Source organism: Dyella solisilvae, assembly GCF_003351225.1.
GTDB classification, from domain to species: Bacteria; Pseudomonadota; Gammaproteobacteria; order Xanthomonadales; family Rhodanobacteraceae; genus Dyella; species Dyella solisilvae.
In genome coordinates this window covers 956,172-1,071,514 of sequence record NZ_QQSY01000001.1, presented here as the reverse complement: position 1 = coordinate 1,071,514, position 115,343 = coordinate 956,172, and the positions used below count along the sequence as shown (strand labels likewise).

At 65.7% G+C, this 115,343-nt stretch carries 93 protein-coding genes (2 of these 93 cut by a window edge); 59 read left to right on the top strand and 34 right to left on the bottom strand.

The window, feature by feature from the left end; translation table 11 throughout:
• Together DVT68_RS04715 and pip are read left to right on the top strand one after the other, a co-directional pair.
• Window positions 1-437: the end of a YncE family protein gene (locus DVT68_RS04715; protein WP_114823855.1), read on the top strand. 592 nt of this gene lie to the left of the window's left edge; 437 of the gene's 1,029 nt are visible here — the last part of the coding sequence; the start codon falls outside the window, past its left edge; the stop codon is at window positions 435-437.
• Between the two features lie 68 nt (window positions 438-505).
• Window positions 506-1,462 carry a prolyl aminopeptidase gene (pip, locus tag DVT68_RS04710; protein WP_114823854.1) on the top strand — a complete coding sequence of 319 codons (957 nt, stop codon included), beginning with the start codon at window positions 506-508 and terminating at the stop codon, window positions 1,460-1,462.
• 47 nt (window positions 1,463-1,509) lie between these two features.
• Here the strand turns inward: pip and DVT68_RS04705 are convergent, their stop codons facing one another.
• The 6 genes from DVT68_RS04705 to DVT68_RS04680 all read right to left on the bottom strand — a co-directional run bounded on the left by DVT68_RS04705 (window position 1,510) and on the right by DVT68_RS04680 (window position 9,818).
• On the bottom strand, window positions 1,510-3,303 hold the full coding sequence (locus tag DVT68_RS04705; protein ID WP_114823853.1) for an EAL domain-containing protein: 1,794 nt from the start codon (window positions 3,301-3,303) through the stop codon (window positions 1,510-1,512).
• 14 nt (window positions 3,304-3,317) lie between these two features.
• A complete protein-coding gene (locus tag DVT68_RS04700; RefSeq protein WP_114823852.1) occupies window positions 3,318-4,964 on the bottom strand; it encodes a methyl-accepting chemotaxis protein in 1,647 nt (548 codons plus the stop codon).
• Between the two features lie 383 nt (window positions 4,965-5,347).
• Window positions 5,348-5,989, bottom strand: coding sequence for a uracil phosphoribosyltransferase (gene upp, locus DVT68_RS04695; protein ID WP_114823851.1), 642 nt, complete (start codon window positions 5,987-5,989; stop codon window positions 5,348-5,350).
• Window positions 5,990-6,407: 418 nt separating this feature from the next.
• On the bottom strand, window positions 6,408-7,982 hold the full coding sequence (locus DVT68_RS04690; protein ID WP_158543453.1) for an ATP-binding cassette domain-containing protein: 1,575 nt from the start codon (window positions 7,980-7,982) through the stop codon (window positions 6,408-6,410).
• A 257-nt stretch (window positions 7,983-8,239) separates the two neighbouring features.
• On the bottom strand, window positions 8,240-8,590 hold the full coding sequence (locus tag DVT68_RS04685) for a PsiF family protein (RefSeq protein ID WP_114823849.1): 351 nt from the start codon (window positions 8,588-8,590) through the stop codon (window positions 8,240-8,242).
• A 115-nt stretch (window positions 8,591-8,705) separates the two neighbouring features.
• Window positions 8,706-9,818 (bottom strand): helix-turn-helix transcriptional regulator, encoded by a 1,113-nt coding sequence (locus DVT68_RS04680; RefSeq protein ID WP_114823848.1) that lies wholly within the window; start codon window positions 9,816-9,818, stop codon window positions 8,706-8,708.
• Between the two features lie 170 nt (window positions 9,819-9,988).
• On the opposite strand from DVT68_RS04680, the gene DVT68_RS04675 reads away from it, so the two are divergent.
• A complete protein-coding gene (locus DVT68_RS04675; RefSeq protein ID WP_114823847.1) occupies window positions 9,989-10,381 on the top strand; it encodes a hypothetical protein in 393 nt (130 codons plus the stop codon).
• A 101-nt stretch (window positions 10,382-10,482) separates the two neighbouring features.
• On the opposite strand, the gene DVT68_RS04670 is transcribed toward DVT68_RS04675, so the two are convergent.
• On the bottom strand, window positions 10,483-11,979 hold the full coding sequence (locus DVT68_RS04670) for an aminotransferase class III-fold pyridoxal phosphate-dependent enzyme (RefSeq protein ID WP_114823846.1): 1,497 nt from the start codon (window positions 11,977-11,979) through the stop codon (window positions 10,483-10,485).
• Between the two features lie 286 nt (window positions 11,980-12,265).
• Between DVT68_RS04670 and DVT68_RS04665 the strand changes: the two genes are divergently transcribed.
• The 13 genes from DVT68_RS04665 to DVT68_RS04605 all read left to right on the top strand — a co-directional run bounded on the left by DVT68_RS04665 (window position 12,266) and on the right by DVT68_RS04605 (window position 32,038).
• The gene (locus tag DVT68_RS04665) at window positions 12,266-13,180 is read left to right on the top strand and encodes an ABC transporter ATP-binding protein (protein WP_114823845.1); all 915 of its coding nucleotides are present in this window, start codon (window positions 12,266-12,268) and stop codon (window positions 13,178-13,180) included.
• Window positions 13,180-13,974: an ABC transporter permease gene (locus DVT68_RS04660; RefSeq protein WP_233523346.1), complete on the top strand. Its 795-nt coding sequence runs from the start codon at window positions 13,180-13,182 to the stop codon at window positions 13,972-13,974. The genes DVT68_RS04665 and DVT68_RS04660 overlap by 1 nt, the downstream gene beginning before the upstream one ends.
• Before the next feature lie 6 nt (window positions 13,975-13,980).
• A complete protein-coding gene (locus tag DVT68_RS04655; RefSeq protein WP_114823844.1) occupies window positions 13,981-15,234 on the top strand; it encodes a sensor histidine kinase in 1,254 nt (417 codons plus the stop codon).
• A gap of 8 nt (window positions 15,235-15,242) precedes the next feature.
• Window positions 15,243-16,400: a sensor histidine kinase gene (locus DVT68_RS04650; protein ID WP_233523344.1), complete on the top strand. Its 1,158-nt coding sequence runs from the start codon at window positions 15,243-15,245 to the stop codon at window positions 16,398-16,400.
• Entirely contained in the window at window positions 16,397-16,999 is a 603-nt protein-coding gene (locus DVT68_RS04645) for a response regulator transcription factor (protein ID WP_114823842.1), read from the top strand. The genes DVT68_RS04650 and DVT68_RS04645 overlap by 4 nt, the downstream gene beginning before the upstream one ends.
• Window positions 17,000-17,084: 85 nt before the next feature.
• Window positions 17,085-18,314 carry a DUF3142 domain-containing protein gene (locus DVT68_RS04640; protein ID WP_233523343.1) on the top strand — a complete coding sequence of 410 codons (1,230 nt, stop codon included), beginning with the start codon at window positions 17,085-17,087 and terminating at the stop codon, window positions 18,312-18,314.
• A gap of 254 nt (window positions 18,315-18,568) precedes the next feature.
• Complete coding sequence (queA, locus tag DVT68_RS04635) at window positions 18,569-19,600, top strand: tRNA preQ1(34) S-adenosylmethionine ribosyltransferase-isomerase QueA (protein WP_114823841.1); 1,032 nt, start codon at window positions 18,569-18,571, stop codon at window positions 19,598-19,600.
• A gap of 463 nt (window positions 19,601-20,063) precedes the next feature.
• Window positions 20,064-21,191, top strand: coding sequence for a tRNA guanosine(34) transglycosylase Tgt (gene tgt, locus DVT68_RS04630; protein ID WP_114823840.1), 1,128 nt, complete (start codon window positions 20,064-20,066; stop codon window positions 21,189-21,191).
• 351 nt (window positions 21,192-21,542) lie between these two features.
• Window positions 21,543-21,878, top strand: coding sequence for a preprotein translocase subunit YajC (gene yajC, locus DVT68_RS04625; RefSeq protein WP_114823839.1), 336 nt, complete (start codon window positions 21,543-21,545; stop codon window positions 21,876-21,878).
• Between the two features lie 90 nt (window positions 21,879-21,968).
• Complete coding sequence (secD, locus tag DVT68_RS04620) at window positions 21,969-23,843, top strand: protein translocase subunit SecD (RefSeq protein WP_114823838.1); 1,875 nt, start codon at window positions 21,969-21,971, stop codon at window positions 23,841-23,843.
• Between the two features lie 71 nt (window positions 23,844-23,914).
• Window positions 23,915-24,880, top strand: coding sequence for a protein translocase subunit SecF (secF, locus tag DVT68_RS04615; protein WP_114823837.1), 966 nt, complete (start codon window positions 23,915-23,917; stop codon window positions 24,878-24,880).
• Window positions 24,881-25,373: 493 nt separating this feature from the next.
• Entirely contained in the window at window positions 25,374-28,409 is a 3,036-nt protein-coding gene (locus tag DVT68_RS04610) for a TonB-dependent receptor (RefSeq protein ID WP_425477448.1), read from the top strand.
• Window positions 28,410-28,999: 590 nt separating this feature from the next.
• Entirely contained in the window at window positions 29,000-32,038 is a 3,039-nt protein-coding gene (locus tag DVT68_RS04605; RefSeq protein WP_233523341.1) for a TonB-dependent receptor domain-containing protein, read from the top strand.
• Between the two features lie 160 nt (window positions 32,039-32,198).
• Here DVT68_RS04605 and DVT68_RS04600 read toward each other — a convergent pair whose 3' ends face one another.
• The 5 genes from DVT68_RS04600 to DVT68_RS04580 all read right to left on the bottom strand — a co-directional run bounded on the left by DVT68_RS04600 (window position 32,199) and on the right by DVT68_RS04580 (window position 37,170).
• A complete protein-coding gene (locus DVT68_RS04600) occupies window positions 32,199-33,323 on the bottom strand; it encodes a sterol desaturase family protein (protein ID WP_114823836.1) in 1,125 nt (374 codons plus the stop codon).
• 144 nt (window positions 33,324-33,467) lie between these two features.
• Window positions 33,468-34,139, bottom strand: coding sequence for an N-acetylmuramate alpha-1-phosphate uridylyltransferase MurU (gene murU, locus DVT68_RS04595; protein ID WP_114823835.1), 672 nt, complete (start codon window positions 34,137-34,139; stop codon window positions 33,468-33,470).
• A 139-nt stretch (window positions 34,140-34,278) separates the two neighbouring features.
• Window positions 34,279-35,292, bottom strand: coding sequence for an aminoglycoside phosphotransferase family protein (locus DVT68_RS04590; RefSeq protein WP_114823834.1), 1,014 nt, complete (start codon window positions 35,290-35,292; stop codon window positions 34,279-34,281).
• Between the two features lie 212 nt (window positions 35,293-35,504).
• Window positions 35,505-36,842 carry an ammonium transporter gene (locus DVT68_RS04585; protein ID WP_114823833.1) on the bottom strand — a complete coding sequence of 446 codons (1,338 nt, stop codon included), beginning with the start codon at window positions 36,840-36,842 and terminating at the stop codon, window positions 35,505-35,507.
• Window positions 36,832-37,170, bottom strand: coding sequence for a P-II family nitrogen regulator (locus DVT68_RS04580; RefSeq protein ID WP_114824386.1), 339 nt, complete (start codon window positions 37,168-37,170; stop codon window positions 36,832-36,834). The genes DVT68_RS04585 and DVT68_RS04580 overlap by 11 nt, the downstream gene beginning before the upstream one ends.
• 298 nt (window positions 37,171-37,468) lie before the next feature.
• Here DVT68_RS04580 and DVT68_RS04575 point away from each other — a divergent pair, with 298 nt between their 5' ends.
• From DVT68_RS04575 to DVT68_RS04550, 6 genes are read left to right on the top strand one after another with little or no spacing between them, the layout of a single operon-like run.
• Window positions 37,469-37,903 (top strand): SUF system Fe-S cluster assembly regulator, encoded by a 435-nt coding sequence (locus DVT68_RS04575; RefSeq protein WP_114823832.1) that lies wholly within the window; start codon window positions 37,469-37,471, stop codon window positions 37,901-37,903.
• Window positions 37,904-37,947: 44 nt separating this feature from the next.
• Window positions 37,948-39,426 (top strand): Fe-S cluster assembly protein SufB, encoded by a 1,479-nt coding sequence (sufB, locus tag DVT68_RS04570; RefSeq protein WP_114823831.1) that lies wholly within the window; start codon window positions 37,948-37,950, stop codon window positions 39,424-39,426.
• Complete coding sequence (locus tag DVT68_RS04565) at window positions 39,423-40,061, top strand: class I SAM-dependent methyltransferase (RefSeq protein ID WP_114823830.1); 639 nt, start codon at window positions 39,423-39,425, stop codon at window positions 40,059-40,061. The genes sufB and DVT68_RS04565 overlap by 4 nt, the downstream gene beginning before the upstream one ends.
• A gap of 18 nt (window positions 40,062-40,079) precedes the next feature.
• A complete protein-coding gene (sufC, locus tag DVT68_RS04560) occupies window positions 40,080-40,850 on the top strand; it encodes a Fe-S cluster assembly ATPase SufC (RefSeq protein ID WP_114823829.1) in 771 nt (256 codons plus the stop codon).
• Window positions 40,847-42,166, top strand: coding sequence for a Fe-S cluster assembly protein SufD (sufD, locus tag DVT68_RS04555; RefSeq protein WP_114823828.1), 1,320 nt, complete (start codon window positions 40,847-40,849; stop codon window positions 42,164-42,166). The genes sufC and sufD overlap by 4 nt, the downstream gene beginning before the upstream one ends.
• 33 nt (window positions 42,167-42,199) lie before the next feature.
• Window positions 42,200-43,447 carry an aminotransferase class V-fold PLP-dependent enzyme gene (locus DVT68_RS04550; RefSeq protein ID WP_114823827.1) on the top strand — a complete coding sequence of 416 codons (1,248 nt, stop codon included), beginning with the start codon at window positions 42,200-42,202 and terminating at the stop codon, window positions 43,445-43,447.
• Between the two features lie 30 nt (window positions 43,448-43,477).
• Here DVT68_RS04550 and DVT68_RS04545 read toward each other — a convergent pair whose 3' ends face one another.
• The gene (locus DVT68_RS04545) at window positions 43,478-44,227 is read right to left on the bottom strand and encodes a tetratricopeptide repeat protein (protein ID WP_114823826.1); all 750 of its coding nucleotides are present in this window, start codon (window positions 44,225-44,227) and stop codon (window positions 43,478-43,480) included.
• 257 nt (window positions 44,228-44,484) lie between these two features.
• A complete protein-coding gene (locus tag DVT68_RS04540; RefSeq protein WP_114823825.1) occupies window positions 44,485-46,521 on the bottom strand; it encodes a M13 family metallopeptidase in 2,037 nt (678 codons plus the stop codon).
• 166 nt (window positions 46,522-46,687) lie between these two features.
• On the opposite strand from DVT68_RS04540, the gene DVT68_RS04535 reads away from it, so the two are divergent.
• A complete protein-coding gene (locus tag DVT68_RS04535; protein ID WP_114823824.1) occupies window positions 46,688-47,236 on the top strand; it encodes a GNAT family N-acetyltransferase in 549 nt (182 codons plus the stop codon).
• Window positions 47,233-47,553: a non-heme iron oxygenase ferredoxin subunit gene (locus DVT68_RS04530; RefSeq protein ID WP_114823823.1), complete on the top strand. Its 321-nt coding sequence runs from the start codon at window positions 47,233-47,235 to the stop codon at window positions 47,551-47,553. Before DVT68_RS04535 ends, DVT68_RS04530 begins: the two co-directional genes overlap by 4 nt.
• Before the next feature lie 75 nt (window positions 47,554-47,628).
• Here DVT68_RS04530 and DVT68_RS04525 read toward each other — a convergent pair whose 3' ends face one another.
• From DVT68_RS04525 to DVT68_RS04505, 5 genes are read right to left on the bottom strand one after another with little or no spacing between them, the layout of a single operon-like run.
• Entirely contained in the window at window positions 47,629-48,435 is an 807-nt protein-coding gene (locus tag DVT68_RS04525; protein WP_114823822.1) for a MipA/OmpV family protein, read from the bottom strand.
• An 11-nt stretch (window positions 48,436-48,446) separates the two neighbouring features.
• The gene (locus tag DVT68_RS04520; RefSeq protein WP_114823821.1) at window positions 48,447-49,382 is read right to left on the bottom strand and encodes an HlyD family efflux transporter periplasmic adaptor subunit; all 936 of its coding nucleotides are present in this window, start codon (window positions 49,380-49,382) and stop codon (window positions 48,447-48,449) included.
• Window positions 49,379-50,137 (bottom strand): ABC transporter ATP-binding protein, encoded by a 759-nt coding sequence (locus tag DVT68_RS04515; RefSeq protein ID WP_114823820.1) that lies wholly within the window; start codon window positions 50,135-50,137, stop codon window positions 49,379-49,381. Before DVT68_RS04515 ends, DVT68_RS04520 begins: the two co-directional genes overlap by 4 nt.
• 4 nt (window positions 50,138-50,141) lie before the next feature.
• A complete protein-coding gene (locus tag DVT68_RS04510) occupies window positions 50,142-51,275 on the bottom strand; it encodes an ABC transporter permease (protein ID WP_114823819.1) in 1,134 nt (377 codons plus the stop codon).
• Window positions 51,275-52,690: a TolC family protein gene (locus DVT68_RS04505; RefSeq protein WP_233523340.1), complete on the bottom strand. Its 1,416-nt coding sequence runs from the start codon at window positions 52,688-52,690 to the stop codon at window positions 51,275-51,277. The genes DVT68_RS04510 and DVT68_RS04505 overlap by 1 nt, the downstream gene beginning before the upstream one ends.
• Before the next feature lie 249 nt (window positions 52,691-52,939).
• Here DVT68_RS04505 and DVT68_RS04500 point away from each other — a divergent pair, with 249 nt between their 5' ends.
• Window positions 52,940-53,644: an MtnX-like HAD-IB family phosphatase gene (locus DVT68_RS04500; RefSeq protein ID WP_114823817.1), complete on the top strand. Its 705-nt coding sequence runs from the start codon at window positions 52,940-52,942 to the stop codon at window positions 53,642-53,644.
• Window positions 53,645-53,701: 57 nt separating this feature from the next.
• Window positions 53,702-55,108, top strand: a complete 1,407-nt coding sequence (locus DVT68_RS04495; protein WP_114823816.1) for an aspartate aminotransferase family protein — start codon at window positions 53,702-53,704, stop codon at window positions 55,106-55,108.
• A 1,599-nt stretch (window positions 55,109-56,707) separates the two neighbouring features.
• Here the strand turns inward: DVT68_RS04495 and DVT68_RS04490 are convergent.
• Both DVT68_RS04490 and DVT68_RS04485 read right to left on the bottom strand, forming a co-directional pair.
• Window positions 56,708-58,174 (bottom strand): sensor histidine kinase, encoded by a 1,467-nt coding sequence (locus tag DVT68_RS04490; protein WP_114823815.1) that lies wholly within the window; start codon window positions 58,172-58,174, stop codon window positions 56,708-56,710.
• Window positions 58,171-58,860, bottom strand: coding sequence for a response regulator (locus DVT68_RS04485; RefSeq protein WP_114823814.1), 690 nt, complete (start codon window positions 58,858-58,860; stop codon window positions 58,171-58,173). The genes DVT68_RS04490 and DVT68_RS04485 overlap by 4 nt, the downstream gene beginning before the upstream one ends.
• Before the next feature lie 229 nt (window positions 58,861-59,089).
• On the opposite strand from DVT68_RS04485, the gene DVT68_RS04480 reads away from it, so the two are divergent.
• The 7 genes from DVT68_RS04480 to DVT68_RS04450 all read left to right on the top strand — a co-directional run bounded on the left by DVT68_RS04480 (window position 59,090) and on the right by DVT68_RS04450 (window position 66,974).
• Window positions 59,090-59,749: a PepSY-associated TM helix domain-containing protein gene (locus DVT68_RS04480; RefSeq protein WP_114823813.1), complete on the top strand. Its 660-nt coding sequence runs from the start codon at window positions 59,090-59,092 to the stop codon at window positions 59,747-59,749.
• Between the two features lie 20 nt (window positions 59,750-59,769).
• Complete coding sequence (locus DVT68_RS04475; protein ID WP_114823812.1) at window positions 59,770-60,285, top strand: DUF2271 domain-containing protein; 516 nt, start codon at window positions 59,770-59,772, stop codon at window positions 60,283-60,285.
• Window positions 60,286-60,302: 17 nt separating this feature from the next.
• Window positions 60,303-61,115: a DUF4198 domain-containing protein gene (locus DVT68_RS04470; protein ID WP_199535954.1), complete on the top strand. Its 813-nt coding sequence runs from the start codon at window positions 60,303-60,305 to the stop codon at window positions 61,113-61,115.
• 18 nt (window positions 61,116-61,133) lie between these two features.
• A complete protein-coding gene (locus DVT68_RS04465; protein WP_199535953.1) occupies window positions 61,134-62,123 on the top strand; it encodes an FAD:protein FMN transferase in 990 nt (329 codons plus the stop codon).
• The gene (locus DVT68_RS04460) at window positions 62,120-63,754 is read left to right on the top strand and encodes a flavodoxin domain-containing protein (protein WP_114823811.1); all 1,635 of its coding nucleotides are present in this window, start codon (window positions 62,120-62,122) and stop codon (window positions 63,752-63,754) included. Before DVT68_RS04465 ends, DVT68_RS04460 begins: the two co-directional genes overlap by 4 nt.
• 95 nt (window positions 63,755-63,849) lie before the next feature.
• The gene (locus DVT68_RS04455; protein ID WP_233523339.1) at window positions 63,850-66,069 is read left to right on the top strand and encodes a M1 family metallopeptidase; all 2,220 of its coding nucleotides are present in this window, start codon (window positions 63,850-63,852) and stop codon (window positions 66,067-66,069) included.
• Window positions 66,069-66,974, top strand: a complete 906-nt coding sequence (locus DVT68_RS04450) for a hypothetical protein (protein ID WP_325050413.1) — start codon at window positions 66,069-66,071, stop codon at window positions 66,972-66,974. The genes DVT68_RS04455 and DVT68_RS04450 overlap by 1 nt, the downstream gene beginning before the upstream one ends.
• Before the next feature lie 106 nt (window positions 66,975-67,080).
• Here the strand turns inward: DVT68_RS04450 and DVT68_RS04445 are convergent, their stop codons facing one another.
• The 4 genes from DVT68_RS04445 to DVT68_RS04430 all read right to left on the bottom strand — a co-directional run bounded on the left by DVT68_RS04445 (window position 67,081) and on the right by DVT68_RS04430 (window position 69,111).
• Window positions 67,081-67,653, bottom strand: a complete 573-nt coding sequence (locus DVT68_RS04445; protein ID WP_114823808.1) for a HutD family protein — start codon at window positions 67,651-67,653, stop codon at window positions 67,081-67,083.
• The gene (locus tag DVT68_RS04440) at window positions 67,650-68,189 is read right to left on the bottom strand and encodes a GNAT family N-acetyltransferase (RefSeq protein ID WP_114823807.1); all 540 of its coding nucleotides are present in this window, start codon (window positions 68,187-68,189) and stop codon (window positions 67,650-67,652) included. Before DVT68_RS04440 ends, DVT68_RS04445 begins: the two co-directional genes overlap by 4 nt.
• 5 nt (window positions 68,190-68,194) lie before the next feature.
• The gene (locus DVT68_RS04435) at window positions 68,195-68,674 is read right to left on the bottom strand and encodes an SET domain-containing protein-lysine N-methyltransferase (RefSeq protein ID WP_114823806.1); all 480 of its coding nucleotides are present in this window, start codon (window positions 68,672-68,674) and stop codon (window positions 68,195-68,197) included.
• Window positions 68,675-68,781: 107 nt separating this feature from the next.
• The gene (locus DVT68_RS04430) at window positions 68,782-69,111 is read right to left on the bottom strand and encodes a ComEA family DNA-binding protein (protein ID WP_114823805.1); all 330 of its coding nucleotides are present in this window, start codon (window positions 69,109-69,111) and stop codon (window positions 68,782-68,784) included.
• Window positions 69,112-69,326: 215 nt separating this feature from the next.
• Between DVT68_RS04430 and DVT68_RS04425 the strand changes: the two genes are divergently transcribed.
• The 3 genes from DVT68_RS04425 (at window position 69,327) to DVT68_RS04415 (ending at window position 72,573) form a co-directional block, all read left to right on the top strand.
• On the top strand, window positions 69,327-70,751 hold the full coding sequence (locus tag DVT68_RS04425) for a M20 family metallopeptidase (RefSeq protein WP_114823804.1): 1,425 nt from the start codon (window positions 69,327-69,329) through the stop codon (window positions 70,749-70,751).
• Between the two features lie 119 nt (window positions 70,752-70,870).
• The gene (locus DVT68_RS04420; protein ID WP_114823803.1) at window positions 70,871-71,575 is read left to right on the top strand and encodes a YggS family pyridoxal phosphate-dependent enzyme; all 705 of its coding nucleotides are present in this window, start codon (window positions 70,871-70,873) and stop codon (window positions 71,573-71,575) included.
• A 260-nt stretch (window positions 71,576-71,835) separates the two neighbouring features.
• Window positions 71,836-72,573, top strand: coding sequence for a C40 family peptidase (locus DVT68_RS04415; RefSeq protein ID WP_114823802.1), 738 nt, complete (start codon window positions 71,836-71,838; stop codon window positions 72,571-72,573).
• Between the two features lie 64 nt (window positions 72,574-72,637).
• Here DVT68_RS04415 and DVT68_RS04410 read toward each other — a convergent pair whose 3' ends face one another.
• Window positions 72,638-73,279, bottom strand: coding sequence for a Rossmann-fold NAD(P)-binding domain-containing protein (locus DVT68_RS04410; RefSeq protein WP_114823801.1), 642 nt, complete (start codon window positions 73,277-73,279; stop codon window positions 72,638-72,640).
• A gap of 106 nt (window positions 73,280-73,385) precedes the next feature.
• On the opposite strand from DVT68_RS04410, the gene gloA reads away from it, so the two are divergent.
• Window positions 73,386-73,913 carry a lactoylglutathione lyase gene (gloA, locus tag DVT68_RS04405; RefSeq protein WP_114823800.1) on the top strand — a complete coding sequence of 176 codons (528 nt, stop codon included), beginning with the start codon at window positions 73,386-73,388 and terminating at the stop codon, window positions 73,911-73,913.
• A 27-nt stretch (window positions 73,914-73,940) separates the two neighbouring features.
• Here gloA and DVT68_RS04400 read toward each other — a convergent pair whose 3' ends face one another.
• Entirely contained in the window at window positions 73,941-75,587 is a 1,647-nt protein-coding gene (locus DVT68_RS04400) for a M28 family peptidase (RefSeq protein WP_114823799.1), read from the bottom strand.
• A 377-nt stretch (window positions 75,588-75,964) separates the two neighbouring features.
• On the opposite strand from DVT68_RS04400, the gene DVT68_RS04395 reads away from it, so the two are divergent.
• The 3 genes from DVT68_RS04395 (at window position 75,965) to DVT68_RS04385 (ending at window position 78,343) form a co-directional block, all read left to right on the top strand.
• A complete protein-coding gene (locus DVT68_RS04395; RefSeq protein WP_114823798.1) occupies window positions 75,965-76,615 on the top strand; it encodes a rhomboid family intramembrane serine protease in 651 nt (216 codons plus the stop codon).
• A gap of 28 nt (window positions 76,616-76,643) precedes the next feature.
• Entirely contained in the window at window positions 76,644-78,011 is a 1,368-nt protein-coding gene (locus DVT68_RS04390) for an amino acid permease (RefSeq protein ID WP_114823797.1), read from the top strand.
• An 80-nt stretch (window positions 78,012-78,091) separates the two neighbouring features.
• Entirely contained in the window at window positions 78,092-78,343 is a 252-nt protein-coding gene (locus tag DVT68_RS04385) for a DUF2249 domain-containing protein (protein WP_114823796.1), read from the top strand.
• A gap of 116 nt (window positions 78,344-78,459) precedes the next feature.
• Here DVT68_RS04385 and rapA read toward each other — a convergent pair whose 3' ends face one another.
• Window positions 78,460-81,300 carry an RNA polymerase-associated protein RapA gene (gene rapA / locus DVT68_RS04380; protein WP_114823795.1) on the bottom strand — a complete coding sequence of 947 codons (2,841 nt, stop codon included), beginning with the start codon at window positions 81,298-81,300 and terminating at the stop codon, window positions 78,460-78,462.
• A gap of 278 nt (window positions 81,301-81,578) precedes the next feature.
• Here rapA and DVT68_RS04375 point away from each other — a divergent pair, with 278 nt between their 5' ends.
• From DVT68_RS04375 to DVT68_RS04350, 6 genes are all read left to right on the top strand, one after another.
• Complete coding sequence (locus DVT68_RS04375) at window positions 81,579-82,190, top strand: GspH/FimT family pseudopilin (protein ID WP_267897413.1); 612 nt, start codon at window positions 81,579-81,581, stop codon at window positions 82,188-82,190.
• A 50-nt stretch (window positions 82,191-82,240) separates the two neighbouring features.
• Window positions 82,241-82,705 (top strand): type IV pilus modification protein PilV, encoded by a 465-nt coding sequence (gene pilV / locus DVT68_RS04370; protein WP_114823794.1) that lies wholly within the window; start codon window positions 82,241-82,243, stop codon window positions 82,703-82,705.
• Window positions 82,702-83,736, top strand: a complete 1,035-nt coding sequence (locus tag DVT68_RS04365) for a prepilin-type N-terminal cleavage/methylation domain-containing protein (protein ID WP_158543452.1) — start codon at window positions 82,702-82,704, stop codon at window positions 83,734-83,736. The genes pilV and DVT68_RS04365 overlap by 4 nt, the downstream gene beginning before the upstream one ends.
• A 1-nt stretch (window position 83,737) precedes the next feature.
• Window positions 83,738-84,343 carry a pilus assembly PilX family protein gene (locus DVT68_RS04360; protein WP_233523337.1) on the top strand — a complete coding sequence of 202 codons (606 nt, stop codon included), beginning with the start codon at window positions 83,738-83,740 and terminating at the stop codon, window positions 84,341-84,343.
• Window positions 84,344-84,409: 66 nt separating this feature from the next.
• Window positions 84,410-88,411, top strand: a complete 4,002-nt coding sequence (locus tag DVT68_RS04355) for a pilus assembly protein (protein ID WP_114823792.1) — start codon at window positions 84,410-84,412, stop codon at window positions 88,409-88,411.
• Complete coding sequence (locus tag DVT68_RS04350; RefSeq protein WP_325050412.1) at window positions 88,408-88,917, top strand: type IV pilin protein; 510 nt, start codon at window positions 88,408-88,410, stop codon at window positions 88,915-88,917. The genes DVT68_RS04355 and DVT68_RS04350 overlap by 4 nt, the downstream gene beginning before the upstream one ends.
• Window positions 88,918-88,932: 15 nt before the next feature.
• On the opposite strand, the gene DVT68_RS20855 is transcribed toward DVT68_RS04350, so the two are convergent.
• The gene (locus DVT68_RS20855; RefSeq protein WP_158543451.1) at window positions 88,933-89,058 is read right to left on the bottom strand and encodes a hypothetical protein; all 126 of its coding nucleotides are present in this window, start codon (window positions 89,056-89,058) and stop codon (window positions 88,933-88,935) included.
• A gap of 330 nt (window positions 89,059-89,388) precedes the next feature.
• On the opposite strand from DVT68_RS20855, the gene panE reads away from it, so the two are divergent.
• Entirely contained in the window at window positions 89,389-90,318 is a 930-nt protein-coding gene (panE, locus tag DVT68_RS04345; RefSeq protein ID WP_114823791.1) for a 2-dehydropantoate 2-reductase, read from the top strand.
• Window positions 90,319-90,326: 8 nt separating this feature from the next.
• On the opposite strand, the gene DVT68_RS04340 is transcribed toward panE, so the two are convergent.
• Complete coding sequence (locus tag DVT68_RS04340) at window positions 90,327-91,571, bottom strand: patatin-like phospholipase family protein (RefSeq protein ID WP_233523336.1); 1,245 nt, start codon at window positions 91,569-91,571, stop codon at window positions 90,327-90,329.
• Between the two features lie 448 nt (window positions 91,572-92,019).
• The gene (locus DVT68_RS04335; protein ID WP_114823790.1) at window positions 92,020-94,152 is read right to left on the bottom strand and encodes a M13 family metallopeptidase; all 2,133 of its coding nucleotides are present in this window, start codon (window positions 94,150-94,152) and stop codon (window positions 92,020-92,022) included.
• A 430-nt stretch (window positions 94,153-94,582) separates the two neighbouring features.
• On the opposite strand from DVT68_RS04335, the gene DVT68_RS04330 reads away from it, so the two are divergent.
• Both DVT68_RS04330 and DVT68_RS04325 read left to right on the top strand, forming a co-directional pair.
• A complete protein-coding gene (locus tag DVT68_RS04330; protein ID WP_114823789.1) occupies window positions 94,583-96,271 on the top strand; it encodes a phospholipase C in 1,689 nt (562 codons plus the stop codon).
• A 141-nt stretch (window positions 96,272-96,412) separates the two neighbouring features.
• Window positions 96,413-97,963, top strand: a complete 1,551-nt coding sequence (locus DVT68_RS04325; protein WP_233523335.1) for a multicopper oxidase family protein — start codon at window positions 96,413-96,415, stop codon at window positions 97,961-97,963.
• Window positions 97,964-98,002: 39 nt separating this feature from the next.
• Here the strand turns inward: DVT68_RS04325 and DVT68_RS04320 are convergent, their stop codons facing one another.
• The gene (locus tag DVT68_RS04320) at window positions 98,003-98,677 is read right to left on the bottom strand and encodes a DUF502 domain-containing protein (RefSeq protein ID WP_114823787.1); all 675 of its coding nucleotides are present in this window, start codon (window positions 98,675-98,677) and stop codon (window positions 98,003-98,005) included.
• Window positions 98,678-98,791: 114 nt separating this feature from the next.
• The gene (locus DVT68_RS04315) at window positions 98,792-99,280 is read right to left on the bottom strand and encodes a DUF4442 domain-containing protein (protein ID WP_114823786.1); all 489 of its coding nucleotides are present in this window, start codon (window positions 99,278-99,280) and stop codon (window positions 98,792-98,794) included.
• 657 nt (window positions 99,281-99,937) lie between these two features.
• On the opposite strand from DVT68_RS04315, the gene acnD reads away from it, so the two are divergent.
• The 5 genes from acnD (at window position 99,938) to DVT68_RS04290 (ending at window position 108,876) form a co-directional block, all read left to right on the top strand.
• On the top strand, window positions 99,938-102,532 hold the full coding sequence (gene acnD / locus DVT68_RS04310) for a Fe/S-dependent 2-methylisocitrate dehydratase AcnD (protein WP_114823785.1): 2,595 nt from the start codon (window positions 99,938-99,940) through the stop codon (window positions 102,530-102,532).
• A 79-nt stretch (window positions 102,533-102,611) separates the two neighbouring features.
• Window positions 102,612-103,025, top strand: a complete 414-nt coding sequence (locus tag DVT68_RS04305) for an endonuclease domain-containing protein (protein ID WP_114823784.1) — start codon at window positions 102,612-102,614, stop codon at window positions 103,023-103,025.
• The gene (prpF, locus tag DVT68_RS04300; protein ID WP_114823783.1) at window positions 103,015-104,205 is read left to right on the top strand and encodes a 2-methylaconitate cis-trans isomerase PrpF; all 1,191 of its coding nucleotides are present in this window, start codon (window positions 103,015-103,017) and stop codon (window positions 104,203-104,205) included. Before DVT68_RS04305 ends, prpF begins: the two co-directional genes overlap by 11 nt.
• Window positions 104,206-104,589: 384 nt before the next feature.
• Window positions 104,590-106,584: an alpha/beta hydrolase family protein gene (locus DVT68_RS04295; protein ID WP_114823782.1), complete on the top strand. Its 1,995-nt coding sequence runs from the start codon at window positions 104,590-104,592 to the stop codon at window positions 106,582-106,584.
• A 288-nt stretch (window positions 106,585-106,872) separates the two neighbouring features.
• Window positions 106,873-108,876: a S9 family peptidase gene (locus DVT68_RS04290; protein ID WP_233523334.1), complete on the top strand. Its 2,004-nt coding sequence runs from the start codon at window positions 106,873-106,875 to the stop codon at window positions 108,874-108,876.
• A gap of 56 nt (window positions 108,877-108,932) precedes the next feature.
• Here DVT68_RS04290 and trxA read toward each other — a convergent pair whose 3' ends face one another.
• On the bottom strand, window positions 108,933-109,796 hold the full coding sequence (trxA, locus tag DVT68_RS04285) for a thioredoxin (RefSeq protein WP_114823780.1): 864 nt from the start codon (window positions 109,794-109,796) through the stop codon (window positions 108,933-108,935).
• A gap of 147 nt (window positions 109,797-109,943) precedes the next feature.
• Between trxA and DVT68_RS04275 the strand changes: the two genes are divergently transcribed.
• From DVT68_RS04275 to leuS, 5 genes are all read left to right on the top strand, one after another.
• Window positions 109,944-110,585: a paraquat-inducible protein A gene (locus tag DVT68_RS04275; protein WP_114823779.1), complete on the top strand. Its 642-nt coding sequence runs from the start codon at window positions 109,944-109,946 to the stop codon at window positions 110,583-110,585.
• Window positions 110,582-111,205, top strand: coding sequence for a paraquat-inducible protein A (locus DVT68_RS04270; protein WP_114823778.1), 624 nt, complete (start codon window positions 110,582-110,584; stop codon window positions 111,203-111,205). Before DVT68_RS04275 ends, DVT68_RS04270 begins: the two co-directional genes overlap by 4 nt.
• The gene (locus DVT68_RS04265; protein ID WP_114823777.1) at window positions 111,198-112,880 is read left to right on the top strand and encodes a PqiB family protein; all 1,683 of its coding nucleotides are present in this window, start codon (window positions 111,198-111,200) and stop codon (window positions 112,878-112,880) included. The genes DVT68_RS04270 and DVT68_RS04265 overlap by 8 nt, the downstream gene beginning before the upstream one ends.
• Entirely contained in the window at window positions 112,877-113,491 is a 615-nt protein-coding gene (locus tag DVT68_RS04260) for a PqiC family protein (protein WP_114823776.1), read from the top strand. The genes DVT68_RS04265 and DVT68_RS04260 overlap by 4 nt, the downstream gene beginning before the upstream one ends.
• A gap of 195 nt (window positions 113,492-113,686) precedes the next feature.
• Window positions 113,687-115,343 carry the 5' portion of a leucine--tRNA ligase gene (leuS, locus tag DVT68_RS04255; RefSeq protein ID WP_114823775.1) on the top strand. It continues 1,100 nt past the right edge of the window, so only the first 1,657 of its 2,757 coding nucleotides appear in the window; it begins with the start codon at window positions 113,687-113,689; the stop codon falls past the right edge of the window.

The following is a 115,343-nucleotide window of genomic DNA, read 5'->3' as shown; positions in this document are numbered from 1 at the left end:
ACAAGGTGCTCGCAAGCTGGTCGTTGGGTACATGCCAGTCGCCCAGCGGACTGGCCATCGACAACCAGCACCACCGTCTGTTCTCGGTCTGCGACAACCAGCAGATGGCGGTGGTCGACGCGGGCAGCGGCAAGGTGGTGGCCAGCGTGGCCATCGGCGAAGGTCCGGATGCCGTGGTCTACGACCCGGGCACGGCCATGGTGTTCAGCTCCAACGGCGAGAGCGGCAACATCACCGCCGTGCATCAGGATGACGCCGACCACTACCGCGTGGCGCAGACCATTCCCACCCAGCCCAGCGCGCGCACGCTGGCGCTCGATCCGAAGCTGCACCGGCTGTACCTGTCGGCGGCGAAGATCGCGACGCCCGCCACCGAAGGTCACCATCCGACCATGGCGCCAGACAGCTTCACTGTGCTGACGGTGGGCCGCCCGTAATCCCGCAGGTTCCAGCGGCGGGGGCGTGCTAGCCTTATTGGCCGTCCCCGCTGTCAGGAGCCACGAGCATGTCTACGCCGCTACGCACGCTGTATCCGGAGATCGAGCCTTACGACAGCGGCATGCTGAAGGTCTCGGACCTGCACACCCTGTACTACGAGCAGAGCGGCAACCCGAACGGCAAGCCGGTGGTGTTCCTGCATGGCGGCCCGGGCGGCGGCACCAACCCGAAGTGCCGGCGCTTCTTCGATCCGGCGGTGTACCGAATCGTGCTGTTCGACCAGCGCGGCTGCGGTCAGTCCACGCCGCATGCGGAGCTGAAGGACAACACCACCTGGCACCTGGTCAACGACATCGAGCGCATCCGCACCCACCTGGGCATCGATCGCTGGCAGGTGTTTGGCGGCTCGTGGGGCTCGACGCTCGCGCTTGCCTATGCGCAGACCCATCCCGAGCAGGTGACCGAGCTGGTGTTGCGCGGCATCTTCATGCTGCGCCGCTGGGAACTGGAATGGTTCTACCAGAAGGGCTGCGACGCGCTTTACCCGGACGCGTGGGAGCCGTACCTGCACGCGATCCCGGAAGCCGAGCGTGGCGACCTGATGAGCGCCTACTACCGCCGCCTCACCAGCAGCGATCCGCACGTGCGCGTGAATGCCGCCCGCGCTTGGTCGGTGTGGGAGGGCGCGACCAGTTACCTGTGGCAGGATCCCGGCCACATCGAGTCCAGCGGCCAGGACGAGTTCGCACTGGCCTTCGCGCGCATCGAATGCCACTACTTCGTGCACGGCGGCTTCTTCGAACATGACGACCAGCTGCTGCGCAACGTGGAGCGCATCCGTAAGATCCCGGCCGTGATAGTGCAGGGACGCTACGACGTGGTGTGCCCGATGCGCAGTGCATGGGACCTGCATCGCGCCTGGCCGGAGGCCGATCTTCGCATCGTTCAGGACGCGGGCCATTCGGCCTTCGAGCCGGGCAACATCTCCGAGCTGGTGCAGGCGACCGACCGCTTCCGCGGTTGAACTGAAACAGCGTCCGCGTGGCCTGCCTTGGCAGGCCGCGCAAGGGCTCAGGCGATCGACGTCGCCGCGCGTGCAAACACATGCAGGCCCATGCCGGCGCGCTTGGCGTGGCGCTTGGCGCGCGCGGCGAGGGTGGCGATCGGTGGCGCGCGTTGCGGCAACGGCGGCGTCAGTTCGACAGCGCCCATCACCACCGTGGTGCAGGGGAAGAACTGCGGCTCGCCACGGCGATCCTTGCCGCTCAGGCCGCCATGCGCGAGGTCGACGGCATCGAACAGCTGCGGCGAGCGCGCGTTGAAGGCGTCGATGGTGCGCTGGCAGCGCGCCTCCCAGTCCGTGCTCTGGAACAGCACCACGAAGTCGTCGCCGCCGATGTGGCCGATGAAATCCAGCGCGGGGTCGACGTGCTCGCTCAGCAGGCCCGACAGGAGACGGATCATCTCGTCGCCGTGCGAGTAGCCGTAGTGGTCGTTGAAGGGCTTGAAGTCGGTGAGATCCACGTGCACCACCGCGAAGCGCTCACCGCCGTCGAGCAGGCGCTCCAGATGTTCGGTGGTCGGGATGTTGCCGGGCAGGAAGGTCAGCGGATTGGCGTGGCGGGCGGCCTCGATGCGCAGCTCGCTCACGCGTCGCACCAATGCTTCGCCGGTGCCAAGGCCGAGGTAGAGACCGCCGCGGGTGACGATGAAGCCGTCCGCCAGGTAGCGCTGGTCCTCGCCACGCAGCACATCGGAAAGGCTCTCCAGGCTGCGATGTTCGTCGCACACCAGCGGCGCCCCATTCATCAGCGCCGTGCATGACTTGCGCGCCAGCAGTTCGCGCGCGAACGGCTGGGCCATGCGCTCGTTCATCAGGCGTCGGTTGACCAGGCCGATCGGCTGGCCGTCCCGCACCACGGCCACCGCGTGCAGGTCCGGATGGCCGATGAACAGCGCCATCACTTCCTCGTTGGTCTGGCGCGGATCGACCGCAGGGGCTTCGATCAGCAAGTGGCTGACCTGGGTCGGTCGCTGGGTGACCGGACCGCGCGGGCGCGGCAGCACCGACACCGCCGGGGCACGCAGCAGCTGTCGCGCCTCGGCGCTGGCCTCGTTGACCGGATCGGGCGCGGGGCGGCCGATCAGGAAACCCTGTGCATACGGAATGCCGAGATCGCGCAGCACGCGCAGATCGGCCGGATCCTCGACACCTTCGCCCACGAGGTCGGTGCCTAGCGTTTCGGCCACCTGGCACAGCGATCGCACGATGGCCAGGCGTCCGGCGCTGCGCGACAGGCCATGCACGAGGTAGCGGTCGATCTTCACCACGTCGGGGTGGATCTCGTTCCACATCTCGAAGTTGGAGTGGCCGTTGCCGAAATCGTCGAGCGCGATGCGCACCCCGTGCGCGCGCAGGTAGCCGAGCGCATGCGCCAGGCGCGCCGGGTTTTCCACCACGTCGCGCTCGGTCACTTCGATGGTGACGCGGGCAGGATCCAGGCCGCTGGCATCGAGCGCGGCCAGCACTTCGTCGGGCCGCAGTACATCGTTGAGGATGGCGTGCGCGCTCAGGTTCACCAGCAGCCGGCCTGGCCCGCCCACGCGTCCGAATGTCCCGCAGACCGTGCGCGCTGCATGCAGCTCCACCTCGGCCAGCCGCCCCTCCATGCGGGCCAGGTCGAGCAGGTCGAGGATCGAGAAGTTGCCAGGCATGAAGGCGCAACGGCTCAGTCCCTCGTGCGCGACGACCTCGAGTGTGTCGAGCCGCACCACGGGCTGGAAGACTGCGTTCAGACTTCCGGCGGCGAGTGCGCGCTCAAGCATGGCTTTGGGGGCGTAGTGGTAGGCGAGGTTGGCGGACATGCCCTGGATTCGATTCAGGCCGCTTGGGCGACCCTTCGTTCTTGCGTCACTGCTGGTGAAGGCGGCGCGTCATGCGCTTGCCCGCGTGAATCTTCCGGTTCACCGGGAAGACGGAAGAAAGCCACCTGGCGCATCAGCGCCTCGGCGTCGCTGGTGAGCGCTTCGCCGGTGGCGTTGATGTCGTCCACCAGGCCGGCGTTGGCCTGCGTGATGCGGTCGATCTCACTCACGGTGCGGTTGATCTGGCGGATGCCGTTGACCTGCGCCTGGCCGGCATCGGAGATCTGCGCCACCAGTCGGGAAACGCGCGCCACGCTCTGCACGATGCCATCCAGCGATTCGCCCGACAGCGCCACCTTGCCGCGCGCCTGCTCCACCGCCTCGCCACTGGCGGAGATCAGGCGACGAATGTCGCGCCCAGCCTCCACGCAGCGGCGGGCCAGCTGCCGCACTTCGTTGGCGACCACGGCGAAGCCGCGCCCGTGCTCGCCGGCCTGCGCCGCCTCGATGGCGGCATTGAGCGAAAGCAGATTGGTCTGGAAGGCGATGCTGTCGACCAGGTCGACAATCTCGTTGATGTCGCGGCTGGCCTGCTGGATGGCATGCATGGCGCCGAGTGCTTCACCGGCGACATGGCGGCCCTGTTCGGCATGGCCGAGTGCGTCGCGGGCGGCCTGGGCGGCGCCATCCGCATGGCCGGCGCCTTGCACAGCGGTGGCGGCCATCTGCTCCATCGACGCTGCCGTTTCCTCGAGGCCGGCGGCCTGCGTCTGCGTACGCTCGCTGAGCGCGTGGTTGTCGCGTGACAGATGGTGTGCGCGTCCATCCACCGAACGTGCGCTCACGCGCACCTGGGCGAGCACGCGGGCGAGCTGCTCATCCATCGAGGCGAGTGCGCGCAACAGTCGTCCCAGCTCGTCGTTGACGCCTGCATCGACCGGCTCGCCGAGCCGGCCGGCGGCGATGCGTTCGGCCACCTGGGTGGCGAGTCGCAGCCGCTGCATCAGGCTGCGTATCAGCGCGCTGTCCAGCGCGATGGAGCCCAGCAAGGCGGCGACCAGTAGCGCAAGCAGCAGCACCATGCCCTGTCGGTCGGCCTGTTGCTGGGTCTGCACCTGCGCGTTGCCCTTGGCCAGCGCCGCCTGGAACAGGTTGGCGAAGTCGCTCTGCAGAGGCTCGTACGCGGGCTGCACTTCGGTGCTGAGCTTCAGGCTGCCGAGATCGAACTGGCCGGCGTCGAGCAGGGCCAGCGTCTCGTCGATGGTGCGGTCGGCTTCGGCGCGATGAGTGGCGGTGAGCTTCAGCGTCTGGGCCTGCTCCTGCGCCAGCTCGGCGCCGAGCAGCGTCTTCCAGTGGCGTTCGGCATCGACGCGGTCGGCATGGATGCGCGTATGCGCGTCATCCACCGCGGATGGCAGCTGGGACAGCACGGCGTGCACCAGTGCCTGCAGGCTGCTGTTGTAGTCGTTCTGCACACGTCCCACGTCGGCGACCGGGCTGAGCGAGCCTTCGACCAGACCCTTAATGCGAGTGTCGGAACGCTGCAGCTGCAGCAGGCCGGCGGCGCCCATCACCACCAACAGCACCAGGATCGACAGCAAGCGCAGCAGCAGGCGCCGGCGCAGGGTCAAGGTGAGGATCCAGTTCGGTCGTATCAGCATGGGAAAATCTAGGTGAGGAGACTGCAGCAGTTGTCGGCTCACCGGGTTGCAACTTTAGCTGCAAATTCAAAAAAAGTATTTTTAAAACAGATTGTTATGGTGCTTTTGGGTGGGCGAAGAAGCGCGTGAAAGATGCCACGGCAAGATGTCGGATCGATGACTTGTGTGCTGCGGTTCGCAAACACAAAAACGAAGCCCCGCGCATGGCGGGGCCTGGATTGTTACTCGTCGCACCGGCCATGGCCGGGCTTTGCCATCTGCGCCGTTGGGGCATCGGCGGCGCTGGATGATTCGCTGCGCCCACCCTTTCGGGCGCTTCGGAGCGTTCCCTGTGCGTCGCGCAGGTCCCGTGAACGCGGCCATGATGGTGATGCGGAATCTCGTCAGTCTGCGGCCAATGGTTTGGTGCCGAAGATCTTGTCGCCGGCATCGCCCAGGCCGGGCAGGATGTAGCCGTGTTCGTTGAGCCGCTCGTCGATGGCTGCGGTGTAGATCTCTACGTCGGGGTGGGCCGCCTCGATGCGCTTGAGGCCTTCCGGCGCCGCGACCAGGAACAATCCCTTGATGCGCTTGCAGCCCGCTGCCTTGAGCATGTCCACCGTCGCCACCAGCGTGCCGGCGGTGGCCAGCATGGGGTCGACGATCAGCGCGATGCGCTCGTCCATGCGGCCGGTGAGCTTTTCGTAATACGCGACCGGTTGCAGCGTCTGCTCATCGCGCTGCAGGCCAACCACGCCGACCTTGGCGGCGGGAATCAGGTCGAGCACGCCAGGCAGCATGCCCAGCCCCGCGCGCAGGATGGGCACGATGGTGATCTTCTTGCCCTTGATCTGGTGAACGGTGAGCGGTCCGGCCCAGCCGTCGATGGCTTGCTCCACCGTCTCCAGGTCCTTGGTGGCCTCGTAGGTGAGCAGGGCGGCGACCTCGGAGGCCAGTTCGCGGAACTCCTTGGTACTGATGCCAGCGCGGCGCATCAGGCCCAGCTTGTGCTGGATCAGCGGGTGGCGGACTTCGACGATCTTCATGGGAGTGCCCGGGAGCCAAGTCGCTTGATTGTCACCCACAGCGCGTGGCGGCGGGGAGCAAGGGCGACACTGATTAAGTCTCGCCGTCGTCATGATGCCTTGAAGGCTGACCGGCGGTGTCGCGTGGCGCCGGCAAGACTGGCCGTCTTGCCAAGCCGCGCGGCGCCGCCGGGCGGCCTTCCAGGCATCACCTCATCACTTTGAATTCCAGATGCCGGGGCCCGTCCTGTCCGTCCGCAGGTCTTCGGTCCGCTGGTTCGACAGACGGCCAGTCTGCCTTCCTCGCTCCTCAAAGCTGCGGCCATCCATGGCCGCTCCCCGCGTGCACCAACGGCCCTGTGCCCTGCGAACAGACAGGACGGGTGACGACGCGAAGCTAGTCCCCGTGGGACGACGGCGAGACTTAATCAGTGTCGCCCTAGGGTTTCTTCAGATGCAGCTGCTGGTCGATGCCCGCGTGTGCAACGAGCTGCGGATCATGGCTGACCAGCACCAGCGAACCGCGATAGTCGGCCAGTGCCTGTTCGAGCACGCGTCGGCTATCCAGGTCGAGATGGCTGTCGGGTTCGTCCAGTAGCAGAAGGTCGTAGGGCTCCAGCGCACTGTCCAGCACCAGCAGGGCCAGCTTCACGCGTTCGCCGCCGCTCAGGCACGACACGGGCAGTTGCGCGCGCTCACGCTGCAGGCCGATGCCCGCCAGATACTCGCGATAGCGCGTAACGGAGTGGCCAGGCGAGAGTGCGCGGAGGTTATCCAGCGCGCTCTGTTGGTCGCGCAGCAGGCTGTAGTGCTGATCGATGAGCAACACCTTTTTGCCTCGCCGTATGCGTCCGGCGCGGGGCGCAACACGCCCCATCACGGCGGCCAGCAGGCTCGACTTGCCGCTGCCGTTGTCTCCGCCCACGAACAGGCGTTGACCGGAAGCGAGATGGAGATTGATCGGCTCACGATGCCCATGCGGCGGCACGACACCGTCCAGATGCAGTACGGAGGGCGTGGCGGCGAGCGCGCCAAAGTCGAAGCGCTGCGTGCGATGTGCTTCGACACGCGCGCGGGCATCGCCGACTTGCTCGCGCAACCTGGCGTGCTGTAGCCGCTGGGCGGTGTGCAGGCGTGCCTGGGTATCCTCGGAACGCTGCTTGCGCCGATCCAGGAGGATGGTCGGCATATTGGCGTTGGCCCGTTCGCGATCGGCCTTGTGCTGTCGCTTCGCGAGGCGTTCCTGCTCCTTGCGTTGACGTTGGTCCAGCGCGCGCAGTTCGCGACGTGCCTGATCCAGTTGTCGCTCGGCCGCCTGCGTTTCGGCATCGCGACGCGTGGCATAGGTGTCGTAACCGCCACCGTAGCGCCGCAGCCCCAGCGTCGACAATTCGTGGATGTTCCCTGCATCGGCGAGCAGGTCGCGATCATGGCTGATCAGCAGGTAGCCGCCAGCGTGTGCATGCAGGCGTTCGCGCAGCCAGCGGCGGTTGCGCTGGTCCAGATGGTTGCCCGGCTCGTCCAGGATCAGGAAACGATCGGCGGACTCGAACAGGCGAGTCAGCTGCAGGCGAATGCGTTCGCCGCCGCTGAGGCTTTCCCACGGACGCGCGAGCGCATCGGACACACCCGCATCGGCTAGCCAGCGGCTGCAACGCTCGCCGATGGCCCAATCGTCCGCGAGTGTTTCGAAGTCCGCCGGGTCCACGCTGCCGGCTTCGATGCGGCGCAATGCATTGAGCTTTTGGTGGACGCCGAGCGCCTCGGCGATGCTGCCGCTGAACGCGGGCAGTCGTTGCGGCAGGTAGCCGAGCTCGACGTGACGAATCAACTGGCCGTGGGTAGGCGCCAGGCGACCGGCCAGGAGCTGGCCGAGCAGCGATTTGCCGCTGCCGTTGCGTCCGACCAAGGCGTGGCTGTCGCAGGCGATGGAGGCCTCGAGGTCGGCGAACACAGGATCACGGCCAGCCGGGGCAAAGCCGAGTTGGTGGATATGTATGGCTATGGCTGTCATCGACCCTCCGGAAGGGAGTGGCATACGACAGGGGGCCGGCGCGTAGCGCGCGCAGTGGGATGTCGACCGCCCTGTCACTCGTGGCCAGACATGACGCGTCCCGCAGAGGGAGCGATCAGTTGGCAGGCGAGTGGCTTAGAGGCGCATGTCGGCGGTGAATCCCTGGAGGAGTGAGCGGCACAGTCTACGGGCGCACGCTTAACCGCGCATAAGAAAGGGCGCCAGCCGGGCTGGCGCCCTCACGGTCCACCTTGCGATCAGTGCGCGGCGGCCGGGGCGGCATCGCCCTTCAGACAGCTGCTCATGAACTGCTTGCGGGCGTCGCCCTTCAGGCTCTTGGCCTGCGGATCGGCGTTGCAGGCCTTCATCTTTTCCTGCTGGGTCATCTTGGCCGGGGCAGCTTCTTCACCCTTCAGGCAGCTGCTCATGAACGCCTTGCGCTCGTCGCCGGTCTTGCCGGTCGCCTGCTTGTTGCAGTCGGTCATGCGTTGCTGCTGCGAGTTCTTGGCGGGCGCCGTGGTGGAGGCAGCCTGCGGTGTGGCAAACGCGGTGGAGGCGGCGAAGGCCAGCGCGAGGCTGGCGACCATCAGGCTCAGACGCGAAGACATGCGGGTACCCTCCTGGATGACCGGCGAGTGCCGGCCAACCCAGTCTATGCCTCGCTCCGGGCAGGCGGGAGTGTCGTCGTGGTCACCCCGGAGTGCGTGTTTAGCCGGCGCTCGGTCAGTTCGGTGTCAGCTGCAGCAGTACGCGGACGAGGTCGGCCTGGCGGCCCGTACCGGTCTTGGCGAACAGGGCGCGCAGCTGCGTGCGCACGGTGTTCTTCGACACCCGGCCGGCGAGGGCGAGCTCCTTCAGCGAGTAACCGCTCATCAGCCCCCAGGCGAGTTCCGCCTCGCTCGGCGTGAAGCCCCAGGTGGCGACCAGATTGGCGGGGCCGGGGCGGGGCTGGACCGCATCGCGCACGAACAGCATGGCGCGGATGCCCGTCTCCGACCATGACGAGGCCACCGCCGGTGGAACCGGGCAAGCCTTGACGACACTGGCGATCCTGCCGCGGGCGTCATGCAGGCGCAGCGTGCAGGGCTCGACGGCGTCGGCGCTGCATGCCTGTGCGATGAGCTGGCTTAGCGGGCGCTCGTCCGGCTTCCACGTGGCATGCGGGATGCCCTGGTCGATGCGCAAGGCGCCACCGGCGCCGGCTACGCGCGTTGCCGCCTCATTGGCGTAGACCGTTCGGCCATGGCCATCGAGCAGCACCACCGCTTCGGACATGCGATCCAGCGCCTGCCGCAACCCTTGCGCGAGCGAGTCGGCCCAGCTCAGCCGCTGGTGCAGAGCGTAGACGTTGCGCAAGTGAGGCAGCAGGGTCTTGGCGAGCTTGCTTTCCTCATGGCTGTAGCTGCCGGCGCGACGGCCGCGATTGAGCGACAGCACCGTGACGTGCCCAGTGCGGTTGTGGTGCAGGCAAAACGCCATGCCGTGGCGAATGCCCGCAGGCGCCAACAGCTCGGCGTAGAAACGTGACGACTGCAATTCGTGTTCGGTGGCCAGCTCGCGGTCGTCGACGACCCCTTCGGCCAGCAGGCGCGAGGCGCCGCGTTGCAGCCACAGGTGTTCGGGCGCCAGCTCCTCGTAGCGTTCGGGTAGTTCAGGCGGCGCGCCGAAGGCGAGGTTGAGCTTCCCACGGCCATGAGCCGGGTCGTGAATGTGCAGGGCGATGACGGGAGAGCGGAAGGCCCGTTCCAGTTCCAGCAGGAACTGCGTCAGGTCCAGTGAATGCAGGTCAGCCGTGTACAGCGCATGGAGCAGGCGCTCGATCGGGGCTCGACGCATCCGTCCTCCCGCAGTAACGGCTTGGGCGGGGCCCATTAGCACGCGATCCGGAGGAGGCCGCCATCATCCAAATGGATGATTCGGCCAGCGCCGCGAAGGCATTAGCCTCTGGCTCCAGCAGAACCAGGCAGTCAGCGTGATTTCAACGAGCAGAGCCTTCGGGGAAGGTGATGAGCATTGAAAGCTGTGGTGATGCGATCGGCATCGCGGCGCGCGAAACCCTTGCGAAGGGCCGCCGGGATGCCCAGCCACCCGGGAATGGCGCCGGCAAGCGGCACTTTCTGGATGTGGCGCCGGGGGGCTTCCTCGAGCTGGATGATCCGGCGGACGTGCTGTCCGCGCTGCTGGAAGAGGCGATCAAGCCGGGGACGGCATCGCATTGCGTCACCTGCGCCAGACGCCTGAGCGAGGTCGAGATCCTCTATTTCGGCGTGTCGTGCGCGTTCTGCGAGGACGAACTGCAGCGCCGCTTCCATCAGGCCATCGCGGGCTGGCCGGCCATTACCTGGCGCGCGCGCCTGGTGCGCTGGCTGCGCCGGCTGGCCCGGGCGCTGGAACAATGAAGCCGCCCAGGGGCGGCTTGTTGGTGCAGGGTCCTAGGGGGAATCGCCTCGAGCCGGGCCGGTAGTGCGGGCCCGGTCTCGAGGGGTTTCTTCCGGCTGGCTCAGGCGGCTTCGGCCTTGAGCTTGCGCGGGCCCTGCAGCAGGGCCTGGCGCACGTGCGACACCACCAGGTCCACCTCCGCGCTGGTCACCAGGAAGTGCGGGGTGAAGCGCAGCGAGTTTGTGCCGCCGTGGATCACGCCCACGCCGCGTTCGCGCATGTACTCCTCGATGGAGCCGGCGCCGTAGCACTTGAATTCGCTCGACAGCTCGCACGAGAACAGCAGGCCGGTGCCCTGCACCTTGGTGATCAGTCCGCCGAGCTCGTTCTTCAGCGCATTGAGCTTGTCCACGAACTCCTTGCCGCGCTCGCGGATGTTGCTGCGCACCTCGTCGGTGAGCTGCTCAAGCGTGGCCAGCGCCACGTCGAGCGAGCGCGGATTGGCGGTCATGGTGTTGCCGTAGATGCCCTTGCGGTACAGGTCGGCGGTGCGCTGATTGACCGCCAGCACGGACAGCGGGTACTGGCCGGCGTTGAGCGCCTTGGAGAAGGTCTCCATGTCCGGCGGCGCCAGCTTTTCAAAGCCGGGGTAGTCGGTGACCGAGAGCACGCCGTGCGCACGCAGGCCCGCCTGGATGGAATCGACCAGCAGCAGGGTGCCGTGCGCTTCGGTGAGCGCGCGGGCCTTCTGGTAGAACTCCGGCGTCACCGCACGGCCCGGATCGCCTTCGCCCATCACCGGTTCGAGGAACATCGCCTCGATAAACCAGCCGTGCTTGTCCGCATCGGCGAACACCGCTTCAAGCTGCGCGATGTCGTAGGGCTGCACAGTGATCAGCGTGTCCTCGTGGCGGTAGCTGGCGAGGTGCTGCAGGTAGGTCTTGCGGGTGGAATCGGAATACAGCGCCGGCCGGTCGGTGCGGCCGTGGAAGGCGCCCTTCACCGCCAGGCGCTTGATGGTGCGGCCGGCATGGCGCGCGCCGGTATCCGTCATCAGCTTGGCGTTGACGTCGGCAACGCGGCAAGCCAGGCCCACCGCCTCGGAACCGGAGTTCAGGCACAGGTAGCGCACGTACGGGTTGGCGCCGCGATGGCGGCCGAGCTCGCGGTCCATGGCGCGGGTGAAGCGCATCTGCGAGATGCTTGGCGTCATCACGTTGGCCATCACCTGCGGACGCGCCAGCGCGGCGTCGATCGCGGCATGGTTGTGGCCGAAGCCGAGCATGCCGTAGCCGCCGTTGTCGTGGATCACGGCGCCCTTGAGGCTGACCACCCACGGGCCGCGCGCCGCGGCCGGCAAGTACGGGTTGATCGCATCGTCCGGATAGAAGTTGACGAACTCCTCCTGCGCCCGGGTCAGCTGTTCTGTCTCATCCAGCTTGAGGAAATCACCCAGCTCCGCGCGCAGCTCGCGATGACGCGCGACCGCCTCGGCGATCGCCTGCACCAGCTCAGGATAGCCGGCGGCGAAACGCTCGATGGTGGCGTCGTCCAGTCCGGTGGTCAGCGGTGCACCGCCGAATTCGCGCAGTTCGCGCAGCTGTTCAATCACGCCCATGATTTCCTCCTTCAAGGTCGACGTGCCTGCCGTCCCGATGGCATGTACGTCGACGTGTCAACAAGTGGGTGGCGGAAACACGTGAAGAAGCCGTGTTTTCCTGGCCTGTGGGGGCCGTGTCGCACTGCGATCCATTGCGGATGTGGCAATGCAACGACCACCCGAGCATAGCGCGGCGATTTGGCCGCCGGTACCCCGGGTGACGCTTGTCACCTCGGGAGGCTGACGCTGGCGACTGCGGGCAAAGCCTTGGGGCGCCTAGCATGGCAGGCAACAAGGAGGGCCCATGAACAAGCACGCTACGGTTGTCGCAGGCCTTGCGGGAGCGGTCAAACGGTACGGCGCCGTGACCGCGCTGGATGGCCTGGATCTCATGTTGCACCGCGGCGAACTGGTCGCCCTGCTGGGGCCCAACGGCGCCGGCAAAAGCACCACCATCGCACTGCTGCTGGGGCTGGTGCGCGCCGATGCCGGCCGGGTCGAACTCTTCGGTGTCGATCCGCAGGACCTTGCCGCGCGGCGGCGCATTGGCGTGATGCTGCAAGCGGCGTTCCTTCCTTCCACGCTCACGGTCGCCGAGTTGCTGCGGCTCACCATGAGTTATTACCCGGCGCCGCGGGCGCTGGAGGAAACGGTGTCGATGGCGGGCGTTGGCGATCTGCTTGGGCGTCGCTACACGAAGTTGTCCAGTGGCCAGCAGCGTCGCGTGCAGTTCGCCATGGCGGTGTGTGGGCGCCCGGAACTGTTGTTCCTGGACGAGCCGACCGTGGGCATGGACGTCGACGCGCGGCAGAAGTTATGGACGTCCATTCGCCAGTTGGTCGCCGAAGGCTGCGCCGTCGTGCTCACCACGCACTACCTGGAGGAGGCCGAGGCGCTGGCGCAGCGCGTGGTGGTGCTCGCCAAGGGTCGCATGCTCAGCGATGGCAGCGTGGATGCCTTGCGTTCGCGCGTGTCGCAAGCGCGCATTCGTTGCGTCACCGATCTGGATGCCGATGCCGTCGCGGGCTGGCCACAGGTAGCCATGGCTGAGCGTGATCGCGGCTATCTGCTGGTGCGCACCGACGCCGCCGAACAGGTGGTGCGGCGCCTGTTGGACGCCGATCCCGCGCTGGCGGAACTGGAGGTGCTGCGCGCCGGGCTTGCTGAAGCGTTCAGTGAGATCACCCGGGATTCCACGACCGAGCAGGAGGCCGCCTGATGAACGCCATTCCCGTCGCCGCCTCTTTGACGCCCTCGGCAGGCCGCATGCCCTGGCGACGGACCCTGGGCGCCTACGCCGCCGAGGCGCGCAGCGAATGCCTGCGCTATCTGCGCTCGCCCGGCTTCATGTTGCCGGTGATGCTGTTCCCGAGCATGTTCTACCTGCTGTTCGGCATCGTGATGAACCACGGCTCCGGCGCCGACACGGCGCGCTATCTACTCGCCAGCTACGGCGTATTCGGCGTGATGAGCCCGGGGCTGTTCGGCTTTGGCGTGTCGCTGGCGGCCGAGCGCGAGAACGGCCTGCTGATCCTCAAGCGCGCGCTGCCGATGCCGCCCGGCGCCTATCTGCTGGGAAAGATGCTGATGGCCATGCTGGCGGCTGGCGTGGTGATCGTGCTGCTGCTCGCCCTGGCGGTCGGGTTGGCGCATGTCGCGGTGAGCGCCGGCCAAGCCGGCCGCCTGCTGCTGACCGGCATGCTGGGCGTGCTGCCATTCTGCGCGCTGGGCATGTTCGTCGGCACGCTGGTGAAAGGGCAGGGCGCCCCCGGCGTGCTCAACCTCATTTACCTCCCCATGTCGTTCCTGTCTGGCCTGTGGGTGCCGCTGCCATTGCTGCCGGCCGCGCTGCAGCGGATCGCCCCGCTCTGGCCCAGCGCGCACCTGCAGCAACTGGCGCTCGGCGCACTGGGGCTGGGCCACGCGGGAGTGACGTCGCACCTGCTCGTGCTGGCGGCCTATACGGTGGCGTTCTTTCTGCTGGCGTCGCGACGTCTGCGTCGCATGGGTTGAAGTAGCATGCAGGATGGACGACAGATCCGCGGGGAGGTAGGTGCTTTGCGCCAGTGGCTACGAACGTGGTTTACCCCTGCGCCGGACTCCCTGGTGGCGGGCAGCGTGCGCAAGGGCAAGTCCCCGTGGGTGGACGCCGTGCACCTGCTGTGGTCGGTGTGGGTCTTCATCACGCCGATGTTCGATCACTACACGCTGCGCTGGGCTCTGCTCACGCTGGTGTCCTATCCGGTCTTCCTGTTGCTGTATGCCCGCTGTTGTCTGGATTCGCGACGCCACAGCTACCGCTACGCGCTGGCCCTGGTGGCGATGGCCTTTGTGTTGTTGCCGTGGTACCCAAGTGCGCTGACCTACTTCATGTACGGCACGATCATGCTGCGCGGTTGCCGCATGAGCCTGCGGAGCTACATGGGCGTGCTGCTGCTGCTCAACGCGATCTGCATGGTCGTGGTGTGGCAGCTCCATTACGTGTGGCAGGCAGTGATATGGATACCCGTCACCTCAGCCATCGTCGGCCTCGCCGTGCATGCCGAGCGCCTGAGCGACGAAAAGGACGCCGAACTGCGACTGTCGCACGACGAGGTGCGTCGCCTGGCGGCGTTGGCCGAGCGCGAGCGCATCGGCCGCGACCTGCATGACTTGCTGGGTCACACGTTGTCGCTGATCACGCTGAAGCTGGAGCTGTCGCGCAAGTTGTTCGATCGCGACAGCGAGGCGGCGCGGCGCGAGGTGGAGGAGGCCGAGAAGGTGGCGCGGCACGCGTTGTCCGAAGTGCGCTCGGCGGTCAGTGGCATCCGCGCCACCGACCTTGCCGCCGAACTGGCGGCGGCGCGACTGATGCTCGAATCTTCCGCCGTGTCGTTCGACTGCAACGAGCTGCCGTCGTCGCTGCCGCTGGAAGTGGAGCGCGGCCTCGCCCTGGTGTTGCGCGAGGCGGTGACGAACATCGCGCGCCATTCACGGGCCACCCAGGCGCGGGTATCCACCAGCGTGGTCAACCAGGTGCTGCGACTGACGATTGAGGACAACGGTCGTGGCGGCGTCAGCAGCCAGGGCAACGGTTTGTGCGGCATGCACGAACGGGTGCGCGCGCTGGGCGGCAGCCTCGAGCTGGTGTCGCCGCCCGGGCAGGGCACACGCCTGGTGATCAGCGTGCCGCTGCGCGCACGCACTTTGTCGTGGGAGAACCATGAAGCGGAGGGCGCGGCCACCCAGGCTGAAGCCGCGCACTGGACGCCGCAGGAGCGGCACGCGACATGAGGCGCTGGATGAAACTTCATCCCGATTCGCTGCTGAGCCGGCTGGGCTCGCCCAACTACCTGCGCTGGGAGGCGGTGGCGAACCTGGTGTGGGTGGTAGCCCTGCTGGTCGGGCCGCTGGTCGACAGGAATGCCGTGTGGACCACGTGGCTGCTCCCGACGTTGCTCTCGGCCCCGGTCTACATGTATCTGCACATGAAGGTCTATACCGGTCCGTACAGGCGCCTGACCTGGTATGCCGCAGGCATGGCGCTGCTTGGACTCCTGGTGTGGCCCTTCAATGGCGTCGCGCTGGGCTATGTGGTGTCGGCCTGCATGTGCCTGGCCTACCAGTCGTCGGCGCGCCGCTGGCTGCTGTCGATCGTGCTGGTGACCATTCCGACGGCGCTGTTGTCGCAACACCTGCATGTCTCGCCCTGGCTGATGTTGATGGTGGCGTTCGTCGCGATCTTTTCGGGTTTCGGGCATTTCCTTCGCCTCAACAACCACCGCCGCGATGCGCAATTGCGCCTCTCGCAGGAGGAGGTCCGTCGCCTGGCCACGCTGGCTGAGCGCGAGCGCATCGGCCGCGACCTGCACGATCTGCTTGGCCATACGCTGTCGCTGGTGACGCTGAAGTCGGAATTGGCGCGCAAGCTGGCGCTGGTCGATCCGCCGCGCGCGCAACGGGAGATGGAAGAAGTCGAGCGCGTGGCGCGCCATGCCCTGGGCGAGGTGCGCGCCGCGGTCACCGGCATGCGTCGCAGCGACCTGGCGGCCGAGCTGGTGTCGGCGCGGCTCATGCTGGAGGCGTCGGGCCTCGGCTTCAGCGGTGAGCTGTCGCCTGACCTGCACTTGCCTCCGCAGTTCGAGGCGTCGCTGGCGCTGGTGTTGCGCGAGGCGATCACCAATATCCACCGCCACGCACGCGCCAGCACCGCCAGCGTGGCCATTTCCCTGGACAAGGACAGCATCCAGATGCAGATCAGCGACAACGGATGCGGCGGACTGACCGCGCACGGCAACGGCGTCAGTGGCATGCGTGAACGCATCCGCGCACTCGGCGGCAGCCTGCAGATCGACTCGCCGCCTCGCAAAGGCACCGTGCTGCGCATGCAGGCGCCGTTGCCGGTGACGGACGTGTGCAGCGAGACGTGCCTCGACACCGGCAGCAGGAGCGCCGCATGATCCGGGTACTTCTGGCCGAAGATCAGGCGATGGTGCGCGGCGCGCTTTCCGCGCTGCTCAACCTCGAATCGGACATCGAGGTGCTGGGCTCGGCTGCGGATGGCGAGGCCGCGTGGCGCGAGCTGCAACGCCTGAAGCCGGACGTGCTGGTGACGGATATCGAAATGCCCGGGCTCACGGGACTGGAGCTGGCCCAGCGCATCCAGCGGCACGAGTTGCCGATGAAGGTGATCATCGTGACCACCTTCGCGCGCCCGGGTTTCCTCAGGCGCGCGCTCGATGCCGGCGTGTCCGGCTACCTGCTCAAGGATGCGCCGGCCGAAAATCTCGCCGAGGCCTTGCGCATGGTTCATCGCGGCGGTCGCGCCATCGATCCGCAACTGGCGCTGGAAGCCTGGTCCGAGGCTGATCCGCTCAACGACCGCGAACGCCAGGTGCTGCGGCTGGCAGGCGAAGGCCAGTCCGCCAACGACATCGCCAGCCAGCTCAACCTCTCGCATGGCACGGTGCGCAACTACCTTTCCGAGGCCATCGGCAAGCTGGGCGCGGCCAACCGGATCGAAGCCTATCGGCTGGCCCGGCAGAAAGGCTGGCTGTAGCTGGGCTGACACGGGCAATGTCTTATAGCCAGTGCGCCTGCAATGGAGTGCAATAGGCACACCGCTCCCGTTTGCGAGCACCGCCTTGCCATCGTCGATGCTGCATCCGCGCCGTCTGCTGCCCGCGCTCCTGGCCATGCTCGCCTTGCTGCTGGCCTGGGGCTGTTCGTCGAGACACGAGGCGCTCGCCAACGATGCCTACGTGTGGCAGGTCCAGTGGACCCCGGCGCTGGACGACGCCATTCGCGCGAGCAACGACGTCGTGCGCGACTGGCGGGTGCTGGCGGCCGAAGTGGACGAGCGGGGCCAGTGGCGGCTGATGCGCCCCGACTGGGGCGTGCTGGCCGCCAGTGGCAAGCCGCTGGTGGCGGTGGTTCGCATCGAGGACCAGCCGGCCCAGTGGGACGAGCATGGCCTGCTCGCCGGCGTGCAGTCCCTGTTGGCCGATTGGCGGCAGCACGAACTGTCGCTGGTTGGCGTCGAAATCGACTACGACTGCGCAGCCTCGCGACTGCCGGCCTACGCGCACTTCCTGGCCGCGCTGCGTCCGCTGCTCGGAACGGGTATGGAACTTTCCATCACCGCCTTGCCCACCTGGATGGACAGCGCCGAGCTGGATCACGTGTTGGCGCTCGTGGATGAGCCCGTGCTGCAGGTCCATGCCGTGCAATCGCCGGGTGTCGGACTGTTCGAGCCCCGCCAGGTCCACACGTGGATCAGCGAGTTCGCACGTCGCGTGCACAAGCCCTGGCGGGTCGCGTTGCCGGCCTACGGGGCGCGGGTGGCTTGGAGCACCGAGGGGCAGACGGATGCGGTCGGGAGCGAGCAGCCTGCGCCGATCGGTGGCGCGGCGGCGCATGAACTGTTCGCCGATCCGCTGGCCATGCAGGGTTTCGTCGCCGGCCTGCAGGCAGACGCTCCGTCGGGGCTGGCGGGCATCGTGTGGTCCCGCCTGCCGACCGATGACGACGCACGGGCCTGGAGCATGGCCACTTGGCGCGCCGTGCTGGCGCACGAACCGCTGCGCATGTCACTGCTGGCCCAGGTGCGCAACGCCCGTCGTTCGTCCTTGCGCGACCTGGTGTTGATCAACACCGGCAACGCCGACGTGCCGCTCCCCGCGCTGATACGACTGGAGGCTCACTGCAGCGTGGCCGACGGCGCCAACGGTTACGAGCTGGAGCGCACCGAGCAGGGACTCTTCCTTCAGCGCGCGCAGGGCGGCCTGTTGCGGGCGGGGCGGCAACTGGGCATCGGCTGGCTGCGCTGTGACGGGACTGCCGCGTTGCATATCGAGTCCGCCCGCCCGCACTAGGGTTCGGTTGCGCAGTGCACACGTGGGCGGCGTGGCTGAGGATCATTGGTACACCACGAAGGACCGCGCGCCTGCGGCATGCTGGTGCTATCCGCCGCCGAGCGATCTGGTCGGCATCGTGCATTCGTCGCGGCAGGCGCCGTGCGTGAAGGGCTGAGGCTCGGCGACAGCCGCTGTTTGGGACGGCTGTCGCTTTTCCAGCCCCGCCGGACGCTTTGGGCGATAATGGCGTATTCGACGCCCCAATTCCCGCCGTGAAGAAGACCGATTTCGACTTTCAACTGCCTCCCGAACTGATCGCACAGGCCCCGCTGGCCGAGCGCTCGGCCAGCCGACTGCTGGTGCTTGACGTGGAGACGCAGGCGCGCCAGGACCGGATGTTCCGCGACCTGCCGGAGTATCTGCGCGAAGGCGACCTGTTGGTGTTCAACGACACACGCGTGTTGCCGGCGCGCCTGCACGGACGCAAGGACACCGGTGGCGCCGTGGAGATCCTGATCGAACGCGTCACCGGGGCGTACGAGGCGATCGTGCAGCTCGGTGTCAGCAAGAAACCCAAGGAGGGTGGCCGCATCGAGCTGGCGGACGGGACCCATGCCGTGGTGCTTGGCCGCGACGGTTCGTTCTTCCGCCTGCGCTTCGAATCGCCCGATCCGCTGGAACGGCTGCTGCTGCGCCTTGGCGAGATGCCATTGCCGCCGTACATCGAGCGTCACGCCGACGCCAGCGACATGGAGCGCTACCAGACCGTGTTCGCGCGCGAACCGGGCGCGGTCGCGGCGCCGACGGCGGGCCTGCATTTCGACGAGGCCACGCTGGCGACGTTGCGCGAGCGTGGCATCCAGTTTGGTTATGTGACCTTGCACGTCGGCGCCGGCACCTTCCAGCCGGTGCGCGCGGACGACCTCAAGGATCACCAGATGCATCGCGAATGGCTCAACGTGGGCGCCAGTCTGGTGGAGCAGGTGCGCCGTACGCGCGCTGCGGGCGGCCGGGTGTTCGCGGTGGGCACCACCGTGGTGCGTGCGCTGGAAAGCGCCAGCCGCGACGGCCAGCTGCAGCCGTTCGCAGGTGAAACGCAGATCTTCATCTTTCCCGGCTATCGCTTCAGCAGCATCGATGGCCTGCTGACCAACTTCCACCTGCCGCAATCGACCCTGCTGATGCTGGTATCGGCGCTGGCGGGGAGGGAGTTCATGCTGGAGTCGTATCGGCATGCGGTGGAGCAGAAGTACCGTTTCTTCTCGTATGGCGATGCGATGCTGATTTTGCCGCGGGGCGAGTAGGCGGCTGTTCACTTCAGGTTTTCGCCTGGGCATTTCGGCGAAAACTCTTCCTAAGACCTCATCCCGCGAACGTAGGGCGGAGCGCGAGGCACGGTGATTACGGGCGCCTTCCTAGACCGTCATCCCAGCGTAGGCTGGGATCCAGCGTCTTTGACTTTTGCTCTTGAATGAGCGATCCCGCTGCAGGCGAGCCCGAACTCGGTCACGCCAAATCAGAGCGATAGTCACTGGGTCCCTGCCTTCGCAGGGACGACGGCTGTCGGGGGGTATGGGTGAACCCAAGCTCCGCGCCGTAGAAAATAAGCGCGGAGCGAGAGTGGCCCCTCGCCGCCGTAAAGGTAGCCATGCCCCAGCCCTCTCTCCTGCAGGGGATACCTTCGGGTCGCTGGCAGGGGAGACGGAGCAAAAGCCTCGGGTGGCCCCTCCCAAAGCACCAAATCCCGGAACACGCGATAATTCCCCGATGACTTCCCTGACTTTCGAACTCCAGGCCACCGATGGCGCGGCCCGACGCGGCCGCCTGACCTTTGATCGCGGCACGGTGGAAACGCCGGCGTTCATGCCGGTAGGCACCTATGGCTCGGTGAAGGCGATGACCCCGCGGGACATCCGCGAGATCGGCGCCGAGATCATCCTGGGCAACACCTTCCACCTGTTCCTGCGACCTGGTCTGGAGGTCGTGGAGCAGTTCGGTGGCCTGCACAAGTTCATTGGCTGGGACAAACCCATCCTTACCGACTCGGGCGGCTTCCAGGTGTTCTCGCTGGCGCACAAGCGCAAGATCACCGAGGAGGGCGTGGCCTTTGCCTCGCCGGTGGACGGTTCCAAGGTGTTCCTGTCGCCGGAAGAGTCGATGCGCATCCAGAAGGTGCTCGACTCGGACATCGCCATGATCTTCGACGAGTGCACGCCGTACCCGGCCACCGAGAAGGTCGCGTCCACCTCGATGGAACTTAGCCTGCGCTGGGCGGAACGCTCGCGCCGCGCATTCGACGACCTCAAGAACCCCAATGCGCTGTTCGGCATCGTGCAGGGCAGCGTGTACGAAAACCTGCGTCGCCGTTCGGCCGAAGGGCTGGTGAACATCGGCTTCGACGGCTATGCCGTGGGCGGCCTCGCCGTTGGCGAGCCGGAGGCCGAGCGCAACCACACGCTGGATTTCACCCTGCCATTGCTGCCGACCGACAAGCCGCGCTACTTGATGGGCGTCGGGCGTCCGGAAGACATCGTGGAGGCGGTGCGTCGCGGCGTCGACATGTTTGATTGCGTGATGCCCACCCGCAACGCGCGCAATGGCTTCCTGTTCACCGCCGAGGGCACGCTGCGCATCCGCAACGCGAAGTTCGCCCTCGATACCCGGGTAATCGAAGAAGGCTGCGACTGCTATGCCTGCAGCAACGGCTTCAGTCGCGCCTACCTGCGCCACCTGGACCGCTGCAACGAGATCCTGGGCAGCCAGCTCGCCACCATGCACAACCTGCGGCACTACCAGCGCCTGATGGCCGGGTTGCGGGAGGCGATCGCCGCGGGTCGCCTCGACGACTTCGTGGCCGAGTTCTATGCCCGCCGGCAGGGCGGGGTGGTGGCCTGAGCCCCGAGGGGGAGGGGCGCGGCATTTCGTCAGCCATCCGGCCGTAGGCTGGGGGCGGCGCCTGGCGGGCGCCGCATGGGCCCTCGCGGGACGGGGGGATCCGGCGGGATGCCGGGGTCCGGAATGGCGCCGGAATCCGGCTGTCAGCCGAACGGGGAAATGAAGGCAGGGGGAACCTTCGGCGCGCCTTTCGGGTCGAGGCACTTGGAATCCGCTACCTGCGCCGCCAAAACCCCGCCGGAGCGGGCCTTGTGACGCATGCAGGGCCCGGGTGCGCGTGGCATAATCCACGATCTTTTATCAGGTTCCGACGGAAAACCCTGTCGGAACCACCACTTGCGAGACAAGCTGATGACTTTTCCGATGTCCTTCGTGGTCGCCCAGGCGGCCGCAGGCGCCCAGACGGCACCGAACCCGATCGTGACGTTCCTGCCACTGATCCTGCTGTTCGTGGTCTTCTACTTTCTGATGATCCGCCCGCAGATGAAGCGCCAGAAGGAGCACCGCCAGATGGTCTCGGCGCTTTCCAAGGGCGACGAAGTGGTCACCAACGGCGGCATCGCCGGCAAGGTGGAGGAAGTGGGTGAGAGCTTCATCACGGTCGAGATCGCACCGAACGTGAAGATCAAGCTGCAGAAGGGCGCCGTGCAGCAGGTACTGCCCAAGGGCACGCTGAAGTCGTCCTGACGACTTGCCGGGGTGGAGGGGCCCCGGTATCCAAACGACGCATTGCATGCCACGGCCTGCCTCGGGCCGTGGCTTTGACGGATTCAAGGCATGAGTGATTTTCCACGCTGGAAATACGCGCTGGTCGCCATCGTACTGGTGCTCGGCATTATCTATGCGCTGCCCAACGTGTTCCTGCCGGTGCCTGCCGTGCAGATCACGGGGAACCGCGACAACGTAGTCGACCAGACCCTCCAGCAGAGGGTCGTCGCCGCGTTGCAGAAGGCCAATATCCCCAGCACCAGCATGGAGCTGAAGAACGACCACCTGGTCGCCAGCTTCGCCAACGCTGACGTGCAGAAGAGCGCCTCCGACGCGATCCGGTCTGCGCTGGGTGACGACTTCACGGTGGCGTTCAACCTCAAGTCCACCGTGCCGGGCTGGCTCACCGCGATCGGCGCCAGGTCGATGCCTTTGGGCCTGGACCTGCAGGGTGGCGTGCACTTCCTGATGCAGGTCGACCAGGATGACGTGATCGACAAGCAGGAAACTCGCTACGCCGACGACATCCGCAGCCTTCTGCGCGAAAAGAACATCCGTTACGACTCCGTGGTGCGCAATGCCCAGCGCGGGCAGGGCGTGCTGGTGGTGCTGAAGTCCACTGAGGACCGCACGGCAGCCGCCAACGCGATCTCGGCCGAGTTCCCCGACCTTCTCGTGCGTGACGGCGAGGCCACCGGCGATCGCTACCCGCTGAATGCGGCGGTGAAGCCGGACAAACTGCGCGAGCTTTCGCTCAACACCATCCGCCAGAACCTGGCCACGCTGCGCAACCGCATCAACGCGCTGGGCGTGTCCGAGCCGATCATCCAGCAGCAGGGTGACACGCGCATCGTGGTGGAACTGGCCGGTGTGCAGGACACCGCCGAGGCCAAGAAGCTGATCGGCGCCACCGCGACGCTGGAATACCGCGCCGAAGGCGGTACCGACGCCCAGGCGATCGACGCCGCCCGCACCGGCGCCGTCCCGCCGAATGCGCGCCTGTACTACGAGCGCGGCACGCACCGCCCGATCCTGCTCAGCAAGCAGATCATCGTGACCGGCGACCAGCTGGCCAACGCCCAGAGCACGACCGACCAGCAGACCGGCCAGGCGGCCGTGTCGGTGGAGCTGAACGCGGCCGGCGCCAAGCGCATGCTGGACTTCACCTCCGCCAATGTCGGCAAGCACATGGGCGTGGTCTACGTCGAGCGCGTGGTCGACACCAAGATGGTCGACGGCAAGGAAGTGCGCACGCCCAAGACCACTGAGGAAGTGATCAGCTACGCCACCATCCAGGGCGTGTTCGGCAAGCAGTTCCAGACCACCGGCCTGCGCAACACCAAGGAAGCCTCGGACCTCGCCCTGCTGCTCAAGGGCGGCTCGCTGGCCGCGCCGGTCGATATCATCGAGGAGCGCGTGATCGGTCCGAGCCTGGGTCAGGACAACATCCAGAAGGGCCTGCGCGCCGTGAGTCTGGGTCTGGCCCTGGTGCTGCTCGCCGCCGCGATCTACTACAAGCTGTTCGGTCTCGTCGCCGACGTGGCGCTGGTCTTCAACCTGGTGATCCTGGTGGCGGTGATGTCGGCCATCGGCGTGACGCTGACCATGCCGGGCATCGCCGGTATCGTGCTCACGCTCGGCATGGCCATCGACGCCAACGTGCTCATCTGCGAACGCATACGCGAAGAGTTGCGCAACGGCTCCACGCCGCTCGCGGCGATCCGCGCCGGTTATGACAAGGCGTGGGCCACCATTCTCGACGCCAACGTCACCCACCTGATCGCCGCGCTGGCGCTGACCACGATGGGCTCGGGCCCGATCAAGGGCTTCGGCGTGACGCTGCTGATCGGTATCCTCACCTCGATGTTCACCTCGGTCACCGTGACGCACGCGATCACGGCGCTGATCCACGGCCATCGCAAGCTCAAGACGCTGTCGGTCTGAGATTTCATTGAAGAGTGCGGCCATGGATGGCCGCTTTTGCCGGAAACGGACTTCCATAAAGAGAACCCAACATGGAAATCTTCAACCACAACGCCAACATCAACTTCCTCGGCATGAGGAAGTTCAGCGTGGGCATCGCCATCCTGCTGATGATTGCCTCGATCGCGCTGATCGCCGTCAAGGGCCTCAACTACGGCCTGGACTTCACCGGCGGCGTCTCGCTGGTGGTGGACTTCGAGCAGCCGGTGCAGATCGGCGAGGTCCGCGACGCCCTGGAGAAGGGCGGCATGGAGCACGCCATCGTGCAGAGCCTGGGCGGCACCCGCGAGGTGTCGATCCGCCTGCAGCCCAAGGACGACCCGGCCTCCGGCGTCGCCAACGGCGGCAAGGTGAACCTGGACCGCATCGCCGAGGACGTCACCAGGACGCTGCAGGCGGCCCGTCCGGACGCCAGACTCAAGAGTCGCGACTACGTCGGCTCGGCGGTTGGCGAGGAGCTGCGCAGTGACGGCATCATCGCGGCCATCGTGGTGGTGCTCGGCATCGGCTTGTACCTCGGCATCCGGTTCGAGTGGCGTTTCGCGGTGGCGGCCATCGCCACCGAGGCGCACGACGCCCTGGTGACCGTGGGCATATTCGCGCTGATGCAGCGCGAGTTCGACCTTACGGTGCTGGCTTCGGTGCTCGCGGTGATCGGTTACTCGATCAACGACAAGGTGGTGGTGTTCGACCGCGTGCGAGAGTTGTTCCGCCTGGCTCGCAAGGCCGAGCCGGAAGAGATCCTCAACCGCTCGATCAACAACACCCTGTCGCGAACCATCATCACCGCGCTGTTCACCGCCATCACCATGGCGGCGCTGTACTTCTTCGGTGGTCCGGTGGTGCATGGTTTCGCCATCACCATGCTGATCGGCATCCTGATCGGCACGTTGTCCTCGATCTTCGTGGCGAGCCCGATCCTGCTGTGGCTGGGCGTGTCCAAGCAGGACCTGATGCCCAAGACCAAGGACAACCCGGAGCTGGCCCGCCGTCCCTAAGACGCGGCCTCCAGGCTTCCATCCAAGCGAAACGGCCCGGGATATCCCGGGCCGTTTTTTTTTACGTTTTCGATCGGTCCACGTGCCGGCCAAGGGTGCCGCGCCTTCAGGAAAACTACGCCTGTCCTGACAGCCATGTCGCACCGAGTCGCGCTGCGAGGGACGCGCAAGTGATGGATTTTCCTAAGCTTGCGCAAACCTGTGCTCGTTGAAATGCGGGTTCCGGGCGGCTTGCTTGCACCAAGCTGAAGATGTGAATTTTTTGTTGACGAGACGCAAGAAATAACGCACCGTCGCAAATACCTCTGTTGCAGCCGTGAAACATTACGTCTGCAGGGGGCGGCCCGAAGGCATGTCGGGCCGGGGAGCGATCTGCGGGGGAGCCTTCGGATTCGAACCAACAACGTTGGCTGACCGGTTTTTTCGCCGGATCGGCCCGGATTTCTTTTGCCCAAATTTCGGGCGGTTTTCGGGGAGAAACACCTAGATGAGTCTGAGTACGTTGAATCGCGGTCTTTTGCTGCGTCGCTCGACGCTGGCGGCCGCGCTGACCATGGGTCTGGCGGGCGTGACGTTCGCCCAGTCCACCACCGGCACGATCTTTGGCCAGGCCCAGGCCGGCCAGACCGTGTCGGTCACCGGTTCCACCGGTATCTCGCGTTCCGCCACCGTCGACAATGCCGGTCGCTACCGCATCAGCAACCTGCCGCTGGGCACCTACTCGGTGACGCTGCAGAAGGACGGCGCCGCCGTCGACACGCGCAACAACGTGTCCATCACCGTGAATGCCGGTACCGAGGTGTCGTTCGCATCCGCGGCGAGCGCCTCGTCGCTGTCCGCCGTGACAGTGACCGCCAACGCCCTGCCGGCGATTGACGTGTCGTCGGTTGACTCGCGCACCGTGATCACCTCGCAGGACCTGGAGCGCCTGCCGCTGGGCCGCAGCGCCGAGGCCATCGCCCTGCTGGCGCCGGGCGTGGTGGCGGGTAGTGACTATTTCAGTGGCCAGAAGGCCGGTTCTTCGGTGGTGTCGTTCGGCGGCGCCGGTGTCAGCGAGAACGCCTACTACATCAACGGCTACAACACGAGCGACCCGCTCAAGAACCTCGGTGGCGTGGGCCTGCCGTACGGCGCGATCGACCAGCAGGAAATCTACACCGGCGGCTACAGCGCCATGTACGGCCGTTCCGATGGCGGCGTGATCAGCCAGGTGGGCAAGCGCGGTTCCAATGACTGGCATTTCGGTGGCCAGGTGATGTGGTCGCCGAAGTTTCTCGCTTCGGATCCCAAGAGCCTCACCTACCCGAACGCGCAGCTGCCGGCGGGTTACGGCTATACCACGCCGGCGCTGGCCGGCACGCCGTACCGCACGCGCAAGGACAACGTGAGCTGGAACACCGTCTACAGCGCCTACATCGGTGGTCCGCTGGTGCAGGACAAGCTGTACATGTTCGTGGCGGCTGAAGCGGAGAAGAAGGAAGGCAAGTCGACCTCGACCGCCGCCGCCGCGCAGCCCTACAACAACTACTACACGTACGACATCCCGAAGTACTACGTGAAGCTGGACTGGAACATCAACGACAGCAACATCCTTGAGCTGACCAGCATCTCCAACAAGACGTCGTACGAGGGTGATTTCTACAAGTTCGACTACAAGACACAGACCACGGGCGCGCTGTTCGGCCACGACACGTCGACCAAGACGGGCTCGGACATCTACGTCGGCAAGTACACCAGCTACATCACCGACAGCCTGACCTTCACCGCGACCTATGGCCAGAACCGCGCGATCGACTATTCGGCCGTGCCGGGCCTGAGCCCCACGCTGCCTTACCTCAGCGGCGTCACGGCGCAGAATCCCGCCATCACGGGAGGCACGCCCATCCGCAACGGCGTGACCACGCTGTACGTGAAGGATCCGAACGCGCACAACAAGACCCACGGCCTGCGCCTCGACCTCGAGTACAAGCTCGGCGACCACACCCTGGCCGGCGGTATCGACAACATGCACTACAGTGCGGTCGACGAAGGCCAGCAGGTGGGTGGCCCGGGCTACGCCTGGTACTACAGCAAGTCGGCCAAGCCCAATGTGGCGATCAACCCCGCACTCGGCGTGGGGGCTCCGGGCGGCGCCGGCTACTACGCGCGACGCCTGAACTTCGTCACCACCACGAGCATGCAGGTGGACCAGAAGGCGCAGTACATCGAAGACCGTTGGCAGGTCACCGACCGCTGGCTGGTTAACGTCGGCCTGCGCAACGACCAGTTCACCAACTACAACAGCGCCGGCCAGGCCTATGTGAAGAACAGCGACCAGTGGGCGCCGCGCCTCGGCGTCAGCTGGGACGCGTTTGGTGATTCGACCTTGAAGGTGTTCGGCAACCTCGGTCGCTACTACCTGGCGTTGCCCAACAGCGTGGCAATCCGCGGCGCCTCGGCTTCGACCTATACGTGGGAATACTTCACCTATACCGGCATCGACCCGAAGACCGGCATCCCGACCGGCCTGAAGCCGCTTGGCCCGGGCCCGGTCTCCACCAACGGCGAATACGGCCACGCGCCGGATCCGAAGTCGGTGGCCGCCTCCGACCTGAAGTCGCAGTACCAGGATGAGGCGATCCTGGGCTTCAACAAGATGCTGACCGCGGACTGGTTGTTTGGCGCCAAGGCCACCCTGCGTGAGTTGCAGACCGCGATCGACGACGTCTGCTCGCCGGACGCGCTCGAAGCCAAGGTGGTGGCGAGTGGCATCAATCCGAATTCGGTTGAAGTGCCGAGCGGCTGCCTGATCTTCAACCCGGGCGAGACCAATTCGTTCCTGCTGAAGAACACCAATGGCAGCGGCTACACCAAGGTCAGGATGTCCACCAGCGATTGGGGCTTCACCTCGGGCGCCAAGCGCAAGTACTACGCGCTGGACCTGTTCCTGGAGCATCCGTTCGATGGCAAGTGGATGGGTCGCCTCGACTACACCTTCTCGCGCAGCTACGGCAACACCGAAGGCCAGGTGCTGTCCACCATCGGACAGGACGACATCTCCAAGACCCAGGACTGGGATACCGCGCCGCTCATGGTCAACAGCAACGGCGTGCTGTCCAACGACCGCACTCATCAGCTGAAGGCCTACGGCAGCTACCAGGTCGCCGACGAGTGGATGGTGTCCGGCGCACTGCGCGCCATGTCCGGCGCGCCGATCGCCTGTCTGGGCTACTACGGCACGAACGAGAGCAATCCGTCCGGCTACGGCTCGCGTTACCGCTGGTGCGCCGGCAAGCCGTCGACGCTGGGCACGATCGGCCGCATGCCGTGGACCAAGCTGCTCGACCTGGGCGTGACCTATCGTCCGGCCTTCGCCGATAAGAAGCTGGCGTTCAACTTCAACATCTTCAACGTGTTGAACGAGCGCAAGCCGACGGTGCTGGATGCGACTTACGAGACGGCGCCGTTCACGGTGTCCAACACCTTCGGCACGGCGACCTACCAGACCACGCCGCGCTACGGTCGTTTCGCGGTCACCTACGACTTCTAAGAGAAGTCGCCGTCGTCCCGGTTCCTGCCTGCGTCATCGCCCCCGTCGATGCCGCAGGACGGAGGCCGGGGCGGGTTTTCGCCCGCGGCGACGCCGCAGCGAGACTGCGCAGCGACGACATGCAGTGCCCTTCAGGCCACCGGTATTGCCGGTGGCCTTTCTTTTGGCGCTTCGCAAGAAAGACGGGCATGACTCTTGGCCCATGTCACGTGGGCGGCGCCATCGGTCCCGTCCGGGCCCATTGGTTTCGGTTGTGACTTTTCCCTTTTAACGCCAATGCCTTGGCTGGAATTGGCGTGTGGCACCAGTCGATGTATGCCGGTAGCGCGCGTAAGGTTTTGCCGCGAGATATTGTGAGGAAGCGTTGACATTCCGCAAGAAATCACAATATTTTCGCAATTAACCCTGCATTCGAAAGCTTCACTTAAGTTTAGGGCGGGGCGCGCGCAAGCAATTGCGTGATGGTGGGCGTGCAGGTTGGGATCTGCGGGGAGCCTTTCAGATTCGAGTCCAGACGCTTTCAGCCTGCCGGGGTTCGGCGGGCTCGGCTTCTTTTTGCCCATTTGGGCTGTTACGGGGAGATCCACTAGATGAGTTTTCGTTCGTTGAATCGCGCGGTCGTGCTGCGCCGGTCCACGCTGGCGGCAGCGCTGACCATGAGCCTGGCGGGCGTCGCGTTCGCCCAGTCCACCACCGGCACCATCTTCGGCCAGGCCGAAGCCGGCGAGACCGTGACGGTCACCGGCTCCACCGGCGTCAGCCGCTCGGCCGCGGTGGACGATTCGGGCCGCTACCGCATCAGCAGCCTGCCGCTGGGCACCTATGTGGTGACGCTGCAAAAGAACGGCGCCACGGTCGACACGCGCAACAACGTGTCCATCACCGTGAATGCCGGTACCGAAGTGTCCTTCGCCAGCGCCGCCAGTGCGCAGGCGTTGTCCTCGGTGACGGTCACCGCCAACGCCCTGCCGGCGATCGACGTGTCGTCGGTCGACTCGCGCACGGTGATCACCTCCGAGACGCTCGAGCGCCTGCCGCTGGGCCGCACCGCCGAGTCCATCGCGCTGCTGGCGCCGGGCGTGGTGCAGGGGAGCGACTATTTCAGTGGCCAGAAGGCCGGGTCGTCGGTGGTGTCGTTCGGCGGCTCCTCGGTGAGCGAGAACGCGTATTACATCAACGGCTACAACACCACCGATCCGCTGAGCAACCTGGGCGGCATCGGCCTGCCGTACGGCGCGATCGACCAGCAGGAAATCTACACCGGCGGCTACAGCGCGATGTACGGCCGCTCCGACGGCGGCGTGATCAGCCAGGTCGGCAAGCGCGGCACCAACGAGTGGCACTTCGGTGGCCAGGTGATGTGGTCGCCGCGGTTCCTCGCCGAAGATCCTGCGGACGTCAGCTATGCGAACAGCCAGCTGCCTTCCGGCTACCAGTACCAGAACAAGAACCTGCCGGGCACGCCTTACCGCAACCGCAGCGGCAACACGAAGTGGAACACCACCTATGACGCCTACATCGGTGGTCCGCTGATCCAGGACAAGCTGTTCTTCTTCCTCGCTGCGGAAGCGGAGAAGCAGGAGGGCAAGACCACCTCCAGCGCCGCCGTAGCCCAGCCGAACAACACGTACTACACCTACACCATTCCCAAGTACTACGTGAAGCTGGACTGGAACATCAACGACAGCAACATCGTCGAGCTGACCGGCATCTCCAACAAGACGTCGTACGAAGGCACGCAGTACTCGTACGACTACACGACCGGCACGCAGGGTGACTTCCTCGGTTACGACACCCACACCAAGACCGGCTCGGACATCTGGATCGGCAAGTACACCAGCTACATCACCGACGACCTGACCTTCTCGGCCACCTACGGCCAGAACCGCGCGATCGACTTTTCGACCGTGCCGGGCATGGACCCCAACCTTGCCTACCTCAGCGGCGCCGTCAATCAGGATCCGTCGATCACCGGTGGTACGCCGATCCGCAACGGCAACACGATCCTTTATGTGAAGAACCCGAACGCGAAGAACAAGACGCATGGCCTGCGCCTTGACCTCGAGTACAAGCTGGGTGACCACACGCTGGCCGCCGGCATCGACAACATGCATTTCACCGCGACCGACGAAGGCCAGCAGGTGAGTGGCCCCGGCTACGCTTGGATCTACAGCCACGCCACCAACCCGGCCAAGGCGCTCTCGCCCAGCCTGGGCGTGGGCGCGCCGGGTGGTAACGGCTACTACGTGCGCCAATACATCTTCAGCACCACCACCAGCATGTCGGTGGACCAGAAGGCGCAGTACATCGAGGACCGCTGGCAGGTCAACGACAAGGTGCTGCTGAGCCTGGGCCTGCGCAATGACCAGTTCACCAACTACAACGCGCTGGGCGAGTCCTATGTCGACAACAAGAACCAGTGGGCGCCGCGCCTTGGCGTGAGCTGGGACGTGTTCGGTGATTCGACCTTCAAGGTGTTCGGCAACCTGGGTCGCTACTACCTCGCGCTGCCCAACAGTGTGGCGATCCGCGGCGCCTCGCCGTCGACCTACACCTATGAGTACTTCACCTATACCGGCATCGACGCCAACGGCAACCCGACCGGCCTGAGCCCGATCGGCCCGGGCCCGGTGTCGTCCAACGGCGAATACGGCCAGGCGCCGGACGCCAAGACGGTGACCGCCTCCAACCTCAAGTCGCAGTACCAGGATGAAATGATCCTGGGCTTCAGCAAGACCCTGGGCGCCAACTGGGTGTTCGGCGCGAAGGGCACGCTGCGCAAGCTGCAGACCGCCATCGACGACGTGTGCGACATGGATCGCCTCGTGACGAAGGCCGAAGCCCAGGGCATCGACCCCGACTCGGTCAACCTGCCCAACGGCTGCCTGATCTTCAACCCGGGTCGCACCAACGACTTCCTGCTGTCCAAGGTGGACGGCAGCGGCTACGAGAAGATCAGCATGACCAACGCCGACTGGGGCTTCACCTCGGGCGCCAAGCGCAAGTACTACGCGCTGGACATGTACCTGGAGCATCCGTTCGACGGCAAGTGGCAGGCCCGCGTGGACTACACCTTCTCGCGCAGCTACGGCAACACCGAAGGCCAGGTGCTCTCGACGATCGGCCAGGACGACATCTCCAAGACGCAGGATTGGGATGCGGCCGCGCTCATGGTCAACAGCAACGGTGTGCTGTCCAACGACCGCACCCATCAGCTGAAGGCCTACGGCAGCTACATGGTCACGCCGGAATGGATGCTGTCCGGCGCCATGCGCATCATGTCGGGCGCCCCCAAGGCGTGCCTGGGTTACTACGGTGGCGATGAGTCGGATCCGGTCGGCTATGGTTCTGCCTACCGCTTCTGCAATGGCAAGCCGTCCACCCTGGGCACGATCGGTCGCCTGCCGTGGCAGAAGATCGTCGACCTCGGCGTGACTTACCGTCCGGCCTTCGCCGACAACAAGCTCGCTTTCAGCTTCAACGTCTTCAACGTGTTCAACGAGCACAAGCCGACGGTGCTGGACGCGACCTACGAGACGGCCCCGTACACGGTGTCCAACACCTTTGGTACGACGCTGTACCAGACCACGCCGCGCTACGGCCGTATCGCGGTCTCGTACGACTTCTGATCCGCTTGCGCCGGCCCACGGGCCGGCCCGCCACACGGTGTTACACCCTCCGCACCGTGTGGCGACCTATTTGGGACATCCATTCGTACCCATGCTCAAGCCGCCGGCTCATGCCGGCGGTTTTTTTATGCGTGGATACGTAGCGCGCCGGTGTTGTCGCTCAGGCGACGGTGGCGCTTTCGGCGGATGGCTTGGCAGCGACGTTGTTCGTGGCCGCTGCCGCGGCGTGCGCTGCCGGTTGCATCACGTGATGGCCGAGCGCATGCAGATCGAGCTGATCGACGGGAATAGGGCGGTAGTCCGGACCGAAGGCGACCTCACCGAACTTCCAGCCGGCCGGGCGGCGCACCGCGCCCCAGAAACGTTTGAAGGCATTCCACTGCAGGCCGATCACGCCGTGGTTGTTGTCCTCGTCGACCATCGGGTCGCCCACGCCGGTGGGGCGCAGCGGTTCGTCGTAGAGCGCGGTGCCAAACAGCTGATCCCAGATCGAGAACACCTGACCGAAGTTGCAGTTGTGCAGCTTGGGGCGGTCGGGATCCACCAGCATGTGGTGCAGCCGATGGAACGTCGGCGCCACCAGCACGCGGCGGAACACCGGGCCGAAGCTGATGTTCACGTTGGCATGCGAGAAGTTCTGCACCAGCTCGCCGGTCAACATCAGCCACGCGAACTCGTCCGGCTCCACGCCCATCACGATGCCGACCGTGGCCAGCACCATCGATTGCAGGAAGCCATCGATCAGGCTGCCGCGATCGTTGGTCCAGCAACTCATCTGCCGCGTGCTGTGGTGCATGCTGTGCATGGCCCACCACCATGGCAGCGCATGCTGCAGGCGGTGCATCCAGTAGTACACGCAGTCGTACACCATGTAATAAATGGCGAACAGCAACCACGGGTGCTGCCGCAGCCACGGGACCCAGTGGGTCAGGGCCAGCGGCGATGCGCTCGGATCACCGGGGCCGGTGTCCGGGCCGCCGAAGAAGTTGGCGATGGGCGTCAGTATCAGGTAGCTGAAGAGCGGGAAGATGCCAATCAGCATCGCCACCGTGTAACGGAAGTCGGGACCGACCAGTTGGCGGTGCTCCCACTTTTCCGCGGGCATGACGCTCTCGAGCGGACGGAAGATCACGCCGATGATGCACAGCTGCAGCGTGGCGACCAGCAGCGCAGCGGCGATGTCGTTCGGATCGCTGGACAGTTTTTCCAGATGCAGGGACTGCAGCACGGGCTGCACGCCATGGATGGCGAGCCAGCTGACCAGGTGAGACCACAGTTCGGACATCTTCAGTACCTTGCGAGGGAGCGTGGGCGGTCCTGCAAGTGGCGCGTCAATGCGCAGCACGCTCAACAGAACTGGGCGGTTTAGGATACCGCCCCGCCCGGATGCCATCCACCCGGCACGATTTTGCGCCCGGCCACCTTTCGCTCAGCTACCGCGCAGATGGGCATCCAGTTCATTCAGTTGCGCAGGATTGCCCAGGTTGCGCCAGAAGCCGTCGTACCGCTCGCCGCTCAACTGCCTCGCCTGCATGGCCTGCTGATACAGCGGCAACAGCTTGAAGCGGCCTGGCGTCTGGCCTTGCAGGAATTCAGGCCGATAGACGCCGATATTGCCGAAGGTGAGGCGCTGACCTTCGCCATCCTCGCTGAGCTGACCCTCATTCAGCACGAAATCGCCCGAGGCATGCCAGTCGGGATTGGGCACCATGACAAGGTGCGCAAGACCCGCGGGCTGCAGTGGAAGGGTGGCGTAGTCGTAGTCGCTGTAGATGTCTGCGCTGACGGCGATGAAGGGCTCCGGGCCCAGCAGCGGCAGCGCATTCAGCATGCCACCGCCGGTTTCCAGCGGCGTGGGTCCTTCGTATGCATAGCGGATGCGTAGCCCCCAGCGAGAGCCATCGCCAAGCGCGTCGGGAAACTGGTCGGCGAGGTGCGAGGTGTTGATCACCACATAGCGCACGTCGATGGACGCAAGTTTTTCCAGGTGCCACTCGATCAGCGGTTTGCCGCCCACGGATAGCAGTGGCTTCGCCGTGTGGTTGGTCAGCGGGCGCATGCGCTCGCCGAGACCGGCGGCGAAGATCAGGGCGTGTCTCATGCGATGCCTCGATGATTCGCGCTCTTGCTCGCCATTTCAGAAAAAGGGGTCCAGCGACTTACGCTCCGCATGGGAAAGAGGCACTGGATCCCAGCTTTCTCTGGGGCGACGGTGCTGGGGGACTGATCTCGATGATGAATCATGCGGTCGCGACCTTCGTCAGATCACGGCCTTCCGCATGGCGCTCGATCAACGCCACGAAGTCGGCGAGCTCTGGATAACGGCGCGCGACCGACACCACGTAGCGATAGACCGTCGGCACATCGGCGAGATAACCCGGTTTGCCGTCGCGATACCACAGGCGATAGAACTGGCCCAGTACGCGCACATGGCGATGCATGCCAGTGAGATCGAACCAGCGCAGGAAGTGTGCCTGCGTCACCTGCGCATCGATCATGTCGGCGTCGAGAAGACTCTGGCGATAGGACTCCACCCAGCCCTCCACGCGCTCGCGCGGCCACACGATGTAGGCGTCCCGCAGCAGCGAGGCGAGGTCATAAGTGATCGGTCCGGCGAGAGCGCCCTGGAAGTCGATGATGCCCGGATTGTTCTCTTCGACGATCAGCAGATTGCGGCTGTGGAAGTCGCGATGGACGAAGCAGCGTGGCTGTTCCAGCGCGTTGCGGATGATCACGTTGAAGGCCGCCTCCAGCACATCCCATTCGTCGCAGCTGGGCGTGTGGCCGAGATGACGGCCAAGGAACCATTCCGGCATCACTTCCAGGCCGCTCACCAGCAGTTCGTGGTTGAACGGCGGCAGGTCGGCGAACGTCATGCGTGTCTGCATGTTCAGAAGCGCGTCCATGGCATCGCCGTACAGCGCGTCCGCCGTCTGCTCATCCAGTTCGGACAGGTAGAGGCGATGGCCGAGATCCTCGATCAGCAGGAAGCCTTGTTCCAGATCCTTCGCGTAGACCGTCGGCACGTGCAGGCCCGCGGCGGCCAGTCGCTCGCCCATCGCTACCCAAGGGCGTGGATCTTCTTTCTCCGGCGGTGAATCCATCACGATCCAGCTGCGACCCTGATGATGCGTACGCCAGTAGCTGCGGAAGCTGGCGTCGGAGGAGGCGGACTCAAGGGTCAGCGTGGCGTCGTCAAGGGCGGAACGGGTCCAGGCCAGGCGGGCGGCGGCGCGGTCGGAGGCGGTGGTCATGGCGTGCTGCAAGTGGTGTTGCCGGGCAGCTTAGCGGGAGAGGCGCGCGAACTGTAGGAGCGGTCTGTGCGCGACCGCGAAGCATCGGCATGCCCCGGTTGCACACAGGGGGCGCTCCCGGCGATGGGGTTTGTCGCAAGAGTGGCGCCTCACCACCGTAAAGATGTCCATGCCCCGGCCCTCTCCCCACAGGGGAGAGGGCGACATACGGGTCACGACAGGTTGTAGGCCTTCTCTTCGTGCAGCGCGATATCGAGGCCGACCATTTCCTGCTCATCATCCACGCGCAGGCCCAGCGTCCAGTCGAGCAGCTTGAGGATCACCAGGCTCAGCACGGCGCTCCACGCCACGGTGAAGCCCACGCCCTTGGTCTGGATCCAGAACTGACCCCACAGCGAGGTCACCGTGCCGAAGCCGCCCAGTTTGGGCGAGGCCAGCGGACCGGTGAGCAGGGCGCCGACGATGCCAGCTACTGCATGCACGCCGAAGACGTCGAGCGAATCGTCGTAGCCCAGCTTGTGCTTGAGGCGGGTGGCGGTGAAAAAGCAGATCACGCCCGCGATGAGGCCGAGCACAAGGGCGCCGCCCGGGCCGACCGTACCGGCAGCCGGCGTCACGGCGACCAGACCCGCCACCGCGCCGGAGACGATGCCCAGCACGCTGGGGCGGCCATGGGCGATCCACTCCGCCGCCAGCCAGCCCAGCGCCGCTGCGGCGGTGGCCACCTGGGTGGCCAGCATGGCCATGCCCGCACTGCCGTTGGCGGCCGCCGCGGAGCCGGCATTGAAGCCGAACCATCCCAGCCACAGCAGGCTCGCGCCCACCACGGTGAAGCCGAGGTTGTGCGGCGGCATGGGTACGTTCGGGTAGCCGCGGCGCTTGCCGATCACCAGGCAGGCGATCAGGCCGGCGATGCCGGCATTGATGTGCACCACGGTGCCGCCGGCGAAATCGAGCACGCCCAGGTCGCCGAGGAACGAGCCCGGGCCGCTCCACACCATATGCGCCACGGGCAGGTAGACGATGGTCAGCCACAGGCCGCTGAACCACAGCAGCGCGCTGAACTTCATGCGCTCGGCAAAGGCGCCGATGATCAGCGCCGGCGTGATGATGGCGAAGGTGAGCTGGAACATCACGAACACGCTTTCCGGCACTGTCTGGTAGCGCGAATCGGGCTTCAGGCCCGCCAGCAGCGCGCGGTCCATCCCGCCGATGAAGGAATGCAGGTTGGTCACGCCGGCCTGCATGCCTTCGGTGCTGAAGGCGAGCGAGTAGCCATAGAGCAGCCACAGCACCGTCACCAGCGCGGTGATGGCGAAGCACTGCATCAGGATGGACAACAGGTTCTTGGCGCGCACCATGCCGCCGTAGAACAGGGCGAGGCCGGGGATGCTCATCAGCAGCACGAAGGCCGTGGCGGTGAGCATCCACGCGGTGTCGCCACTGTCGATGTGTGCAGGCGCCGCCGAGGGCTGGGCCCAGGCCGGCGCGGTGGCGAGCAGCCCGGCGAGGGCGAGCAGGGTCTTGCCGGCCATTCCATTACAGCGCATCGACGTCCACCTCCTGCGTGCGGATGCGGATGGCCTGTTCCAGTTCGCTCACGAAGATCTTGCCGTCACCGATCTTGCCGGTGCGGGCCGCGCCGGTGATGGCCTCCACCGCGCGGTCCAGTTGCTCGTCCGACACGGCTACTTCCACCTTCAGCTTGGGCAGGAAATCCACCACGTACTCGGCCCCCCGGTACAGCTCGGTGTGCCCGTGCTGGCGGCCGAAACCCTTCACTTCCGTGACGGTCATGCCCGTCACGCCTACCTCCGTCAGCGCCTGGCGCACATCGTCCAGCGTGAACGGCTTGATGATGGCCGTGATCCACTTCATTCCCACAAGCCCCCGCAGCTTCAATATGTCGCGGTGCAGCAGGATGCGTGCCAGTACTCGCGCCGCCCTCATGTCGTCATTCCAGTGAAAGCGGGAATCCAGTGACTTCAACAGGTTGCGAAAGGCGCTGGATCCCTGCCTGCGCCGGGATGACGACGAGAGGGCCAACGTTTGCCCAATTCGGGTGCGCTTGCTTAGGGGCCAGGCTCGCCTTTGGTGCACGCCTCCGGTTTGACCCCATGGGCATAAATCAGTACCATTTTGGTACCGATTCCCGCAGTCCCTCCGGCCGCTCCCCATGCTTCGCGTCAGCCGCCTCACCGACTACGCCACGGTGGTGATGACCTGCATCGCCGCCCATCCTGACGACGTGCTCAGCACGGCGGAGATCGCCGATGAGACGCGCCTTGAGCTGCCCACGGTCAGCAAGTTGCTGAAATCGCTGGGCCATGCCGGCCTGGTGGAGTCCTTCCGCGGCGTCAACGGCGGCTATCGCCTGGCGCGCCCGGCGGACGAGATCACCCTCGCGCAGATCGTGGAAGCGCTGGAAGGCCCCATCGGCATGACCGAATGCAGCATCGCCGAGGGACAGTGTGACCGCGAGTCGCAGTGCGGCGTGCGATCCAACTGGCAGCGCGTGAACAGCGTGGTTGATCACGCACTGCGCGCCGTAAGCCTCTCCGACATGCTCAAACCACCCAGTCGTCGCATCGATGCGACCCTGATCGGCTGACCGCCGATCGCCCGCCGACTGACTACGACGACACGAAGACACCCATGACGACCGAAACCTCCGAACGCAGCGATACCTCCTCCACGCTTCGCGACAACGCTGAAGTCGCGGCCGCGCTGGGCCGCCGCTATGAGGCTGGTTTCGTCACCGACATCGAAACCGACAGCCTGCCGCCCGGCCTGAACGAGGACATCATCCGCCAGCTCTCGGCGCTGAAGCACGAGCCGGAATGGATGACCGAGTGGCGCCTGAAGGCGTACCGCCACTGGCTGACCATGCCCGAGCCGCACTGGGCCAAGCTCCATATCGGTCCGATCGACTTCCAGGCGATCAGCTACTACGCCTCGCCGAAGAATCGTCCGAAGTCGCTGGACGAGGTCGATCCGAAGCTGCTGGAGACCTACGACAAGCTGGGCGTGCCGCTGCATGAGCGCGCCAAGCTCGCCGGCGTGGCCGTGGACGCGGTGTTCGACTCGGTCTCCGTGGGCACCACCTTCCGCAAGGAGCTGGCCGACGTCGGCGTGATCTTCTGCTCGATGAGCGAAGCGATCCGCGAATACCCCGAGCTGGTGCAGAAATACCTGGGCAGCGTAGTGCCGACTGGCGACAACTACTTCGCCGCGCTGAACTCTGCGGTGTTCTCCGATGGCTCGTTCGTGTTCATCCCCAAGGGCGTGCGTTGCCCGATGGAGCTGTCCACCTACTTCCGCATCAACGCCGGGCACACTGGCCAATTCGAGCGCACGCTGATCATTGCGGAAGAGGGCGCCCACGTGTCCTACCTCGAAGGCTGCACCGCGCCAATGCGCGACGAAAACCAGCTGCATGCCGCCGTGGTCGAGCTGGTGGCGCTGGAGAAGGCGCAGATCAAGTATTCGACGGTGCAGAACTGGTACCCCGGTGACGAGAACGGCGTCGGCGGCATCTACAACTTCGTGACCAAGCGCGGCGACTGCCGCGGCGACGATTCCAAGATTTCCTGGACCCAGGTGGAGACCGGCTCGGCGATCACCTGGAAGTATCCCAGTTGCGTGCTGCGCGGCGACCGCTCGGTGGGCGAGTTCTACTCGGTGGCGCTGACGCACCATCGCCAGCAGGCCGACACCGGCACCAAAATGATTCACCTCGGCAAGCACACCAAGTCCAAGATCGTGTCCAAGGGCATCAGCGCCGGGCGCAGCAGCAACAGCTACCGCGGCCTGGTGAAGGTGGAGAAGGGCGCCGAGGGCGCGCGCAATTACACGCAGTGCGACAGCCTGCTGATCGGCAAGAAGTGCGGCGCGCACACTTTCCCGTACATGGAAGTGAAGAACCCCACCGCCATCGTCGAGCACGAGGCGACCACCTCGAAGATTTCCGACGACCAGATGTTCTACTGCCGCAGCCGCGGCATCGGCGAGGAAGACGCCGTGTCGATGATCGTCGACGGCTTCTGCAAGCAGGTGTTCCGCGAGCTGCCGATGGAATTCGCGGTGGAAGCGAAGAAGCTGCTCGAAGTGTCGCTGGAAGGTGCGGTGGGATGACGGCGACGCGCCAAACGCACTGGGACACCGTATACAGCGGCAAGACCGAGGGGCAGACCAGCTGGTTCCGCCCGCGTCTTGATGAGTCGCTGCGCCTGATCGATGCACTGGATGTGCCGCGCGAGCAGGCGGTGATCGATGTCGGCGGCGGCCGCGCCACCCTGGTCGACGACCTGCTGGCGCGCGGCTTTGCCGACGTGAGCGTGCTGGACCTGTCCGCGGTGGCGATGGCCGAAGCCCAGCTGCGCCTTGGTCCGCAGGCACATCCTGTGCACTGGATCGTCGGCGACGTCACCGGTGTCGAGCTGCCCGCCGCCCACTATGCGCTGTGGCACGACCGTGCCGTCTTTCACTTTCTTACCGAGGCCTCCGACCAGGCGCGCTACGTGGCAGCGGCGGCTCGCGCCGTGCGACCGGGCGGCTGCCTGGTTATCGGCGCCTTTGCCGAGGACGGTCCCGAACGTTGCAGCGGACTGCCGGTGGCGCGTTATGACGCCGCCACGCTGGCCTCGCGCTTCGCACCTAGCTTCACCCTTGTCACCGAGAGCCGCGACGTGCATCGCACGCCGTCCGGCAGCGAACAAACCTTCACCTATGTCGTGCTGCAACGTCGCAGCGACGACCACGGCGCCTGACACCACCGAGTACCGAACATGCTGAAGATCGAAAACCTGCACGCCCGCGTCGAGGGCAAGGACATCCTCAAGGGGCTCACGCTCACCGTGAATGCGGGTGAGGTGCACGCGATCATGGGGCCGAATGGCGCCGGCAAGTCCACCCTGGGCAACGTGCTGTCCGGACGCGACGGCTACGAGGTCACCGAGGGCTCGGTGACCTTCAACGGCGTCGACCTGTTGGCGCTGGAGCCGGAAGCGCGCGCCGCCGCCGGCGTGTTCCTGGCCTTCCAGTACCCGGTGGAAATCCCCGGGGTGAACAACACCTACTTCCTGCGCGCCGCGCTCAACGCCCAGCGCAAACAGCGCGGCGAGGCGGAACTCGATTCCATGCAGTTCCTCAAGCTGGTGCGCGAGAAGCTCAAGATCATGCAGATCTCCGACGAGCTGCTGCACCGCGCCGTGAACGAAGGCTTCTCCGGCGGCGAGAAGAAGCGCAACGAGATCTTCCAGATGGCGGTGCTGGAGCCGAAGCTGGCCATCCTCGACGAGACCGACTCGGGCCTGGACATCGATGCGCTCAAGCAGGTGGCGCAGGGCGTGAACGCGCTGCGTTCGGCCGAGCGCGGCTTCCTGGTGATCACCCACTACCAGCGCCTGCTCGACTACATCGAGCCAGACTTCGTGCACGTGCTGGCGGACGGCCGCATCGTGGAGAGCGGCGACAAGACGCTCGCGCTCAAGCTGGAAGAGCATGGTTACGCCTGGGTCGCCGACAAGGATCCGGCGCTCACCGGAGCCTCGGCATGAGCGAGCCGCAACGCACTCCCTTTGTCGATTCGCTGCTGGAGGCCGCCGCCCAGGCGCAGCTTCCTGGTAGCGGTATCGCCTGGCTGGATGCCGCGCGCCGCGAGAACCTCGATGCCTTCGCGGCGGCGGGGTTGCCGGATACGCGCATGGAGGCCTGGAAATACACCGCCTTGCGCGCGTTGGCGCAGCGCCGCTTCGCCCCGGGTGATGCCCAGGCGGTATCGCGCGCCGTCGACGCCGCGGCGTTCGCGCTGCCCGGCGTTGATGGGCCTTCGCTGGTGTTCGTCAACGGCGCGTTCCGCGCCGACCTGTCCCGCACGGATGCGCTTCCCGAAGGCTTGAGCCTTCAGGCGCTGTCCGATGCGTTGCAGGGTGACGCCGAACCGCTTCGCTTCGCGTTGTCGCGCCACTACCGCGAAGGCGGCGACGTTTTCGCCCGCCTCAACGCGGCGTTGGCCGGTGACGGTGTCGTGTTGCGCGTGGCGCCCGGCGCCAAGGTCGCATCGCCGGTGCATCTGTTGTTCATCGGCGCTGCTGCGGATGGGGATCTCGCCTGGCACGTGCGTCATGTGATCGAACTGGGCGAGGGCTCCGAGCTTTCGCTGGTGGAGCACCATGTCGCCCATGGTGAGCAGCAGCATCTGGGTACCCAGGTGGCCGACATCGTGCTGCGCAAGGGCGCGCAGCTGCGGCACGTCACCCTGCAGAACGCGGCTGGTGGCAGCACGCTGGTGCGCCATGACAGCGTCCAGCTCGACGAGGATGCGCAAGCCGCGCTGTACGTGCTGGAACTCGGTGGCTCGCTGGTCCGGCATGACCTGCATGCCGTCCTGTCGGGCGATCGCGCGCGGCTGGATACGCGTGGCGTGTTCGTGCTCAACGGCCGCCAGCATGTCGATACGCAGATGGCGATCCGTCACCAGGCGCTCAACACCACCTCGGAGTCGGTGTGGCGCGGCGTGGCCGACCAGCGCTCGCGCGGCGTGTTCCGTGGCGCGATCGTGGTCGCGCCCGGCGCTGACGGCAGCGACGCCAGTCTCAGCAGCAAGAACCTCCTGCTGTCGGGTCAGGCCGAGATCGACACAAAGCCGGAACTCGAGATCTATGCTGACGAAGTAAAGGCGGCGCATGGCGCCACGGTGGGTCAGCTGGATGAACGTTCGCTGTTCTACCTGCGCTCGCGTGGCATCACGCTGGCGGAAGCGCGTTCGATGCTGACCGCCGCATTCTGTCGGGCAGTGTTCGAGTCGCTGCCCGGGCAGGGCCTGCGCGAGCACCTCGACCAGCAGTTGATGGCGCACCTGCCGTCGGCGTAAGGACAACCCCGGGACACAGGCGAAACCAACCCGATGAACGCACAGACCAAGCCGCTACCGACCGTGTTCGATGTGCAGCGCATCCGCGAGGATTTTCCCCTGCTGTCGCGCACGGTGCACGACAAGCCGCTGATCTATTTCGACAACGCCAACACCAGCCAGAAGCCGCTGAGCGTGATCGAGGCGGTGAGCAACCACTACCGCGAACACAATGCCAACGTGTCGCGCGCCGTGCACCAGCTCGGCGAGGAAGCCACGGCGGCCTACGAGGGCGCCCGCGACAAGCTGGCACGCTTCATCAACGCCACCTCGCGCAACGAACTGGTGCTGACCTCCGGCACCACGCAGTCGACCAACCTGGTCGCCTACAGCTATGCCTTGCCGCGCCTGCAGCCGGGCGACGCAATCCTCACCACGGTGATGGAGCACCACGCCAACATCGTGCCGTGGCAGCTGGTCGCCGCACGCGCCGGCGCCACGGTGAAGGCTGCTCCGATCGACGAGAAGGGCGAGCTGATCGTCGAGAAGTACATCGAGATGCTGACGCCGGAGGTGAAACTCGCCTGCGTCACGCACGTGTCCAATGTGCTCGGTACAGTCAATCCGGTACGAGAGATTGCGCGCGAGTGCCGCAAACGCGGCATTCCACTGCTGGTGGACGGTTCGCAGGCTGTGCCGCACCGCCCGGTCGACGTACAGGCGCTGGGTTGCGACTTTTACGCACTGACCGGTCACAAGATGCTGTCGCCCACGGGCACCGGCGCACTGTGGGCGCGCAAGGAACACCTGGAAGCCATGCCGCCGTTCTTCGGCGGTGGCGAGATGATTCGTGAAGTGCGCTTCGATGGCACCACCTTTGCCGAGCCGCCGCACAAGTTCGAAGCGGGTACGCCCAACATCGCCGGATTCGTGGGACTGGGCGCGGCCATCGACTACTACGCGTCGGTCGGCTTCGAGGCGATTCACGCGTGGGAGCAGCAGCTGCTCACCTACGCGACAGAACGGCTGCGCGAAATTCCCGGCCTTCGCCTGATCGGAGAGGCGCAGGAGAAGGAGCCCGTAATCTCCTTCCTGATCGAGGGCGCGCAAGCCACCGACCTGGCGACGCTGCTCGACCTGCAAGGCGTCGCCGTCCGCTCGGGCCACCACTGCGCCCACCCGCTGATGCAGTTCTTTGGAGTACCGGCCACGCTTCGCGCTTCGCTGGCGTTCTACAACACCCGCGAAGAAGTCGACGCCTTCGTCACGGCGCTGCTGAAGGTGCGCAAGCTGCTGATGTGATCCCTGCCGCCGGTTGATGTACCGGAAGGATCAGTGCTGGGTCTTCCTGAGTCCCTCGATGTAGCCGATTTCCCCGAGTGATTTCGGCTCATTTGGCGTGATTTTCAGGCAGGCGCGGTATTTGGCTTCGGCTTCGTCGAGGCGATGCAGTTCCACCAGCACATAGCCCTGACCGCGGAAAGACGTGCACTTCATGCTGTCGGCATTGGACGGATTGAAGTCGGCGAATCCCTCGGCTTTCTCGTAGTAGCTGAGTGCGTTCTGCCACTCGTGCTTCTGCAGGTAAACGTAGCCGAGCTCGTTGCTGTACTGCGCGTCCATGGGAGCAAGCGCCAGCGCCTTTTCCAGTTCCAGGCGCTCGTCGTCGTAACGCGCCATTTCTCCGTACGCATAGCCCCGTGCCCAGTAGGCCATGGCCCAGGCCGGGCCGAGTACTTCGACCTTCTGTCCCGACGCGCCGCCTGTGCCGAGGGTGGCGTAGATCAGCGCGTCGGTCGCTCCGCGGGCGCTGTAGACCTTGACGTCGGCATGGGCATATTGGGCTTCGAATGTGCCGATGACGGCATTCAGGGGCCCGTCGATGGCGGCCATGATCTTGCCGTCCTGAATCATGTGCAGGGCAGACAATACCTGTTCCTCTTCGGGGCTGGTCGCAGGATTGCCTGACTTGTCGACATACAGCGTGACCTGCGTGGCTGCCGATTTGGCTTTTTGGTCCGGTTGCGTCGCGCATGCGGCAAGCAGACAAACCACCAGTACCCCGAAAGCGATCCGTTGCATCGGTTTCCCCCGCTGGAAGTTGTGGACAGATTAGTGGCGCCGGCCGGTGGCCGGAAGCCACGCCAAGGGCTTTCAGAGCTTTACCGATTGGCCCAAGAGCAGGCGGACCGGCTCCGGAACATGATCGATGGCAGGTTGGCGTCTCGCGCAGATGAACGTGGTCGGGATTCGACCCCGCGCCGGGTGCATTCCCTCAAGGCATAAAAAAACGCCGCGGTGTTCCGCGGCGTCTTTGGTCTAACGAAGGTCGGCTGGTCTTACCAGATCTTCACCTGCTTCTCGCCGTCACGCACCATCTTGTCGCCGGGCTTGCACTGGAACGCCTGCGCGAACGCCGGCATGTTCGAAGGTGCGCCAATGGCGCGGAACTGAGCCGGAGCGTGCGGGTCGGTGTTGAGCAGGGTGAGCTGGGCTTCGGGACGGATGTTGCCGCGCCAGACGCGTCCCCAGTTGAGGAAGAAGCGCTGCTCCTGGGTGTAGCCGTCGATCTTGCTCTTGGCTTCCTTGGGATTCTTGGCCAGCGCCATCTGCAGTGCGTCGTAGGCGGCGTTGAGGCCGCCGAGGTCGCCGATGTTCTCGCCCATGGTCAGCTTGCCGTTGACGAACTTGCCCGGCAGCGCTTCATAGTGGTTGAACTGGTCGGCCAGCTTGTCGGTGCGGGCTTCAAAGGCCTTGCGGTCTTCATCGGTCCACCAGTTGGCGTTGTTGCCCTGGGCGTCGAACTTGCTGCCCTGGTCGTCGTAGCCGTGGCCCATCTCATGGCCGATCACCGCGCCGATGCCGCCGTAGTTGAGTGCGTCGTCGACCTTGGCGTCGAAGAACGGCGGCTGCAGGATCGCCGCAGGGAACACGATCTCGTTCTTCTGGGCGTTGTAGTAGGCGTTGACGGTCTGCGGCGTCATGCCCCACTCGGTGCGATCCACCGGCTTGCCGATCTTGCCCACCATGTAGTCATAGTTGAACTTGGCGGCGGCCTCCACGTTGGCGAAGTAGTCGCCCTGCTTGATGGTGAGGCCGGTCCAGTCGCGCCACTTGTCCGGGTAGCCGATCTTGGGAGTGAAGCTGGCCCACTTCTCCAGCGCCTTCTGCTTGGTCGCCTCGCTCATCCATGGCAGGTTTTCGATGCGCGTCTTGTAGGCGGCGCGCAGGTTATTCACCAGTTCCAGCGCGCGGGACTTGGATTCAGGCGAAAAGGTCTCCGCCACATACAACTGGCCCAGCGCCATGCCCATGCCGCCTTCCACGGCGTCGAGCGTGCGCTTCCAGCGCGCCTTCATTTCCTTCTGGCCATTGAGCGTCTGCGCGTTGAAGGCGAAGTCTTCCTGCTGGAACGCCTTGGACAGGTAGGGCGAGGCTTCGTCGATGGCGTGGAAGCGCAGGTAAGCCTGCCAGTCCGACGCCGGCACATCGCCCAGCATCTTGTCGAACTCGGCGAAGAACTTCGGCTGCGACAGGGAGAAGCCGTCCTTCACGTCGGCGCCCTGGGCCTTGAAGAAGGCGGCCCAATCGAAGTGCGGCGTTACCTTGTCAGCGTCGGCGATGCTGACGTAGTGGTAGCGGTTCTCCGGCTGGCGCAGCTCGGTCGGCACCAGCGAGGCGCTTGCCAGGCGCGTCTCGAAGGCCATCACGGCCTTGGCCTGGGCCTGCGCGTCAGCCTCGCTCACGCCGACCAACTGCAGGGTGCGCGCGATATGCGCCACATAGGCGGTGCGGATCTTCTCGAAATCGGGCTTGCTGTAGTAATCGGCGGTCGGCAGGCCAAGGCCGCCCTGGCCGGCATAGGCGATCTGCTTGCTGGAGTCCTTGAAGTCGGGGTTGCCGTAGAAGCGGAACGCGACCGGAATGCCCTTGGCATAGCTGTCGCGGATGTAGGCGGCGATGTCGCTGCTGTTCTTGAGGGCGGCGATGCGCGCCAGTTCCGGCTTGATCGGGTCGAAGCCGGCCTTCTCGATGGCGTCCTCGTTCATGCCCGAGGCATACAGGTAGCCGATCTTCTGCTCAATCGAACCAGGCTTCGCGCTGGCGACGTTCTTGGCCGCGTTTTCCACGATGGTGTGCTGCGCATTGAGGCTGTCCTCGCGCAAGGCGTCGAACGAGCCCCAGCGGGTGCGGTCAGCGGGAATCGGGTTTGCGGCGAGCCACTTGGCATTGACGAAACCGTTGAAGTCGTTGCACACGTCCTTGTTCGTGTCCAGTTCCTTCACATCGAAGGCGCCCGAAGGGGCGGCCAGCGCGCTGGTAGCCATGGCCAGGCCGACAGCGAGTGCGAGCGGTTTCATCATGCGGTACTTCATGGATTCTCCTTTGGTGGGACGCGACGGGTGCGTCCGGATGGCCCACACGGCCAGCACGGGGCCAACACGACCCCAGCAGGCAGGCTAGGCAGCGCCAAGGACAGCGCCCAGTGTCGAAGGTCACTGCTGCAGTGCGATCAGTTGTCGCTGGGCTTATCATGGCGAAATGCCCATCCCCTCCCTGACCCTCACACGCCAGGCGGCTGCCGCCGACGTGCCGGCCATCGTCGCGCTGGTCGAATCCGCTTACCGTGGTGAATCCGGCCTGCGCGGCTGGACCACCGAAACCCACCTGCTCGACGGGCAGCGCACCGACGCCGATAACGTGGCCGGGCTGATCGGCCGCGACGACAGCCGGGTGTTGCTGGTCGAGCGAGAGGGCGACCTTGCCGCCTGCTGCCATATCGAGCGGCAGGGCCAGTCCGGCTATTTCGGCATGTTCGCGGTCCGCCCCGAGCTGCAGATGGCGGGGCTGGGTCGCGGGCTCCTGGCCGAGGCCGAGCGCATCGCCCGGGACGAATGGCAGGCGGAAGCCATGCGCATGTCGGTGATCGAGCAGCGCGCGGAGCTTATCGCGTGGTATCAGCGCCGCGGCTATCGCCTCACCGGCGAGACCGGCGAGTTTCCCTATGGCCAGCCGCGCTTCGGCATCCCTCGCCGGGATGACCTGCGCTTTGTCTGGATGAGCAAGCCGTTGCAGGAGGTGGCTGCATGAATCTCGCCGACTGGATTTTCGTGGGCACACGCAGTGAGCTGCTGCCCGGCGAGTTCAAGGTGGTGTGGGACGGCGATACCTCGATTGCGGTGTACAACATCGATGGCGCGCTGTATGCCGTCGAGGACACCTGCACCCATGACGGCGGCGAGCTGGCTGGCGGTGAGGTGCATGGCTTCGAGGTGGAATGCCCGCGTCACGGCGCCCGCTTCGACCTGCGTACCGGTGCAGTCACCTGTCCGCCGGCGTACGAACCGATCGCGAGTTTCCCCGTGCATGAGGTCGACGGACAGATCTGGACGCGCGACGACCGGTGAAGCGAGAAGTGAGTGGAGAGAAGTGAGCGGCGCCTGCTTTCTCTCACTTCTCACTTCTCTTCACTCACTCCTGCTCTAAAACCGGTAGACGAACGCCAGCGTCGTCGTCACCTGATTCGCCGAACCGAACTGCCGCACCAGTGGGCTGGCCGCGGCGTCGCTCAGCAGGCGAGTGTAGTTGAGCGCGAGGGCGAAGCCGGTGTGCAGGCTGGTGGGCATATAGGCGTCGTATTCCAGCTCGATCTGCTGGCTGCCGCCGCCAGGTGACCACGGCGCCACGCCGAGCTTGGAGGCCTGTTCCGGGGTCACCTGGAAGAAGCGCCGCATGGCGGCCCCGTTCATCGCCTGCCACTGCAGCTGCAGGCCATGGTTGAGGTAGCCGATCGCGGGCAGGTCGTAGTCGCCGTACACATTGAGGTAGGCGCCCGCGCCCGAGGTGTCGTGGCTCAGCGTTGCGCCTACGCTGAATTGCACGGTGGCCTGGTATTCCAGATAGCCGCCGGCGTTGAGGCGCGGCGACAGCGGGTCGATGATGCCCTCCAGCTTCGGCCCCAGCTCATCGGTGTCCCGGCCCCACATGTAGTTGCCGTAGAAGCCGCCGCGCCACTGACCGCTATGGATGAAGTCGACAGTGAGGCCGTCGAGCGTGGACAGCGTGATGTGCCACGGCAGCTCGGCCTGGACGTATGGCACCGGCTGGTTGCGATGATCCTTTGAACCCAACCAGGCAGGCATGCGCTCAACGCCTGCGCCGAGAAGGGTGGTGGGGCCTTCGGTGGCGTCGTCCGCGCAAGCGCCACTCGCCGTGGCGAGGGCCAGCACCGCCAGGGCGATGCGCAGGAACGGCGCCAGTAGCGTCGTGGACGAGGGACGGTGGACCATGCCGCCGCCGCTCAGTGGCCCGGCTTCGCGCTGGCGCTGTTGTTCGCAGTGAACTGCACGATGACGCGCTGCCCAATGCGCAGCGAGGGCGGCGGCGGCTCGTCGAACGCCAGCACGCATTCCACCGTGCGGGTGTTGGCGCGGATGAGGGGATCCTCTTCCAGCGCGCTGGGGCCGAACACCGTGCCGATGCGCTGCACGTGCGCGCTCAGTGTTGGCGCGCCGCTGCCGCTGTCGTCGACGACTTGCGCATGCATGCCTTCGTGCACGGCGGCCACGAACGATTCGTTGAGCTCGGCGCGGACGATGCGCGCGCCTTCCGGCAGCAGCACGAAGGCGGGGCCGCCTTGCGGCGACACGCCGGCGCCCGGCTGGATGTCACGCTCCACCACTTGGGCGTCGATCGGCGCCAGGAGAGTCCGTTGGGACAGTTCGTAGCGCGCCGCATCGAGCTTCTGCGTCGCGATGGCGCCGGCGGCGCGCGCGCTGTCCAGTTCGCCCTGCAACTGGTGGGCCGCCTCGCGCGCCTCGTCGGCGCTGAGGCCGTCGCCTGCGCCGGCGGCGGCCGCGGCCGCGAGGCGGTCGGCGCGATCGTTGGCCGACTTCAGTCGTACCTCGAGCAGCCGGGCCTGCGCCTCGGCCTGCTTCTGCTCGGCTTCGGCGGCATTGACGGCGAGCTGGGCCGGCTTGGTATCGAGCACGGCCAGCACCTGGCCCTTATGTACGTGGTCCCCTTCGTGCACCCTGATTTCGGCGACCACGCCTTCGCGGGGCATGCTGAGCTTGAGCATGCCGCCTTCGACATCGATACGGCCGCGCGCCACTGCGGCAAACGCCGGAGCCGCCGCCTGCGCGCTGGTCCTGCCGCTGTCCTCGTGCGAGCACGCCGCCAACAGCGACGTGGCGACGGCCAGGGCAAGCAGCGAGTAGAGGGGGCGCAGGGTCATGCTTGGGGTTCCTCGATGCCGGACGCCGGCGTCGATGTAGGGGAGGGCACACGGTCGCTAAGGATACGTCCATCCTCCATCGCCAGCACGCGATCAGCGTGACCGACCAGGCGCGGATCATGGCTGACACACAGCACCGTGGTGCCATGGTTGCGGGCGATGCGGTGCAGGATGTCGATCACGATCTGGCCATTGGCGGCATCCAGCGCGCTGGTGGGTTCGTCGGCGAACAGCAAGTCCGGCCGCTTGGCGAGGGCGCGGGCGATCGCCACGCGCTGCTTTTCGCCACCGGAGAGTTCGGATGGACGCAGGGTCATGCGCGGGCCGAGGCCTACCTCCTCGAGCGAGGCCATGGCGCGCCGGCGCGCCTCGGCGGGCGCAAGGCCCAGGTAGCTCAGCGGCAGTTCGACCTGCTCGCGGGCGTTGAGCGCGGGGAACAGGTTGAAGCCCTGGAACACGAAACCAGTATGCAGCAGGCGGAAGCGCTCCAGCGCGCGCAGGTCGAGCTCGCCCAGATCCTCGCCCAGCGCGATGACCTGGCCGCCGTCAGGGCGCTGCAATCCGCTGAGGATCGCCAGCAGCGTGCTCTTGCCGCAACCGGAAGGGCCGGAGATCAGGGTCAGCTCGCCCGCGCGGATGTCCAGCGTGAGGTCATGCAGGACCGTGCTCTGCACCTTGCCCGAGGCGAAGGACTTGCTGACGCCGCGCGCCTGCAGCGAGATCGGGGTGGCGATCTGTGGCATCGGTTCGCTCATCGCGTTACCTCAGCAACGTCGCGGGATCGGCGCGGTGCAGGCTGCGCATGGCGGCCAGGCCCGACACGATCGCCAGCCCCATGCCCAGCACGAGGCAGGCCACTGCGGTCAGCGGGTCGAGCGCCACCGGAACGTTGCGACTATGCGCGAACACCAGGGCGATGCCGCCCAGTATGGTGCTGCCGGCAAGTCCTATCGCGCCGACCCAGAACGCCTGCTCCATCACCACCTTGCGCAAGGCGCCGACGCCGACTCCGAGTGCGTTGAGCGTGGCGTACTCGCGTACCGATCCCACCACCGCCGCCACCAGCGTCTGGCTGGTGATCACGGCGCCGACGAGGAACACGATGCCGGCGAGGAACAGCACGCCCGCGCCGGCGCCGGTGTCGAACATCCAGTACAGCTGCGAGCGGCGCGCGAAATCCTCGGCGGTCCACACGTCGTAGTTGCCAAAGGCGCGGTTGCCGCGCAAGCGCTCGGCTACCCCAGGCGCATTGGACGGATCGCGCACCTTGGCGACGAAATAGGTCATGCGGTTGACGTTGGACGGGTCGGTGTCCAGCGACGCCGCGGTCGCCAGCGAGGCCACCACGTTGACGCCGCCCAGCGCACGCAGGCCACTGCTGACGCCGACGACGCGCACGCGATGGCCGTTGATCACCGCGGTGTCGCCCACGCCGACGCCCAGGCTGCTCAAGTCGGCGCGATCGACGATCACCGCGTCCGGCTCGTTGAGTCGGGCGCGCAGGTCCAGCGGCAGCGCGCGCGAGAACATCATGCCGTCGGGCCGGGCGTTGATGCCGGAGACGAAGACCGATACGCCGCCGGTGTCGTTGGGGCCGCGCCAGTCGGCATCGACCCAGCGGAACGGTTCGACGGCGGTCACGTCCGGGTCCATGCGAAGTCGCATTTCCACGCCGGCGTCGATCGAGCGGCCGAGGTTGACGCTCTGCGTGCCGGGATAACCGGCCCAGAGGTCCGCCGATGAGCCGGTGATGTACACGCTGGCGCTGCCGAAGATGCCCAGCACCAGCGCCGCCTGCAGCAACTGCAACAGACCGGAGAAGCCGACCGCCAGGATGGCGGGCAGGAAGCGGCGCCACTCGTAGACGAGGGTCTTGCGAGCCAGGGCGACCATCAGTCGTCGCTCCGCGGCAGCGGCGGGTTCGGCATCGGGGCGCCACCCAGGGCCTTGTACAGGGCCACATAGGCCAGGTCGCGCGCAGCAACCGCGCCCACCAGGTCCAGCTCGGCGCGATGGCCTTCGATGAGGCCCTCCTGGATGTCCAGGTTGCTGCCCAGGTTGAGCTCGGCGCGCTTGCGCAGTGCGGTCACGCTGGTCTGCAGCGAGTCCGATGCCTGCTGTGAGGCTTCTTCGCGGCCACGCAGCTGTTCGAGGTCACCCATCGCCGTCTCCGCCTCGGCTACGCCCTGCAGCACGGCCTGGCGATAGGCATACACGGCGGCGCGCAGCTCATGGTCTTTGGCATGCGCGGCGGCGACGCGCTGGCCCCAGTCGAACAGCGGGACGTCGATCACAGGGCCATAGGAAAAAATTGCCTCACCGGTATGCACGCGGTAGTTGGACGCGATATTGGCCGACCACTGGATCGAGGCGCCGAGGCCGATATGCGGATAGATCTCAGCGCGGCTCATGCCCAGTTCACCGGCGGCGCGCAGCACGTCTGCCTCGGCGCTGGCGATCTCCGGACGTGCGCGCAGCATGTCGGCCGGGGCAGTGGTGAGTTTCCAGTCACCCAGGTGCGGCTGGGCGCCCGGCTGCAACCACTCGGGGTCCGGCTCGGGTTGGCCGAGCAGTACCGCGAGCTGCTGGACGCTGCTGTTGATGGTCTGCTGCGGCTCGGTGAGGGCCGCCTGCGCGTGCAGCAGTTCGGCCTGGCTGCGGGCCACGTCGGAGGGCGCGACCAGTCGGAGCTGTTCGCGCACCTTCAGCAGGCGCAGCTTCTCCTGTTGGGCATCGACGATGGCGGAGAGCAGGCGGGCCTGCTGCTGTGCCGAGCGCAATTCGATCCAGCGGCGGCTGACTTCGGCCACCAGCGATACCTGAGCGCCCCGCAGGGCGGCGTCGGCGCCATCAAGCTGTCCCTGGGAGATGCGCTTGGCGCTCTGCCAGGCGCCGAACAGGGGGAGCTCCCACAACGCGTCGAAACCCACCACGAAGTACGAAGCCGTGGTGTCCGGGTCGATCACATCGTTGGTGCGCCCGTGCAGCGAGGGCAGGTAGGGGTCACGGGCGTGGCGGTTGAGCAGGCGGGCGGCGCGCATGCGCTCGGCGGCCTGAGCCACGTCAAGGTTGGATTGCAGGGCCCGGTCGATCAGCGCATCCAGCTCCGGGTCACCCAGCGCCTGCCACCAGCCGTGCAGGTCGGCACTGGGCGGCGCGACACCGGCCGGCGCATTGCGCCAGGTCTCGGGAACAGACGGTTTGAGCTCGGGCAATGGCGCCACCGAGCAGCCCCCCAGCACCACCAGGGCCCAGACAAGCAGGGCGCTGGCAAGCGGGAGACGATGCCGGACGGGTACAGCTTCCATGTTCGACAGATCCGGGTGATTTCGACGCTGAAGCACGAATTTCCTGAACGTTCAGGCGACAAGTCGGGTGGGCTCGTCACTGGCGCAGCGCCAACAAGTGCCCAAGCATAGCCGACCTGACCTTCGTCAGGCTTATGAAAGTCTTACCAGTTGGATAGACCAGCCCGCGCAGTATCTTTCGGAAAGAAAGGGGGCCGAAAGGGGTGCGTACCTATCGTGTCGCCATACTGCAATGCGGAGCTTCACCTTGTGACTGGCTGGACCATTCTCTGCGATTTCGACGGCACCATCTCCGTCGAGGACGTGATCGACTCGCTGCTCGACCGTTTTGGCCGCCCTGGCTGGGAAACCCTGGAGCAGGACTGGCGCGCCGGCCGCATTGGCTCGCGCGAGTGCATGACCGGGCAGGTGAGCCTGCTCGACATGAACCACGATGAGCTGGACAAGCACCTGTCCTCCCTGTGGATCGACCACGCCTTCCCGGCGTTCGTGAAGCAGGCGCGCGACCTCGATACGCCGATCCGCATCGTCAGCGACGGTCTGGACTACGCGATCAAGAAGATCCTGGCGCGCTACGGCCTGGACGACCTGCCGCTGGCCGCCAATCACCTGGCGCCCGCCACGCCGCCGCAGAAGTGGCAGCTCACCTCGCCGTTCCAGGCTGACGGCTGCCGCAGCGGCACCTGCAAGTGCGCCGTGGCCGCCCAGGCCAGCAAGAACGGCGCTAAGACCCTGCTGATCGGCGATGGCGCGTCCGACTTCTGCGCCGCCGACCGCGTCGATTTCGTGTTCGCCAAGCACCGCCTGATTGAGCATTGCCGCGCCGCCGGCATCCCCTATGTGCCGATCACCGGCTTCGAGGATGCGCTGGAACTGTTGCCGCGCCTGCTCGATGGCAGCCTGCTGGCCGAACATGCGCCGGCTGCCCCTGCGCTGGCGGTTGCTTCGCTCTGATTCCCTCTGGGCGGGCGTTGCCCGCTCTTCCCCATTTGATCGTTTCCGGATTTACCAATGAACGCTTACGACAAGAACGCTGGCGTCGTGATTCCCGACGCGCAGCTGCTGGCCGATGAGGCCGAGTGGAGCTCGTTCGGCGATACCGTGCACTACGTCGACCCGCCGAAGATCTTCCGCCACGGCGAAGGCAGCTGGATGTACGACACGGCCGAGACGCCGTTCCTCGACCTGCAGATGTGGTATTCGGCCGTCAACTTCGGCTACGGCAACAAGCGCCTGAACGACACGCTCAAGCGCCAGATCGACGTGCTGCCGCAGGTCGCCAGCCAGTACCTGCACCAGACCCGCATCGAGCTGGCCAAGACCATCGCGGTCGACGCGCAGGAGAAGTTCGGCCTGAAGGGCCGCGTGCACTTCAACGTCGGCGGCGCGCAGGCGGTCGAAGACTCGCTGAAGCTGGTGCGCAACTTCAAGAACGGCAAGAGCCTGATGTTCGCCTTCGAGGGCGGCTACCACGGCCGTACGCTGGGCGCTTCGTCGATCACCTCCAGCTACCGCTACCGTCGTCGCTTCGGCCACTTCGGCGAGCGCGCGATGTTCATCCCGTTCCCGTATCCGTTCCGTCGCCCGAAGGGCATGACGCCGGAAGAGTATTCGGACGCCTGCGTGCGCCAGTTCGCCCGCCTGTTCGAAACCGAATACAACGGCGTGTGGGATCCCAAGGTCAATCAGGCTGAATACGCCGCGTTCTACGTCGAGCCGATCCAGGGCACGGGCGGCTACGTCATCCCGCCGAAGAACTTCTTCAAGGATCTGAAGAAGGTGCTGGACCAGTACGGCATCCTGATGGTCGTCGACGAAATCCAGATGGGCTTCTGGCGTACCGGCAAGCTGTGGTCGATCGAGCACTTCGGCGTGACGCCGGACGCGATCGTGTTCGGCAAGGCGCTGACCAACGGCCTGAACCCGCTGTCCGGCCTGTGGGCGCGCGAAGAGATGATCAACCCGACCATCTTCCCGCCGGGCTCCACCCACTCGACCTTCAACTCCAACCCGCTGGGCACCTCGCTGGGTCTGGAAGTGATCAAGATGGGCTACGAGCTGGACTACGAGACCAACGTGGCGAAGAAGGGCGCCCACTTCCTCGACGGCCTCAAGGACCTGCAGAAGCGTCACAAGGAAATTGGCGACGTCGACGGCCTCGGCCTCGCGCTGCGCGCCGAGATCTGCACCGACGACGGCTTCACGCCGAACAAGGCGCTGCTCGACAAGATGGTCGACATCGGCCTCGCCGGCGACCTCGAGCACAACGGCAAGAAGATCGGCCTCGTGCTCGACGTGGGCGGTTGGTACAAGAACGTGATCACCTTCGCGCCGTCGCTCGACATCACGCACGAAGAGATTGACCTGGCCATCGCGCTGCTCGACCAGCTGCTGACCAAGGCCAAGAAGGCGATGTAATTGAACGCCGCGGGGTGCAAGTCCCGCGGCGTTTTCTTTGTTGATGGTTTGTCTCAAGTAGTTCCCATGCAGGGGATGTGTGACGACGGCGACGCGTTTGCGTCGCCGTTTTTTTGTGGGTGGAAGGTGGGGCTGGTTGTGCGTGCTTCTTTGCTCGCCATCCGGGTGGGGTGAGTTTCTGTAGCTGAAGGCTGGTTGAGGGGCGCGGCGCGCGGAGTGCCTGTCGCGTGTGCACCGAGGGGCGTGTTTGCCTGACGCTGCAACACCCGTCATCCCAGCGAAAGCTGGGATCCAGTGACTTTGGCTCTTTGCTTCTTCTGAGGCCTTCCCGCCAGCTTGCCGCCTACGCGGCGGGCGTTTCGATCGTCTGCCGACGCTCGAGTCACTTTTCTTTTGCTGGCCCAAAAGAAAAGTAACCCAAAGAAAATGGCCTGAAAGGCTCGTAGCGATATGTGGAATACAAGCCCGGGCGACTGCGGCCAGCCGGATCGGCTTCGTGCTACCTCGGGGACAGCTGCTACCCGGCAACGCGCCGTGGCGGAGAGGGTGCGCAGCACTGCATGGCATACGAGCGCTGATGACTGAGGCAAGCCGAATTCGTCGCGTGCTACCTCGCGGATAGCGGCTACACCGCGGGGCGGCGTCGTACTGAGGACTTAAAGCACTGTTCCCCCTGCGTCATCTCTCTCTTCGCAGTGCTCTTCGATCCCTCTCACCTCTGGGCGCCACGAAGTTAGTTCCCGTGGGAAAGAGGGTTGGGGCATTGCCACCTTTACGAGGGTGAGGAGCCATTCCCGCGACCAGCACTCCTGATGCAATGGTGCGTGGTCAGCGCATGAGGCCTTTGAGTCAGAACCACACTCCACGCTTTAAGTCCTCTCCGCAAGGGCGCCCCGCGGTGTAGCCGCTGTCCAAGAGGTAGCAAGGTGGCGATCAGAGTGGCTCCACTAGTCAGCGCTCGTATGTCGCGCATTGCTGCGCCCCCTCTTCGCTACGGCGCGTTGCGGTGTAGCCGCGGTCCTTGAGGTTGCACGTCACCGATCCGGCTGACTCCAGTTCACCAGGGTTGTCCCCACATATCGCTACGAGCCTTTGAGGCCATTTCTTTGGGTTACTTTTCTTTGGGCCAGCAAAGAAAAGTGACTCGAGCGCCGGCAGGCGATCGAAACGCCCGCCGCGTAGGCGGCAAACTGGCGGAAACGCGAAACACGGAGCCAAGCGCCAAAGTCACTGGATCCCAGCTTTCGCTGGGATGACGGGTGCCGGAGCGTGACGCAAGGGTGCCTTTCGCAGGCGCTTAGTGTGGGGGCTCCGCGCTTCGCGCCGTCCAGCCTGACCAGCCTCCGGCTGTTGAAATGCGCCTCGCAGGGATGACGAGCTTGAGGGAGTGAGGCAGGAGTGCCCTTCCGGCACCGCTCAAGTGACGCTCCGTGCGCTTGGCGCTTGTCCTGCATGATCTGCCTTCGGCTTTTGACAGACGCCTCGCAGGCACGACGTGCATCGGCGCGGAGGGGCCGGTCAACCCATCACCCAACCATCTCCACAACCAAGGCTAACTTCGGGGCGCCTCGCGCGAAAAGGTGGACGAACAGTCCACCATCACCCCACCACCTTCGACGTGCGCGCCGACGGAAACACAATCTCCACCCGCAGGCCGCCACCGCTGCTGGCGAGGTAGTGGACCTGTGCATGATGGCGCTCGGCGATGCGCTGCACGATGGCGAGGCCCAGGCCGGTGCCTTCCTCGGTGATGCCGGGTACGCGGAAGAAACGTTCGCCGAGTCGTTCGAGAAAGGCGGGCGGCACGCCGGGGCCGTTGTCTTCCACGCTCAGGCACGCTCCGCCAGCGACGACCGACACGCCAGCGGTCACGATGCTGTTGCGGCCGGCGTAGCGCAGGCTGTTGTCGATCAGGTTGTCGAGCAGTTCCTGCAGCGAGATGCGATCGCCGTCGATCCACACGGGGCCGGCCGGACCCTCGTAGCCGAGGTCGACGGATGCCGCGATCGCATCGTGCACGCGCAAGCCGAGCAACTCGGGCACGAGTTGCGCGAGGTCGAGCAGGCAGTGGGTGCTGCTGTCGCCCATGTCGGGTGACTGTGCGCGGGTCAGCGCGAGCAACTGGCTGGAGGTGCGGCTGGCGCGCTGGGTGAGGCGCAGGATGTGCTGAAGCGCGTCATCGACGGTCTCCTTGCTGGGATCGGCCTGGGCACGCTCGACGTGAACGCGCAGGCCGGCCAGCGGCGTCTTCAACTGGTGGGCGGCGTCGGCGATGAAGCGCTCCTGCAGCGCGAGCATGCCGCGCTGGCGGGCGAACAGGCCGTCGATGGTGCGGGTGAGGGGCAGGATCTCCACCGGCACGTCGGCATCGCCGATCGGAGCGAGGTCGTGTTCGCGCGCCGCCAGTCGTGCAGTGAGTGGATCGAGCTGGCGCAGGCCCACGCGCACGCCGTAGAGCACGAGGACGAACACGCTGGCGATCAGGATCGCCTGCGCCGGAATGCTCAGCAGCAGGATCTCCCGCGCCTGCTGGTGGCGGTCGTGGAGGGTCTCGGCCATGGTGACCGTGAGCTGGTCGCTGGGATCGCGCAGGTTGGGGATGCGCACAGTCGCGGCGCGCAGTTCGCGACGCTTCTGGCTCGGCGTGTAGACAAATGTGCTGAAAAGCGCCGGCTCCCCGTCCATGGAGGCGGCCGACAGCGGGGCCGGCTGCAGTTCGGCGCTGCCGGCGAGCAGGCCGTGGCGCTGGCTGGTGACGCTGAAGTAGTTGTGGCCTTCCGGCGCGTATTCGAGCAGGAAGCGCGCCTGCGGCGAAATCTGCCCGCCGAGGTCTTCCTGGCTGAGCATCTGCGCGAGCGTGGTGGCGTCGTCGGCGAGGTCGCGGTCGTGCACGTGGTTGGCGTAGAAGAGCGCGCCGCTGTAGGTCACCAGTCCTTCGATCACCAGCAGCACCATCAGCGGCACCAGCAGCGAGGAGAGCAGGCGCCGCCGCAGGCTGGGACGACCATCCGGCTCGATCAGGCGGTAAAGCCAGGGTTGCGCGGCCTTCGGCGCCGGTTCGCTCATGCGTTGGATTCCTTGCCTTCCTTCACTTCCTCGAGCAGGTAGCCCAGGCCGCGGATGGTGCGCACCTGCGTGCCCGAGTCGACCAGCTTGCGGCGCAGCCGGTAGATGGCGATGTCCAGGCCGTTGTCGGTCAGCTCTTCGTCCCAGCTGCACAGTGCCTCGACGAGTTGCGCGCGACTGGTGACCCGGTCGGGGCGCGCGGCCAGCGCTTCGAGCAGGCCGAATTCGCGCGCGGTGAGTTCCAGCGGCGTGTCGTCGATCCAGGCGCGATGGCCGGGCAGGTCCAGGCGCAGGCGGCCGATGGTCAGCTCCGGCGCGCCCTGCGCGGTGTAGCGACGCAGCAGGGCGCGCACGCGCGCCTCGAACTCGGCCAGCGCGAACGGCTTGACCAGGTAGTCGTCCGCGCCCAGGTCGAGCACGCGCACGCGTTCGCGCAAACCCTCGCGCGCGGTGATCACCAGCACCGGCAGGCCCGTGCCGCGCTTGCGCAGGCGCTGCAGCACGTCGGCGCCATCGAGATTGGGCAGACCCAGATCCAGGATCAGCAGGTCATACGGGGTGTCGCGCAGGGCCGCATCGGCCTTCGCGCCATCGGTGACGCTGTCCACCGCATGGCCGCCCTGGCGCAGCGAGGCGCTCACGCCGGCGGCAATGGAGGGGTCGTCCTCGGCAATCAAGATTCGCATGCAGGTGTCCGGTGGGGGCGCGTGGCCGCGGGGTGTGGCGGCACGGGAGCTGGGATGACGAAATTGCGAGTGATTCTCATTTATGGCAACATGCCAGCTCATGTCAGGGAAGGCCGCCCGAGAAGGCAGCTTAGCGCCCTGGCCGGGTGCTGGGACAGCGTGTGCGCGTCTTCGTTGCAAGGCCGCCCGGCGCTTGGCGCACAGACAGGCTACGCACGGAAGACACGGCATGGAACCAGCGGCGGCGCCGTACCAAAACCAGCGCAGCATCCACCGGGGCGGACCGCAGAGGGCGTTCTGGCTGAAGCAACTGCATCAGTGGCACTGGATCAGCGCGGCGTTGTGCCTGGTGGGCATGCTGCTGTTCGCGCTGACCGGTTTCACCCTCAACCACGCCGGCCAGATCGAGGCGAAGGCCCAAACCATCCACCGCCTTGCGCAGCTGCCGGCGCCGCTCCTGCAGATGGTGGGAGGGGAGGACGAGCGCAAGGGCGTGGCGTTGCCTGCGGTCGTGACGGATTGGTTGAGCGGCGCCATCGACGTCGATGTGGCCGGTCGCACCGGCGACTGGTCGGGCGACGAGATCTACGTGTCGATGCCGCGCCCCGGTGGCGACGCCTGGCTGAGCATCGATCGCGCCACCGGCAAGGTCGAATACGAGCGCAGCACGCGCGGCCTCGTCGCCTATCTCAATGACCTGCACAAGGGCCGACATGCCGGTCCGGCGTGGGGGTGGTTCATCGATGTGTTCGCGTTGGCCTGCGTGGTTTTCTCCGTCACCGGCCTGCTGCTGTTGAAGATGCACGCCGCCAAGCGCGGCGCCACCTGGCCGCTGGTGGCCTTTGGCCTGGTGCTGCCGTTGATCCTGATCCTGATCTTTGTCCATTGACGCCGGAAGCGAAGGAATCCATGCGCCGTCTCACTCTCACTCTTCCCGCGATGCTGCTGGCCGCGCCCGTCGTGGCGGCCGACCTGAATGTCACCGTGCAAATTCCACAACTGGACGTGGCCGAGTATCACCGGCCCTACACCGCGGTGTGGATCGAGCGCGAGGACCATAGCGTGGCCTCGCAGCTGGCCGTGTGGTACGCCCAGAAGGAATCGAAAGAGGGCGCGGGTACGAAATGGCTGCCGGAACTGCGCCAGTGGTGGCGCCGTGGCGGACGCGATCTGCAGATGCCGGTGGATGGCGTATCCGGGGCCACGCGCCCTGCCGGCGAGCAGAAGCTGAGCTTCCATCATGGCAAGGCGCCGCTGGGCCAACTGCCGGCAGGCAAGTACGAACTGGTGGTCGAGGCGGCGCGTGAAGTCGGCGGACGCGAAGTGGTGCGCGTCCCGTTCACCTGGCCCACCAGTACTCCACAGCAGCTGGCTGCCCAGGGCAGCAGCGAACTGGGTTCGATCAAGCTCGAGCTCGCCCCATGAACATGGAGAGTCCCCGCATGTTGAAGCAAACCTTGAAGTGGAGCGCGCTGGCGCTGGCGCTCGTGTTGCCGTTGGCGGCGCAGGCGCACAAATTGTGGCTGCTGCCGTCGGCCACCGATGTATCCGGCGCGGACCCGTGGGTGACCGTGGACGCGGCGGTGTCCAACGACCTGTTCTATCCCGATCACATGCCGGTGGCGCTGGAGCGCGTGGTGGTCACCGCGCCGGACGGCCAGACGGCCAAGGTGGAGAACGCGTCGACCGGCCAGTACCGTAGCGTGTTCGATGTGCATCTCACCCAGTCGGGCACCTACAAGATCGCCGCATTCAATGGCGGGCTGTTCGCCAGCTATGAGCTCAATGGCGAGAAGAAGCGCTGGCGCGGCGAAGCGGCGAACCTGGCCAAGGAGATTCCGGCTGGCGCGAAGAACGTGGAGGTGTCCGAGTCGATCAACCGCGTGGAAACCTTCGTCACCAATGGCAAGCCGAGCGATGCCGCGCTCAAGCCCAGCGGCAAGGGCCTGGAGCTGGCGCCGATCACGCCGTTCACCGACCTCGCAGCGGATGAGCCGGCCACCTTCCAGTTGCTGCTCGATGGCAAGCCGGCGGCCGGCCTCAAGATCACGGCCATCGCCGGCGCCACGCGCTACCGCAACGCGCAGGATGAGCTGGACGTCACCACCGACAAGGACGGCAAGTTCAGCCTGCGCTGGCCGCACGCCGGCATGTACTGGATCAGCGCCAGCACTCAGGACGACAAGGCCAGCGTGAAGCCCGCCAAGCAGCGTCGCCTGTCTTATGCCGCAACGCTGGAAGTGCTGCCGCAGTAAGGCGGGAACCGGGACGGCATGCGCCTGATGAATTCGTCGAGTGACCTCGTGGTGCAGTCCACGCATGGCCACACCATGGGCACCACCTGGTCGGTGCGCGTGGTGTTGCCGCGCGAACTGTCGGTACAGGCCTGGCGCGACGGCATCCAGCGCACGCTGGATCTCGTCGACGGGCAGATGAGCACGTACCAGCCGCAGTCGGCGCTGTCGCGTTTCAACCGGGCGCCGGCCGGCGCCTGGCATGTGTTGCCGGCCGAATGCTTCGAGGTGGTGAGCCATGCCTTGCAGTTGGCGCGCGACAGCGACGGCGCCTACGACCCCACGGTGGGGCCGCTGGTCAACCTGTGGGGTTTCGGGCCTGACGGTTCGCGCGGTGAGCCGCCATCGTCACAGGACATCGCGAACGTACGCGAGCGTGTCGGCTGGTCACGACTGAAGCTCGATGCGGCCACGCGGAGCATCCGCCAACCCGGCGGCGCCTACCTGGATCTGTCGTCCATCGCCAAGGGCTATAGCGTCGACCTGCTGGGGCAGTACCTGGACAGCGTCGGTCTGAACGCATGGCTGGTGGAAGTGGGCGGCGAGCTGAAAGGGAGGGGCTGGAAGCCGGACGGCTCGCCCTGGCGTATTGGCATCGAACGTCCCGGCGCAGCCGCCGGAGCGGTCGAGCGCCAGGAGCAACTCAGTCAGGTGGTGTCGCTCAGCGATCGCGCCATCGCCACGTCGGGCAACTATCGCCGCCACTTCGAAACGGAAGGTGTGCGCTATTCGCATCACATCGATCCGCGCACCGGGCAGCCGTCGCCGCATCGCGTGGTGTCGGTCAGCGTACTGGCGGACCATGCGCTGCACGCCGATCCGCTGGGCACGCTGATGACTGTGCTTGGTCCGGAGCGGGGAATGGCCTACGCGCGATCACGCGATCTGGCCGTGATGTTCCTCCTGCACGGACCGGATGGCCTGGAAGAGCGCTTGTCGCCGGCCTTCGGCGAGGTGCTGGCCTCATGAGCCGCGACGTAGCATCCGACGGCGCGCGTCCCGCGTGGGGCGCTCTCGCGCTGTTGGCGCTGCTGGCCTGCGTCATCGTGGGATTGGGTATCTGGCATCTCGACGCGTCGGTGTGGCGCGCGCCGGGTGCGTCCCGATGGTTTGCTGCAGCCTTCGTACTGTTCTTCTGGCTGGCGCTGGTGGCGGGCACGTCGGGGCGGCGCGAGCGGCACGCCCAAGCGGCATCGAGCGACCTCGCATGGACTGCGGACACGATGCTCATCGCCTTTGCCAGCCAGACCGGCGCCGCCGAGGAGTTGGCCAGGCGCACCGCCGACAGCCTGCAGCAGGCCGGCATGGCCGTGCGGCTGATTGAGCTGGGCGAACTCGACGGCACGCAGTTGGCGCAGGCTCGCCGCGCCTTGTTCCTGGTGAGCACCACCGGCGAGGGTGACGCGCCGGACAGCGCCGCACGTTTCGTGACGCGCCCGATGAACGGGCACGTCGCATTGGGGCAGCTGCAGTTCGGCCTGCTTGCGCTGGGTGATAGCGCCTACGACGACTTCTGCGGCTTTGGTCGCCGCCTGCAGCAGTGGTTGCAGCGCGGTGGCGCCACGACGCTATTCGATCCCGTGGAAGTTGATAACGGCGATCCCGCCGCCTTGCGCCACTGGCAGCATCACCTTTCGCTGCTGTCCGGCGCTACCGACGGGCCCGACTGGGAGCGTCCGGCGTATCAGCGCTGGCGCCTGATCGAACGTCGGCTGCTCAATCCGGACAGCCTCGGCGGCCCGTGTTTCCACCTGGCGTTGCGTCCGCTCGATGGCGAGGCGACCTGGCAGGCTGGCGATCTGGTGGAGATCGGGCCGCGCCACACGGCGGAGGACGTGGCGCGCTGGTTGCAACAAGCGGGATGCAACGGCGAGGTGGTGGTCTCGCATGAGCAGCGCCACGCTTCCCTTGCCGAATGGCTCGCGGGCAGCCACTTGCCTGCGCCGGAAGAAGTCGCCGGCCGCACGCCGCAGGCGATCGTCGCCAGCCTGTCGCCGTTGCCGCATCGCGAGTATTCCATCGCCTCGATTCCCGACGACGGCGCACTGCATCTGCTGGTGCGGCGCATGGAGCGTGACGATGGTTCGTTCGGGCTGGGCTCGGGCTGGCTGACCTTGCACGCCGCCGTCGGGGGCGAGATCGCACTGCGCATCCGCAGCCATCCGGCTTTCCATGCGCCGCGCGATGGGTGCCCGTTGATCCTGATCGGCAACGGCACGGGCCTGGCTGGATTGCGTGCGCTGCTCAAGGCGCGCATCGCGCGAGGCCACGCGCGCAACTGGTTGCTGTTCGGCGAGCGGCAGTCATCCCGCGATTTCCACCACGGCGAGGAAATCTTGGCGTGGCAGCGGCAAGGCATGCTTTCGCGGCTGGACCTGGCCTGGTCGCGCGATGGGCTGGCGTCAGCCTATGTGCAGGACCGTTTGCGCGATGCTGCCGACACCTTGCGGCAGTGGGTGGGCGAGGGCGCGGCCATTTACGTCTGCGGCAGCCTGGCCGGTATGGCCCCTGGTGTGGATGCCGTGCTGCGTGAGACGTTGGGCGATGAGGCCGTCGAGCGCCTGCGTGAGCAAAGGCGCTATCGCCGCGAGGTGTACTGAGGCGCCGGCCCATCCCATCAGAAGCGTGACCTTTGGCCTATAGGAGCGCGCCGCGTCGATGCCGCACGCTGGGCGTTCCTTCGGGGGAGGGTCATATGGGGAAACACTGGGGTGGCAGGCGCGCCTGCTGGCTGGCCATGGCGTGGTGTCTGGCATGGCCGTTCGCATCGCAAGCGCAGGATCTGCCTGCACCCGCCGCGAGCGCAGCGCCGCTGCCGCTTGCCGAGATCCCCTTGGCCAAGGCGCATGCCGCGGCTCCGCGTGAGGCGAGCGCGGCCGACGCCTGGGGTGGCGTGCGCAGCGGCGCCGAAGCGACCTTGTCGGACCGCGTGGTCGGCTATCGCATCGACGCCGAACTGGACGCGGCCCGGCACACCGTCAAGGGCAACGAACAGCTGAGCTGGCGCAACCGCAGTGACCGTCCGGTCGACCGCATCTACCTGCACCTGTATCTCAACGCGTTCCAGAACGAAGGCAGCACGTTCTTCACCGAACGCAGCGTGCTCACCGCGCATGGCCATTCGCGCGGCGCGGCTGCACTGAAGAAAGGCGAGTGGGGCTGGATCGACCTCAAGAGCGTGCAGCAAGGCAACACCGCGCTGAAGTGGAGCTTCGTCCATCCCGACGATGGTCCAGCCACCGACCAGACCGTGGCGCGGGTGGACCTGGCCGAACCGGTGCCGCCCGGCGGCACGCTCACGCTGGACATCGACTTCCTCAGCCAGTTGCCGCGCGTGGTCGAGCGCACCGGCTGGTGGGGCAACTTCAATCTGGTTGGCCAGTGGTTTCCGAAGATCGCGGTGCTGGAGCTGCCGGGCGAGCGTGGCGCCACCCAGGTGCAGTGGAACGCGCACGAATTCCACTTCAACAGCGAGTTCTACGCCGACTTCGGCAATTTCGACGTGCGCCTGACGGTGCCCTCGGACTACACCGTGGGCGCAGTCGGCGCGCTCGAAGGCGAGCCTGACGAGATCGACGGCAAGACGACCTATCACTTCGTGCAGGGTGACGTGCACGACTTCGCCTGGGTTGCCGCCAAGGACTACAAGACGCTGGATGCGGAATGGCGCGGGCCGGGCAGCCCCAAGGTGGCGGTGCGGGTGATCTATCCGCCCGAGTACGCCGCCAGCGCGAAGCCCGTGCTCAAGGCCACGCTCGATTCACTGAGCTATTTCTCCAACACGCTGGGTGCCTACCCCTATCGCACGGTCACGGCCGTCGTGCCGCCGTACAACGCGGAAGAGGCCGGCGGCATGGAGTACCCCACCTTCTTCACCGCCGAGGGGTTTGCGCGCATCGATCCGCAGACCGCGGACCAGTGGGAGATCGACTTCGTCACCATCCATGAATTCGGCCATGGCTATTTCTACGGATTGCTGGCCTCCAACGAATTCGAGGAGCCCATGCTCGACGAAGGCATGAACGAATACTGGGACGAGCGCATGCTGCGCGAGCGCAACCAGCGCATCCTCGTGCCGAGCTCCTGGCTGCGCCGCGCGGGCATTACCCCGTCGATGGACGTATTCGCGATGGAGCGTCTTGATGCAGGCCTGTCCCACCCGTACGACGCCCTCGGGCAGAACAGCTGGGATCGCTACTCCAGCACCAGCTATGGCACGGTGTATTCGCGCACGGCCACCGCCATGCACGACCTGGAGGAGCGCCTGGGCAAGGACGTGATGGAGCGTGGCTTCCGCGAGTATTACCGGCGCTGGCATTTCCGCCATCCGTCGGTGGCGGACCTGCGCGCCACGCTGATCGACGTCTCCGGCAACGCGCGTGCGGTCAATGAGATCTTCGACCAGTACGTCTACGGCACGGCGCACATCGATGATCGCGTCGCCTCGATCGACAACCAGGAAGTGCTGCCGCTGGCCGGCAGCTGGCTCAAGCAGGGCGAACGCCACGAGCTCGTCGCTGACGATCGCGACGACGACGTCGACAAACAGCGCGCCGCGTGGGAGAAGACGCATCCGCACGCCGGCGCCGCCAGCCCCGGGCCTTTCCTGTGGCGCGGCACGGTGACGGTGGTGCGTGAAGGCGCGCAGGCGCCGCAGCTGTTGCGCGTGTCGTTCGCCGACGGCAGCCACGAGGACGTGCACTGGGACGACGATCGGCGATGGGCGCGTTTCGTGTTCACTCGTCCGACCAAGGTGGTGTCGGCCGAACTCGATCCGGACGGAAAGATCCTGCTCGACGCCAACAAGCTCAACGACAGCCGCACGGTGACGTCGGACGCTTCCGCCTCCCGCCGCTGGACCGCCGATGTGGCGTCTGCGCTGCAGGCTCTCTATGCATTGCTGGTGACGCTGTGATGGCCTACAAGAGTTCCCGCCGGGTTGATGTCGGCGCCGTGGTGGGCGCCCCGTTCGCCGCCATGCAGTGGCGCCTGTTGTTGCTTTGGATGCTGTTGCTGCTCGCGCCCACTCTCGTCGCCACGTTGCCGTTGCTGATGTCGTTGGGCGGGCTGCTCGACCACTCCACCCTGGCGCACGTCTGGGCGCGACAGTTCGACGTGGTGATGGCCGGCGATGTGATCCACACGCTGGGCCAGCAGCATGGCGCCCTGCATGGTGCTGCGCTGGCCAGCGTCCTGCTCGTCGTGCTGCTGTTGCCGTGGCTCAACGGCATGGTCGTCGCCAGCGGCAGGGCGGCGCGTGTGCTGGGTTTCGGAGCGTTGCTGCAGGGCGGTCTGGGCGAGTACGGCCGCATGTTCCGCCTGCTGCTGTGGTCGCTGCCGGTGTACGCACTGGCCGGTTATCTGGCGCAGGTGGGAATGGATCGCGCCGATGATCGCGCCGACCTGGCCGTGCTGGAATCGCAGGCCATGGCCGCGCAGCACCTGGCGTGGTGGTTTGACGGACTCCTGGTGGTGCTGGCCCAGTGCTGGCTGGAATCGGCGCGCGCAGCCTTCATCGCCGATGGCAGCCTCCGCGCGGCGACGGTGGCGATGTGGCGTGGCTTGGCGCAGGTGGCGCGCCGACCGTTTTCCACCTTGCTGACCTATCTGTTGATCACGGCGATTGGCCTGGCCATCGCGTTGGGGCTCGGCCTGGCGCGGGCGCACACGCTGGCCGTGGGTACCAGCGGCTTGCTGCTGGCGTTCCTGTTGAGCCAGCTGGTAGTGATCGTGCTGGGCTGGATGCGCATAGCGCGCCTGTTCGCGCTGGCGGCGGTGGCACGTTCGCTGGGCGGTTCGCGGCGATCCGGGTTGGTTTAGGTCGAGCCGCATGGTGCACACCCGGCGCGGAGCAAATTCGCGCCGCGGTGGCGATGTAGCTCAAAGGTCGCGCACAGGCCGCCCTTCGACAGGTGCGGCAGAGTGATCAGTGTGCCGGGAGGCGCGCCATCACCAGCTCACCGTGACCCTCGATGCGGACCGGGTGGCCCGGGATGGGGTCGATCCACACCATGTCATTGGGTTCCATCGTCTGAGTACGATGGTCCGCCATCACCTGGGCCTGGCCCGACAGCAACAGGATGAACCAGCGCCAGCCTGAGGGGGCCAGCAGCACCATGGCGCCGTTGAGCGGGCGTGCGATCAGTTCGCCCGATGTGCCTTCGCGCAGCTTCAGGTTGAAGGTGCGGGTCGGGCTGGCCGCCACGCAGGCGTCCGGCGCGTTGTGCTGATCGAAGTACGCGATGTCGAAACGGTTAAGGTGTTGTGTACGGCCGTCGGGAAAGACGACGTCGACAGGGGCGTCCAGCGGCACAAACTGCCGTCGAATGTCGGCATGGGTCGGAAATTCGAGCTTCTGCCCGCCGGTCTCGATCATCGAGAGCCGCCACTGCCAGGTTTCCTCGTCCGGACTGCACGCGATGTCGGTAATGACCGCGCTGCCGTCCGAGCACGGATGCCCGTGCAGGGTGTCTGCCGGCTGACGGCTGAGCAGGTTCATGCCCGCGCGCGCCGCTTCTCGAGCAGCGGGGGGTAGTAGGCGAACACATGGTTGTGCGCGCCAAAGAAGTCCATGTCGTCGATATGCTCGCCGCCCAGGCGTTCCGCCACGCGGTCGGAGGCTTCGTTGCCGATCTTCACCAGGCTGATCACGCGCTGCGCGTTGAGCGCGTGCCACGCGAAGTCGAGGATCGCCGCGCCCGCTTCGGTGGCGTAGCCCTGGTGGCGGAAGTCCGGCTTGAGCATCCAGCCCATTTCGAGGTCGGGCCAGCCTTCCGGGCGCATCAGTCCGGCGCGGCCGACGAAGGCGCCGGTCTCCTTCAGCTCCAGCGCCCACATGCCGTAGCCGCGCAGCTGCCAGTGGCCGATCAGCATGGCCAGAGAGCGCCAGGCATTGGTGCGGTCCAGCGGCTCGCCGTCGCCGACCCAGCGGGTGCTGGCGGGGTCGGCCAGCATGGCGGCGTAGTCGTCGAAATGTCGCTCCGCCAGGCCGGTCAGGCGCAGGCGCGCCGTTTCAATGACAGGAATGTCGATCATGGTCTTCAACAAGCAAGCCGGGCGCCATCGAGCAGAACGGCGAGGGCGCGCGTACTCAGGGTGAGGCTCTCCAGCCATGGCAGGCCGACGATGCGGCGACCCGTCGCCGCGTCGACGAACGCCTCTTCCTCGCCCGGGGGCAGAAGGTGGCGGTAATCCACCGTCATCTCCGTGCCCGCAGGCAGGTCACGTGTGGCGAACACGAAACCCAGGTGCCACAGTCCGCTCGGTTCGAAGCTGTGGTTGATGTAGCACTCGTCTGGCCAATCGGGCGACACGGTATAGCGGTCCTCGAACCAGCGCGCACTGGCGTACAGCTGCGCCGAAAGCTCCGGCCTAGCCGTGAGTTCGTCGTAGCGGTAGGTGCGTTCAATGGCGTCCGGCGCCGTGACGATCTGCCCGGCGAGGACGTCTTGTTCCAGAAACAGCCCCTTACCCGCGCCGGCGATTCCAGACGCGGCAATGCGGTAACGCGGAACGATCATGTCAGCCCTAACCGATGGCAAGGCGGGCGAGTGTAGGCCCATCCAGCCGGGCTTTCCATACCCCGCTGGATGGACTTTTTCTGAACGCAAGTTACTGACTGGTGTGATTATTCGCCTGAAGCCTTGATCGGCTTGGGTTTGGCCTTGGCGGGAGCGGCCTTGGCGTCGCCAGCCGTATCGTTGAGCAGGATGGCGTCCCGGTTGCGCTCCAGGGTGGCCGGTCCGATGCCCTTCACTTGCGAGAGGTCATCGACGGTCTTGAACGGGCCGTGGGCCTCCCGCCATGCCACGATCGCCTCGGCCTTGGACGGGCCGATGCCGTCAAGCGCGTGGGCGATGGTGGTGGCGTCGGCCTTGTTGATGTTGACGGGTGTGCTGGCCCAGGCCGGCAAGGCCAGGGCGAGGCTGGCGAGCAGGGCCATGAAGGTGTTGCGCATGTGGATTCTCCCTATCAAGTGGTGAGCGGCCTTCGGGCCGCCGGGAGACTCTGCCCGTCCATGCGCTTGGCGGCAGTCGGAGGGCCTGCCGTCTGTGGGTGAGGCGACAGGTGGCCTGCGTGTCCGGTCGGGGCGGCGAGGCTGGTGGGCTGAAGCGGCCTTCTTGGCCGCGCTGATACAATCGCGCTCTTTCCCCACGTTGCAGGAGTCGCCCCATGGATACCGCTCGCCTCAATCGTTTCGTCAGCGGACTGTGGGACGACGAGATCGTGCCGCAGCTGGTGGAATACATCCGCATTCCCAACAAGTCGCCCATGTTCGATCCCAAGTGGGTCGAGCACGGCTACATGGATGCGGCGGTCAAGCTGATGGAGGGCTGGGCGCGTTCCAAGCTGTCGTCGCTGCCGGGCGCCACGCTGGAAGTTGTGCGCCTGGAAGGCCGCACGCCGCTCATCTATATCGAAGTGCCCGGCACGGGCGACGACACCGTGGTGCTGTACGGCCACCTCGACAAGCAGCCGGAGATGACCGGCTGGGCCGAGGGCCTCGGCCCGTGGACGCCGGTGCTCAAGGGCGACAAGCTCTATGGTCGCGGCGGCGCCGACGACGGCTACGCCATCTTCGGCTCGCTGGCGGCGCTGCTGGCGCTGCGCGAACAGGGTGTGCCGCACGCGCGTTGCGTGGTGCTGATCGAAGCCTGCGAGGAATCGGGTAGCTATGACCTGCCGTACTACGTCGATCATCTGGCCGATCGCATCGGCAATCCGTCGCTGGTGGTGTGCCTGGATTCCGGTTGCGGCAACTACGACCAGCTGTGGCTGACCACGTCGCTGCGCGGCATGACTGGCGGTGAGCTCACCGTGCAGGTGCTGGAAGAGGGCGTGCATTCCGGCGACGCCTCTGGTGTGGTGCCCTCGAGCTTCCGCATCCTGCGCGATCTGCTGAGCCGCCTGGAAGATCCGCAGACCGGCACGATCAAGCCCAAGGAGCTGTACGTCGATATCCCGGCGCAGCGCATCGAGCAGGCGAAGAAGTCGGCCGAGGTGCTGGGCACCGCGGTGTACGACAAGTTCCCGTTCGTGGAAGGCATGCATCCGGTCACCGAAGACCTCACCGAGCTCGTGCTCAACCGCACCTGGCGTCCGCAGCTGGCGGTCACCGGCGTGGACGGCATGCCGCCGCTGGAGAGCGCCGGCAACGTGCTGCGCCCGAAGACCTCGGTGAAGCTCAGCCTGCGCGTGCCGCCGACGCTGTCGGGCGCCAAGGCCGGCCAGTTCGTCAAGGAACTGCTGGAGAAGGACCCGCCGTACGGCGCCAAGGTCAGCTTCAAGCTGGAGAAGGACGGCAGCGGCTGGAACGCGCCGCAGCTGTCGTCGTGGCTGGAGGAGGCGGTGGCGAATGCCTCGCAGACCTACTTCGGCGCGCCGGCGGCCTACATGGGCGAGGGTGGCAGCATCCCGTTCATGGGCATGCTGGGCGAGAAGTTTCCGAAGGCGCAGTTCCTGATCACCGGCGTGCTGGGCCCGCATTCCAATGCGCATGGCCCGAACGAGTTCCTGCACATCCCCACCGGCAAGAAGGTGTCGATGGTGGTGGCTGACGTGGTGGCCCGCCACTACGCGCAGGGCGCCAAGGGCTAAAGCCTCCTCGACCGTCGCCCCGGCGCGAGCCGGGGCTCAGCGTCGTAAGCCGCCGCAAGGCGCTGGATGCCGGCGCCCGCCGGCATGAACAAGCGTGGCTCGATCCCGGGTTGCCAACGATGAACCAAGACTCCAGCGACTACGCCTACCTCGCATCGAACTGGGAGGCCGTGCGCGAGCGCGTCGATGCGGCCTGCTGCGCGGCGGGCCGCGAGCCATCCGAAGTGTCCATCCTGCCGGTCAGCAAGACGTTCGGCCCTGACGTGGTGCGCGCGGCGATGGCGCTTGGCCTGAAGCGCTTCGGCGAGAACAAGGTGCAGGAAGTCCGAAGCAAGGCCGAAGCACTGGCCGGCGAGGGCATCGCCTGGGTGGTGATCGGTCACCTGCAGACCAACAAGGCCAAGGACGTGGCGCGGCTGGCCAGCGAAGTCCAGTCGCTCGACCGCATTGAACTGGCTGAGGCGCTGCACCGTCGCCTGCAGGTGGAAGAGCGCGTCATCGACGTGCTGGTGGAGGTGAAGACCTCACCGGAGGAGAGCAAGCACGGGCTACCTCCGGCCGAGCTGCCAGCCTTCCTCGATGCCCTGCGCGCCTACGACACGCTGCGGGTGAAGGGGCTCATGACGCTTGCCGTGCAGTCAGACGATGCCGAGGCGGTGCGTGCCTGCTTCCGCCATCTGCGCCGGCTGCGTGACGAGGCGCAGGCGCAAGGCCATGAACTTTCAAGGCTTTCCATGGGCATGAGCGGCGACTTCCCACTGGCCATCGCCGAGGGGGCGACGGAGGTGCGTATCGGCACCGCGATCTTCGGGCGCAGGGTGTGACGCGGTTCTGAAATATACGGAACCGTATGGAATAATTAGTTCACTAATTGATCAAAAAGTAAGCACGTTAGGCATATTTTGTTTTATAAAACATATGCTTACACACAAAGCATGGGCCGTGCCAGATTCTGAAACGGCGGGGTTTAGTTAACCCCAATCGAACATACGACCTATATCCCTTTGCTAAGTTCACATCACCATCACGGCCGGCGGACCTTTCCGACGGCTTAACTTTCGAACTGCAAAGGGATTTGTCCCACATGCCAACGAAGCGACTGATCGCTGCTGCTGCGCTTGCTGGTGCACTGCTCGTCTCCCTTCCGCTCTTCGCTGAACCCCTGGCTGGCCAGCCCAACGCGGCGGCCGGTTCCACCACCACCACCTCGGTGAGCCCCAACCTGATGGGCGCGCTGTCGGCGCTTTCGCCGGCCGCCATGCTCGCCCAGTCCGCCGTGCCGGCACATCTGGCCGCCAGCGCACCGGTTGCCAAGGCCAACAATGGTTGGGGTGGTGAGGAAGATGATCTGGATGCCGATGGCATGCCGAACGATGGCGTCGCCGGCAACGCCGTGGCTTCGCTGGCCGCCGGCACCTCGGACCTGCGCAAGACCCTGATCGGCATGGCCATGCAGCTGCGTGACATCCGTTACGTGCGCGGCGGCCGCGATCCGTCCACCGGTTTCGATTGCAGCGGCTTCGTCCGCTACGTGTTCGCCCACGCCGTTGGCCTCGAGCTGCCGACCAACTCGGCCTCGCAGTTCCTGGCTGGTCTGAAGGTCAGCCGCGACGACATGAAGCCGGGCGACCTGGTGTTCTTCCGCACCGCGGGCAAGCATGGCCAGGGCCGCATCTCGCACGTGGGCATCTACATCGCCAACGGCCAGTTCATCCATTCGCCCTCGCGCGGCAAGACCGTGCGCGTGGACAGCCTGGACGAGTCGTACTGGTCGCAGCGCTTCGCCGGCGCCAAGCGCCCGGGCGCCCTGGTCCGCAGCTGACCGCACAAGTTCCGACAGACAAAGGCCGCCCCATGGGCGGCTTTTTTTTGCGTGCGCAAAGGGCTCAGCTGCCGATCTGCTGCAGTTCGTCCGATTCGACGATGCGCGTGCATTCGCTGGCCCCCGAGCCCAGCCGCCACATGGCGCGCGCCACCGTTCCGGCTTCGATGCCGCGCCAGCGGCCGGGCAACACGCGGGAGAACGGGGCGGCGAACACTTCGCCCATCCTCGGCTTGTTGCGCGCGCCCAATAGCAGGGAAGGTCGCACGATGGTCAGCTGTGGCCAGCCCTGCTTCTGCAGCGCGAGTTCGAGCTCACCCTTCGTGCGGTTGTAGAACAGGCGTGAGCCGGCATCCGCGCCCAGCGCGCTGATGACCACGTAGTGGCGGGCGCCGAGCGCCAGCGCATGCCGCCCCAGCGACAGCGGCAGGTCGTAGTCGACCATGCGGAACGCCTCGCGTGAGCCGGCCTGGCGAATGGTGGTGCCCAGGCAGCAGTACACGGTGTCGAGGTGGCCATGCAGCTGCGCGATCAGATGGCCGATCATGCCCACCGGATTCTCCAGCTTCGGATGCGCGGGCAGGGCATGTCGGGTCGGCGCCAGTACGTGCGCGACGCTGGGATCTTCCAGCAGGAACGCCAGCAGCTCGTGCCCGGTGAGCCCGGTGGCTCCCGCGATCAGCACCGAGCGTGTGGTGGCGTTCATGGGGCCATTCTACGGCCTGTCGCGTTATGACATTGGACGGCGGGCGGGCTTGTCCGGCGGGACGGCGGGCCCCATCTACTGGCATTGTTTGTCAGGAACCTTCCGGATGCCCCTCTCCGCGCTGCTCGACATGCCGGGCGTGAACCCGCCCGAGGCCGCCACCCACGGCTACGTCTTCAACCACACGATGATCCGGGTGAAGGACCTGACCCGGTCGCTGGACTTCTATACCCGCGTGCTGGGCTTCACGCCGGTGCACCGTCAGGACTTCGCCGAGGCGGCCTTCACCATCGTCTACCTGGTGCTGGCGGCCGACCGCGCGATCATCCCCGACAACGATGCCGAGCGCTTGCGCTGGGTGCTCGGCCAGCCCGGCGTGCTGGAACTGACCCACAACCACGGCACCGAACACGATGCGGAATTCCAGTATCACAATGGCAACGCCGAGCCGCGCGGCTTCGGTCACCTGTGCGTGTCGGTGCCGGATGTGCAGCAGGCCTGCGCCCGCTTCGAGGCGATGGGCGTGCCTTTCCAGAAGCGACTGACCGACGGGCGCATGAAGCACATCGCCTTCATCCGCGACCCCGACGGCTACTGGATCGAGATCCTGCAGCCGGCGCCGTTCATCGGCTGATCGCCTTCCTGCCGGGCTTGCGGGGCCCTAGAGGCCCTGCATGCTTTCCGGACGCTGGAAGTCACTGCCGGGTTTCCATTGCGGGTAGCTCTGTTCCATCGAGAGCCGGCTGCCGACCATGAAAAGTGCGCGGATGTCCTCCACCGCGCCACTGAGGTCCCAACGAGGATTGAAGGTGTCGTCGAGCGGTGGGGTATCGCCGCCACTCGGGGCTGCGTCGGGTCGGGTCGCGGCCGAGCGCGCGTACAGCACCGGCACGCCGGCGCGGGCGAAGCTCAACTGGTCGGAGCGGAAGAAGAAACCCTTCTCCGGCGTCAGGTCCGGCATCACCGCACGGCGCTGGCTACGGGCCGCGTCGGCAAGGTATTCGTCCAGCTGCGACTGGCCGAATCCGATCACCGACAGGGCGCTGGCAGGCCCGTCGACTGGCAGCATGTCCAGGTTGATGTCCGCCACCGTCCGGCTGAGTGGCACGATCGGGTGCGCCACGTAATGGCGCGAGCCGAGCAGGCCGGCCTCATCCAGCGTGGTGGCGATGAACAGCACGGAGCGGTGCGGCTTGGGCGCGCGATGCGCGAAGGCCTCCGCGATCTCCAGCAGACCGGCCACGCCGGTGGCGTTGTCGACCGTGCCGTGCTGGGCGTCGCCGGGATTGGCCAGATGGTCCCAATGCGCGGAATAGATGATGGCCTCGTCTGCATGGCCCTTGCCTTCGAGACGAGCAACCACGTTGTGTGACTCGCCGTGGCTGATGGTGCTGTCGAAAGCCACGCTCAGCTTCGCCTGCAGCGGCGCCGCGGTGAATCCTCGCTCGGCGGCCTGACGCTTGAGCGTGTCGAAGTTGGCGCCGGCACGCGCGAACAGCTGGCGGGCGGCTTCGGTGCTAAGCCACCCGGCGACGGGGAGGCGGCGCGCGCCTTCTTCACCCTTGGGCAGGTCCATGCGCATGCCGCTCCAGTTGCGTTGCACGACGCTCCATGGGTAACCGGCGGCATCGGTGTCATGCACGATGAAGGCGGCGGCAGCGCCCTGGCGCGCCGCTTCCTCGAGCTTGTAGGTCCAGCGACCGAAGTAGGTGTATTCGCGGCCCTTGAACAGCTTCGGGTCCTGAGTGGCCCAGCCGGGATCGTTGACCAGGATGATCACGGTCTTGCCCTTCACATCCGTGCCGGCGTAATCGTTCCAGTGTTCGCCCGGTGCATTGACGCCGTAGCCGACGAAGACCAGCGGTGAGGCTTCGAGCGACGCGTGCGTCTGTTCGTCGAGCGTGCCGACCACCATGTCCTGACCAAACGACAGTCGGGCTTCTCCATCCCTGCCGTTCACTGCAAGGGCGATCTGTTCGGGATGCTGCACCTGGGCGCCGACATAGGGCACCGCCTGCAGCCAGCTGCCGTCGTTGCCCGGCGCAAGTCCCATCCGCGTGAACTGGCTGATCAGGTAATCGGTGGTGGGCTTTTCAGGTTCGCCGGTCGGCGTGCGTCCCAACAGGGCAGGGGAAGAGAGCACCTTCATGTGCTGCGTCACGTCGTCGATGACGATACCCGGCGAAAACCCCTTGTACTCGGCCAGCGCGCCCAACGCGCTGTCGCTGTCGGAGGCGCCATTCGTCTGGTGATGCTGGCACGCGCAGAGCGCGAAGCTCAGCAGCGCCAGCGGCCACAGGTGACGCATATTCAATCCATCAGCTACGCGGATGGCTCAATGTAGCGTGTTCCATGGGGGCAGTGGCGTACCGAAAGGCATGGCTTTCAGCTCGCCTGCGTCGCAAGAAAATGCCGAGCGGCTGCCGTGTGTTGTTGATGTTGGATGCGTGGCGCAACGCTCGCGCGCTGCAGGCCAAGGGCGCAAGTTTCATCGCCTCATGGGCGGACGGCGGCGGTGGCCGATGGGCGCGGCAGGAAGGCGAATCGGCGAAACGGCCCCGGATCTTGCGCAGCGGGTTGAGACAGCGCCATGTCGTCGGCGCTGCCGCCAGCCAGGGGCAAGCGTGGCGATACGGTCCCGGGGCGGTTACGCTTGACGGAATTGTCCCCAGACGTCCCCCTGGCATGCCGTTCGATTTCCCTACCGTCACCCGTAACCTGTTGATTGCCAATGTGGCGGTGTTCCTGCTGCAGCAGGTCATGGGAGACACGCTGATCTTCCATTTCGCCCTGTGGCCCTGGGGTCCGGATCAGATCGCGCAGACCTCGACCGGTCTCCTGTCCATCGGCTTCCGTCCGTGGCAGCTGGTGACCTACGCCTTCATGCACGGCAGCACCTTGCATCTGTTTTCCAACATGCTGGCGCTGTACATGTTCGGCGGCCAGATCGAGCGCGTGTTCGGGCCGCGCAACTTCACCCTGTATTACTTCGTGTGCCTGTTGATGGCCGCAGTGGCGCAGCTGGTGGTGGTGAAATGGTTCACCGGCGGCTTCTATCCGACGCTGGGCGCCTCGGGCGCCATCTTCGGCATCCTGCTGGCGTTCGGCATGCTGTTCCCGCACGAGAAGATGATGCTGATCTTCCTGCCGATCCCCATCTCCGCGTGGCTGTTCGTCACGCTCTATGCGCTGTTCGAACTGGGGCTGGGGGTGACCGGTACGCAGTCCGGGATCGCGCACTTCGCCCATCTCGGCGGCATGCTGGGTGGTTTCATCATGATCCAGTACTGGCGCGGCAAATTGCCGATCAAGCCGCAGCGCCGCCTCTGGCGCTGATCAGTCGCTCCATTTCGTCGGCAGTCCCATGACGCAGCATCTCCAGCGCCGGCTCACGCCGCGCCATATCACTTTCATGGCCCTGGGCATGGCGATCGGCGCCGGCCTGTTTTTGGGCTCGGCCGATGCCATCAAGCTGGCCGGTCCGTCGGTGCTGTTCGCCTACATGGTGGGCGGCGTGATGATCTTCATCATCATGCGCGCGCTGGGCGAGATGACCGTGCACGATCCGGTCGCCGGCTCGTTCAGTGTGTATGCGCAGCGTTACCTCGGCCCCTTCGCGGGCTACCTCACCGGCTGGAACTACTGGCTGCTGATGGTGGGCGTCGGCATGGCCGAGGCCACCGCGGTGGGCGCATACATGCAGGCGTGGTTTCCCGACTGGCCGCGCTGGATCTGGGTGCTGGGCAGCGTGCTGATGATCGGCGGCCTCAACCTGCTCAGCGTGAAGGTCTACGGCGAGATGGAGTTCTGGTTCACCCTGATCAAAGTGGTGACCGTGCTGGCGATGATCGCGGGCGGCCTGGCCATCATCTTCCTGGGCTGGGGCAATGGCGGACAGGCGACGGGTCTCTCGAATTTGTGGTCGCACGGTGGCTGGTTTCCGCACGGCCTGATGGGCATGGTGCTGGCGCTGCCGGTGGTGGTGTTCTCTTTCGGCGGCGTTGAAACCGTGGGCATTGCCGCGGGCGAGGCCGCGCAGCCGGAGCGCACCATCCCGCGCGCGGTCAATTCGGTGCTGTGGCGCATCCTGATCTTTTACGTGGGCGCGCTGTTCGTGATGATGGCGATCTACCCGTGGACCGGGCTGGGTGATCACGGCAGCCCGTTCGTCACGACGTTCGCCAAACTGGGTATTCCGCAGGCTGCGGGCCTGATCAACTTCGTGGTGATCACGGCGGCGCTCTCGGGCTTCAACAGCACCACGTTCAGCGGCAGCCGCATGCTGTACAGCCTGGCCACCAAGGCGCAGGCGCCAGCGATGCTGGGCGAGGTCAACGCGCAGGGCGTGCCACTGCGCGCGATCCTCGCGACGTTGGCGGTGCTGCTGCTGGCCGTGCTGCTGAACTATCTGCTGCCCGCCAGGGTGTTCGGCATCATGATGTCGATCCTGTCGTTCAACACCGTATGGACCTGGACGATGGTGCTGCTGGCGCACTACAACTTCCGTCGCCGCATGCGTTTGCGTGGCGAAGTACCTTCGGGGTTCAGGCTGCGCCTGTGGCCGCTGAGCGGCTTGGTGTGCCTGGCGTTCTTTGCTTTCGTGGTGGTCATGCTTGGCGTCAACCCGGATACGCGCGTGGCGCTGTACGTGGGCGCGGCCTGGATCGCGCTGCTGGCGGCGACCTATCGGTGGAGCAGTGTTGGAAGCGCGGAACAGCCTGTCCCCGCCTGAGTCATTTCCCTGACTCAAATCATGGAGGCCCATGGCTTGCGCGGCTCATCCTTGGGCCGTCCAACCAACCGGGGCCTCCCATGGCATCGCCTTTCCAGCGTGAATCCGTCCACATCTTCGATGCGCGTGGCGTGGCGCGTCGCTTCCGCCATTCCGCCATTTTCGGCGCCCTTGGCTCGCTGCAGCCCGGTGAAGTCATGCGGTTCGTGAACGATCACGACCCGCTGCCGCTGATCGACCAGTTGCAGCAGCGCTACGGCGATGCGCTCACCGTGAATTATGTGCAGCGCGACGAACATGCCGTGGTGATCGATTTCGGCGTGGCGGGCTGATCGCGACCGCTGTCCAGCGCCTCACAAGGATTCGACTGGCATCCAGTCGACATCGTCCTGACGTCGCCCGCGGCCTGAGCGCCGCGGGAAATCCATGCTGAAGCGATTCCGTCGACTTATCGCAACGCGAGGAAGTCGGGGCTCACCACGAAACGCACGGCGTCCAGGCGCAGGCGTGACTCCGGCAGCGCCTTGAGCAAGGCCGTGCGCTCGCCGGCCACGGTGGCGATTTCAGCTTCGCTGATGGCCGGATTCACGGCGCGCAAGCCGAGCAAGCGCGACAGCTCGGCATCGAGCGCATCGGTCGCCTGAGCCACCGCATCGGCGATGTTTGCCTGCGAGCGCTCTTGCACGATCGCCTCGGCCTTTTCCAGCATCGGCGGCACCAGTTTGGCGAGGAACTTGCGGTAGCGCGCCACTTCGATATTGCGGTCGGCGGCCTTGCGCAGCGCCAGATCGCTCGGGCGGAAGTCGGCGCGTTCGGCGAGGCGCGTGTCGACCGTCACCATGATCGGCTGCGTCGGCAGGAAACGCTCGGCATCGAGCGTGCGATCGGCCACGCATTCCAGCAGGAACACGGCCTGCAGCAACGCGCTGCGCGGCGGCAGGCCATCGTCCACCAGGAAGGCGGCATTGCCCTGTTCGTTCGACAGCGTGAGGTCGAGCGCGCCTTGCACGATCGGGTGGTCCAGCCGCAGCAGCGGCAGCTCCTCACGCGCCAGCGCCACTTCGCGGGCGAAGGTGACGGCCTGCGGTCCTTCGGCGAAGCCGGGCAGGGCGTCGGTGGACAGGTATTGCGGATCGAGCAGCAGCACCTTGCCGCCCAGTTCCTCCGCATGGATGCCGAAGCGCTCCAGCAGGCCCTGGATGAAGGCGTCGCGACCCGGATCGTGGTCTTCGCGGGTGAATGCCTGCTGCAGTTCGTCGGCGTGCAGGTCGCGGCTGGCGGCCAGCTCCAGCAGGTGGTCGCGGCCATTGCGGATCAATGCCGCCAACTCTTCATGGGCGCCGTGCGTCTCGGCCAGCAGCACTTCCAGTTCCTGGTCGCGGTTGTCGTCGCCGCGGGCATGTTCGTCGGCCAGTCTGGCCAGCGCCTCGCCGAAGCGACGCAATAGTTCGCGGCCGTCGGCCGGGCTGGTGCGGAACGCGTCCACGCCCTCGTGGTACCAGCGCGCCAGCACGTGCTGCGCGCTGTCGGCCACGGCGAGGATGTGGATGCTGATGTCGTGCTTCTGGCCGATGCGGTCCAGGCGGCCGATGCGCTGTTCCAGCAGATCAGGATCGAGCGGCAGATCCCACAGCACGAGGCGGTGGGCGAACTGGAAATTGCGGCCTTCCGAGCCGATCTCCGAGCACAGCAGCAGGCGCGCGCCATCGGGCTGCGCGAAATAGGCCGCATTGCGGTCACGCTGCACGATGCCAAGCCCTTCGTGGAAGCGGGCCACGCCCACGCCGCTGCGCGTGCGCAGGGCTTCTTCCAGCGCCAGCACCTTGGCCTGGCTACGGCAGATCAGCAGGAACTTGTCCTGCGGATGGGCCTCGAGCAGGGCGACCAGCGCTTCCAGGCGCGGATCGGCGCTGTAGTCGATCTCCATCGCCGGCGGCGGCTGCTGCATATCCGCATGGAACTCGGCCAGCAGGGCCTGGCGGCCATCCTCGCTGAGTGTGTCGGCATCCAGCAGATGCCATACCGGCATACGCTGCGGGAAACCGCCGATGCTCGCGCGCCGGTTGCGGAACATCGCGCGGCCGGTGCCGTGGCGGTCGATCAGCGCGGCGATGATCTCGCGCGCATTGTCCGGCTTGGTGGTGTCGGCCAGGCGCGCCTGCAGCGCGTCGTCGCCGGCGAAGGCGTCGCGCAGGCTCGCGCGCTGCGCGTCATCCAGCGGCGTGCCATCGAGCAGGCGGTCGGCGATTTTCGACAGGTTGTGGAATGCATCGGCCTCGGACAGGTAGGTGTCCAGGTCGTGATAGCGCTGCGGGTCAAGCAGGCGCAGGCGGGCGAAATGGCCGCTGCGGCCCAGCTGTTCCGGCGTGGCGGTCAGCAGGATCACGCCTGGCGTGGCCGCCGCCAGCTGCTCCACCAGGGTGTAGCGCGGGCTGGCGGACTCGGGTGTCCAAGCCAGATGGTGGGCCTCGTCCACCACCAGCAGATCCCACTGCGCGTCGAGCAACTGCCGGGCGCGCTTGGGCGTGTGCTCGAGGAAACTGAAGTCGGCGATCACCAACTGCTCGTCCTCGAACGGATTGAGGTCGTCGCCGGCCTGCTCCAGCGCCTCGCAGCGTTCCTCGTCGTAGATGGCGAAGCTGAGGTTGAAGCGGCGCAGCAGTTCCACGAACCACTGGTAGACCAGGGTGTCGGGCAGCAGCACCAGCACGCGGCCGGCGCGACCCGTGGCGAGCTGGCGGGCAATGATCATGCCCGCTTCGATGGTCTTGCCCAGGCCCACTTCGTCGGCCAGCAGCACGCGGGGAGGGCGGCGCGCCGAGGCGATGCCGGCCACTCGCAACTGGTGCGGCACCAGGCCGATGCGGGCGGCGCCCAGACCCCAGGCCGGTGAACGGCGGGCCTCGGCCCGGCGCTTCAGGCCTTCCAGGCGTAGTTCGAAGTGGGAAACCGGGTCGGTGCGCCCGCCGATCAGGCGGTCGTCAGCCTGGCTGACGCTCTGCTCGTCGTCGAGCTGGCCTTCCTCCAGTTCACGGCCCTCACCGCGGTAGATCAGCAGTTCCTCGCGGATCTCCACCCGTTCAACCAGGAAGGCGATGCCCTTGCCGGCGACGCGCTGGCCGGGCCGGAACTCCGCGCGCACCAGCGGCGCCGAGTCCGTCGCATAGGGGCGCAGAACCCCCGCCTTGGCGAACAGCACCTGCACACCGCGTCCCTCGACGCGCAGTACGGTGCCAAGGCCGAGCTCGGGCTCGGCGGTGGAGATCCATCGTTGACCGGGAACAAACATCAGGGGGACCACGGGCTGCAGGGACCGCCAATTATCCGCCCAGTGTCTGTCGATGCCTAGAGAAAAAGGGCCGGTCGGGGCTCTCCGCGTTCGCTTCGGAGGCCTCCGAGGGCTCGCCAAACAGAGTGAACTGCGTCCCCTTTTTGGCATAGACCTACACCGCTCATCGGCCAACTTCTTCCTTTAGTCGGCAAAAGGCTGATGGCGTGGGACCCCCCGGATACATTTTCCCCAGGGGTATCCAGTTGGGGGAATCCATGCAAGCCATGTCATACGGACTGGGCGCCGTTCCGGGCGCGTCGGCGCGCAACAGCCAGCCGGTCGGCGCGCCGACGGCGCGTCGCGCCCAACGTGGCTTCACGATGGCGGAGCTGATGATCACGGTCGCCGTGGCGGCAACCCTGACGGCTATGGCCGTGCCCGCCTTCAGCAACATGATCAACGCCAACCGGCTGACGACGGCGGCCAACGCCATGATCGGCGCGCTCAATACCGCGCGGATGGAAGCGATCAAGCGCAACGGTTCTGTCCAGTTCTGCAGCAATTCGGCGTCGAGCAACAACAGCGACGTGCTGGGGACTGCCTGCGGAACGAGCGCGGGAGCCGTTGTCGAGCTCACGGGCGCCGCCACGGCCTCCTCGGTGCTGGCGCCGCCCACGGCGCTGTCGATTCCTTCAGTACAGGTGCGCAACATCGCCGCGATCCGCTTCAACGGAAGCGGGCTTGGCACTGCCCCGGGTTCGACCACGCCTTTCGGAACCGGTGCAACAGGCAGCACGGTCGTGGAGATTTGTTCGACGGCGCTCCACAGCAACAACGACATCCAGGTCAGCATGGCCACCGGCAGCATCGTCACCTCAACCACTTCCAGCACGGCGACTTGCCCATGACGCAGCGCATGCAATCCGTCCGCCTTGGGCGGCGTACTGGTTTGCGATCGATGGCGGCTCATCAGTCCGGCGTAGGTCTGATCGAGGTGCTGGTGGCCGTGCTGGTGCTGTCCATCGGCTTCCTTGGCATCGCCGCACTGCAGGCGCGCTCACTGTCCACCAACAACAGTGCGATGGCGCGGAGCATGGCCACGGTAGCGAGCTACTCCATCCTCGACGCGATGCGCGACGACATCGTTAATGCGGCGGGCGGGGCCTACAACACCAGCAGCCCCATCAAGGCGAGCGCCTGCCCGGCGGCAGCAGGCACCTTGGTCAGCGCCCAGCTCAACCAGTGGTGCAAGGTGGACCTCGCGCCGCTGGGCGTCAGCGACAGCACGACCGGCACGATCAAATGCACCGCAGTCGCCACCACCAACACGGCCAACTGCACCGTCACCATCCAGTTTGACGACAGCCGCGCTGGCTTGGGTAGCAGCAACCAGCAGCTAGTCGTCACGCAGGCCATGCTATGAGCAAGCGACCCTTGATTTGCGCTCGGCAACATTGCCGTGCACCACTTGCAGGCGGCTTCACCCTGGTCGAACTGATGGTGGCCATGCTGCTTGGCCTGATCGTGATCGGCGGCGTCATGAGCGTGTTTCTCGCCGGCCAGCAGACCTACCGAGCGAATGAAGCATTGAGCGATGTGGAGAGCGGTTCGCGAACGGCCTTCGAAATGCTGACGCGCGATTTGCGTGACGTGGGCTTCACCGGATGTGACAACACCAGTGGTCGCGTCGCCAACGTGCTCAACAGCAGCGCCACGCTCTGGTACGCCAACTGGGCCGTGCCATTGCAGGGTTACGACGATGCCAGCACGGACCCCGCGCTGTCTTCACTGACTGGATTCGGCGCTCCGGTTGCTGGCATGAGTTCGGTGAGCGTCCTGGGCACCGCCCTTTCGGATGTGACGGTCGGTACCGCGTCCGGCAGCCCCACGAGCTTCAACATCAATGCGGCAAGCACGCAACTGGCTGCTGGCGACATCATCATGGTGTGCGATTTCGATCATGCCACCCTGCTGCAGATCGCCACGTACAGCGGCACGTCCGTGGGTTTCACCAGCGCCACCACGCCGGCGCCCGGCAACTGCTCGACCGGCTTGGGTTACCCCACCATCTGTACCAGCACGGGCAATGCTTACACCTTCCTGCCCAACGCGCGCATCAACCTGATGACGGCCGTTGACTGGTACATCGGCAAGAATCCTGTGGGTGGCTACTCGTTGTACCGGTTGCCGGTGACTTACAGCGCTGCCGGCGTCGCGGTGACGACACCGCAAGAAATGGTGCGCAACGTCACCAGCATGAAGATCTTCTACCTGCAGTCGGGGGGTACGGTCTTCTCCAACGCCACCACCGTGGCCGGCAACTGGGCGGCGGTAAATGCCGCGCAGGTCACGTTCACCCTGCAGAGCACGAACGCGCGAGCCAGCGTCAACAACGCCGCTCCCCTCGTGCGGCAATTCACGTCCACCACCACCATGCGCAACCGGGTGCTATGAGATGAGCGCGCCAAAGGTTTCCATGCAGTACCGCACCCGCCGGCCGTCACACGCAGCTCCCGCACAGCGCGGCATTGCGCTAGTCGTGGCCATGATCCTGCTGATCTTGATCACCCTGGTGGGGCTGGCGGCGGTGCACGGCACCATCATGCAGCAGAAGATGTCCGCCAATCAGTATGACCGTGAGCAGGCATTCCAGAGCGCCGAGGCGGCGGTACGCGCCGCGACCGCGCTGATCCCCACTTCGCCCACGCTCATCTGGCACAACTGCCAGGCTGGCGGCATCACCTGCCTGCCTAACCCGTTCAACGACTCGACCCTGACGTCGAACGACATCCATTCCGTTGCCCAAGGCACCACATTGGGCAACTACACGGCGACTTCGACGGCTGCCGGCCAGCCGCAGTTCGTGATCGAGAACATGGGCAACTGGGTGGACCAGACCACCAATACCGGCTTCGGCCAGACCGGCAACTCGCGCAACTACGGCGTGCAGGGCAACTCGGGCACGGCGGTGTTCTACCGCATTACCGCACGTAGCGGCGATCCGGCCGTGGTGGGTGATCGCGCCGTGGTCACTATCCAGGCCGTCGTCAAGCAGGGCTGATCCATTACCACGCTCACCGCCCATGGTTGGCTGGTGACAAACCGATCGCATTCAGGACAAACCGCGATGAACACGAAGCCACAAGCTCCGCGCCGCAAGGGCTCTGCCGCCATCAGGGCGCTGGGCACGATGCTGGTCGTATGGATGCTGGGTGCCATCTACATGCCTGCCTTGGCGGCGGTGACAGTGGATCAGCAGCCCCTGACCGTGCAGCCGACGATTCCGCCGAACATCGTGCTGATGCTCGACGACTCGGGATCCATGGCGTGGGATTACATGCCTGACTGGGGCTATTTGACGTCATCGACGGGCAACGGCAGTCCGAGCAACGATCAGGCACGCAATTCGGCGATCAACGGCGCGTATTACAACCCGGCCATCACTTACAGCCTGCCGCCCAAGGCAGACAGCACGGCAGCCGTACCGGATCTCTACCCGGCTTCGCCTGGGCTGACCAATGCCTACAAGGATGGTTTTACCGATACAACCGCGACGGACATTACGAGTTTTACTGGCGGATTTCCGTATTACCAAACGTACACGGTAACCGGCACCTATACGGCCACTGCGACGACGACCTACTCTTGCCCGAGTGGATATAGCTTGCGAGGTAGCAACTGTAAGCAAGGTAGTACCTCGATCCCGGCCACTGCGACTACGACTTATTCGTGTAACGGGACCGATCCACTGAGCGGAACCACCTGTACTGGCCAGATCAGCCAGAACTATTTCACCTACACGACGGGTAGCGGCAATACCGAAAATTACGTGGGGGCAACTGGCACCTGCGCATGGCTCTCGACAGCCACCCCGAAGGTCGGCAGCACATCGCAGTGCGATGATACCGCCGCTACGCAGCAGAACGTGGCCAATTGGTTCTCCTACTACCGCACGCGCATCCAGATGGCCAAGAGTGGTCTGATGACGGCGTTCTCCACCGTCGACAAAGGTTTTCGCGTCGGATTCGGATCGATCGACGGTGGCTGCAATCATGACGCCGACAACATCAAGGCGCCGACCTCCAGTTCATCTGCGCCCGCGCCGTATACGTACACGGATACCTTCGACTGCGGCAACGGCGGCTCTGTGACCAACAAGGTCGCCGCGGTACAGCCCTTTGGCGACGGCTCCTCCGGGAAGGACCAGAAGAATGTCTTCTGGACTTGGGCGGCTGCGTTGAGCCCGAGTGGTGGTACGCCGCTGCGCATGGCGCTGTCGCAGATTGGTCAGTATTACCAGACCTCGCAGCCCTGGACGACCATGTCGAGCGATCCTGGCTACGGAACCACCAGTCAGCCTTCGTACATCGCATGTCGCCAGGCCTACACCATTCTCACGACGGATGGTTTCTGGAACGAGACCTACAGTTCGTCGACCATCTCTGGCGCCAGCAACGCCGTGTGGCCAACCATTTCCGGTCCGAATGGTCAGTCATGGCCAACCACGGCTAACAGCAAGCCTGCGGCCCCTTACTCCGGTGGTGTTACGAGCAGCGAAGGCCCGTCCCTCGCCGACGTTGCTCTGTACTACTGGGAAAATGACTTGCAGCCCAGCACGAATTTTCCCAACGAAGTGCCAACCAACAAGGAAGATCCCGCTTTCTGGCAGCACATGGTCACATTCACCATGGGTCTGGGATTTACGCCGACAGGGATTTCGGGGTCGGCAACGATCGGAACCACCACCGATACGCCACCGACCATCAGCGACATCTTCAGCGTGGCGAATGGCACCGGAACACTGACGAGCTTCAAGTGGCCGACCCCCTCGGGTAAGAACAACGGCTCGATCTACAATATTTCCGACCTCGCCCATGCAGGTGTGAACGGTCACGGTGGCTTCTATTCCGCGACCAGCCCGTCGGCTTTCGCCAGTGGATTGACCGATGCCTTGAATCGCGCCGCTTCGCGCTCGGGCAGCGGCGCCAGCCTGGCGGCCAATTCCACCCAGCTCACCAACGGTACGGTGGCCTATCAGGCGAAGTACGAGACGGTGCAGTGGACCGGTGACTTGCTGGCCTTGTCGATCAACTCGAGCACGGGCGCCATCAGTTCGACGGCCAGCTGGTCAGCCGCGTCGATGCTGGTGGGCAGCGCCACGGTGACAGTCAACGGCAAGTACACGATCGACACCTATCCCAGCCGAACGATCTGGACCTACGTGCCGGGTACCGCGGCAGCCGGCAGCTTCGTGAAGTTCATTGACAGTGGCACTGGCAGCAGCGCGACGCCGCCGGCTCTTTCCACCACTCAGCTGGCGGCGCTGGGCAGCTCGACGACCGCCCAGGCCGCGATGGTGAACTACCTGCGCGGCGACAACACGTCGGAGCAGGTGAACAGCGGTACCTTCCGCACGCGCAGCACGCCGCTGGGGGACATCGTGGATTCGCAGCCGGTGTATTCCGGTGCGCCCAACCCCAACGAGTTCGAGAACCAGGTGTTCGTTGGCACCAGCAACACCGCGACCACCGGCAACAACTCCTTCCAGGCGTTTGCGGTGGGCACAACCAGTGGCACGACCACCACGGCAAGCGCCGCCTCAACTCGTACCGCGCTGGTGTTCGTGGCGGCCAACGACGGCATGCTGCATGCATTCAATGCCAGCACCGGCGCGGAAACCTACGCCTACTTGCCGGGTGCGGTCATCACCGCGGGGCTGAAGAACCTGTCTGATCCCACCTACGGCTCGGTTGCCACCACCACCGTGACGCACCAGTACTACAACGATGGTGAGCTGACCATTGCGGATGTGTACTTCAATTCCAACTGGCACACGGTACTGGTCGGCACCACGGGGCGCGGTACGGCCAAGGCGGTCTATGCACTGGACATCACCGACCCCAACAACATCACTCCGCTGTGGGAGCGTTCCGCTGGCGACGGTCAGACCAACAGCAACTATATCGGCCAGATGGTGGGCAAGCCGGTGATCGCCAAGGTGCAGGATGGCACCGACAACTCTGACTGGCAGGTGCTGATCGGCAACGGCTACAACAGCAACAGCGGCACGGCGGCGCTGCTGGAGTTCAATGTCGCTACGGGTGCGCTTAGCGTGCACACCACGGATGCGACCGCTTCCAATGGTCTCGCGGCGCCGGTGACGTGGATGGACAACCCGGCCAATGGCACCAGCACGGAGGCCTATGCGGGTGATCTGGCTGGCCGAGTGTGGATGTTCCCACTGGTCGACGTGACGACCACCACCACCGGCAGTGGCGCCACCCAAACAACCAAGACTACTTCTACGGGCGATTTTACCAAGGCAGGCACCAAGGAATTTACCGCCACCGATCCGAGCGGTGTCGCGCAGCCCATTACGTCCGGCATGCTCGCCGGGCGCGACCCGATTACGGGCAACGTCTGGGTGTTCTTTGGCACCGGCGAGTACCTGACCAGTGGTGACACCACCAATAAGCAGGTACAGAGCTGGTACGGCGTGATCATGCAGGCCGGAAAGAACTCGGGGACCTTGCCCAGCCTGCCGGCGACCACGCTGGATGGCAGCCTGGTGGAGCGTTACGTCATTTATGAGCAGGATGGCAATACCAGCGCCACGCCGCCCACCCTGGGTGTACGCGCGGTGACGACGCTACCTGTGCCCAGCGACATGCCCGGCAAGCTCGGCTGGTACATGAACCTGGAACAGCCCACGACGGACAGCAAGGGCAATGTGGCCGGCTATAACGCACAGGGCGAACGCATGGTCACGCCCAACCAGTTCCAGGGCAACCTGCTGCTGGGCACCACCCGCATCCCGACGGCGGCATCCAATGCCGATATCTGCAACTCGTCGGGCAGTGGTTGGGTCATGGCCGTCGATCCGTTCACCGGCACCAACCCGAGCGGCAACTTCTTCATGGTCAACGGCAGCGCCGGCTCGGTGACGTTGCCCAACGGAACGGTCGTGGCTGCGGCAGGCGTGGGCTTCAGCTCACTGCCGAACAACCCCATCTTCGTGGGTGGCGACATGCTGATGAGCTTCGACAACGGCTCGACGTCCAGCCTCAACACTTCGGGCGCTTCGGGCATGCCGCAGCGCGTCTCCTGGCAGGAACTGGTGAACCCATGAGCAACGTCTTCATGAACAGACACGACCGGATCGACGGCCGTTCGCAGAGGGGCTTCACCTTGGTGGAGCTGATGATCGTGGTGGCGATCATCGCGATCCTCGCGGCGATTGCTTACCCCTCCTACATCAAGTCGGTCACCAAGACCAACCGGGCGGCGGCCGAAGGCTGTTTGTCCCAGTACGCGAATTACATGGAGCGCTACTACACCACCAACATGAGTTACTCGCAGGCCCCGGCCAGTTCGGGAACCGCGGCTGGCGTGCCCAACCCGATCATCGGTGCGACGCCCTCATTGGTGTTGGATTGTGCAACGTCATCGCAGACCGGAAGCAACTACGCATACACCGTACCGGCATCTTCATCGAGCGCTTACACCATCCAGGCCACGCCCATCGGAACGCAGCTCAAGCGGGATACGCAGTGCGGCGCGCTGACGGTGACTCAAACGGGCACGCGCAACATCACGGGCACGACGGGTACCGTGACGCAGTGTTGGGGCGGCTGAGCACCTGGCGACCGTTCAAGCTCGGCTCTCCATCCATGGCCTCAGCGGGTTGTGATAGACGCCTGTGAGGAGTAGCACAGCGCCACTGCCCAAGTCGGTGGCGCTGTGGCGTTGCATCGCGGTGTCCAACCAGAAAGGCAAGCGTCGCTTGCTCAGGCAGCGCCCCAGCTAATGCGCGGATAAGAACTCGGCGATGCCGACGCCGTGAGTGACCGGGCCGTCGCGGAGCAACTGCCGGGATGCCTTTGACTGGTGATACAGGCCATGGCATGCCCGTCGAAGATGGGTGGATCAGCGCGCTGAACTCGATGCCAGTGGGTGGTGCGGCCCCCGTCGTGGTCCGCCAAGTATTTAGGCGGCAAAATTGAGAAGAAGCCGCAATTGAATCGGGGCTGACAGCCTGGCCACGGGAGCGAACGAGGCAGTTTTGGTAGCCTTTTCGTTCTGGATCGGCGTTTGAGGAGCCCGGCGATGCGAATTCTGGTGATTGGGGCCGGCGCGACCGGCGGCTATTTCGGCGGACGGCTTCTGGAAAGCGGGCAGGACGTGACCTTTCTGGTGCGCGCGGCGCGCGCCGCCCAGCTGGCGCGGGACGGGCTGGTGATCAACAGCAGCCTCGGCAACGTCGTGCTGAGTGATCCACCGACGGTGCAGGCGGCTGAACTTCGCGGCGCATTCGATCTGGTGCTGCTCAGCTGCAAGGCGTATCACCTGCCGCAGGTGATGGAGGACATGGCGCCGGCGGTGGGGCCGCAGACCATGATCCTGCCCATCCTCAACGGCATGCGGCACCTGGACCTGCTGGACGCGCGCTTCGGTCCTGAACGCGTGCTCGGCGGGCAGTGCGTGATCGCGGCGACGCTGGATGCCGATGGCGTGGTGCACCACCTCAACCAGTCGCACAGCCTGACCTTCGGCGAGCGCGACGGCAGCCGCTCCGAGCGCGTCGAACGCGTACTGGCCGCCATGTCAGGCGTGCGTTTCGAGCCACGCTTGAGCATCACCATCCTGCAGGACATGTGGGACAAGTGGGTCTTCCTTGCCTCGCTGGCGGGCATCACCTGCCTGATGCGGGCGCCGGTGCGCGACATCATGGCGGCGCCCGGCGGCGAGCAGGCCACCCTGCAGCTGCTGGACGATTGCCGCCGTGTGGCTGAGCAGAACGGCCACGCGCCCAGCGAATCCGTGCTGGCGCGTGCGCGCGGCGTGCTGACCGAGCAAGGCTCTGCGCTCAGCGCCTCGATGATGCGCGACCTGGAGCAGGGCGGCCTGATCGAGGCCGATCACGTGGTCGGCGACTTGCTTGCGCGCGCGGGCCAGTCAGCCGAGTCGCTCATCATGCTGCGTACCGCCTATGCGCACCTGAAGGCTTACGAGGCGCGACGCGCCCGCCGCAGCTGAGGCTGCCGTCAATGGCTCTGCGGTGTGTTCGCCGGATCCTCAGCCGGACAAGAGGGCGGCCCCGACGGCGGCAGGCTGTACGCCATCAGGTTGCGCTGCAAACCCTGTTCTGGCGTGCCCCACAATTGTCCGCGCGCTGCGCAGTCAGAGGCGTAATCAAACAGCGCGCGCAGATGCGCCGGATTGAAGTCGATGAAACTGCCGGTGGGGTAGTCGGCGGGGATCGACGCCATCAGGAAATGGAAGTCCAGTTGGCGCGCCTGTGCGATCGTTTCCGCGATCACGACGCGGGTCTTGAAGGTGAGGCCGGCGCCAAAGCTCATGGTCAGAACGGGGATCGTTTCGAGTGGCGTGGTCCGTGGAAAGTGGTGGATCTGGCTGTTGACGATCATGTACAGGTTGGCGCCACGCAATGCGGATAGCGCTTCCGGGTGCAGCTCCGCGATGATCGGGGTGGTGAACACGGGCACGGTGACGCTGCCGTCCACATGCATCTCGTCGTAATGGCTATCGCCGACCCGCACATGGATGAGCACGGGCGGAAACATGCCTGGCACGCTGGCCGATGCCACCAGCACATCGCGGAAGGTCTCGCGCGCTATCTCGCCGCCGCGGGTGGCAATGGCCCCCATGTCCCATAGCATGGTTTCGCCCTTGTCCAGGTCGGTGGTCGCCACCACCAGGCGGCGCCCCTTGGCGTTCTCCCGGGCCACCGCGTCGATCATCTGCGGTGTCACGAAATGGTCGACCAGCTGGAAAAGCGTGCTCTGCCCGTGCCCCATCGGAAACAGCATGCGCGATATCAGCGTGCGGCTGGGTGAGCCGCCCAGCAGGCGCGCCGTGGCGTCGCCGCCCAGGGCCTGGCGCATGGCGTCGTCCCAGTCAGGGCCCAGGTAGGCAAACGGCGCCTGCAGGGCGCCGACGCTCACGCCGGTGACCAGTTCGTATTGAGGGCGCGCATGGGCGCGGCTGAGGCCGGTGAGTGCGCCCACGCCAAAGGCGCCGCCGGCGCCGCCGCCGGACAGGGCAAGGATGTCGATCGTGCCATCGGAGGCGGCGTCGCGGATGCCCTCGAAGAACTCAGGCGATCGCTTGGCGAATTGCTCCACGTCCGAGGCGAGCAGACGTACGTTCTCCGTGTAGCCCTCGGGTACGGCGTGCGAGATCAGCCGTGGGGGCGCCGGGCGGCGCGTGACCGTGCTGCAGGCGGCGAGCATGGAGAGGATCAGCAGCAGGGGCAGGGTGCGACGCACGACTCCTCCCAAGAGCCCAGGTCCGTTTTGGCCATTGAGCCACGCCCAACGTGGATGGGTGGTGTGCGAAAACGATGCAGGAGGAACATCGGCATGGCAAGGGTGGGGTGGCGAGGGGCTCCGAGTGTTGTTGCAGCGATCGCGGCCATCGCTTCGTCATTCCTGGGACAACGGGGATCCAGTGCCTTTGGCGGTAACGTGAAGAACAAAGTCACTGGATCCCCGCTTTCGCGGGGATGACGGAGAGGGGGATGGGATTCAGCGATGGACACCGTCGTTGCGTATCTGGTCAGAGCGGCCCCCTTCACCGCGTCATTCCTGCGAAAGCAGGAATCCAGTGCCTTTTCGCAGGCGTGCCACAACAGATGCGCTTCGACGGAGCCGCCATAAAAAAGGCGCCGTGCTTGCACACGGCGCCTTGAACACAGTCACGAAGATCGTGCGTGACTTACCAGATCTTCACCTGCTTGTCGCCCGAGCGAACCATGGCGTCGCCCGGCTTGCACTGGAACGCGCTGGCGAACGCGTCCATGTTGGACGGCGCGCCGATCGCGCGCAGCGAGGACGGCGCGTGTTCGTTGGTGTTGATCTGCAGGACGAGCTGCTTGTCGCGGATGTTGCCACGCCACACGCGGGCCCAGTTCAGGAAGAAGCGCTGGTCCTGGGTGTAGCCATCGATTTTCTCGCCGGCTTCCTGCGGGTTCTTCTTCAGCGCCATCTGCAGGGCGTCGTAGGCGGAGTTGAGGCCGCCAAGGTCGCCGATGTTTTCGCCCAGCGTCAGCTTGCCGTTGACGTGGATGTCCGGCTGGCCCGGAACGGGTGCGTACTCGTTGAACTGCTGCACCAGCTTGTCGGTGCGTGCATCGAACTTCTCGCGATCGGCCTTGGTCCACCAGTCGGCATTGTTGCCTTCGCCATCGAACTGACTGCCCTGGTCGTCGAAACCGTGGCTGGCCTCATGGCCGATCACGGCGCCGATGCCGCCGTAGTTGATCGCGTCGTCGCCGTTGGCATAGAAGAACGGCGGCTGCAGGATCGCGGCGGGGAAGTTGATGGTGTTGTCGGTCGGGTTGTAATAGGCGTTGACCGTCTGCGGCGTCATGCCCCATTCCAGGCGATCGGTCGCCTTGCCGATCTTGTTGAGGTCGTACTGGTAGTTGAACTTGGCGGCAGCCATCACGTCGCCGTAGTAGTCGCCCTGCTTGATGTCCAGGCCCGACCAGTCACGCCACTTGTCCGGATAGCCGATCTTGGGCAGGAAGGTGTTCCACTTGGCGATGGCCTTTTGCTTGGTCTCGTCGCTCATCCAGTCGAGGTTTTCGATGCGCGCCTTGAGGGCGTTGCGCACGTTGTCGACCAGCTCCTTCGCGCGTTCCTTGGCTTCCGGCGTGAAAACCTTGGCCACGTACAGCTGGCCCAGCGCTTCGCCCATCGACGAGTTCACGCCGCCCAGCACGCGCTTCCAGCGCGGCTTCTGTTCCGGCTGGCCGGCGAGGGTCTTGCCGTAGAACTCGAACTTGTTGTCCTGGAACGCCTTGCTCAGGAACGGCGAGGCGTCGTCGATCACGTGGAAGCGCAGGTACGACTGCCACTGGTCGACCGGCGCGCTGGCCAGCAGCTTGTCGAACTCGGCCATGAACTTCGGCTGCGACAGCGAGAAGCCCTTGTCGATGGTCACGCCCTGCGCCTTGAAGAATTCATCCCAGTTGAAGTGCGGGGTGAGCTTGTTGGCTTCGGCCACGGTGACGAAGTGGTACTCGTTGGCCGGGTCGCGCATTTCCACCGGGGTCAGCGAGGCCTTGGCCAGTTCGGTTTCGAACGCCAGCACCTGGGCGGCCTGCTTCTTGGCGTCGGCCTCGGACACGCCGGTCAGCTGCAGCGACTTGGCGATGTGGTCGAGGTAGGCGTCGCGAATGTCCTTGTACTTGGGATTGAGGTAGTAGTCCTTGGTCGGCAGGCCCAGGCCCGCTTCCTGGGTGTAGGCGATCTGCATCTTGGCGTTCTTGAAGTCGGCGCTGGAGCCGAACTCGAACACCTGCATGTCGCCCTCGGCGAAGCTGTTGTCGAGGTAGGCGGCCACGTCCTTGCTGCTCTTGAGCGCGGCGATGGCGTCGAGCTTGGGCTTGATCGGGTCGAAGCCGGCCTTTTCGATGGCGGCCTCGTCCATGCCCGCGGCGTACAGATAGCCGATCTTCTGCTCGATCGAGCCAGCCTGGGCGCCGGCGGCGCCCTTGGCGGCGGCGTCGACGATGTCGTGCTGGGTGTTGAGGCTGTCCTCGGCCAGCTTGTCGAAGGCGCCCCAACGGGTGCGGTCGTTCGGGATCGGGTTGGCGGCGACCCACTTGCTGTTCACGAAGCCGTTGAAGTCGTTGCAGGCCTGGATGTTGTTGTCCAGCTCGCTCACGTCAAACACGCTCTTGGGCGCGACCGAGGCGGCGGCCGTGGTGCTCGCGGCGGCCGGAGCCGGGGCGGTGCTGGCGGCGGCCGGGGCCTTCTCGGCCTCCTCGTGCTTGCCGCACGCGGTGAGCGAGAGCGCCAGGCTCACGGCGAGCGCGATGGGCTTCATAAACGGCTTGGTCATGGAGTTCTCTCTGGGTTTCCATAGCCCGTATGGGCGGTTGGGTGATGGCAGACCGCGGGGCTGAACGCCTCGAATCGTCATCGTGATCGTGACCTTTCAGGCTAGGCCGCGGGGTCACGTGTCAAACAGTGTCAAAGGTCAGGGGCCTCGCCGGCAACCAGGGCCAGCCAGGCTTGGGCGGCGGGCGACAGGAGGCGCTGCGGCGCCAGGCCAGCACGATCTTCCAGCGCAGGTCGTTGGCGGCCATCGGCAGGGCGGCCAGTCCGCTGAGGGAACGGCTCTGGCGGGTCTGTTGCGGTGAGCCCGTGCGAGGCGGCCTCCGCAGGAAAATGCGGAGTGGCCTGTTATTCGCCTGTCACCTTGCAGGCCTATCGTCCGGGTTTTCCGCGCTTGAGGGGAAGCGCATCACCCGCGACCTAGGGAGCCTTCCATGCGACAGAACCTTGCCGTTTGTATAGCTGCGTGCATCCTGAGTCTTTCCGCCATTTCCCTCGCCGAGATTCCTGTTCACGCTGAAGCCGCGCCGGATGCTCACGGTCGGCACGACAGGGACAGCCGTACGGCGACGCCGATCAAGCACCTGGTGGTGATCTTCCAGGAGAACGTGTCGTTCGATCATTACTTCGGCACCTATCCGAACGCAGCCAACCTGCCGGGTGAGCCGAGCTTCCAGGCTCGTCCATTCACGCCGAAGGTCAACGGTCTGAGCGTCGCGCTGCAGACCAACAACCCGAACAAGAACAACAGCGGCAACGGTACCGGCGCGATCAATCCGTTCCGCCTCGACCGCACGCAGGCCGCGACCGCTGACCAGGACCACGATTACGGCCCGGAACAGCAGGCATTCGATGGCGGCGCCATGGACCTGTTCCCCAAGTTCACCGGTACGGGCGAAACGCTGCCGGGCGCGCCGGCCAGTGAGGATGGCGCCGGCCAAGTGATGGGCTACTACGACGGCAACACCGTCACTGCGCTGTGGAACTACGCGCAGTGGTACGCCATGAGCGACAACAGCTACAACACCACCTTCGGTCCGTCCACGCCGGGCGCGCTCAACTTGGTCTCCGGCCAGACCAATGGTGTCATCCAAACCCTCAACGGCACCGCCAACGAAGTGGCCGACGGGCAGGGCGGACTGACCCTGTTCAGCGATGCCGACCCGATCGGCGACGTGTGCTCGTCCCCGACCGGCAACCAGGTGCAGATGGGTGGCCGCAACGTGGGCGACCTGCTGAACAATGCCGGCGTCACCTGGGGCTTCTTCGAAGGTGGCTTCGACCTGACGACGGTGAACTCTAACGGCACCACCAACTGCAAGCGCAGCACCTTGTCGACCGTCACGCAGACCACCAAGGCCGACTACATTCCGCACCACCAGCCGTTCCAGTACTACCCCTCGACCGCCAACCCGACGCATGTGCGTCCCACGTCGGTGGCGATGATCGGCCACCAGGGCGATGCGGCGAACCACCAGTACGACATCAACGACTTCTACGCAGCGGTGAGCGCCGGCAACTTCCCGGCAGTGAGCTTCCTCAAGGCGCCGGGTTACCAGGATGGTCATGCCGGTTACTCCGATCCGCTGGACGAGCAGCAGTTCATCGTCCACGTGATCAATTTCCTGCAGCAACAGCCGGATTGGCGCGACACCGCGGTGGTGATCGCCTATGACGACTCCGACGGCTGGTACGACCATCAGGCCGCGCCGCGCGTCAATGCGTCGGCCTCGTCGCAGGATGCGCTGGATGGCGCAGGCAAGTGCAACGCGCCCGCCACGCTGCCCGGCCCCAACAGCAACGGCAAGCCGGTGCAGGGGCGTTGTGGCTACGGCCCACGACTGCCGCTGCTGGTGATCTCGCCGTGGGCGCGCAGCAACCATGTCGATCACACGCAGACCGACCAGTCTTCGGTTACGCGCTTCATCGAGGATAACTGGCTGCGCGGCGAGCGCATCGGCGGCGGTTCTTTCGACGTCGTGGCCGGTTCGCTGGAGCACATGTTCGACTTCTCGCAGCCGAACCCGGGCCATCGCAACCTGGTGCTCGACGAGCAGACCGGGCAGCCGGTGGAAAAGCCGAAGGGTCCGTGGGCCAGCGAGCCGCATTCGCCGCACGGTTGAGCTGCTAGGCTCGTTTAGTGCGCCCCGGGCCGTCAGCCCGGGGCGTTTCCTTTCCGATGCGCACGGAGGTCGTGGATCTTGCATCCCTCCCGTCGTCGATTCCTTCGCGGCCTTGCTTACACCGCAGGAGCATGGCCCACGTTGCGTGCGTTCGGCATGGCCATGCCGATGCCGGCCCATGCGCAAGGTGGCAGCAGCCTGTGCAAGCATCCGGTGGCTGACCAGACCAGCGTGCCGCGACTGCTCGATCCGAACCGTCTGACGCCCTTCGTGGATCCGCTGCCGGCGCCGCCGGTGCTGCGCGCGACGCACGGCGCCAGCCTGCGCGTGGTCATGCGTGAAAGCGAGCAGCGCCTGCATCGGGATCTTCCACCGACGCGTCTGTGGACCTATCAGGGCAGCATGCCTGGACCCACCATCGAGGCGCGCAGCGGCGAGACATTGCGTATCGAATGGAGCAACGGGCTGCCGGCGCGGCATTTCCTGCCGATCGACCACCACATCTGCGGCGCCGAACCCGGAACCCCAGAGGTGCGCGCAGTGGTGCACGTGCACGGCGCGCGGGTGCCTTCCGCCGACGATGGCTATCCCACCGATTGGTTTGTTCCCGGACAGTCGCGTCGACAGACGTTTCCCAATCGTCAGGACGCGGCGACGCTGTGGTACCACGATCACACCATGGGCATCGAGCGCCTGAACCTGTATGCCGGCCTGTACGGCCTGTACCTGGTGCGCGACGAGCACGAGCTGTCGCTGGCCCTGCCCGATGGCGAACACGAATTGCCGCTGGTGTTGAGCGATCGCCTGCTCACCGAGGATGGTCAGCTGTATTACCCGGTGTCCGGCGTGAGCGACGCGCCATGGGTGCCGGAAGTGTTTGGCGACGCGATGCTGGTGAACGGCGCCCTGTTGCCGAGGCTCGACGTGCGTGCCCGCCGTTACCGATTTCGCGTGCTCAATGCCGCCAACGGCCGCTTCTTTCGCTTGAGCCTGCGCGGCCAGCGGCCATTCCAGCAGATCGGCAGCGACCAGGGCCTGCTGGCGGCGCCGGTGACGCAGACCAGCCTGTTCCTGGCCCCGGGCGAGCGTGCCGACCTGGTGATGGACTTTGGCGGAATGGGCGGCACGGATATCGAGCTGATGAACGACGCGCTACCGCTCATGCGCTTCTCGGTGGCGCCGGGCCGGGAAGAGGACCCCAGTCGTGTGCCCGTCGTGCTGCGCGAACTTCCACGCATGGTCGAATCGACAGCCAGCGTCACGCGCACGCTCACCATCGACGAGTACGCCAACTGTGTCAGCGAGCCCATGCTGATGCTGCTGGATGGCAAGCACTGGCACGATCCGGTCAGCGAGAAGCCAAAGTTGGGCAGCACCGAGGTCTGGAGCCTGGTGAACCTCACCGAGGACACTCATCCGATCCACCTGCATCTGGTGCGATTCCAAATCCTGGACCGGCGCCCGTTCGACGTGGACCAATATCTGTCGTCCAAGACCCTGCGCTACACCGGCCCAGCGCAACCGCCACCGCCGCACGAGGCAGGTTGGAAAGACACCGCCCAAGTGTATCCGGGCATGGTGACGCGCTACATCATCCGCTTCGAGGGCTACACCGGCCGCTATGTGTGGCACTGCCACCTGCTGGAGCATGCGTCCAACGAGATGATGCGGCCGTTCGAGGTGATTGCCTGAGCGCGGCTCCAGCAGGTTAATCGTCGTATTGCGGCGCCTTTATTCAGCGTCCTGTTGGGTCCCGCGCAGGGCGGCGGGTGATGCCGGCAAGGTATCAGGGGCGACCGCGCCGCCGGAAATGATGAAAGCCATGGCCTGGTCCATGGTCCAGTCGGTGGGCGTGAGCTCGTCCAGCGGAACCACCTCGAGGTAGCCGCCGGTGGGATTGGGCGTGGTGGGAATGTAGACGGCGGCCATCTCGCGCCCGGTGCCTTCCTCGGTCATCACACGGGTGACGAAGCCCACGACCTTCATGCCCTTGCGCGGGAAGTCGATCAGCACCACGCGCTGCACGCCGGAAGGCTTCTGCTGCAGCACCGCCATGAGCTTCTTGGTGCCGCCATAGATGGTCTGCACCAGAGGTATGCGCGCCAGCAGCGCGTCGAAGCCGTCGATCAGGCGCTTGCCGATCATGCGGTTGGCCAGCCAGCCGACCACGTACAGCACCGCCAGTGTGAGCAGCAGGGCCAGCACGAACAGGATCACCGCGCTCTTGCGCGCTTCTTCGGCATGCGGCGATGCCTTGGACAGCGAGTCCAACAGCGCCGACACCAGCGGCGCGCCGATACCTGCGAGCATGCCAAGCACAAACTTGAACACCACCAGGGTCACCCACAGCGGGATGATCGTGAGCAGGCCGGTGAGGAGATAGCGTTTGATGCGGAGGCGCTTCATGGGGCAATGCCGGGGAACGGAGACGCGGCATTGTAGGGGAGACGGCGGGCCGGCCGACGTCTCCCGCGAGGAGGCGCTACTGCATCGACAGGCGCACTCCGCGCCCGTGTAAGTTCAGACCCTGGCCGGTTCGCTTCGGCGCGGGGCTTCGGTGCGGGCCTTCGGCTTGAGCCGCACATACAGCTGCTTGCGCACGTGCGCCACCACTTCACCGCTGGCGGTGGTGACATCCACATCGAACCAGCGCAGCACCTTGTCGCCGCCGGCCGCGGCGGCACGCAGTTCGGTGACGACGGCGGGCTCGAGCTTGAAATGGGCGAAGACGTCCTCGCGCCCCGGCGCGACGAAATCGATGGCGCCGGCCTTGTCCCATACAAAGTAGTCATTGCCGAGCTGGTGCATGGCCAGCAGCATCCAGAACGGGTCGGTCATGGCGAACAGGTTGCCGCCGAATTGGGTCTTCACGTAGTTGCGGTTCCACAGCCGCAGGCGCAGCGCGACGCGCAGTTCGGACCAGTCCTCGGACACGTATTGCACGTGAATGCTGTTGAACAGGAAGGGTGGCCACAGATTCATCAGGCGGCGGAAGGTTGAAGCTCGCATATCGGGTGGATTTGGGGAGGGGGCGCTAAGATACCTCAAACATACGGATGCGTATGTTACGCCATGGACCACCCGATGAGAGGGGGGCGATAACTGTCCTCCGCGATATCGTTCCACCCGGCACGACGCCTGCATCCGAGCCACAGGGGCGCGTTGGGGATCGGGCCGGGGCGAAGCGATGGGATCGGTGGCGTGAGCAAAACGGGAGTCGCTCCACACCAGATCACCTGCCGTCGAGACGTCGCTGCGGCGATGACGCGGCGGGCGCTGCCCAGGTCCAAACCGCGCGGGTACATCCATGCGGATCGCTCGTGGCGCCTGAGATCGCGCGACCAAAGTCGTGTGGTCGAGCCGTGAGAAGGCTCGCCTCGGTTGGGTCGGGTATAGGTGAGTGCGTTACAATTTGCGATTGAAGGTGCGAGTTGTCCGTCGTGTCTTCGTCATGGGTGAAATTTTCGCCTTCATCGCCGATGCACGGGGATCGCCCTGCTGGTCGGGGGTCCTGCGGGCGGCATTTCCATCCGCCCGGGCGTGCGCGGCATCGGTCCACGAGGCGAGCGGCACACACCGATCGAGCAACGGCAAGCGCAGCCGGCGGGCGCGCGCCGCGTGTCGACCTGCGGTCCGCCGAACGTCACAGCTAGGGTTCTCCACATCATGAATAACGCCTACCGCCAATCCCTTCCCGGCACGTCGCTGGACTATTTCGACGCGCGCGCCGCCGTGGATGCGATCCAGCCGGGCGCCTATGACGCGCTGCCGTACACCTCGCGCGTGCTCGCCGAGAACCTGGTGCGCCGCTGTGATCCGGCGATCCTCACCGAGTCGCTGAAGCAGATCATCGAGCGCAAGCGCGAGCGCGATTTCCCGTGGTTCCCCGCGCGCGTGGTATGCCATGACATCCTCGGCCAGACGGCGCTGGTGGACCTCGCCGGCCTGCGCGACGCGATCGCGGAGCGTGGCGGTGACCCGGCCAAGGTGAATCCGGTGGTGCCGGTGCAGCTGATCGTCGACCACTCGCTGGCGGTGGAGTGCGGCGGTTTTGATCCGAATGCGTTCGCGAAGAACCGCGCCATCGAGGATCGCCGCAACGAAGACCGTTTCCACTTCATCAACTGGACCAAGAAGGCGTTCGAGAACGTCGACGTGATCCCGCCGGGCAACGGCATCATGCACCAGATCAACCTGGAGAAGATGTCGCCGGTGATCCAGGTGCAGGACGGCGTCGCCTACCCGGATACCTGCGTGGGCACCGACAGCCACACGCCGCACGTGGATGCGCTCGGCGTCATCGCCATCGGCGTGGGCGGCCTTGAAGCAGAGAATGTGATGCTCGGCCGCGCGTCGTGGATGCGCCTGCCCGACATCATTGGCGTGGAGCTCACCGGCAAGCGCCAGCCTGGCATCACCGCCACCGACATCGTGCTCGCGCTCACCGAGTTTCTGCGCAAGGAGAAGGTGGTCGGCGCGTACCTGGAGTTCCGCGGCGAAGGCGCGGCCAGCCTGACGCTGGGCGACCGCGCGACCATCTCCAACATGGCGCCCGAATACGGCGCCACCGCCGCGATGTTCTTCATCGATGGCCAGACCACCGACTACCTGCGCCTGACCGGCCGCAGCGACGAGCAAGTCAAGCTGGTGGAGACCTACGCCAAGGCCGCCGGGCTGTGGGCCGACACCCTTGATGCTGCACAGTACGAGCGCACGCTGACGTTCGATCTTTCGTCCGTGGTGCGCAACATGGCTGGCCCGTCCAACCCGCACAAGCGTCTGCCGACGTCCGATCTCGCCGCGCGCGGCATTGCCGGCGAATGGACGGAGCAGCCGGGCCAGATGCCCGATGGCGCGGTGATCATCGCCGCCATCACCAGCTGCACCAACACCAGCAATCCGCGCAACGTGATTGCGGCGGCCCTGCTGGCGCGCAACGCCAATGCACGCGGCCTCACGCGCAAGCCGTGGGTGAAGAGCTCGCTCGCGCCCGGCTCCAAGGCGGTGCAGTTGTACCTGGAAGAAGCGAATCTGCTGCCGGATCTGGAGAAGCTCGGCTTCGGCATCGTCGCGTTCGCCTGCACCACCTGCAACGGCATGTCCGGCGCGCTCGATCCGGCGATCCAGCAGGAGATCATCGAACGCGACCTGTATGCCACCGCTGTGCTGTCGGGCAACCGCAACTTCGACGGTCGCATCCATCCGTACGCCAAGCAGGCCTTCCTGGCTTCGCCGCCGCTGGTAGTTGCCTATGCCATCGCCGGCACGATTCGCTTCGATATCGAGAAGGACGTGCTGGGCGTCGACGCCAGCGGCCAGCCGGTGACGCTCAAGGACATCTGGCCCAGCGACGAGGAGATCGATGCGATCGTCTCTTCCAGTGTGAAGCCCGAGCAGTTCCGCAAGGTTTACGAGCCGATGTTCGCGCGCACCGGTCACACCGGCACGAGCGCCGCGCCGCTGTACGACTGGCGCCCACAGAGCACCTATATCCGCCGTCCGCCGTACTGGGAAGGCGCACTTGCGGGCGAGCGCACCCTCAAGGGCATGCGCCCGCTGGCCGTGCTCGGCGACAACATCACCACCGACCACCTGTCGCCGTCGAACGCGATCCTGCTCGACAGCGCGGCGGGCGAATACCTCGCCAAGATGGGCCTGCCGGAAGAAGACTTCAATTCGTACGCGACCCACCGCGGCGACCACCTCACCGCGCAGCGCGCCACCTTCGCCAATCCCACGCTCATCAACGAAATGGCGGTGGTCGACGGCGCCGTGAAGAAGGGCTCGCTGGCGCGCGTGGAGCCGGAGGGCAAGGTCATGCGCATGTGGGAAGCCATCGAGACCTACATGGATCGCAAGCAGCCGTTGATCGTCATCGCAGGCGCCGACTACGGCCAGGGCTCGTCGCGTGACTGGGCCGCGAAGGGCGTGCGCCTGGCGGGCGTGGAGGCGATTGCGGCAGAAGGCTTCGAACGCATCCATCGCACCAACCTGATCGGCATGGGCGTGCTGCCGCTGGAGTTCAAGTCCGGCACGAACCGCAAGACGCTGGGCATCGACGGCACCGAGACGTTCGACGTGGTCGGCGCGCGTACGCCGCGTGCGGATCTCACGCTGGTCATCCATCGCAAGAACGGTGATCGCGTCGAAGTGCCGGTGACCTGTCGCCTGGATACCGCCGAGGAAGTATCGATCTACGAGGCGGGCGGCGTGCTGCAGCGCTTTGCGCAGGACTTCATCGAGGCTTCGCAGGCGGCGTGATCGCCTGCTTTGAGCCCCTCTCCCCTCGCGGCGACGCGAAGCTAGTCCCCGTGGGAGAGAGGGGTTGGGGAGAGGGGGCATGGATCAGCGCCATTTCGCCAAAGCTTTACGCAAAGACATGACGGAAGCAGAGCGCCTGCTATGGCTCCGCCTCCGCGCACATCGCCTATACGACCAGAAGTTTCGCCGGCAGCAGCCCATTGGTCCGTATATCGTCGATTTCGTCCACTTCGGTGCGCGTTTGATCATCGAGGCCGATGGTGGTCAGCACAACGCTAGCGGTAACGATGCGGTGCGCGATGCCTGGTTGCGAAGTCAGGGAATCACGGTGCTTCGTTTCTGGAACAATGAAATCTTGCAGAACACTGATGCGGTGCTTGAGGCAGTCCTGAGAGAACTCGCCAAAGGCGCCCCCTCTCCCCCGACCCCTCTTCCACACGGGGAGAGGGGAGATAGCGAAACTTCATCGATACGGGATTCCCATGAGCGCTAAACCCCAGATCCGCATCCCCGCCACCTACCTCCGCGGCGGCACCAGCAAGGGCGTGTTCTTCCGCCTGCAGGATCTACCCGAGTCCGCGCAGGCGCCCGGCGCCGCGCGCGATGCGCTGCTGCAGCGTGTGATCGGCAGTCCCGATCCGTATGGCAAGCAGATCGACGGCATGGGTGGCGCGACTTCGAGCACCAGCAAGACGGTGATCGTGTCCAAGAGCAGCCGTCCGGACCATGACGTGGACTACCTGTTCGGACAGGTGGCGATCGACAAGGCCTTCGTCGACTGGAGCGGCAACTGCGGCAACCTCTCGGCGGCGGTCGGCCCGTTCGCCATTGCCGGCGGCCTGGTCGATCCGGCGCGCGTGCCGCACGACGGCATGGCCACCGTGCGCATCTGGCAGGCCAACATCGGCAAGACCATCATTGCGCATGTGCCGATGACCAACGGCGAAGTGCAGGAGACCGGCGATTTCGAGCTGGATGGCGTGACCTTCCCGGCAGCCGAAGTGCAGCTGGAGTTCCTGGATCCGGCGGCGGAAGAGGAGGGCGCCGGCGGCGCGATGTTCCCGACCGGGCATCTCGTCGATGACCTGGAGGTACCGGGCGTCGGCACGCTCAAGGCGACCATGATCAATGCCGGCATCCCGACCATCTTCGTCGAGGCCTCGGCGATCGGCTACACCGGCACGGAGCTGCAGGAGGCGATCAATGGCGACGCCAAGGCGCTGGCGATGTTCGAGACGATTCGTGCGCACGGCGCCTTGCGCATGGGCCTGATCAAGTCGCTCGACGAGATCGCCACGCGCCAGCACACGCCCAAGGTCGCTTTTGTCGCCAAGCCGGCCGACTATGTTGCGTCCAGCGGCAAGCCGGTCGCGGCGGGCGATGTCGACCTGCTCGTGCGCGCAATGTCGATGGGCAAGCTGCACCACGCCATGATGGGCACTGCGGCAGTGGCCATCGGCACTGCGGCTGCGATCCCGGGCACGCTGGTGAATCTCGCGGCCGGTGGCGGCGAACGCCAGGCCGTGCGCTTCGGCCACCCGTCGGGCACGCTTCGCGTCGGCGCCGAGGCGCAACTGGTCGACGGCGCCTGGTCCGTCACCAAGGCCATCATGAGCCGCAGCGCCCGCGTCCTGATGGAAGGCTGGGTGCGCGTTCCGGGCGGCTCGTTCTGAAATAAGTCGGCCCACGGGCGAACGGGCGCGTGGGGCCGCTCACCCGTGGGCGGCAGGCTCATGGGTCTGGGTGGGACCTCATGCCGTCACCGTTTAGCGAAGCCCTGGGAGGGCCGACAGCGCCATCCAGCGACTGTGGCGCAGGTACGAAGTCTGGCGGCGACAGCGGCCAGAAGGTCATCAAACGACGGGAAGCCGAGGTGCTCGCGCAATGAGCGACCGGGGCGGGTTAGCAGAAACAGGCGGAGTCTAGCCTTGCATATGGATGGCTGGCCTTCCGGACATCTGTACCCGGGCGCGCGTGTTCATGGGCGCAAGAATCTATGCCTATACTTTGCGCGCGACGGCAACGCGAGGGTCGTGCCGCGCTACAGGGGAGAGGGCATGAAGAACCTTTTGAGGCGCGCAACCGGCTGCGCGCTATGTCTGTTTGCGAGCGTGGCCTGGTCCGGCACGGTGTCGATCGCCGATCTGGCGCGCCACGTGCAGTACGACGAGGTCAAGATTTCCGACGACGGCCAGCACCTTGCGGCCAGGACGGTCATCAATGGCAAGCCACTGTTGGCGCTGATCGACCTCAAGACGCAGAAGGGCGCCATGGTGACGCCGCGCGAAGGCAACCAGGTCGCCGATTTCTGGTGGGTCAACGACCATCGCCTGGTCTACATCGAGGGCACGAAGGTGTCCGGTTTCGACCGGCCATTCCTGACCGGCGAAATATTCGGCGTCAACGCCGATGGCACCGGCGCCGATCTGCTGTTCGGTTATCGGGCGGGCAGTGGCGAGCGTTCGGCGACGCACATACAGCATCGTGAGTCCGAGCGCGGCACCGGCGAATTGATCGACACCATCAAGGGCGACGAAAATCACGTGCTGATCGGCGTGAATCCGTGGGAAGGCGGCGCTGAGGGTTCCTTCACCCAAGTCTTCACGATGGACGTGCGCAACGGCAACAAGTACCAGCAGACGACCGCGCCGGTCCGCAACGCCCGCTTTCTTGCCGACCACCACGGCACGGTTCGATTTGCGATGGGCGTGGACAGCCACGACTACCCGCAGGTGTTCTACCGGGAGGGTGATGGCAAGCCGTGGCGCTTGCTGTTCCAGGGAACGCTGGACAAGGGCGTGCCCTATCCGCGCGCGTTCAATCGCGATGAAAGCGTGGTCTACATGAACTGCGCCGCCGCGGGTAAGGTTGGCGCCCTCTGCCCCTGGCAGGTCTCCAGCCAGACCCTGCAGGCTCCGGTCTGGAGCAGCGACGAGGTCACTGCTGGCGGGCTGATCTACAGCCTGGATCGCGAGGACGTGGTGGGCGTGTATTCCATGCCGGGCCGACCGACGGCAGAGGCGATCACGCCAGGTGCTGACGCCATGAGGGCGATCATCCTGCTCTCCAAGGCGTTGCCGGGCGAAAGCGTGCGCATCGTGTCGAGCACCGCAGACGGCAAGAAGGCCGTGGCTCTGGCCTCCTCCGACATGGACCCGGGTACCTACTATCTGCTGGACGTGGAGACGGGCAAGGCTGCTGCGCTGCTCCAGCGCGCTGACTGGATCCGGCCTGCCAACATGGCCGCCATGGAGCCCGTCAAGTTCAAGGCACGCGACGGGGCAGAGATTCACGGCTATCTCAGCATGCCGCCGGGTCGCGAGCAGGCCAAGCATCTACCGATGGTGGTGTACGTGCATGGCGGTCCGTTCGGCGTGCGCGACCACTGGGAATACGACTCTTATGTCCAGCTGCTGGCCACGCGTGGCTATGCGGTGCTGCAGGTGAACTTCCGGGGCTCCGGTGGTTACGGCGAAGAATTCGAGGCTTCGGGTTATCGCCAGTGGGGCGGAGCGATGCAGGATGACGTGACGGACGCCACGCGCTGGGCGATCGAGCAGGGGTACACGTCGGCGGGCCACGTGTGCATCTTCGGTGGCAGCTACGGTGGCTACGCGGCGCTGGAGGGCGCGGTCAAGGAGCCGGACCTGTATCGCTGTGCAATCGGCTACGTTGGCGTGTACGACCTGCCCATGCTCTATACCGATGGCGACGTTCCAGGTCGTTTGGCCGGCAAGGCGTTCCTGCAGACCACGCTGGGTACCGACTCGAACGTGCTGGCGGAACACTCGCCGGTCAATCAACTCGACAAGCTCAAGGCAAACGTCATGCTGGTCGTGGGCGGCCAGGACACGCGTGTGCCCCCGGCGCAGGGCATGAGCCTGCACATGGCGCTCAATCGACGCGGTGTGCCGCACGAGTGGCTGTACAAGTCCAACGAGGGTCACGGCTTCTACGACGAGAAGAATACGGCGGAGTTGTATGAACGTGTCGTCGGGTTCCTCGATCGCAATATCGGAACCAGCAGCTCAATGGCGGCGGGATCGCCGTAAATTGCGTCGGTCCGGCATCACGCTTGCGGTGATGCCGGACCGACGGTTCAGAACAGTAGTCTCGCCATTCGGCGGCGACAGCGGCCTGCCGGGCCGGCATGGTCCATGCCTAATATGGGTGTCCACCAGATGCTTTCTGCAGCCCTTCCGCTCGCGGCCGGTCGTGCGGTTTCGTGTGACAGGGGTTCCCGCGGTTCCATCAAGTACTTTCATCAGCGCAGGAATTCGCACCTATACTCGCCCTGCAGTGCGGCCACGAGGGGCGGCTGCACGCTACAGGGGGCTTTGATGGAAAGAACATTTCGACGCGCGGTCACGTGCGTGCTTTGCCTTTTTGCGTCGATGGCCGGAGCGGCCGAGGTCTCGCTGACCGATCTGGCGCGTCACACGCAGTACGACAAGGTGAAGATCTCTGGTGACGGGCATTTCCTTGCCGCTACCACGGTGGTCGACGGCAAGCCGCTGCTGGCCATGATCAACACCGAGGCACTGATCGATCCCACGAAGCCCAAGGGAACCATGGTCAAGCCGCGCGAAGGCAACCAGGTGGTTGATTTCTGGTGGGTCAACGACCATCGCGTGCTGTATACCGAAGGCGCCAAGGTCAGCGGTTTCGATCGTCCGTTTTCCACCGGCGAAATCTTCGCGGTGAATGCAGATGGCAGCGATCCCGAGCTGCTGTTTGGTTATCGTGCCGGCGCCAGCTATGGTGCGACCCGCACACAACATCGTGAGCCCGAGCGCGCCAGTGCCTGGTTGATCGATCCCCTCAAGGGCGATGAGAACCATGTGCTGATCGGCGTCAATCCATGGAGCGGTGGCGCCGACGGTGCCTACACCGAGGTTTACGTGATGGACGTGCGCGATGGCACCAAGCATCGCGTGGCTACGGCCCCGTTGCTCAATGCCAGCTTCGTGGCCGATCACCATGGCGTGGTGCGCTTTGCCTTTGGCCTGGACAACCACTTCTTCCAGCAGGTGTATTACCGAGCGGGCGATGGCCAGCCCTGGGAGCTGATATTCCAGGGCACAGAGGAGCACAGCGTTTCCACGCCGTTGGCGTTCGGTCGCGACGACAGCCGTGTCTACATGAGTTGCGCCGCGCCGGGGAAAGTGGCGGGACTGTGCACCTGGGACGTGGCGACCAAGGCCATGCAAGCGCCGGTGTGGTCGGGCGATGTCGAACCCGAGGCCCTGGTGCACAGCCTGGATGGCCAGGACGTGGTGGGCGTCTATTCGATGCCGGGGACCCCGACCGTCCAGGCCATCGTGCCAGATGCGGATGCCATCAAGGCCATTGGCCTTATGTCGCGCGCGCTGCCGGGCGAAAGCGTGCGTGTCGTCTCCAGTACGGATGACGGCAAAAAGGCCGTCATGCTGGCTTCCTCGGACATGGATCCCGGCAGCTTCTATCTGCTGGACATGAGTACCGGCAAGGCCACGCCTCTACTGAAGCGTGCCGGCTGGATCAATCCCGACCAGATGGCGGCCATGCAGCCGGTCCAGTTCAAGGCGCGCGATGGATTGCTCTTGCACGGGTACCTCAGCACGCCTCCAGGCAAGGAGCAGGGCAAGCACATGCCGATGGTGGTGTACGTCCACGGCGGGCCGTTCTTTGTCCGCGACAACTGGAAGTACGATCCCTATGTGCAGATGATGGCCACTCACGGCTACGCCGTGCTGCAAGTGAACTTCCGCGGTTCGGCAGGCTACGGCGACGCCTTTGCGCACGCCGGCTACCGCCAGTGGGGCGGGGCGATGCAGGACGACGTGACCGACGCCACGCGCTGGGCGATCGCGCAGGGCATCGCCGATCCGCGGCGCATCTGCATCTTCGGCGGCAGTTACGGTGGCTATGCGGCGCTCGAGGGAGCGGTCAAGGAGCCTGACCTGTACCGTTGCGCGATCGGCTACGTGGGCGTCTACGACCTGGCCAGGATGTATACCGATGGCGACATCTCCGATCGCGTGTCGGGCAAGGCCTATCTACGCCAGAGCCTGGGCGCCGACCCGGCGGAGCTGGCGGCACACTCGCCGATCAACCAGCTCGACCAGCTCAAGGCCGGCGTGATGCTGATCGTCGGCGGCCAGGACAAGCGCGTGCCGCCGATTCACGGCGAGAGCCTGCATGCCGCACTCAACCAGCGCGGCATCGCGCATGAGTGGCTCTACAAGCCTGACGAAGCCCATGGCTTCTACGACGAGAAGAACACCGCCGAGCTGTTCCAGCAGGTGACCGGCTTCCTGGATCGCTACATCGGCAGTGGCGAGCAGGCGGGCGGGGCGCCTTGAGCGAAGCCTAGCAAGCGCGAGGAAAGGCGGGAGGCTGCGACCTCCCGCCTTGTCTCTCAAAACAGCAACGACGCCATCCGGCGACGGTAGCGACCCACCAGCTCGGCATCGTCGAGGGTGGCGAAGGCGGCCAGCAGGCGCTTCTTGGCCTGGCCGTCGTTCCAGTCGCGGGCTTTCTCGAGGATGGCGAGGAACTGATCCAGTCCCGCCTGCGCATCGTCTTCCAGCAACAGGCGCACGCCCAGCAGGTCGCGGGCTGCCCAATCAGAGGCGTCGGCCTGCACGCGCTGCTGCAGCTCCGGCAGCGTGGGGGCGCCCTTGAGCGCGCGCGCCAGGTCAAGCTGGCTGCGCAGGCGCACGGCCCTGGCATCGGTAGCCAGGTTGGCGGGCAGGGAAGTCAGCTCCGCCTCGGCGGCGTCGGCGTGGCCCGCGCGCATCAGGGCCAAGGCCAGGTCGAGCTTGAGTTCCGTCTTTTCCGGCTCGGCGGCCATCGCCTGCTGGATGCGGTTGATGGCCTCCTCCGGAGACTCCGGCGAGGCCTCGGCCACCTCGGCCGCGGCGCCGTCCAGCGGCTGCACGTGGCGGGTGAGGAATTCGCGAAGCTGACCTTCCGGCAAGGCGCCGGCGAAGCCGTCGACGATTTGGCCGTCCTTTACCAGCATTACGGTGGGGATGCTGCGAATACCGAACATGCCGGCCAGCTGCTGGGACTTGTCCACGTCGACCTTGGCCAGCCGGAACGCGCCGTTGAACTCGCCGGCAAGCTTTTCCAGCATCGGGCCCAGCGTCTTGCAGGGGCCGCACCAGGTCGCCCAGAAGTCGACCAGGATCGGCGTGGTCAGCGAGGCCTGCAGCACCTCGGCTTCGAAATTGTCCTCGCGCACGTCGAAGACATGCGTATCGGCGGTGGTGGCGCTCACAGGGAACTCCGATTGGCGAATCGCCCTCAGATCAGGGCATTGCGCAGCATATCAAGGGCAAGGGCGCCGATGCCTTTCCGTGGTCCAGCCAGGGGGGTGTCCAAGGTCCTATCAGCGCTTGTCAGCGATATTTGCGAAAATCACCCCATGACCATGCCAGTGCAAGGCGTCCAACACGGCATCGCTCCGCCCACCCTGTGGATCTGCGAGCATTGCGACACGGTATTTCGCCGACGCGTGCTGGCGTGTGGCGAGGTGGCGCGCTGCGCGCGCTGCGACGCCATCTTGGCGCGCCACCACCGCGTGGGCGTGCGGGGCATGCTGGCGCTGGTGCTGACGGCGATGATCGCCTTCATTCAGGGCAACATCTGGCCCATCGTCACGCTCGGCCTCAACGGCCATCTGATCAGCACCACGCTTTGGGGCTGCATCGTGATGATGTGGAATGAGCATGCGCAAGTGGTGTCGGTGATCGCGGCCATGACGCTGTTCTTCATTCCGATCTTCAAGATGGGGCTGTTGGGCTGGGTGCTGCTGTACGCCCGCAAGGGCGAGCGGGCGCCCGGCTTTCGCCTGGCCATGGTGACCTTGCATCGGATCGGGCCATGGACGATGAGCGAGGTGTTCGTGTTGGGCACCCTGGTGGCCATCGTCAAGGCGCACATGTACTTCGACGTGGTCCCTAATGCCGGCATCTTCGCCTACGGTGTGCTGATGCTCATCATCACCGCTTTCGCAAGCATCGACGTGCGCGAGCTGTGGGACCTGACCGAGGAGCGGCGCGCGTGAGCGGCTTGCCACGAGCCGGCGACCTCGGCCTGATCGGCTGCCACGTGTGCGGCATGGTCTGTCGCGACGTGCCCGGCCACGACGTGGGCTGCCCACGCTGCGGTTCGGCCCTGCACAATCGCAAGGCGGCCAGCTACACGCGTTGCTGGGCCCTGTTGATCGCGGCGTTTTTCTTCTATATCCCGGCCAATGTGCTGCCGATCATGCGCACCGTCAGCGTCGGCGATGTGGACGACAACACCATCCTGAGCGGCGTGATCGAGTTGTGGGTCAAGGGTTCACCCGACCTGGCGGTCATCGTGTTCACCGCCAGCATCGTGGTGCCGGTGCTCAAGTTCTTCGCGCTGGGCCTGCTGCTGATCAGTTCGCAGCGGGGCAGCGGATGGGCCAGGCGGCAGCGCGCCAAGCTGTATCGGCTGGTCGAGTTCATCGGTTACTGGTCCATGCTCGACGTGTTCGTGGTGGCGCTGCTGACGGCGCTGGTGCAGTTCGGCTTCTTCAGCCAGGTGGAGCCGCTGCCTGGCGTGGTGTTCTTTGGGCTGACGGTGGTCATTACCATGTTGGCCTCGATGACGTTTGACCCCCGACTGATCTGGGATGGCAGGGATTTCGATGACTGACAACAACAAGCCCCTCCCCGAGGATCTGCCCGAGCCGGTCGTGAGGCGTCCGCGCATCAACGCCTCGCTGGTGTGGCTGGTGCCGATCATCGCCGCCCTGGTCGGCCTGTCGCTGGTCATCCATGCCTGGGTCGAGGCAGGCCCCACCATCAACATCAGCTTCCAGACCGCCGAAGGGCTGGATCCCGGCAAGACGCCGGTGAAGTACAAGAGCGTGGTGATCGGCCGCGTCACCACCCTGCGCCTCAGCGAGGACCGCAGCCACGTGATCGCCAAGGTGGCGCTGGAAAAGAGCGCCCAGGGCTTCGCCACGGCCGGTACGCGCTTCTGGGTGGTGCGTCCGCGCATCGGCTTGGGGGGCGTGTCGGGCATCGACACGCTGCTCTCCGGCGCCTTCATCGGCGCGGACGTGGGCGAGTCGCACGAGACCAAGACCGAGTTCGTGGGGCTGGAGCTGCCGCCGACGGTCACCCATGGCGCCCCGGGCAGGACCTTCAGCCTGCATGCGGACGACCTGGGTTCGCTCGACATCGGCTCGCCGGTCTATTTCCGCCGCATCCAGGTCGGGCGCGTGTCCACCTACCACCTGGACAAGGACGGGCGCGGCGTCACCTTCCAAATCTTCATCGATGCGCCGAACGACCAGTTCGTCACCACGTCGTCGCGGTTCTGGAATGCCAGCGGCGTGGACGTGTCCCTGGGGGCTGACGGGTTGAAGGTGAACACCGAGTCGCTGGCCACGGTGCTGGCCGGCGGCGTGGCCTTCCAGGATCCTGCCGGTCCGCACGACGCGACGCCGGCCCAGGAAAACGACTCCTTCACGTTGTTCAACGACCGGGCCACGGCGATGGCGCCGCCTGATGGGGAGCCGCGCTACATCCGCATGCGCTTCGACCAGTCCCTGCGCGGGCTCCGGGTGGATGCGCCGGTCGAGTTCCTCGGCGTGTCGTTCGGGCGCGTGGTGTCGGTGAACCTCGATTACGACGAGAAGACCCAGACCTTCCCCACCGTGGTCGGCGCCGTGGTCTACCCGGCGCGCCTGGGCAAGGCGCACGAGAAGCTGGTGGCGGCCGCCAAGGCGCGCGGGGACGATGAACAGATGTCGCAGATGATGTCGCGCCTGGTCGAGCATGGCCTGCGCGCACAGGCCCGCAGCGGCAACCTGCTCACCGGGCAGCTCTACATCGCCATGGACTTCCTGCCCAAGGCGCCCAAGGTGGCCTTCGACGGCACCGCCAAACCGCTGGAGATTCCCACCGCGCCGGGCGACTTCGACAAGATCCAGCAGCAGGTTGCTGACATCGTCGCCAAGCTGGACAAGGTGCCGTTCGACAGCATCGGCAAGAACCTCGACCAGTCGCTGGCCGAGCTCCATCACACGCTGCAGCAGGTGAACACCGGCGTGTTGCCGGAGGTGCGGACCACCCTGAAGGGCGCCCAGCAGACCCTGGGCAACGCCAACAGCGCGCTGGCGCCGGACTCGCCGTTGCAGCAAAACCTCGGGGGCAGCCTGCAGGAGCTGCAGCGCGCGGCGCGTTCGCTGCGCGTGCTGACCGACTATCTGGGCGACCATCCGGATGCGCTGCTGCGCGGTCGCCGCGCGGACGACGCGCCGGCCGCCGCGCCCCAGGCCACGCCGCCGCCCGCCGCGTCGACACAAGGAAGCAAGCCATGATTCGTGCCCGAACCCTGAACCTGGGCGTGGCCCTGCTGGCGCTGGCCGCGGCAGCATGCAGTTCGGTTCCTCCGGTGCGCTACTACACCCTGGTGCCGCCAGCTGGCGGAGGGGCGGTGGCCGCCCCGACGACCCGGCCATTCCAGTTCGAGCTGCTGCCGGTGGGCGTGCCCGCCCAGGTGGACCAGCCGCAGCTGGTGGTGCGCCAGGGTGGGACCGACGTGACCATGCTGCAGGGTCAGCGCTGGATCGCGCCGCTGGCAGACGAACTGCGCGGCGCGCTGTCCGCCAACCTGACCCGTGACTTCCACGCGCAGGACGTCAGCGGCCTGCCGGCGCAAGGCAAGTCCACGGTGCGCATCAAGCTCGACGTGCGCCGCTTCGACTCAGTGCCCGGCAGCTACGCCTATCTCGACGCCGCATGGAGCGTGCGCCCGCTTAGCGGCGGGGAGCCGCTGGCCTGCACCAGCCGCATCAGCGAGACCGTGGGCGAGGGCTACGACGCCCTGGTGCAAGGCCACCAGCAGGCCATCGCCCGCCTGGCCGGCCAGATCGGCGCCGTGGCCGGGGCGCTGGCGGCGGGGCAGGCGGCCAGTTGCCCCGCCGGATGAGCTGGCGGCCCCGTCACAGGGTCGCGTCCCGTGCGCCGCTGCGGCCGGGCGGCGACGCCATTTTGCAGGCGCTTCGCGCACCGGGCGCGCATCTGTAAAAACGGCGTCGAAGGGCGGTTTGACGCCAATTCTGCTAGTCTGCCGCGTTCATCATCAGTCATTGCCGACTGACAAAAACATCACGGCGCCGGACACATGCAGGACATTCAGGATCAGGGTTCCCACGAGGCCAACGAACAGGGCTACCAGCCGCAGGCGGTGGAGACCGCCGCGCAGGCGTACTGGCGCGACCATCGCGCCTACGAGGTGAAGGAAGACGCCTCGCGACCCAAGTTCTACTGCCTCTCCATGCTGCCGTACCCCTCAGGCGCGCTGCACATGGGCCACGTGCGCAACTACACCATCGGCGACGTGATCAGCCGCTATCAGCGCATGCAGGGCAAGAACGTGCTGCAGCCGATGGGCTGGGACGCGTTCGGCCTGCCGGCCGAAAACGCCGCGATCAAGAACAACACCGCGCCGGCGAAGTGGACCTACCAGAACATCGAGCATATGCGCAGCCAGCTGCAGCGCATGGGCTTCGCCTATGACTGGACCCGCGAGTTCGCCACCTGCCGCCCGGAGTACTACCGCTGGGAACAGCTGATGTTCACGCGGTTGATGAAGAAGGGCATGGCCTACCGCAAGAATGCGGTGGTGAACTGGGACCCGGTGGACCAGACCGTGCTGGCCAACGAGCAGGTGGTCGACGGCCGCGGCTGGCGCTCCGGCGCGCTGGTGGAAAAGCGCGAGATCCCGCAGTGGTTCCTGAAGATCACCGACTACGCGCAGGAACTGCTGGACTGCCTGGACACGCTGCCGGGCTGGCCGGATGCGGTCAAGACCATGCAGCGCAACTGGATCGGTCGCTCCGAGGGTTTGGAGATCCACTTCGAGGTGGATGGCGAGGGCGAGCCGCTCACCGTCTTCACCACGCGCCCCGACACGCTGATGGGCGCCACCTTCATCTCCATCGCGGGTGAGCATCCGCTGGCGATCAAGGCCGCGCAGGACAACCCGAAATTGGCGGCGTTCCTGGAAGAGCTCAAGCACGGCGGCGTGTCCGAAGCCGAGCTGGAGACGCAGGAAAAGCGCGGCATGGACACCGGCGTCGAAGCCATCCATCCGCTCACCGGTGAGAAGATCCCGGTGTTCGTGGCCAACTTCGTGCTGTGGGGTTATGGCACCGGCGCTGTGATGGCCGTGCCGGGTCATGACCAGCGCGACTGGGAATTCGCCCAGAAGTACAGCCTGCCGATCAAGATGGTGGTGGTCGATCGCGCCGTGCTGGATGCAGTGGCGGAGATCCATCATGACCTGTCCAAGGGCGTGGGTTCCGACCCGCTGCGCGCTGCGCTCGGCGTCGGCAGTGTCGATGTTTACGACATCCCCGCCGCGGTGCAGCTGATCGAATCGTTCGAGAAGAGCATCCAGGAAGACAGCGCCTTCACCGAGCGCGGCTACCTGGTGAACTCCGGCGACTTCGACGGCATGGATTACAACCAGGCGTTCGAAGCCATGGCCGCGCGCTTCGAGCGCGAGGGCACCGGCGTGCGCCGCGTGAACTGGCGCCTGCGCGACTGGGGCGTGAGCCGCCAGCGCTACTGGGGCTGTCCGATCCCGGTGATCTACTGCCCGACCTGCGACGCGGTGCCGGTGCCGGAAGACCAGCTGCCGGTGGTGCTGCCCGAGGACGTCGCTTTCTCCGGCGTGCAGTCGCCGATCAAGGCCGATCCGGCGTGGCGCAAGACCACCTGCCCGCAATGCGGCGGTGCGGCCGAGCGCGAGACCGACACGTTCGACACCTTCATGG

Excerpts from the sequence above, each read along its gene's own strand:
- yajC (WP_114823839.1), top strand. The coding sequence starts at position 21,543 with ATGACTTTTCCGATGTCCTTCGTGGTCGCCCAGGCGGCCGCAGGCGCC.
- DVT68_RS04385 (WP_114823796.1), top strand. The coding sequence starts at position 78,092 with ATGGCATCGCCTTTCCAGCGTGAATCCGTCCACATCTTCGATGCGCGT.
- DVT68_RS04580 (WP_114824386.1), bottom strand. The coding sequence starts at position 37,170 with ATGAAGTGGATCACGGCCATCATCAAGCCGTTCACGCTGGACGATGTG.
- DVT68_RS04425 (WP_114823804.1), top strand. The coding sequence starts at position 69,327 with ATGGATACCGCTCGCCTCAATCGTTTCGTCAGCGGACTGTGGGACGAC.
- DVT68_RS04265 (WP_114823777.1), top strand. The coding sequence starts at position 111,198 with ATGACTGACAACAACAAGCCCCTCCCCGAGGATCTGCCCGAGCCGGTC.
- DVT68_RS04700 (WP_114823852.1), bottom strand. The coding sequence starts at position 4,964 with ATGCTGATACGACCGAACTGGATCCTCACCTTGACCCTGCGCCGGCGC.
- pip (WP_114823854.1), top strand. The coding sequence starts at position 506 with ATGTCTACGCCGCTACGCACGCTGTATCCGGAGATCGAGCCTTACGAC.
- DVT68_RS04350 (WP_325050412.1), top strand. The coding sequence starts at position 88,408 with ATGAGCAACGTCTTCATGAACAGACACGACCGGATCGACGGCCGTTCG.
- DVT68_RS04430 (WP_114823805.1), bottom strand. The coding sequence starts at position 69,111 with ATGCGCAACACCTTCATGGCCCTGCTCGCCAGCCTCGCCCTGGCCTTG.
- DVT68_RS04365 (WP_158543452.1), top strand. The coding sequence starts at position 82,702 with ATGAGCAAGCGACCCTTGATTTGCGCTCGGCAACATTGCCGTGCACCA.
- DVT68_RS04460 (WP_114823811.1), top strand. The coding sequence starts at position 62,120 with ATGAGCCGCGACGTAGCATCCGACGGCGCGCGTCCCGCGTGGGGCGCT.
- tgt (WP_114823840.1), top strand. The coding sequence starts at position 20,064 with ATGACTTCCCTGACTTTCGAACTCCAGGCCACCGATGGCGCGGCCCGA.
- DVT68_RS04665 (WP_114823845.1), top strand. The coding sequence starts at position 12,266 with ATGAACAAGCACGCTACGGTTGTCGCAGGCCTTGCGGGAGCGGTCAAA.
- DVT68_RS04525 (WP_114823822.1), bottom strand. The coding sequence starts at position 48,435 with ATGGTCCACCGTCCCTCGTCCACGACGCTACTGGCGCCGTTCCTGCGC.
- DVT68_RS04455 (WP_233523339.1), top strand. The coding sequence starts at position 63,850 with ATGGGGAAACACTGGGGTGGCAGGCGCGCCTGCTGGCTGGCCATGGCG.
- DVT68_RS04275 (WP_114823779.1), top strand. The coding sequence starts at position 109,944 with ATGACCATGCCAGTGCAAGGCGTCCAACACGGCATCGCTCCGCCCACC.
- DVT68_RS04655 (WP_114823844.1), top strand. The coding sequence starts at position 13,981 with ATGCAGGATGGACGACAGATCCGCGGGGAGGTAGGTGCTTTGCGCCAG.
- DVT68_RS04290 (WP_233523334.1), top strand. The coding sequence starts at position 106,873 with ATGGAAAGAACATTTCGACGCGCGGTCACGTGCGTGCTTTGCCTTTTT.
- DVT68_RS04565 (WP_114823830.1), top strand. The coding sequence starts at position 39,423 with ATGACGGCGACGCGCCAAACGCACTGGGACACCGTATACAGCGGCAAG.
- DVT68_RS04475 (WP_114823812.1), top strand. The coding sequence starts at position 59,770 with ATGCGCCGTCTCACTCTCACTCTTCCCGCGATGCTGCTGGCCGCGCCC.
- DVT68_RS04415 (WP_114823802.1), top strand. The coding sequence starts at position 71,836 with ATGCCAACGAAGCGACTGATCGCTGCTGCTGCGCTTGCTGGTGCACTG.
- DVT68_RS04490 (WP_114823815.1), bottom strand. The coding sequence starts at position 58,174 with ATGAGCGAACCGGCGCCGAAGGCCGCGCAACCCTGGCTTTACCGCCTG.
- DVT68_RS04585 (WP_114823833.1), bottom strand. The coding sequence starts at position 36,842 with ATGCGCTGTAATGGAATGGCCGGCAAGACCCTGCTCGCCCTCGCCGGG.
- DVT68_RS04465 (WP_199535953.1), top strand. The coding sequence starts at position 61,134 with ATGCGCCTGATGAATTCGTCGAGTGACCTCGTGGTGCAGTCCACGCAT.
- DVT68_RS04435 (WP_114823806.1), bottom strand. The coding sequence starts at position 68,674 with ATGATCGTTCCGCGTTACCGCATTGCCGCGTCTGGAATCGCCGGCGCG.
- DVT68_RS04400 (WP_114823799.1), bottom strand. The coding sequence starts at position 75,587 with ATGCGTCACCTGTGGCCGCTGGCGCTGCTGAGCTTCGCGCTCTGCGCG.
- DVT68_RS04260 (WP_114823776.1), top strand. The coding sequence starts at position 112,877 with ATGATTCGTGCCCGAACCCTGAACCTGGGCGTGGCCCTGCTGGCGCTG.
- DVT68_RS04450 (WP_325050413.1), top strand. The coding sequence starts at position 66,069 with ATGGCCTACAAGAGTTCCCGCCGGGTTGATGTCGGCGCCGTGGTGGGC.
- DVT68_RS04320 (WP_114823787.1), bottom strand. The coding sequence starts at position 98,677 with ATGAAGCGCCTCCGCATCAAACGCTATCTCCTCACCGGCCTGCTCACG.
- DVT68_RS04510 (WP_114823819.1), bottom strand. The coding sequence starts at position 51,275 with ATGGTCGCCCTGGCTCGCAAGACCCTCGTCTACGAGTGGCGCCGCTTC.
- DVT68_RS04680 (WP_114823848.1), bottom strand. The coding sequence starts at position 9,818 with ATGCGTCGAGCCCCGATCGAGCGCCTGCTCCATGCGCTGTACACGGCT.
- sufD (WP_114823828.1), top strand. The coding sequence starts at position 40,847 with ATGAGCGAGCCGCAACGCACTCCCTTTGTCGATTCGCTGCTGGAGGCC.
- DVT68_RS04485 (WP_114823814.1), bottom strand. The coding sequence starts at position 58,860 with ATGCGAATCTTGATTGCCGAGGACGACCCCTCCATTGCCGCCGGCGTG.
- DVT68_RS04330 (WP_114823789.1), top strand. The coding sequence starts at position 94,583 with ATGCGACAGAACCTTGCCGTTTGTATAGCTGCGTGCATCCTGAGTCTT.
- upp (WP_114823851.1), bottom strand. The coding sequence starts at position 5,989 with ATGAAGATCGTCGAAGTCCGCCACCCGCTGATCCAGCACAAGCTGGGC.
- DVT68_RS04550 (WP_114823827.1), top strand. The coding sequence starts at position 42,200 with ATGAACGCACAGACCAAGCCGCTACCGACCGTGTTCGATGTGCAGCGC.
- DVT68_RS04305 (WP_114823784.1), top strand. The coding sequence starts at position 102,612 with ATGGATCAGCGCCATTTCGCCAAAGCTTTACGCAAAGACATGACGGAA.
- DVT68_RS04355 (WP_114823792.1), top strand. The coding sequence starts at position 84,410 with ATGAACACGAAGCCACAAGCTCCGCGCCGCAAGGGCTCTGCCGCCATC.
- DVT68_RS04705 (WP_114823853.1), bottom strand. The coding sequence starts at position 3,303 with ATGTCCGCCAACCTCGCCTACCACTACGCCCCCAAAGCCATGCTTGAG.
- prpF (WP_114823783.1), top strand. The coding sequence starts at position 103,015 with ATGAGCGCTAAACCCCAGATCCGCATCCCCGCCACCTACCTCCGCGGC.
- murU (WP_114823835.1), bottom strand. The coding sequence starts at position 34,139 with ATGAGACACGCCCTGATCTTCGCCGCCGGTCTCGGCGAGCGCATGCGC.
- DVT68_RS04440 (WP_114823807.1), bottom strand. The coding sequence starts at position 68,189 with ATGATCGACATTCCTGTCATTGAAACGGCGCGCCTGCGCCTGACCGGC.
- DVT68_RS04575 (WP_114823832.1), top strand. The coding sequence starts at position 37,469 with ATGCTTCGCGTCAGCCGCCTCACCGACTACGCCACGGTGGTGATGACC.
- DVT68_RS04420 (WP_114823803.1), top strand. The coding sequence starts at position 70,871 with ATGAACCAAGACTCCAGCGACTACGCCTACCTCGCATCGAACTGGGAG.
- DVT68_RS04390 (WP_114823797.1), top strand. The coding sequence starts at position 76,644 with ATGACGCAGCATCTCCAGCGCCGGCTCACGCCGCGCCATATCACTTTC.
- DVT68_RS04520 (WP_114823821.1), bottom strand. The coding sequence starts at position 49,382 with ATGACCCTGCGCCCCCTCTACTCGCTGCTTGCCCTGGCCGTCGCCACG.
- DVT68_RS04495 (WP_114823816.1), top strand. The coding sequence starts at position 53,702 with ATGAACGCTTACGACAAGAACGCTGGCGTCGTGATTCCCGACGCGCAG.
- DVT68_RS04410 (WP_114823801.1), bottom strand. The coding sequence starts at position 73,279 with ATGAACGCCACCACACGCTCGGTGCTGATCGCGGGAGCCACCGGGCTC.
- DVT68_RS04645 (WP_114823842.1), top strand. The coding sequence starts at position 16,397 with ATGATCCGGGTACTTCTGGCCGAAGATCAGGCGATGGTGCGCGGCGCG.
- DVT68_RS04600 (WP_114823836.1), bottom strand. The coding sequence starts at position 33,323 with ATGTCCGAACTGTGGTCTCACCTGGTCAGCTGGCTCGCCATCCATGGC.
- DVT68_RS04315 (WP_114823786.1), bottom strand. The coding sequence starts at position 99,280 with ATGCGAGCTTCAACCTTCCGCCGCCTGATGAATCTGTGGCCACCCTTC.
- sufC (WP_114823829.1), top strand. The coding sequence starts at position 40,080 with ATGCTGAAGATCGAAAACCTGCACGCCCGCGTCGAGGGCAAGGACATC.
- DVT68_RS04660 (WP_233523346.1), top strand. The coding sequence starts at position 13,180 with ATGAACGCCATTCCCGTCGCCGCCTCTTTGACGCCCTCGGCAGGCCGC.
- DVT68_RS04295 (WP_114823782.1), top strand. The coding sequence starts at position 104,590 with ATGAAGAACCTTTTGAGGCGCGCAACCGGCTGCGCGCTATGTCTGTTT.
- DVT68_RS04690 (WP_158543453.1), bottom strand. The coding sequence starts at position 7,982 with ATGACAGCCATAGCCATACATATCCACCAACTCGGCTTTGCCCCGGCT.
- DVT68_RS04650 (WP_233523344.1), top strand. The coding sequence starts at position 15,243 with ATGAAACTTCATCCCGATTCGCTGCTGAGCCGGCTGGGCTCGCCCAAC.
- DVT68_RS04445 (WP_114823808.1), bottom strand. The coding sequence starts at position 67,653 with ATGAACCTGCTCAGCCGTCAGCCGGCAGACACCCTGCACGGGCATCCG.
- DVT68_RS04670 (WP_114823846.1), bottom strand. The coding sequence starts at position 11,979 with ATGGGCGTGATTGAACAGCTGCGCGAACTGCGCGAATTCGGCGGTGCA.
- DVT68_RS04470 (WP_199535954.1), top strand. The coding sequence starts at position 60,303 with ATGTTGAAGCAAACCTTGAAGTGGAGCGCGCTGGCGCTGGCGCTCGTG.
- DVT68_RS04605 (WP_233523341.1), top strand. The coding sequence starts at position 29,000 with ATGAGTTTTCGTTCGTTGAATCGCGCGGTCGTGCTGCGCCGGTCCACG.
- gloA (WP_114823800.1), top strand. The coding sequence starts at position 73,386 with ATGCCCCTCTCCGCGCTGCTCGACATGCCGGGCGTGAACCCGCCCGAG.
- DVT68_RS04480 (WP_114823813.1), top strand. The coding sequence starts at position 59,090 with ATGGAACCAGCGGCGGCGCCGTACCAAAACCAGCGCAGCATCCACCGG.
- DVT68_RS04505 (WP_233523340.1), bottom strand. The coding sequence starts at position 52,690 with ATGGAAGCTGTACCCGTCCGGCATCGTCTCCCGCTTGCCAGCGCCCTG.
- DVT68_RS04395 (WP_114823798.1), top strand. The coding sequence starts at position 75,965 with ATGCCGTTCGATTTCCCTACCGTCACCCGTAACCTGTTGATTGCCAAT.
- DVT68_RS04545 (WP_114823826.1), bottom strand. The coding sequence starts at position 44,227 with ATGCAACGGATCGCTTTCGGGGTACTGGTGGTTTGTCTGCTTGCCGCA.
- pilV (WP_114823794.1), top strand. The coding sequence starts at position 82,241 with ATGGCGGCTCATCAGTCCGGCGTAGGTCTGATCGAGGTGCTGGTGGCC.
- DVT68_RS04685 (WP_114823849.1), bottom strand. The coding sequence starts at position 8,590 with ATGTCTTCGCGTCTGAGCCTGATGGTCGCCAGCCTCGCGCTGGCCTTC.
- DVT68_RS04590 (WP_114823834.1), bottom strand. The coding sequence starts at position 35,292 with ATGACCACCGCCTCCGACCGCGCCGCCGCCCGCCTGGCCTGGACCCGT.
- DVT68_RS04515 (WP_114823820.1), bottom strand. The coding sequence starts at position 50,137 with ATGAGCGAACCGATGCCACAGATCGCCACCCCGATCTCGCTGCAGGCG.
- rapA (WP_114823795.1), bottom strand. The coding sequence starts at position 81,300 with ATGTTTGTTCCCGGTCAACGATGGATCTCCACCGCCGAGCCCGAGCTC.
- DVT68_RS04335 (WP_114823790.1), bottom strand. The coding sequence starts at position 94,152 with ATGACCAAGCCGTTTATGAAGCCCATCGCGCTCGCCGTGAGCCTGGCG.
- DVT68_RS04675 (WP_114823847.1), top strand. The coding sequence starts at position 9,989 with ATGAGCATTGAAAGCTGTGGTGATGCGATCGGCATCGCGGCGCGCGAA.
- secD (WP_114823838.1), top strand. The coding sequence starts at position 21,969 with ATGAGTGATTTTCCACGCTGGAAATACGCGCTGGTCGCCATCGTACTG.
- DVT68_RS04530 (WP_114823823.1), top strand. The coding sequence starts at position 47,233 with ATGAATCTCGCCGACTGGATTTTCGTGGGCACACGCAGTGAGCTGCTG.
- DVT68_RS04535 (WP_114823824.1), top strand. The coding sequence starts at position 46,688 with ATGCCCATCCCCTCCCTGACCCTCACACGCCAGGCGGCTGCCGCCGAC.
- secF (WP_114823837.1), top strand. The coding sequence starts at position 23,915 with ATGGAAATCTTCAACCACAACGCCAACATCAACTTCCTCGGCATGAGG.
- acnD (WP_114823785.1), top strand. The coding sequence starts at position 99,938 with ATGAATAACGCCTACCGCCAATCCCTTCCCGGCACGTCGCTGGACTAT.
- sufB (WP_114823831.1), top strand. The coding sequence starts at position 37,948 with ATGACGACCGAAACCTCCGAACGCAGCGATACCTCCTCCACGCTTCGC.
- DVT68_RS04540 (WP_114823825.1), bottom strand. The coding sequence starts at position 46,521 with ATGAAGTACCGCATGATGAAACCGCTCGCACTCGCTGTCGGCCTGGCC.
- DVT68_RS04360 (WP_233523337.1), top strand. The coding sequence starts at position 83,738 with ATGAGCGCGCCAAAGGTTTCCATGCAGTACCGCACCCGCCGGCCGTCA.
- panE (WP_114823791.1), top strand. The coding sequence starts at position 89,389 with ATGCGAATTCTGGTGATTGGGGCCGGCGCGACCGGCGGCTATTTCGGC.